At 66.3% G+C, this 111,290-nt stretch carries 113 protein-coding genes and 1 pseudogene (2 of these 114 cut by a window edge); 69 read left to right on the top strand and 45 right to left on the bottom strand.

The window, feature by feature from the left end:
- A protein-coding gene (locus tag ACWEFV_RS10590) for a hypothetical protein (RefSeq protein WP_450070125.1) crosses the window boundary here: on the top strand, nt 1-764 show its 3' portion. The gene continues 355 nt to the left of window position 1, outside the view; the window shows 764 of its 1,119 coding nt (coding positions 356-1,119); its start codon lies off the left edge, out of view; its stop codon occupies nt 762-764.
- 68 nt (nt 765-832) lie between these two features.
- On the opposite strand, the gene ACWEFV_RS10585 is transcribed toward ACWEFV_RS10590, so the two are convergent.
- Nucleotides 833-1,699: a CDP-diacylglycerol diphosphatase gene (locus ACWEFV_RS10585; RefSeq protein ID WP_450070124.1), complete on the bottom strand. Its 867-nt coding sequence runs from the start codon at nt 1,697-1,699 to the stop codon at nt 833-835.
- A 149-nt stretch (nt 1,700-1,848) separates the two neighbouring features.
- On the opposite strand from ACWEFV_RS10585, the gene ACWEFV_RS10580 reads away from it, so the two are divergent.
- Nucleotides 1,849-2,481: a cutinase family protein gene (locus ACWEFV_RS10580; protein WP_450070123.1), complete on the top strand. Its 633-nt coding sequence runs from the start codon at nt 1,849-1,851 to the stop codon at nt 2,479-2,481.
- Between the two features lie 16 nt (nt 2,482-2,497).
- On the opposite strand, the gene ACWEFV_RS10575 is transcribed toward ACWEFV_RS10580, so the two are convergent.
- Nucleotides 2,498-3,070, bottom strand: a complete 573-nt coding sequence (locus ACWEFV_RS10575) for a hypothetical protein (RefSeq protein WP_450070122.1) — start codon at nt 3,068-3,070, stop codon at nt 2,498-2,500.
- A gap of 213 nt (nt 3,071-3,283) precedes the next feature.
- Here ACWEFV_RS10575 and ACWEFV_RS10570 point away from each other — a divergent pair, with 213 nt between their 5' ends.
- Both ACWEFV_RS10570 and ACWEFV_RS10565 read left to right on the top strand, forming a co-directional pair.
- Nucleotides 3,284-3,742 (top strand): lipoprotein LpqH, encoded by a 459-nt coding sequence (locus ACWEFV_RS10570; RefSeq protein ID WP_450070121.1) that lies wholly within the window; start codon nt 3,284-3,286, stop codon nt 3,740-3,742.
- 86 nt (nt 3,743-3,828) lie between these two features.
- On the top strand, nt 3,829-5,253 hold the full coding sequence (locus ACWEFV_RS10565) for a protein kinase domain-containing protein (RefSeq protein ID WP_450070120.1): 1,425 nt from the start codon (nt 3,829-3,831) through the stop codon (nt 5,251-5,253).
- On the opposite strand, the gene ACWEFV_RS10560 is transcribed toward ACWEFV_RS10565, so the two are convergent.
- Both ACWEFV_RS10560 and ACWEFV_RS10555 read right to left on the bottom strand, forming a co-directional pair.
- Nucleotides 5,241-6,086, bottom strand: coding sequence for a hypothetical protein (locus ACWEFV_RS10560; RefSeq protein ID WP_450070168.1), 846 nt, complete (start codon nt 6,084-6,086; stop codon nt 5,241-5,243). The two genes, ACWEFV_RS10565 and ACWEFV_RS10560, sit on opposite strands and share 13 nt — an antisense overlap.
- A 5-nt stretch (nt 6,087-6,091) precedes the next feature.
- Nucleotides 6,092-7,225: a BTAD domain-containing putative transcriptional regulator gene (locus ACWEFV_RS10555; RefSeq protein ID WP_450070119.1), complete on the bottom strand. Its 1,134-nt coding sequence runs from the start codon at nt 7,223-7,225 to the stop codon at nt 6,092-6,094.
- A gap of 110 nt (nt 7,226-7,335) precedes the next feature.
- On the opposite strand from ACWEFV_RS10555, the gene ACWEFV_RS10550 reads away from it, so the two are divergent.
- From ACWEFV_RS10550 to ACWEFV_RS10530, 5 genes are all read left to right on the top strand, one after another.
- Complete coding sequence (locus ACWEFV_RS10550; protein ID WP_450070118.1) at nt 7,336-9,264, top strand: methyltransferase domain-containing protein; 1,929 nt, start codon at nt 7,336-7,338, stop codon at nt 9,262-9,264.
- Complete coding sequence (locus ACWEFV_RS10545) at nt 9,261-10,517, top strand: DUF6636 domain-containing protein (RefSeq protein ID WP_450070117.1); 1,257 nt, start codon at nt 9,261-9,263, stop codon at nt 10,515-10,517. The genes ACWEFV_RS10550 and ACWEFV_RS10545 overlap by 4 nt, the downstream gene beginning before the upstream one ends.
- 462 nt (nt 10,518-10,979) lie before the next feature.
- On the top strand, nt 10,980-12,428 hold the full coding sequence (locus tag ACWEFV_RS10540; RefSeq protein ID WP_450070116.1) for a hypothetical protein: 1,449 nt from the start codon (nt 10,980-10,982) through the stop codon (nt 12,426-12,428).
- Between the two features lie 17 nt (nt 12,429-12,445).
- The gene (locus ACWEFV_RS10535; protein ID WP_450070115.1) at nt 12,446-13,594 is read left to right on the top strand and encodes a zinc-binding dehydrogenase; all 1,149 of its coding nucleotides are present in this window, start codon (nt 12,446-12,448) and stop codon (nt 13,592-13,594) included.
- 104 nt (nt 13,595-13,698) lie between these two features.
- On the top strand, nt 13,699-15,624 hold the full coding sequence (locus ACWEFV_RS10530; RefSeq protein WP_450070167.1) for a potassium transporter Kup: 1,926 nt from the start codon (nt 13,699-13,701) through the stop codon (nt 15,622-15,624).
- On the opposite strand, the gene ACWEFV_RS10525 is transcribed toward ACWEFV_RS10530, so the two are convergent.
- Nucleotides 15,621-15,776 carry a DUF3349 domain-containing protein gene (locus ACWEFV_RS10525; RefSeq protein ID WP_450070114.1) on the bottom strand — a complete coding sequence of 52 codons (156 nt, stop codon included), beginning with the start codon at nt 15,774-15,776 and terminating at the stop codon, nt 15,621-15,623. The genes ACWEFV_RS10530 and ACWEFV_RS10525 overlap by 4 nt on opposite strands.
- A 176-nt stretch (nt 15,777-15,952) precedes the next feature.
- Between ACWEFV_RS10525 and ACWEFV_RS10520 the strand changes: the two genes are divergently transcribed.
- Nucleotides 15,953-16,621: a phosphate signaling complex PhoU family protein gene (locus ACWEFV_RS10520; RefSeq protein WP_450070113.1), complete on the top strand. Its 669-nt coding sequence runs from the start codon at nt 15,953-15,955 to the stop codon at nt 16,619-16,621.
- A 31-nt stretch (nt 16,622-16,652) separates the two neighbouring features.
- On the opposite strand, the gene ACWEFV_RS10515 is transcribed toward ACWEFV_RS10520, so the two are convergent.
- Nucleotides 16,653-17,492: a glycoside hydrolase family 16 protein gene (locus tag ACWEFV_RS10515; protein WP_135457711.1), complete on the bottom strand. Its 840-nt coding sequence runs from the start codon at nt 17,490-17,492 to the stop codon at nt 16,653-16,655.
- Between the two features lie 131 nt (nt 17,493-17,623).
- Between ACWEFV_RS10515 and ACWEFV_RS10510 the strand changes: the two genes are divergently transcribed.
- The 5 genes from ACWEFV_RS10510 to ACWEFV_RS10490 all read left to right on the top strand — a co-directional run bounded on the left by ACWEFV_RS10510 (nt 17,624) and on the right by ACWEFV_RS10490 (nt 22,086).
- Nucleotides 17,624-17,878 carry a hypothetical protein gene (locus ACWEFV_RS10510; RefSeq protein WP_450070112.1) on the top strand — a complete coding sequence of 85 codons (255 nt, stop codon included), beginning with the start codon at nt 17,624-17,626 and terminating at the stop codon, nt 17,876-17,878.
- Nucleotides 17,879-18,069: 191 nt separating this feature from the next.
- Nucleotides 18,070-18,492 carry a hypothetical protein gene (locus tag ACWEFV_RS10505; RefSeq protein WP_450070111.1) on the top strand — a complete coding sequence of 141 codons (423 nt, stop codon included), beginning with the start codon at nt 18,070-18,072 and terminating at the stop codon, nt 18,490-18,492.
- A gap of 142 nt (nt 18,493-18,634) precedes the next feature.
- Complete coding sequence (locus ACWEFV_RS10500) at nt 18,635-19,312, top strand: YczE/YyaS/YitT family protein (protein WP_450070110.1); 678 nt, start codon at nt 18,635-18,637, stop codon at nt 19,310-19,312.
- Between the two features lie 55 nt (nt 19,313-19,367).
- A complete protein-coding gene (locus ACWEFV_RS10495) occupies nt 19,368-19,739 on the top strand; it encodes a nuclear transport factor 2 family protein (protein WP_450070109.1) in 372 nt (123 codons plus the stop codon).
- 82 nt (nt 19,740-19,821) lie between these two features.
- Nucleotides 19,822-22,086, top strand: coding sequence for an AAA family ATPase (locus ACWEFV_RS10490; RefSeq protein ID WP_450070108.1), 2,265 nt, complete (start codon nt 19,822-19,824; stop codon nt 22,084-22,086).
- On the opposite strand, the gene ACWEFV_RS10485 is transcribed toward ACWEFV_RS10490, so the two are convergent.
- The 10 genes and pseudogenes from ACWEFV_RS10485 to ACWEFV_RS10440 all read right to left on the bottom strand — a co-directional run bounded on the left by ACWEFV_RS10485 (nt 22,016) and on the right by ACWEFV_RS10440 (nt 30,309).
- Nucleotides 22,016-22,858, bottom strand: a complete 843-nt coding sequence (locus tag ACWEFV_RS10485) for a bile acid:sodium symporter family protein (protein ID WP_450070107.1) — start codon at nt 22,856-22,858, stop codon at nt 22,016-22,018. The genes ACWEFV_RS10490 and ACWEFV_RS10485 overlap by 71 nt on opposite strands.
- The gene (locus tag ACWEFV_RS10480; protein WP_135457701.1) at nt 22,858-23,871 is read right to left on the bottom strand and encodes a hypothetical protein; all 1,014 of its coding nucleotides are present in this window, start codon (nt 23,869-23,871) and stop codon (nt 22,858-22,860) included. Before ACWEFV_RS10480 ends, ACWEFV_RS10485 begins: the two co-directional genes overlap by 1 nt.
- An 8-nt stretch (nt 23,872-23,879) precedes the next feature.
- Complete coding sequence (locus ACWEFV_RS10475) at nt 23,880-25,205, bottom strand: Dyp-type peroxidase (protein WP_450070106.1); 1,326 nt, start codon at nt 25,203-25,205, stop codon at nt 23,880-23,882.
- A complete protein-coding gene (locus ACWEFV_RS10470; RefSeq protein ID WP_135457697.1) occupies nt 25,202-25,765 on the bottom strand; it encodes a hypothetical protein in 564 nt (187 codons plus the stop codon). Before ACWEFV_RS10470 ends, ACWEFV_RS10475 begins: the two co-directional genes overlap by 4 nt.
- A gap of 127 nt (nt 25,766-25,892) precedes the next feature.
- Nucleotides 25,893-27,134, bottom strand: a complete 1,242-nt coding sequence (locus ACWEFV_RS10465; RefSeq protein ID WP_450070105.1) for a YeeE/YedE thiosulfate transporter family protein — start codon at nt 27,132-27,134, stop codon at nt 25,893-25,895.
- Nucleotides 27,135-27,190: 56 nt separating this feature from the next.
- The gene (locus ACWEFV_RS10460) at nt 27,191-27,481 is read right to left on the bottom strand and encodes a cupin domain-containing protein (RefSeq protein WP_450070104.1); all 291 of its coding nucleotides are present in this window, start codon (nt 27,479-27,481) and stop codon (nt 27,191-27,193) included.
- Nucleotides 27,482-27,527: 46 nt separating this feature from the next.
- The gene (locus ACWEFV_RS10455) at nt 27,528-27,860 is read right to left on the bottom strand and encodes a hypothetical protein (RefSeq protein ID WP_135457691.1); all 333 of its coding nucleotides are present in this window, start codon (nt 27,858-27,860) and stop codon (nt 27,528-27,530) included.
- 36 nt (nt 27,861-27,896) lie between these two features.
- Nucleotides 27,897-28,319, bottom strand: coding sequence for a YybH family protein (locus ACWEFV_RS10450; RefSeq protein ID WP_135457689.1), 423 nt, complete (start codon nt 28,317-28,319; stop codon nt 27,897-27,899).
- Between the two features lie 42 nt (nt 28,320-28,361).
- Nucleotides 28,362-29,884, bottom strand: a pseudogene (arsB, locus tag ACWEFV_RS10445) (ACR3 family arsenite efflux transporter).
- Nucleotides 29,857-30,309: an ArsI/CadI family heavy metal resistance metalloenzyme gene (locus ACWEFV_RS10440; RefSeq protein ID WP_135457684.1), complete on the bottom strand. Its 453-nt coding sequence runs from the start codon at nt 30,307-30,309 to the stop codon at nt 29,857-29,859. Before ACWEFV_RS10440 ends, arsB begins: the two are co-directional and overlap by 28 nt.
- A 100-nt stretch (nt 30,310-30,409) precedes the next feature.
- Here ACWEFV_RS10440 and ACWEFV_RS10435 point away from each other — a divergent pair, with 100 nt between their 5' ends.
- The gene (locus tag ACWEFV_RS10435) at nt 30,410-30,769 is read left to right on the top strand and encodes an Rv2640c family ArsR-like transcriptional regulator (protein WP_044519995.1); all 360 of its coding nucleotides are present in this window, start codon (nt 30,410-30,412) and stop codon (nt 30,767-30,769) included.
- A gap of 36 nt (nt 30,770-30,805) precedes the next feature.
- Here the strand turns inward: ACWEFV_RS10435 and ACWEFV_RS10430 are convergent, their stop codons facing one another.
- On the bottom strand, nt 30,806-31,099 hold the full coding sequence (locus ACWEFV_RS10430; protein WP_135457682.1) for a DUF4193 domain-containing protein: 294 nt from the start codon (nt 31,097-31,099) through the stop codon (nt 30,806-30,808).
- A 137-nt stretch (nt 31,100-31,236) separates the two neighbouring features.
- Here ACWEFV_RS10430 and ACWEFV_RS10425 point away from each other — a divergent pair, with 137 nt between their 5' ends.
- The gene (locus tag ACWEFV_RS10425; protein ID WP_450070103.1) at nt 31,237-31,572 is read left to right on the top strand and encodes a hypothetical protein; all 336 of its coding nucleotides are present in this window, start codon (nt 31,237-31,239) and stop codon (nt 31,570-31,572) included.
- 72 nt (nt 31,573-31,644) lie between these two features.
- Nucleotides 31,645-32,574, top strand: a complete 930-nt coding sequence (locus tag ACWEFV_RS10420; RefSeq protein WP_450070102.1) for a TauD/TfdA dioxygenase family protein — start codon at nt 31,645-31,647, stop codon at nt 32,572-32,574.
- Between the two features lie 10 nt (nt 32,575-32,584).
- On the opposite strand, the gene ACWEFV_RS10415 is transcribed toward ACWEFV_RS10420, so the two are convergent.
- Entirely contained in the window at nt 32,585-32,878 is a 294-nt protein-coding gene (locus ACWEFV_RS10415; protein WP_450070101.1) for a hypothetical protein, read from the bottom strand.
- 344 nt (nt 32,879-33,222) lie between these two features.
- Here ACWEFV_RS10415 and ACWEFV_RS10410 point away from each other — a divergent pair, with 344 nt between their 5' ends.
- From ACWEFV_RS10410 to ACWEFV_RS10400, 3 genes are all read left to right on the top strand, one after another.
- Nucleotides 33,223-33,348: a hypothetical protein gene (locus tag ACWEFV_RS10410; protein ID WP_450070100.1), complete on the top strand. Its 126-nt coding sequence runs from the start codon at nt 33,223-33,225 to the stop codon at nt 33,346-33,348.
- Between the two features lie 469 nt (nt 33,349-33,817).
- Nucleotides 33,818-35,233: an amino acid ABC transporter substrate-binding protein/permease gene (locus tag ACWEFV_RS10405; protein ID WP_450070166.1), complete on the top strand. Its 1,416-nt coding sequence runs from the start codon at nt 33,818-33,820 to the stop codon at nt 35,231-35,233.
- Nucleotides 35,230-36,003 carry an amino acid ABC transporter ATP-binding protein gene (locus tag ACWEFV_RS10400; protein ID WP_090427717.1) on the top strand — a complete coding sequence of 258 codons (774 nt, stop codon included), beginning with the start codon at nt 35,230-35,232 and terminating at the stop codon, nt 36,001-36,003. Before ACWEFV_RS10405 ends, ACWEFV_RS10400 begins: the two co-directional genes overlap by 4 nt.
- Nucleotides 36,004-36,006: 3 nt before the next feature.
- On the opposite strand, the gene ACWEFV_RS10395 is transcribed toward ACWEFV_RS10400, so the two are convergent.
- Nucleotides 36,007-36,702: a DUF3060 domain-containing protein gene (locus ACWEFV_RS10395; RefSeq protein WP_450070099.1), complete on the bottom strand. Its 696-nt coding sequence runs from the start codon at nt 36,700-36,702 to the stop codon at nt 36,007-36,009.
- A gap of 244 nt (nt 36,703-36,946) precedes the next feature.
- Here ACWEFV_RS10395 and ACWEFV_RS10390 point away from each other — a divergent pair, with 244 nt between their 5' ends.
- Both ACWEFV_RS10390 and ACWEFV_RS10385 read left to right on the top strand, forming a co-directional pair.
- Entirely contained in the window at nt 36,947-37,786 is an 840-nt protein-coding gene (locus ACWEFV_RS10390) for a peptidoglycan recognition protein family protein (RefSeq protein ID WP_450070098.1), read from the top strand.
- Nucleotides 37,787-38,249: 463 nt separating this feature from the next.
- On the top strand, nt 38,250-39,341 hold the full coding sequence (locus tag ACWEFV_RS10385; protein WP_450070165.1) for an MmpL3/TtfA transport complex stabilizer: 1,092 nt from the start codon (nt 38,250-38,252) through the stop codon (nt 39,339-39,341).
- A 1-nt stretch (nt 39,342) separates the two neighbouring features.
- On the opposite strand, the gene ACWEFV_RS10380 is transcribed toward ACWEFV_RS10385, so the two are convergent.
- Nucleotides 39,343-40,032 carry a response regulator gene (locus tag ACWEFV_RS10380; RefSeq protein WP_135460233.1) on the bottom strand — a complete coding sequence of 230 codons (690 nt, stop codon included), beginning with the start codon at nt 40,030-40,032 and terminating at the stop codon, nt 39,343-39,345.
- Between the two features lie 29 nt (nt 40,033-40,061).
- Nucleotides 40,062-41,621 (bottom strand): sensor histidine kinase, encoded by a 1,560-nt coding sequence (locus tag ACWEFV_RS10375; RefSeq protein ID WP_450070097.1) that lies wholly within the window; start codon nt 41,619-41,621, stop codon nt 40,062-40,064.
- 205 nt (nt 41,622-41,826) lie between these two features.
- Here ACWEFV_RS10375 and ACWEFV_RS10370 point away from each other — a divergent pair, with 205 nt between their 5' ends.
- The 3 genes from ACWEFV_RS10370 (at nt 41,827) to ACWEFV_RS10360 (ending at nt 44,056) form a co-directional block, all read left to right on the top strand.
- Nucleotides 41,827-42,075, top strand: coding sequence for a hypothetical protein (locus ACWEFV_RS10370; protein ID WP_450070096.1), 249 nt, complete (start codon nt 41,827-41,829; stop codon nt 42,073-42,075).
- 171 nt (nt 42,076-42,246) lie between these two features.
- The gene (locus tag ACWEFV_RS10365; protein WP_450070095.1) at nt 42,247-43,608 is read left to right on the top strand and encodes a cation:dicarboxylate symporter family transporter; all 1,362 of its coding nucleotides are present in this window, start codon (nt 42,247-42,249) and stop codon (nt 43,606-43,608) included.
- Between the two features lie 133 nt (nt 43,609-43,741).
- On the top strand, nt 43,742-44,056 hold the full coding sequence (locus ACWEFV_RS10360) for a hypothetical protein (RefSeq protein WP_450070164.1): 315 nt from the start codon (nt 43,742-43,744) through the stop codon (nt 44,054-44,056).
- Nucleotides 44,057-44,059: 3 nt separating this feature from the next.
- On the opposite strand, the gene ACWEFV_RS10355 is transcribed toward ACWEFV_RS10360, so the two are convergent.
- Nucleotides 44,060-44,371, bottom strand: coding sequence for a hypothetical protein (locus ACWEFV_RS10355; RefSeq protein WP_450070094.1), 312 nt, complete (start codon nt 44,369-44,371; stop codon nt 44,060-44,062).
- Nucleotides 44,372-44,478: 107 nt separating this feature from the next.
- Here ACWEFV_RS10355 and ACWEFV_RS10350 point away from each other — a divergent pair, with 107 nt between their 5' ends.
- Nucleotides 44,479-46,101 (top strand): fatty acid--CoA ligase, encoded by a 1,623-nt coding sequence (locus ACWEFV_RS10350; RefSeq protein WP_450070093.1) that lies wholly within the window; start codon nt 44,479-44,481, stop codon nt 46,099-46,101.
- 31 nt (nt 46,102-46,132) lie between these two features.
- Here the strand turns inward: ACWEFV_RS10350 and ACWEFV_RS10345 are convergent, their stop codons facing one another.
- Nucleotides 46,133-47,314: a PucR family transcriptional regulator gene (locus tag ACWEFV_RS10345; protein ID WP_135457659.1), complete on the bottom strand. Its 1,182-nt coding sequence runs from the start codon at nt 47,312-47,314 to the stop codon at nt 46,133-46,135.
- Nucleotides 47,315-47,498: 184 nt separating this feature from the next.
- Here ACWEFV_RS10345 and ACWEFV_RS10340 point away from each other — a divergent pair, with 184 nt between their 5' ends.
- The 5 genes from ACWEFV_RS10340 to ACWEFV_RS10320 are packed head-to-tail and all read left to right on the top strand — an operon-like array spanning nt 47,499 to nt 53,932.
- Nucleotides 47,499-48,575 (top strand): phosphotransferase, encoded by a 1,077-nt coding sequence (locus ACWEFV_RS10340; RefSeq protein WP_450070092.1) that lies wholly within the window; start codon nt 47,499-47,501, stop codon nt 48,573-48,575.
- 20 nt (nt 48,576-48,595) lie between these two features.
- Nucleotides 48,596-49,924: an aspartate aminotransferase family protein gene (locus ACWEFV_RS10335; RefSeq protein ID WP_450070091.1), complete on the top strand. Its 1,329-nt coding sequence runs from the start codon at nt 48,596-48,598 to the stop codon at nt 49,922-49,924.
- Between the two features lie 8 nt (nt 49,925-49,932).
- Nucleotides 49,933-51,039 (top strand): zinc-binding dehydrogenase, encoded by a 1,107-nt coding sequence (locus ACWEFV_RS10330; RefSeq protein ID WP_450070090.1) that lies wholly within the window; start codon nt 49,933-49,935, stop codon nt 51,037-51,039.
- 34 nt (nt 51,040-51,073) lie between these two features.
- A complete protein-coding gene (locus tag ACWEFV_RS10325; RefSeq protein WP_450070089.1) occupies nt 51,074-52,519 on the top strand; it encodes an APC family permease in 1,446 nt (481 codons plus the stop codon).
- 33 nt (nt 52,520-52,552) lie between these two features.
- Entirely contained in the window at nt 52,553-53,932 is a 1,380-nt protein-coding gene (locus ACWEFV_RS10320; RefSeq protein ID WP_450070088.1) for an NAD-dependent succinate-semialdehyde dehydrogenase, read from the top strand.
- Nucleotides 53,933-53,992: 60 nt separating this feature from the next.
- On the opposite strand, the gene ACWEFV_RS10315 is transcribed toward ACWEFV_RS10320, so the two are convergent.
- From ACWEFV_RS10315 to ACWEFV_RS10285, 7 genes are all read right to left on the bottom strand, one after another.
- Nucleotides 53,993-55,756, bottom strand: coding sequence for a hypothetical protein (locus ACWEFV_RS10315; RefSeq protein WP_450070087.1), 1,764 nt, complete (start codon nt 55,754-55,756; stop codon nt 53,993-53,995).
- A gap of 203 nt (nt 55,757-55,959) precedes the next feature.
- Nucleotides 55,960-57,150 carry a lipid-transfer protein gene (locus tag ACWEFV_RS10310; protein WP_090428904.1) on the bottom strand — a complete coding sequence of 397 codons (1,191 nt, stop codon included), beginning with the start codon at nt 57,148-57,150 and terminating at the stop codon, nt 55,960-55,962.
- Between the two features lie 422 nt (nt 57,151-57,572).
- On the bottom strand, nt 57,573-58,454 hold the full coding sequence (locus ACWEFV_RS10305; protein WP_450070086.1) for a DUF4436 family protein: 882 nt from the start codon (nt 58,452-58,454) through the stop codon (nt 57,573-57,575).
- Between the two features lie 4 nt (nt 58,455-58,458).
- Complete coding sequence (locus tag ACWEFV_RS10300; RefSeq protein ID WP_450070085.1) at nt 58,459-59,256, bottom strand: helix-turn-helix domain-containing protein; 798 nt, start codon at nt 59,254-59,256, stop codon at nt 58,459-58,461.
- Between the two features lie 165 nt (nt 59,257-59,421).
- Nucleotides 59,422-59,694, bottom strand: a complete 273-nt coding sequence (locus ACWEFV_RS10295; protein WP_450070084.1) for a helix-turn-helix transcriptional regulator — start codon at nt 59,692-59,694, stop codon at nt 59,422-59,424.
- Between the two features lie 647 nt (nt 59,695-60,341).
- Nucleotides 60,342-60,791 carry a hypothetical protein gene (locus tag ACWEFV_RS10290; protein ID WP_090427776.1) on the bottom strand — a complete coding sequence of 150 codons (450 nt, stop codon included), beginning with the start codon at nt 60,789-60,791 and terminating at the stop codon, nt 60,342-60,344.
- Between the two features lie 93 nt (nt 60,792-60,884).
- Nucleotides 60,885-61,154 carry a hypothetical protein gene (locus ACWEFV_RS10285; RefSeq protein WP_090428913.1) on the bottom strand — a complete coding sequence of 90 codons (270 nt, stop codon included), beginning with the start codon at nt 61,152-61,154 and terminating at the stop codon, nt 60,885-60,887.
- Between the two features lie 372 nt (nt 61,155-61,526).
- Between ACWEFV_RS10285 and ACWEFV_RS10280 the strand changes: the two genes are divergently transcribed.
- On the top strand, nt 61,527-62,441 hold the full coding sequence (locus ACWEFV_RS10280) for a trypsin-like serine protease (RefSeq protein WP_090427779.1): 915 nt from the start codon (nt 61,527-61,529) through the stop codon (nt 62,439-62,441).
- 77 nt (nt 62,442-62,518) lie between these two features.
- Nucleotides 62,519-63,568 (top strand): NAD(P)H-dependent amine dehydrogenase family protein, encoded by a 1,050-nt coding sequence (locus ACWEFV_RS10275; RefSeq protein ID WP_135457637.1) that lies wholly within the window; start codon nt 62,519-62,521, stop codon nt 63,566-63,568.
- A 4-nt stretch (nt 63,569-63,572) separates the two neighbouring features.
- On the opposite strand, the gene ACWEFV_RS10270 is transcribed toward ACWEFV_RS10275, so the two are convergent.
- Nucleotides 63,573-64,628, bottom strand: coding sequence for a zinc-binding dehydrogenase (locus ACWEFV_RS10270; protein ID WP_450070083.1), 1,056 nt, complete (start codon nt 64,626-64,628; stop codon nt 63,573-63,575).
- Between the two features lie 72 nt (nt 64,629-64,700).
- Between ACWEFV_RS10270 and ACWEFV_RS10265 the strand changes: the two genes are divergently transcribed.
- Both ACWEFV_RS10265 and ACWEFV_RS10260 read left to right on the top strand, forming a co-directional pair.
- Entirely contained in the window at nt 64,701-65,555 is an 855-nt protein-coding gene (locus ACWEFV_RS10265; protein ID WP_450070082.1) for a class II glutamine amidotransferase, read from the top strand.
- Between the two features lie 35 nt (nt 65,556-65,590).
- On the top strand, nt 65,591-66,445 hold the full coding sequence (locus ACWEFV_RS10260) for a patatin-like phospholipase family protein (protein WP_450070081.1): 855 nt from the start codon (nt 65,591-65,593) through the stop codon (nt 66,443-66,445).
- An 83-nt stretch (nt 66,446-66,528) separates the two neighbouring features.
- On the opposite strand, the gene ACWEFV_RS10255 is transcribed toward ACWEFV_RS10260, so the two are convergent.
- Nucleotides 66,529-67,503, bottom strand: coding sequence for a patatin-like phospholipase family protein (locus ACWEFV_RS10255; RefSeq protein ID WP_450070080.1), 975 nt, complete (start codon nt 67,501-67,503; stop codon nt 66,529-66,531).
- A gap of 66 nt (nt 67,504-67,569) precedes the next feature.
- Here ACWEFV_RS10255 and ACWEFV_RS10250 point away from each other — a divergent pair, with 66 nt between their 5' ends.
- Nucleotides 67,570-69,279: a SulP family inorganic anion transporter gene (locus ACWEFV_RS10250; protein WP_450070079.1), complete on the top strand. Its 1,710-nt coding sequence runs from the start codon at nt 67,570-67,572 to the stop codon at nt 69,277-69,279.
- Here ACWEFV_RS10250 and lpqV read toward each other — a convergent pair.
- The gene (gene lpqV / locus ACWEFV_RS10245; protein ID WP_450070078.1) at nt 69,276-69,734 is read right to left on the bottom strand and encodes a lipoprotein LpqV; all 459 of its coding nucleotides are present in this window, start codon (nt 69,732-69,734) and stop codon (nt 69,276-69,278) included. The genes ACWEFV_RS10250 and lpqV overlap by 4 nt on opposite strands.
- Nucleotides 69,735-69,852: 118 nt before the next feature.
- Between lpqV and ACWEFV_RS10240 the strand changes: the two genes are divergently transcribed.
- Both ACWEFV_RS10240 and ACWEFV_RS10235 read left to right on the top strand, forming a co-directional pair.
- Complete coding sequence (locus ACWEFV_RS10240; RefSeq protein ID WP_450070077.1) at nt 69,853-70,377, top strand: cysteine dioxygenase; 525 nt, start codon at nt 69,853-69,855, stop codon at nt 70,375-70,377.
- Between the two features lie 2 nt (nt 70,378-70,379).
- The gene (locus ACWEFV_RS10235) at nt 70,380-70,748 is read left to right on the top strand and encodes a rhodanese-like domain-containing protein (RefSeq protein ID WP_450070076.1); all 369 of its coding nucleotides are present in this window, start codon (nt 70,380-70,382) and stop codon (nt 70,746-70,748) included.
- 11 nt (nt 70,749-70,759) lie between these two features.
- On the opposite strand, the gene ACWEFV_RS10230 is transcribed toward ACWEFV_RS10235, so the two are convergent.
- The 3 genes from ACWEFV_RS10230 to ACWEFV_RS10220 all read right to left on the bottom strand — a co-directional run bounded on the left by ACWEFV_RS10230 (nt 70,760) and on the right by ACWEFV_RS10220 (nt 74,322).
- Nucleotides 70,760-72,418, bottom strand: coding sequence for an alpha/beta hydrolase (locus ACWEFV_RS10230; RefSeq protein ID WP_450070163.1), 1,659 nt, complete (start codon nt 72,416-72,418; stop codon nt 70,760-70,762).
- Between the two features lie 81 nt (nt 72,419-72,499).
- The gene (locus ACWEFV_RS10225; RefSeq protein WP_418046051.1) at nt 72,500-73,276 is read right to left on the bottom strand and encodes an enoyl-CoA hydratase; all 777 of its coding nucleotides are present in this window, start codon (nt 73,274-73,276) and stop codon (nt 72,500-72,502) included.
- Nucleotides 73,273-74,322: an enoyl-CoA hydratase/isomerase family protein gene (locus ACWEFV_RS10220; protein ID WP_135457615.1), complete on the bottom strand. Its 1,050-nt coding sequence runs from the start codon at nt 74,320-74,322 to the stop codon at nt 73,273-73,275. Before ACWEFV_RS10220 ends, ACWEFV_RS10225 begins: the two co-directional genes overlap by 4 nt.
- Before the next feature lie 176 nt (nt 74,323-74,498).
- Between ACWEFV_RS10220 and ACWEFV_RS10215 the strand changes: the two genes are divergently transcribed.
- A complete protein-coding gene (locus ACWEFV_RS10215) occupies nt 74,499-75,347 on the top strand; it encodes a Bax inhibitor-1/YccA family protein (protein WP_450070075.1) in 849 nt (282 codons plus the stop codon).
- 219 nt (nt 75,348-75,566) lie between these two features.
- Nucleotides 75,567-76,448, top strand: a complete 882-nt coding sequence (locus ACWEFV_RS10210; RefSeq protein WP_450070074.1) for a hypothetical protein — start codon at nt 75,567-75,569, stop codon at nt 76,446-76,448.
- Nucleotides 76,449-76,537: 89 nt separating this feature from the next.
- Here ACWEFV_RS10210 and ACWEFV_RS10205 read toward each other — a convergent pair whose 3' ends face one another.
- Nucleotides 76,538-77,755 (bottom strand): acetyl-CoA C-acetyltransferase, encoded by a 1,218-nt coding sequence (locus ACWEFV_RS10205; protein ID WP_135457610.1) that lies wholly within the window; start codon nt 77,753-77,755, stop codon nt 76,538-76,540.
- A gap of 44 nt (nt 77,756-77,799) precedes the next feature.
- The gene (locus tag ACWEFV_RS10200) at nt 77,800-78,774 is read right to left on the bottom strand and encodes an SGNH/GDSL hydrolase family protein (RefSeq protein ID WP_450070073.1); all 975 of its coding nucleotides are present in this window, start codon (nt 78,772-78,774) and stop codon (nt 77,800-77,802) included.
- Between the two features lie 192 nt (nt 78,775-78,966).
- On the opposite strand from ACWEFV_RS10200, the gene ACWEFV_RS10195 reads away from it, so the two are divergent.
- The 5 genes from ACWEFV_RS10195 (at nt 78,967) to ACWEFV_RS10175 (ending at nt 84,776) form a co-directional block, all read left to right on the top strand.
- Complete coding sequence (locus tag ACWEFV_RS10195) at nt 78,967-80,004, top strand: alpha/beta hydrolase (protein ID WP_135457608.1); 1,038 nt, start codon at nt 78,967-78,969, stop codon at nt 80,002-80,004.
- 29 nt (nt 80,005-80,033) lie between these two features.
- A complete protein-coding gene (locus ACWEFV_RS10190) occupies nt 80,034-81,428 on the top strand; it encodes a cystathionine beta-synthase (protein ID WP_450070072.1) in 1,395 nt (464 codons plus the stop codon).
- 267 nt (nt 81,429-81,695) lie between these two features.
- A complete protein-coding gene (locus ACWEFV_RS10185) occupies nt 81,696-82,790 on the top strand; it encodes a hypothetical protein (RefSeq protein ID WP_450070071.1) in 1,095 nt (364 codons plus the stop codon).
- 81 nt (nt 82,791-82,871) lie between these two features.
- Nucleotides 82,872-83,609: an RDD family protein gene (locus tag ACWEFV_RS10180; RefSeq protein WP_450070070.1), complete on the top strand. Its 738-nt coding sequence runs from the start codon at nt 82,872-82,874 to the stop codon at nt 83,607-83,609.
- A 12-nt stretch (nt 83,610-83,621) separates the two neighbouring features.
- Entirely contained in the window at nt 83,622-84,776 is a 1,155-nt protein-coding gene (locus ACWEFV_RS10175) for a cystathionine gamma-synthase (RefSeq protein ID WP_135457603.1), read from the top strand.
- Here the strand turns inward: ACWEFV_RS10175 and ACWEFV_RS10170 are convergent.
- The 3 genes from ACWEFV_RS10170 to ACWEFV_RS10160 form a co-directional block, all read right to left on the bottom strand.
- A complete protein-coding gene (locus tag ACWEFV_RS10170; RefSeq protein ID WP_135457601.1) occupies nt 84,773-85,444 on the bottom strand; it encodes a GOLPH3/VPS74 family protein in 672 nt (223 codons plus the stop codon). The genes ACWEFV_RS10175 and ACWEFV_RS10170 overlap by 4 nt on opposite strands.
- Before the next feature lie 35 nt (nt 85,445-85,479).
- Nucleotides 85,480-85,974 carry a transcription elongation factor GreA gene (greA, locus tag ACWEFV_RS10165; protein WP_135457599.1) on the bottom strand — a complete coding sequence of 165 codons (495 nt, stop codon included), beginning with the start codon at nt 85,972-85,974 and terminating at the stop codon, nt 85,480-85,482.
- Nucleotides 85,975-86,207: 233 nt separating this feature from the next.
- Nucleotides 86,208-86,630 (bottom strand): DUF4307 domain-containing protein, encoded by a 423-nt coding sequence (locus ACWEFV_RS10160; protein WP_135457597.1) that lies wholly within the window; start codon nt 86,628-86,630, stop codon nt 86,208-86,210.
- Nucleotides 86,631-86,734: 104 nt separating this feature from the next.
- Between ACWEFV_RS10160 and mca the strand changes: the two genes are divergently transcribed.
- From mca to ACWEFV_RS10140, 4 genes are read left to right on the top strand one after another with little or no spacing between them, the layout of a single operon-like run.
- A complete protein-coding gene (gene mca / locus ACWEFV_RS10155; protein ID WP_135457595.1) occupies nt 86,735-87,601 on the top strand; it encodes a mycothiol conjugate amidase Mca in 867 nt (288 codons plus the stop codon).
- Nucleotides 87,598-87,900 carry a hypothetical protein gene (locus ACWEFV_RS10150; RefSeq protein WP_135457593.1) on the top strand — a complete coding sequence of 101 codons (303 nt, stop codon included), beginning with the start codon at nt 87,598-87,600 and terminating at the stop codon, nt 87,898-87,900. The genes mca and ACWEFV_RS10150 overlap by 4 nt, the downstream gene beginning before the upstream one ends.
- Nucleotides 87,860-89,899: a thioredoxin domain-containing protein gene (locus tag ACWEFV_RS10145; protein ID WP_135457591.1), complete on the top strand. Its 2,040-nt coding sequence runs from the start codon at nt 87,860-87,862 to the stop codon at nt 89,897-89,899. The genes ACWEFV_RS10150 and ACWEFV_RS10145 overlap by 41 nt, the downstream gene beginning before the upstream one ends.
- Nucleotides 89,900-89,909: 10 nt before the next feature.
- Complete coding sequence (locus tag ACWEFV_RS10140) at nt 89,910-90,284, top strand: nuclear transport factor 2 family protein (protein ID WP_135457589.1); 375 nt, start codon at nt 89,910-89,912, stop codon at nt 90,282-90,284.
- 68 nt (nt 90,285-90,352) lie between these two features.
- Here ACWEFV_RS10140 and trhA read toward each other — a convergent pair whose 3' ends face one another.
- Nucleotides 90,353-91,096, bottom strand: a complete 744-nt coding sequence (trhA, locus tag ACWEFV_RS10135; RefSeq protein WP_135457587.1) for a PAQR family membrane homeostasis protein TrhA — start codon at nt 91,094-91,096, stop codon at nt 90,353-90,355.
- Nucleotides 91,097-91,152: 56 nt separating this feature from the next.
- On the opposite strand from trhA, the gene ACWEFV_RS10130 reads away from it, so the two are divergent.
- From ACWEFV_RS10130 to ACWEFV_RS10115, 4 genes are all read left to right on the top strand, one after another.
- Complete coding sequence (locus ACWEFV_RS10130) at nt 91,153-91,944, top strand: (2Z,6E)-farnesyl diphosphate synthase (protein ID WP_135457585.1); 792 nt, start codon at nt 91,153-91,155, stop codon at nt 91,942-91,944.
- 15 nt (nt 91,945-91,959) lie between these two features.
- Complete coding sequence (locus tag ACWEFV_RS10125; protein WP_450070069.1) at nt 91,960-93,333, top strand: hypothetical protein; 1,374 nt, start codon at nt 91,960-91,962, stop codon at nt 93,331-93,333.
- A gap of 136 nt (nt 93,334-93,469) precedes the next feature.
- The gene (locus tag ACWEFV_RS10120) at nt 93,470-93,895 is read left to right on the top strand and encodes a hypothetical protein (protein WP_450070068.1); all 426 of its coding nucleotides are present in this window, start codon (nt 93,470-93,472) and stop codon (nt 93,893-93,895) included.
- Between the two features lie 120 nt (nt 93,896-94,015).
- Nucleotides 94,016-94,429, top strand: coding sequence for a hypothetical protein (locus ACWEFV_RS10115; RefSeq protein WP_450070067.1), 414 nt, complete (start codon nt 94,016-94,018; stop codon nt 94,427-94,429).
- A 59-nt stretch (nt 94,430-94,488) separates the two neighbouring features.
- On the opposite strand, the gene coaA is transcribed toward ACWEFV_RS10115, so the two are convergent.
- Nucleotides 94,489-95,427, bottom strand: a complete 939-nt coding sequence (gene coaA, locus ACWEFV_RS10110; RefSeq protein WP_135457578.1) for a type I pantothenate kinase — start codon at nt 95,425-95,427, stop codon at nt 94,489-94,491.
- A 30-nt stretch (nt 95,428-95,457) separates the two neighbouring features.
- Here coaA and ACWEFV_RS10105 point away from each other — a divergent pair, with 30 nt between their 5' ends.
- From ACWEFV_RS10105 to ACWEFV_RS10045, 13 genes are all read left to right on the top strand, one after another.
- Complete coding sequence (locus ACWEFV_RS10105; protein WP_450070066.1) at nt 95,458-96,678, top strand: DUF885 domain-containing protein; 1,221 nt, start codon at nt 95,458-95,460, stop codon at nt 96,676-96,678.
- A 230-nt stretch (nt 96,679-96,908) separates the two neighbouring features.
- On the top strand, nt 96,909-97,319 hold the full coding sequence (locus ACWEFV_RS10100) for a hypothetical protein (protein ID WP_450070065.1): 411 nt from the start codon (nt 96,909-96,911) through the stop codon (nt 97,317-97,319).
- A gap of 283 nt (nt 97,320-97,602) precedes the next feature.
- Entirely contained in the window at nt 97,603-97,923 is a 321-nt protein-coding gene (locus ACWEFV_RS10095) for a hypothetical protein (RefSeq protein ID WP_450070064.1), read from the top strand.
- Between the two features lie 43 nt (nt 97,924-97,966).
- A complete protein-coding gene (locus tag ACWEFV_RS10090) occupies nt 97,967-98,491 on the top strand; it encodes a hypothetical protein (RefSeq protein ID WP_450070063.1) in 525 nt (174 codons plus the stop codon).
- A 10-nt stretch (nt 98,492-98,501) separates the two neighbouring features.
- Nucleotides 98,502-99,965 (top strand): glycine hydroxymethyltransferase, encoded by a 1,464-nt coding sequence (locus ACWEFV_RS10085; RefSeq protein ID WP_450070062.1) that lies wholly within the window; start codon nt 98,502-98,504, stop codon nt 99,963-99,965.
- A 68-nt stretch (nt 99,966-100,033) separates the two neighbouring features.
- Complete coding sequence (locus ACWEFV_RS10080; protein ID WP_450070061.1) at nt 100,034-100,861, top strand: acyl-ACP desaturase; 828 nt, start codon at nt 100,034-100,036, stop codon at nt 100,859-100,861.
- 200 nt (nt 100,862-101,061) lie between these two features.
- Complete coding sequence (locus tag ACWEFV_RS10075) at nt 101,062-102,375, top strand: PhoH family protein (RefSeq protein WP_135457564.1); 1,314 nt, start codon at nt 101,062-101,064, stop codon at nt 102,373-102,375.
- A 79-nt stretch (nt 102,376-102,454) separates the two neighbouring features.
- Nucleotides 102,455-103,339, top strand: a complete 885-nt coding sequence (locus ACWEFV_RS10070; RefSeq protein WP_450070060.1) for a polysaccharide deacetylase family protein — start codon at nt 102,455-102,457, stop codon at nt 103,337-103,339.
- Nucleotides 103,340-103,416: 77 nt separating this feature from the next.
- Nucleotides 103,417-104,400, top strand: coding sequence for an Acg family FMN-binding oxidoreductase (locus ACWEFV_RS10065; RefSeq protein WP_450070059.1), 984 nt, complete (start codon nt 103,417-103,419; stop codon nt 104,398-104,400).
- A 23-nt stretch (nt 104,401-104,423) separates the two neighbouring features.
- Entirely contained in the window at nt 104,424-104,873 is a 450-nt protein-coding gene (locus ACWEFV_RS10060) for a universal stress protein (RefSeq protein ID WP_450070058.1), read from the top strand.
- A gap of 10 nt (nt 104,874-104,883) precedes the next feature.
- Nucleotides 104,884-105,525, top strand: coding sequence for a hypoxia response regulator transcription factor DosR/DevR (gene dosR / locus ACWEFV_RS10055; RefSeq protein ID WP_135457556.1), 642 nt, complete (start codon nt 104,884-104,886; stop codon nt 105,523-105,525).
- Between the two features lie 89 nt (nt 105,526-105,614).
- The gene (locus ACWEFV_RS10050; protein ID WP_135460228.1) at nt 105,615-106,037 is read left to right on the top strand and encodes a pyridoxamine 5'-phosphate oxidase family protein; all 423 of its coding nucleotides are present in this window, start codon (nt 105,615-105,617) and stop codon (nt 106,035-106,037) included.
- 43 nt (nt 106,038-106,080) lie between these two features.
- Nucleotides 106,081-107,805, top strand: coding sequence for a GAF domain-containing sensor histidine kinase (locus ACWEFV_RS10045; protein ID WP_450070057.1), 1,725 nt, complete (start codon nt 106,081-106,083; stop codon nt 107,803-107,805).
- A gap of 86 nt (nt 107,806-107,891) precedes the next feature.
- On the opposite strand, the gene ACWEFV_RS10040 is transcribed toward ACWEFV_RS10045, so the two are convergent.
- Together ACWEFV_RS10040 and glpX are read right to left on the bottom strand one after the other, a co-directional pair.
- The gene (locus ACWEFV_RS10040; protein WP_450070056.1) at nt 107,892-109,307 is read right to left on the bottom strand and encodes a class II fumarate hydratase; all 1,416 of its coding nucleotides are present in this window, start codon (nt 109,305-109,307) and stop codon (nt 107,892-107,894) included.
- A 27-nt stretch (nt 109,308-109,334) separates the two neighbouring features.
- A complete protein-coding gene (gene glpX, locus ACWEFV_RS10035; protein WP_135457550.1) occupies nt 109,335-110,363 on the bottom strand; it encodes a class II fructose-bisphosphatase in 1,029 nt (342 codons plus the stop codon).
- A 55-nt stretch (nt 110,364-110,418) separates the two neighbouring features.
- Here glpX and ACWEFV_RS10030 point away from each other — a divergent pair, with 55 nt between their 5' ends.
- Entirely contained in the window at nt 110,419-111,057 is a 639-nt protein-coding gene (locus ACWEFV_RS10030) for a DUF4245 domain-containing protein (protein ID WP_135457548.1), read from the top strand.
- Nucleotides 111,058-111,080: 23 nt separating this feature from the next.
- On the top strand, nt 111,081-111,290 hold the 5' portion of the coding sequence (locus ACWEFV_RS10025; protein WP_450070055.1) for a dienelactone hydrolase family protein. 591 nt of this gene lie beyond the right edge of the window; only the first 210 of its 801 coding nucleotides appear in the window; the start codon lies at nt 111,081-111,083; its stop codon lies off the right edge, out of view.

Below are 111,290 nucleotides of genomic sequence, written 5' to 3'. Positions count from 1 at the left end.
TCGCAGTGGGCCAACCGCTGCTGGATTCGGCGATCTGGCGCAACCAGAAGTACCTGGTGGTCGAGGCGGCGCTGTCGGCGGCGTGGCCCCAGGCGGTCATCGACGTGGCCAACGGATTTCTTGCTGCGGGCAGCGGTGTCGCGACTGCGTTCATTCAGGGCACGCAAGACCTCGCCGCTGCCGTCCTGACCTTCGACCTGAGCAATATCGTCGACGCTACTGTCGATGGGACGAGGAATTTCCTGATCTCCCTCGGCGACGGCGCCAGGTCGATCGTCACTGGCATCGAGTCCGCGCAGCTGGGGATCGCTACCGCGCTGGCAACCGCACCGCCACCGGTACCCACGTTCGACACTGCTGACCTGCGTACCCCCGCGTTGGACACAACGCTCGGGCTCTCCGCACCGTTCCGGGCGGTCACGCTCGACACTCCGACGTTGACCGAGAAGCAGCCCGACGTGGTGGACACCCTGACGCTGCCTGAGCCGGAGGACACCCCGAAAAAGCTTGCGGAGGCTGAAGATTCCGCGGTGACGGATAGTCCTGTCGCTGACTCGGCACCGAAGAGACCCGTCCGCGTGGTCAAGGGCGCGGTGAAGCGGGTCGACTACAGCGTCAACCGCCTGAACGACCGGGTAACCGCCGGGGTGAAGAAGGCGGTCGACGAGGCGAAGGCGGTCGGGTTCAAGAAGGCCGTCCACGACAAGAAGGACGAAGGCAAGAAGGACGACGCGAAGCCGGCGTCAGGCGGCAACGCCGAATAGCGCGAATACCTCCGCACCGAACACCAACGGCCACCCGTACTCGGGTGGCCGTTGGGTTTGAGACGGAGTCAGCCTTTGTCGAGCAGCCGCTCGATGTTGTTGACGCCGAAGGGCGCAATGCCGGACTTCTCATCGCTGGCGAGCACGATGAACCCGGGGCCCTGGTGGTTCTTGGTGATCAGCAGGGTCTCGTTGTTCATGCCCACATCGGCGCCCGCCTTCTTCAGCGGCGCGACGATGTCGGTGTTCAACGCGGTAAAGAAGTTCTGGTCCATGTTGTCGGTGTTCCACGCCCGGTAGCCGCGGGGGCTCTTCTCGATCTGGGAGACCTCGGTGTGCCCGCGCACGCCGATCACGGAATCCTTCCAGCCCTTCACGTCCTTGGTGACCTTGTGGTTCTTGACGGCCTGGTCGATGTCGGCGCGGGCCGTGGGGTCGAGCAGGGTCACGTGGACGTGGAGCTGGTTCTGGCCGCGGTTGTCGGCGGAGTTGATGCCCAGCGCCCAGTCCGGGGCCTGGCCCTGGTTGCCTGGCGGCAGAATGCTGGCCTGCTCGAAGGCGTCCTTGAAGTAGTGGGGAGCGTTGGCGTCCAACAGGTTGTCGCATTCGATGCCGGTTTCGCGGGCAGTCGGGATCACCAGCAGGTCGGTGAGCTGGGCCGGCTTATGTCCCTGCCGGACCGCGTAGCCGCGGGACTTGTCCCCGCCGGGGAACACGACGTCGATGGCGCCGTCCTTGTGCTGCGGAGTGGCGTACTTGACGTCCTTCCAGAGCGCGACGTTGTCGTCCTTCTTTCCGCACGGACCGAACTCGACGGCCTGTGCGCCGGCGGTCGGCGCGACGCCGAGTCCGATTGCCGGCACCGCCGCCGCTGCGGCGATGAGAGCGAAGCGGCGGACGAAGCCGATGCGGTTGGTGGTGGTGTTGGTGGTCATGCGGTGTCCCCCTCGGTGGGTGTTGGTGTGTTGAAATCACCATCCCGGTTGAGGGCTGCCGCGTCTGTCCGCTGGTCAGGCCATGAATCGCCCGAATCGTGGGTCCACCGATCGGGGGAACGGCGCCGGCCGTCCTACGATCGATCGGTATGACCAGCAAGCCTGCTTTGATCCTGGCCTTGGCGGCATTCGCCGCAGCTGTCCCGATGGTGATGCCCGCGTCGGCCACGGCGGCGCCGTGCCCCGATGTCGAGGTGGTGTTCGCCCGCGGCACCAATGAACCGCCTGGTCTGGGCAGTGTCGGCGGTCCGTTCGTCGATGATCTGCGGGCCCGGGTAGCCCCGCGCACCGTCGACGCAGCCGCGGTGGATTACCCGGCCAACAACGACTTCCACAACAGCACCCCGGCCGGCACCGACGCGGCGCGGTCCCTGATCGAGTCCATCGCTGCCAGTTGCCCGAACACGAAGATGGTGCTGGGCGGCTATTCGCAGGGCGCGGCAGTCATCGAACAGGCCACCAGCGCAGCGTCTCCCCAGACCGCCGATCATGTGGCGGCCACCGCACTGTTCGGTGCGCCGCGGACCAGCTTCTCGGGCCTCCTGGCTTCCGGGATGCCGCTGCCGACGCTCGCCCCGCAGTACGCCGCCAACTCGATTGATCAGTGCAACGAAGCTGACCCGATCTGTTGGGAAGGCGGCTGGGACATGGGTGCCCACGTGTCCTACGTGCAGTCCGGAAAGGTCGCGCAGGCAGCCGATTTCGCGGCGAGCAAGCTCTAACGGGGACGCGCGAAAGTCAGTTGAGCCTGCGGACGTTCTGAGCGCTCACTGTGGAGCCGTCCCACCGCACGTCGGCAGCCATCTTGATCGTGGGACAGCACTCGCCATCGTCGGGACCGTTGGCCAGCCAGTTCACGTGCGCGACGCCATCACTGATCGACAGGTCGGTGACGACCTCGCGGCTGTGGGTGATATCGCCCAGGTTCACTCCACCCAACAGCGTCGGTCCGGCCGTGTAGAGCTGCACCGTCTCTGGCCACGGCACCCCACCGGCGCTGCAGTCGGTCACCATCGCGGCATCGGTGTTGGCGCCGCCGGTGAGGTTGCCGAACGCGACCTTGTAGCTCAGGTCCGGCTCATCGTTTCTCTGGGCGATCCTCACCGAACCGGGGTGCGAATCCTGTGGCGGGAGTTGCCCGTTCACCAGCGTGCCCGCATCGTGTCGGCACAGCGCCGGCACGGGTGCGGACAGCAGGTCCGCCAGAGTGACCGTGCCCCCTGTCGGTGCGGGTGACGGATCGGCATGACTCATCGCCGGCTGGAACAAGCCGACCACCACCACGCCGACCATGCATGTCGCTCTGATCATCGAGTTGCCGATCCTCATGTGCGCCCCCGGATCTCGCTGTCCTGCGCGGCTTGCGCGCTATTCGCCGTGCCCCTTTCCCGGGGATTCTCGTTTCGCACCGCCACCGGTCAAGTGTCCTGCCTGATACAGGGGCTGCGTAGCGTAGTTGGCTACCTAATTCTTGGGTCCCGCGTTCCGGTCGCTCCCGCGCCAGAGCCGGTTCATACTGCACAGATGCGTGCCCGGGTCGGCATCGCGGCGCCGACGGCTGCGATCGCACTGGTGGCAGGGTGTGCGCCCGGAGCAGGGCTGTCCGACGTGAAGATCGTCATCGACGGTGATGTCCACACCCTGGCCGCGCAGGTCACCTGCACCCGGTTCCCTGACGGCAACCTGCTGATCTATGCCTCGCCGTCGGCGACGAATCATCGACGAAGCGTGCGGGTGATGCTGGCGACGACACACCGCCTGGTCGTCACGGCGGCGGGCTTCCACATCCCCGAAGGCAGTGGCTTCACCCAGGACTCGCAGGAAATGACGGCCATCAAGGTCGATGACGTCTACACGATCAGTGGACGGATGCCTGCCGAGGCAGGGCCGGGATGGCGCCAGGTCATGATCGAGATAGCCTGCCCCGGGTACCAACGGCCAAAGGGCCCGCCCGACACCGTGCCGGCGATCGGGAGCCCCTGACCGGGCCGCAAGGTCGGCAATCATCTGCATGGCGTGGCCGTGCAGGCGATACTGCGTCTATAGCGAACGATCAGGGGAGATTGGAAGTGGATTCGCGCGTCGGTACGACGTTCGGCAAGTATTCGATCACGCGCCTGCTGGGCAAGGGCGGGATGGGGGAGGTGTACGAGGCCTTCGATGCGGACAAGAACCGGACCGTGGCCTTGAAGATCCTCGCCGATCAGTACTCCAACGACGCCATCTTCCGTACCCGGTTCCAGCGGGAATCGCATGCGGCGGCGGTCTTGCAGGAACCGCACGTCATCCCCATCCACGACTGGGGCGAGATCGACGGCAGCCTCTACATAGACATGCGTTTGGTGCAGGGTGCGACGCTGTCGGACCTCATCTCCGACGGTCCGCTGGAACCGGCGCGCGCGGTGGCCATCATCACCCAGATCGCGGCGGCCCTGGACGCTGCCCATGCCGCCGGACTGATCCACCGCGACATCAAGCCGCAGAACATCATCGTCACCGGGGCCGACTTCGCCTACCTCGTCGACTTCGGCATCGCCGAAAGCCAGGGCGACAGCCGGCTGACCACCGAGGGCTCCCGCATCGGCACCATGAATTACATGGCGCCCGAACGATTCACGGGCCAGACGGTGACACCGGCGGTCGACTCCTACTCGCTGGCCTGCGTGCTGTACGAGGCGTTGACCGGCCACCCACCGTTCCCCGGCGACAACCTGGACAGTCTGCTCGCAGCTCACATTTCCGCACCGCCTCCGCGGCCCAGCGTCACGAATCCCGCGGTGCCCCCCACCCTGGACGATGTGGTGGCGCGCGGCATGGCCAAAGACCCCGACGACCGGTACGGGTCCGCGGGTGCATTGGGCCGTGCGGCCCAACGCGCGCTGCGGGCCGGATCGGCGCCGACCACCTTGCCGCACCCGATAGCGACGCTTGCCGCCCCCACGGTCAGTCCACAGCCGGACCGACCGGCGGAGCCCGCGCGTTCCGAGCCGCGTGGCCGGGCCTGGTTGCTGCCGACCGTCATCGCAGTGGCGGCCGCGCTGATCCTCGGCGGCCTCGGCGTCGTGATCGGCATGCTTGCCACCAACGCCGGCCAGTCCCCGGACACACCACCATCCGCGTCCGGCAAGGATCCGGGGCAGGCCGGAGGTCCGCTGCCGCCGCTGGTCACCGGTCCCGATCAGAGCAGCCTGCACCAGTCGTGCGATGACGGCTTCGCAGCGACCACGGCCAGCGGGTTCGGCAGTCGCGCCGGACGTGGAACACCGGAAACCTCATGCCTTTTCACCAACAGCGTGCTGACGTCGTACTGGGCCGAATACGGCGACGCGAGCCCGCTGCCGCGCGCGGTGTCGGCCCCCGGTGCCGTGGACTGCGGCAGGGTGCCCGGTGCACTGTGCGACGGTGCCAATTTCCTGATGCACTGCCAGCAGTCCCCGGGCGACAGCTGGATCACGTGCACGGGCGGAAAGAACGCCCGCGTCTACCTCTGGTGAGCCGGGCAGTCACCGGAGGGCAATGCCCCCAGCCGTTGTTTCAGCCAATTGGCCATCGTGGTGAGCGCGGCGGTGCCGTCCTCGAATTTCCCGGAGACCGGCAGCGCGGCCAGCGCCACGGCCACCGTTCCGCTCGGGGTGGTCAGCACCCCGATTTGCCGCACCAGGTAGCCGCCTGTCGGTGAGGGGCCCCAGCCGCCTTTGAACCGGCTGCCCCCGATGGTGCCGAGACCCCATCGCTGATCGGGCTCCACCCGGCCCATCAGGTCGAACACCGGTGCATTCGCCTTGTCGCACACTGCCACCGAGGTGAACCGCGCCTGATCGGCCAGCGGCCAGTCGGTCTGCCCCGACGCGCTGAACTCGGGGCGCACGCGTTGCGATTGGACGATCGTCGGGTCACCGGCCTGCCGCAGGACCGCCTCGACCTTGCTTGCGGCCTCGGCCGGTGTGCCTAGGCTGTCCCAGATCGACTCGGCTGCGGCATTATCGGACTGGGTAATGGCCGCGGTCATCGCTTCGGTGATCTGTGGCGGCACTTGTGCGCGTAGCGCGGCGATGATCAACGGCACCTTGATCGTCGACCAGGCCGGGCCGCTCTGCCACTGTCCCAAGGACATTGGCTCCGCCCCCGGTCCGGCGCCGCTGAGTGCGATCCCCGCCGTGGCGGGTAGCTCGGTTTCCAGTTGGGCGAACTCCGCGGCCAGCGACGCGGTGGGGGAGGAGTCCCGCGGGTGCGGCCGCCTACCGAGCTGGGTCCCGATGATCACCCCGGCGGCGAGCGTGATCGCGGCGAAGACGGCGATGAGGGCCCACACCCGGCCGCTGCGCATAGATGTCACGGCGCAGCGCTTTGAAGTTCGAAGGTGAACTCGCGGCTGCAGATGCGGATGTGGTCGCCGTCGCCGACGGTGGCACTGGGGTGAATACGTTCCCGCCGCACCTGCACACCGTTCGCCGACTGCAAATCGGTGATGACGAAACTGCTTCCGGTGTCGATGATCACGGCATGGTGGCGGCTGATCTCGGCGTCATCGAGCACGATGTCATTGTCGGGCAACCGGCCGATCCGGGTGACGTTCGGCTTCAACGGGTATCGGCGTCCGTCGGCATCGCGCAGCGCGGCGGCCGTCGAACCTCGGCTGGCCGCGGTGCGTCCGGCGCTCACGGTGCGCGCCGCGGTGGCCATGGCGACCTGCCGGATATCGAGGCGCTCCTGACGCAGGATTCGCGCATGCAGCGCACTGAGCGTGGGTCCGGGGTCGATGCCGAGGTCTTCGGCCAGTACCGATTTGACGCGCCGGTAGGCCTCCAGCGCATCGGACTGCCGTTCCGCGAGGTAGTAGGCGGTGATCAGTTGAGCCCACACGGGTTCGCGGTACGGATGCTTGGTGGCGAGGTCTTCCAGGTCGGCGATGATGGTCGCGGCGCGCCCGCAGGCGATCTCGGCCTCAGCGCGGCTGGTGTGTACCAGCACGTGGTCCTCGGTCAAGGCCGCGGCGAAGGTATCGGCGAATCGGAATCCGCGCAGATCCTCGAGGACGTCTCCGCGCCATTGGGCCAATGCTGCGGCCAGGTGCGTGCCAGCTGCGTCGAACCGCCCGGCTGCGGCAGCGTTGATCCCGGCACTCTTCTCGGCGATGAACCGGTCCAGATCGCAACTGCCGGCAGCCACGTTGAGCCGATAGCCGGGAGCCGCTTTGACCAGCGCTGCGGGTGTCTCCGGCTCATCATTGCCGAGCAGGCGACGCAAGTTGGAGACGTGCGTGTGGATGGTGGCGCGGGCTGCGGGCACCGGCTCGCCGTCCCAGACAGCGTCGATCAGCGATTCGGTGCTGATCGCCCGATTACGGTTGATCAGCAGGAATGCCAACACCGCACGCTGTTTGGGCGTACCCAGAGCGACAGGCGCGTCGTTCACGGTGACCTGCAGCGGACCCAGCAGGCCGAACCCGAGACGGGTGTCACTCATCGCTTGCCTTCCCGGTGTTCGGCGCGGTCCGCATCCCATTGTGACGCCAGGCGGCGCTACCGCAAGGATCCGTTGAGAATCCTGCAAGGTGTCGGCGTCATCGTTCCGGCATGACCACGATTTCGCACCTCCCTGTCCGGTACGACGACGCTGCCGGACTGGATTCGCTGCTCGATGACCTGGCCGGCGTCGCGGTCAGGGGCGAGGTCCCCGGGCCGGAACTGCTGATCCGGACCGCCCGTATGCGCCCGGCGCTGGCCGCGATGGCGGCCGACCCCAACGACGGTGAGCCGTACTCCCGGACGATCTTGCGCGTCGACGACGAGGTCGAGATCATGCTGGCCCGGTGGCGACCAGGGCAGCGCTGCGCACCCCACGACCACGGCGGGGCAGGCGGTTTCGTCATCGTCCTGCACAGCCGGTTCGAGGAGCGGCGGTTCGACTGGGACGGTCCACGGTTGTCCGTCACCAGCAGCACCGAGCACCACACCGGCGAGGTCACGAGCATCACCAGCGAGGTGATCCACGATATGGCCGGCTTGGATGGGGGATTGACCCTGCATTTCTACAGCCCGCCTGCGACCAGTATGAGGGTGTTCGATCTGGATCGCTCCGAGATGTTGGAGTTGGTCGGTAACTACGGAGCCTGGATTCCGCAGGAGCAGCACCCGCGTATCCCGTTCGCCCGGATATCCCCTGAAACGGTTGCTGCGCCGGTGATCTGGGTGGGCCACACCACGCATTACCGGGGCGGATCAGCAGAGTTCGCGGTGGCAGCGGCGACCATGGCGCGTGAGCTGGCCGCTGCTCATCCCGACGTCGAGGTCATCGTGTCGGGCCTGCATCACAAGGCGGACTTCACCGCGCAGCTCACCCGATTGACCGAGACCGGCCGCGTGATCGATCAGTTGCACCTCATCAGCCATTCCGGAATGTACGGTCCGATGTTCGGATCGACCGACTGGCCCGAGCAGTTCTCACCGCACGAATGGCGTTCGATGACAATCCCTTTCACCACCACGGGTCGGGCCTACTTTCATGCCTGCCGCACCGCGCGCTGGTTCGCGCCGTTCTTCGCCAACGTGTTCGGTGTGCCCGCGTTCGGAAACCGCAACTACACCACGGTGTCGACGCGCAAGGACCGGTTTTCCTGGGCGGGGCACCGCCCGATGTCCCGCGCCGATCTCTACCTGATCGACACGCCGGGGCGAAAGTCGCACGGGCCGCTCGGCGCCGCGCGCAAGTACCTAGGAGCGGCAGCGCAACCGCCGGTACTGAGCATGCCCGACCCCGCCGGTTCCGTCGGCTCGTACGATCCGGTGGCCGAGCTCTACGACCGTGCCTACGCCGACATCAGGGCGCGCGGCACCGAGTGGCGGTGGGTGTCCGAACGCGCCGCACATGCCCGAGCCGAACTCGGGCGGAGGCTGCGGGTACTTGAAATCGGCTGCGGCACTGGTGCGTTGCTACGCGCATTGGACGACGACGGCGTACTCGACTTCGGCATCGGCGTGGATATCTCCTCGGGCATGCTCGCCCAGGCAGGTAACCGTGGCCGGCATCGTTCCCGGCTGCGGTTCGCCAGGGTCGACGGCCCGCAACTGGACGTCCCCGACGATCACGTCGACGTGGTGATCTGCTTTCTGTCGTTCCGGTATCTGGATTGGGATCCGGTGATGGCAGAAATCCGCCGGGTACTGGCGCCCGGCGGGCGGCTCTGGGTGGTCGACATGGTCGAGCACCCGATACGGGTTCGCGAACTCCCGGTGCTGGCCCGGTCGGTGCTCGAGCACGTGCGCACCCGTCGGGACCGGCCGCAGTTCGCCGCCGATCTGACCGCGTTGACCAGCCATCCCGCATGGCGGGAGATGCTGCGGCACAACCCGATCCGAGCCGAACACGAGTACCGCTGGTATTTCGCCAGCCGGTTCCCCGGCGCGCAGTTGCGGCTGCTGACCGCGACACCGTCACAGCGCGTGATGGCGTTCGACTCCGGACCGCTCGACAAGGGGCTCACCGCCCCGCTCACCTATCCATGACGCCGGCGCCGTGCCTCGGCATCGTCGACTGGGGCATCGGAGGCATCGGGCTGGTGCGCGAGCTGGACCGGCACGTGCCCGGATTGCCGGTGCTGTATTGGTCGGATGCCGGAGCCACGCCCTACGGCCGGATGCGCAGCGCGGACCTGACGGCCCGGCTCTACGCAGTGGTCTCCGAGCTCGCCGGCAGGGGCGCCACCGAAGTGGTGCTGGCCTGCAATGCGGCGAGCACGGTCGCCCCGCGGCTGAGCCAGGCGCCGGTGCCAGTCGAGGGCATCATCGGTCACGGCCTGGCGTCTGTCCCCGACCAGATCCGAGGACCCGTCGGCATCGTCGGCGGGCGACGCACGATCGCAAGCGGCTGCTACCGGCGCGGGCTGGCCCGGCCCGGCCGCGAGGTGCTGTCCCGGGTGGCGCAACCGTTGTCGGCGCACATCGAGGCCGGCCGCACCGGGTCACCGGGGTTCGTCGCCGACTTGCGCCGAATCGTGGCCCCGCTGCAGCGGGCCCAAGCTGTGGTCTTGGCGTGCACCCACTATCCCGCCGTCAGCGACTGGTTCGCCGACGCCTTGCCCGACGCCACGCTGATCGACCCGGTCCAGCGGCTGGCCGCCGCGATCGCCGCGCGCCATCCCGCCGCCCAGGCCGGACCGGTAGCCCAGAGGGCCTATGTGACCAGCGGCGATACCGACGCCATGCGGCGTGGTGCGGCGCTCGCCTGGGGAGTGGAACTGACCGCCACAACATGCCCGCTCCCCGGCCAGAATCCATTGAGAATTCCGCAAGGCCGGCCCCACATGCTCAAGTCCATGAGCACAAACCAACGTCACCTCATCCCGTTCGTCGCCGCGGCGGCGGCCGTCATCGCCCTCCCCGCCACCGCATACGCCTGCCCTCCGCCGCCCAAGTTCGTCACCCCGTCGGGCAACATCTGGTGCCTGGTCCCGAACGGCTTCGACGGCAGCAACGGCGTCGTCTGCGAGATCCGGGACCACACCTACACCCCGCCGGCCAAACCGGCGGACTGCCACCTGGACTGGGGCGACCGCGTCAGCCTGAAACCGGGCAGCGCTCCCGAGGTGCACTGCCACGGCGACACCATCTTCGACACCGGAATGCCCACGCTGGCCTACGGTCAGACGCGTTCGGCCGGACCGATGAACTGCGAGTCGCAACCCGCCGGCGTCACCTGCACCGACACCGGCACCGGACACTTCTTCCGGATGTCGCGCGAATCCCTCGAACTCGGCTAGGGGTTCGCACAACTGCTGGACTGATCATTCCGCCATCTCGTCGAATCCTGTCCGACGGAGCGCCGACCCCCGCTAGCGTGACAAAGTTCGGGTTCGATGTAACGGGGGCGAATAATGACGCGTGTCGCAGCGTGGGTGGGTGCTGGAATTTTCACGGCCGGACTATCGGCCGCCGTACTCGCCGGGGCAGGGACAGCCCAAGCTGACGACGAGGGCGGGTCGAAGCACGATGCGAAGCCTGCGGCCACGCACAACGCCTCCATCGAGAAAACGCAGAAACCGAAAACACGCGTGGTGAAACAGCGGCCGACATCTGCGATATCGAAAGCGGCCACAGACACGCAGACCACGACCAAACAGCGCAGGGCGGGGACGCAGAGGCCGATCCGCCAACTCGCCGATTCAATTCAGGCCAAGGCGCGCAGCGAGATTCGGCAGGCCACCCGCGGCGAGCGGAACCCAGTGAGCGTCCTCGGCAGTCCCAAAGGCTCAGAGGACGTCACCCCAAAGCCCACCGAAGCGCCATCGAACGAGGTTCAGGTCCGGGTCCGACCGTCGATCAGCATCAGGTCCGCCCTTGCCGCGCAACGTGAACAGCGCGATATCCCGGCCCACGACGATCCGGTCGAGACGATCCACGACGTGATCCGCAGTCTCGGAGCGCTGACACTCAATCCCGAGCCGCAGAACTATCCCAAGCCGTTGTCGGTGATCAGTGGCGCCATCTTCGACACCCTGGCCACCCTCGAGCGCGCTGTCGGCGGGGACCCGGTGGTCCCGCCGGAACTGCGCGACTCCGTCGAGGTCAGCACGTCCACCCTGGTCATCTCCGAAGGTCACGAAGTCGAATCCAATTGGTATTTCCCGACATCCGCGAACGGCGAGCCGCCCACCCGGATGATCTACCTGCAACACGGCTTCCTCGCGAACGGGCCGCTCTACAGCTACACCGCGTCCTACCTGGCCCATACGACCAACAGCATCGTGGTCACCACCACGTTCACGTCGAACCCGTTCGAGGAAGACGGCATGTGGCTCGGCGGTGACAACCTGCACGAGGCGGTCGCGCAGTTGTTCCTCGATCCGGATCGCACGGCGCTCAACGCCAGCATGGACACGGCGGAGCTGAAGGCCGGCCGCGCCGAGAACCTCGACGTGCCGACGCAATTCGTTCTCGTCGGGCACTCGCTGGGCGGCGGGTTTGCTCCCGGGGTGGCCGGGTACTACGCCGAAGGGTTGAGCCGCCGGCGCGAACAAGGGCTGGACGCGCCCAATGAGCTTGCCGGCGTGGTGATTTACGACGCGGTACCGATGGGCTCGATCATCCCCGACGCCATGGACCGGCTCGACGCGCTGGAAACGAACGGTACCGCTGATCCCGGCGATGACGACCCGAACGATTACATCCCGATCTACGAGATCGGCGCACCGCTGAATTTCCTCAACGTGTTCAGCGACGTCAACGACCAGCTGTCGGAAGCGCGGCCCGGTCAGTTCACCGGCGTCGTCCTCGAAGGCGGTGTGCACATGGATCCCATGCAGGGCGGCAACCCGCTGATCCAGGTCGCTGCCTACGCCATTGCCGGATTCCCGCAGCCACAGAATCCGCTGGCCGTCCGCGATCTGTCCGCCGGGTGGATCAACGACATGTTCGACGAGAAAATCGATCCCACGACGGGGACCTGCCAAGTCGACTGTGCGGGGCAGTACGGCGACGGCGACGACTCGTTCACGATCACCACACCAGAGGGCGACGCCGTGGCGGTGCTGATCGGCACGCAGAAGGCCCGCGATCTCACCTCATTGCGTGCCATCAGCCTGACCGACTTCGTGTCCGCGATCCCGGCCGGCGTGCTCAACGGGTTGCTGACCACCTGCGATCTGTTCACCGGGGGTAAATGCTCCGTGTAGCGACGTAGTGTTCAGACATGACTGAGCAACTACCCAAGACCGCTCTGGAGTTGCGGTCGTTGGTGACACCGGACGGCACGCTTGAACTGTCGCTGCACGAGGTCGAGGTGCCCACCCCGGGGCCAGACGACGTCGTGGTCCGGATCGAGGCGTCGCCGATCAATCCGTCGGACCTGGGTCTGCTGATCCCGGCCGCCGCCGACATGTCCGCCGCGACGGTCGCGGGCACCCCGGAACGTCCCGTCGTCACCGCTCCGCTGCGTGACGGGGCACTGGCCGGTCTGGCGGCCCGCGTCGGCACCTCGCTTCCGGTGGGCAACGAAGGCGCGGGCACGGTGGTGGCCGCGGGAGCCTCGCCGGCCGCACAGGCCCTGCTGGGCAAGACGGTCGGCATCGCCGGTGGCGGGATGTACGCGCAGTACCGGGTGGTCAATGCCGCGGCGTGTCTGGTCCTGCCCGACGGTGCGACGGCCAGGGACGGCGCATCGTCGTTCGTCAATCCGCTCACGGCACTGGGGATGCTGGAAACCATGAGGCGCGAAGGACATTCGGCTTTGGTGCACACGGCCGCGGCGTCGAACCTGGGGCAGATGCTCGTCAAGGCGTGCCTCGCCGACGGGGTGCCGCTGGTCAACATCGTCCGCAAGGCCGAACAGGAAGAGATCCTGCGTGGCCTGGGCGCGACCCACGTCTGCAACTCGGCGTCACCGACCTTCGAAACGGATCTCGTCGAGGCGCTCAAGGCGACGTCGGCGACGCTGGCGTTCGACGCCACCGGCGGCGGAACGTTGGCGAGCCAGATCCTCAACGGTATGGAGCAGGCGGCCAATGCGACCGCGGCGCAATACTCCCGATACGGGTCGGCCGTGCACAAGCAGGTGTACATCTACGGCAGCCTCGACACGGGCCCCACCGTCCTCACCAGGAACTTCGGGATGGCCTGGGGCGTGGGCGGTTGGCTGCTGACCCCGTTTCTCGCCGGCGCCGGGCCGGAGACCATCGCCAGGCTGCGCGCCCGCGTCGCCGCGGAGCTCACCACGACGTTCGCGAGCGCCTACACCCAAGAGGTCTCACTGGCCGGGCTGCTCAAACCGGACGCGTTCAACAGCTACCTGAAGAAGGCCACCGGGGAGAAATACCTGGTGACTCCCCAGGCGGTCCCATAACCGAGCGCCGATACCCGGGCACGTCCCAGGGTGTGGATGCACAATCAGCGGAGGTATCCGAGTCTCACCCACCTCTGACAGGACGGTCGACCTTCGTGCCAATCATGTCCGCGGCCGCCGATACTTCACACGGCACCGCTCACTCCCTGCGCCCAGCGATCGTCATCGGTGCGCTGGGCGTCGTGTTCGGCGACATCGGCACCAGCCCCATCTACACCGTGCAGACGGTGTTCAACCCGGCCGACCCACACCCAGTGCCGCTGAACGATGGCAACGTCTACGGCGTCGTGTCGTTGATCTTCTGGTCGGTGATGCTGATCGTCACCCTGACCTACGTCACTCTCGTGATGCGCGCCGACAACCATGGCGAGGGCGGCATCATGGCGTTGATCACGCTGCTGCGCCGCGGTAGCGGGACCCGCGGCCGACGCACCACCATGATCTTGGCCGCCCTCGGGTTGTTCGGGGCGGCACTGTTCTTCGGTGACTCGATGATCACCCCGGCCATTTCGGTGCTGTCGGCCGTCGAGGGACTGAAGGTCGTCGAACCCGGGCTCGAAGCGTGGGTGGTGCCGATCACCGCGGTGATCATCGTCGGGTTGTTTCTCGTCCAACGCCAAGGGACCGCCGTGGTCGGCCGGTTCTTCGGGCCGGTGATGATCGCGTGGTTCACCGCGATCGGCGCCTGCGGCGTCGCAGGGATCGTCGCCAACCCCGGAATTCTGGCCGCGCTGTCCCCCTGGTACGCGATTACGTTCCTGGCGGGGCACTTTCACATCGCCTTCTTCGCGCTCGCCGCGATCGTGCTCTCGGTGACCGGTGCGGAGGCGCTCTATGCCGACATGGGCCATTTCGGGCGGCGCGCCATCACTGTCGGATGGCTGGGTCTGGTGCTGCCCGCGTGCACGTTGAACTACTTCGGGCAGGGCGCCCTGATCCTGGCCGACGAGACGAAGTCGAGCGCACCGTTCTTCCTCCTCACACCGGAATGGGCGCAAATCCCGATGGTGGTGCTGGCGACGGCGGCGACCGTCATCGCTTCGCAGGCGGTGATCACCGGCGCGTTCTCGGTGGTCTCGCAGGCGGTGCAACTCGGATACCTGCCGCGCCTACGGATTACCCACACCTCGGCGTCGACGATCGGCCAGATCTATGTGCCGTGGATCAACTGGATGCTGATGTTGTCAGTGCTCACGCTGGTGTTCGCATTCGAAACGTCTGCGGCGCTGGCGTACGCATTCGGCATGGCGGTCGTGGGCACCATCACCATCACGACGGTGCTCTTCCTGTATCTGGCTCGGCAGCAGTGGAAGTGGCCGCTGTGGGTGCTGGTGCTCGGCGGCGGGGCCTTGATAACGGTCGACCTCCTGTTCTTCGCCGCGAACCTCACGAAACTCGTGCACGGGGCCTGGCTGCCGCTCGTCATCGCGGTCGCCGCCTTCGTCGTCATGACCACATGGCAGCGCGGCCGGGCGGTGGTGACCGCGTCCCGCCGCGAAATCGAAGGTCCACTGCGTCCGTTCGTCAGCGACATCGCCCAACAGCGGCCGGCTTTGACCCGGATCCCCGGGACAGCAGTCTTTCTCAATCGTGGCGACGACACGGTGCCGCTGGCCATGCGCGCCAATGTAGACCACAACCACGTCGTGCACGAACACGTCCTGATCGCCTCGGTGGAGACGGAACCCGTTCCGCGCGTGTCTGATCAGAACCGTATAACGGTGGACGATCTCGGTTACCGCGACGACGGCATCCTGCACGTCACGATCCATGCGGGCTATATGGAGCGGCCGAATGTCCCGGCGGCGCTCAAGCTGATACCCGCCGAGGAAACCGAAGGTGGCATCGATCTCGAGAATGCGTCGTACTTTCTGTCGCACCTGGACCTCGTCCCGGGAACTGAACCCAACATGGTCCCTTGGCGCAAGCGCCTTTTCATCGCCACCTCGCTCGTGACGGCTGATGCGGCGGGGTACTTCAACCTGCCTCCGGAACGGACCGTCATCATCGGTTCACGTATGGAGGTCTAGCCGACCCGACGCTGTAGTTTGAATTCGTCTGCCATGAAGGCGATCTCGGCGTCGGTGATCCGCCGTGGGCACAGGGCGAGCAACGCGATGTGCCCGGTGGGGGCCACGCCGGCCGGGTAGCCGGCTCTCAAGAACGCAACGACGTTCCTCATGTGAATCGAACAGCTCATCTTCGGATCCTTGTGTGACATCCATTGACAACCAACACCGGTCGACGCCAACGTAATGCTCCATCGTCGACCGCCGCACGTGCGCCAACCGAATACTTACGAATCGTTGATGCCGCGGGGCGCCCATCCATACGTTTCCGCCTCTTATCGTGGGGAACATGCGAGATGAGTTTCATCGACAGTTGGATCTCCTCACCGCGGACATCGCGATGCTCTGTCATGCGGCGGGGATCGCCATGAGCCATGCCACCGAAGCGCTTCTGTGCGCCCAGATTTCGGCGGTTGAAGAAGCCATCGGCGATCACCGGCGTATCTCGGCGAAGGCCGCTGGGGTCGAGGCCATGGCCTACCGCCTGCTGGCCCTGGAGTCTCCCGTCGCGTCTGATCTGCGCGCCGTTGTCACCAGCATGCAGCACGCCGTCGACGCAGACCGGATGGGGGCGTTGGCGTTACACGTCGCCGAGGCGGCTCGCCGACGGCACCCGCAGCGCGCCGTGCCCCAGGACATCAGCATCGTCTTCGCCGACATGGCGGCCATCGGGGTGCAGATGGGCAGTGCTGCCAGAGATGTCGTGCTGTCCGGCGATCCGGTCAGGGCGAACCAGCTGCGGTGCGACGACGACCGAATAGATTCGTTGCACCGCAACCTGTTCGGCAAGGTGATGGATCCACAATGGAGCCACGGGATTGCAGCCGCGATCGACGTGACGCTGCTGAGTCGGTACTACGAGCGGTTCGCTGACCATGCGGTGGACATCGGGGTCCGCGCGGCCTTTCAGTACACCGGTCGCCCGCTGCCTCGCTCCGCAGTTGCTGCCGGAGTATGAGCCGAGTGCCGTGGTTGTGGCACTCGCGCACCTACCAGACGCGTACGTAGTCCACGAGCATGTCGGCCGGATAGGTCCCGCCGCTGGGGTCTTCTCCGCCGGAGCCCGCGACCGCGAGGTTCAGCACCACGAACATCGTGTAGCCGGGCTGGCTGAACGGCCAGTCCGGGAGCTGGCTCGCCGAAACCTCGAAGTAGGGCTTCGCCCCTTCGGTGTAGTCCTGCCAGAACCGGGCGCCGGTGGCATCCCACTGGGTGCGCCACGTGTGCCAGCCGGTGTCGACGGCGATGTTGTGGGTTTCCCATTCGCCGCCGTTTGACTTGGCGTGCACGGTGGTGGCTGACGGCCATTTGCCGTTGCCGTACCACTCGACGATGTCGAGCTCGCCCTCGCCCAGGGTGCCCAGCCAGAAGGCCGGCCAGGCGCCCGCGGTCAGGCAGTTGAACTTGATCCGCGCCTCCCAGGTGTGCCCGGCCCCGCCTTCCCACACGCTGGCCAGCTTGGCGCCGTAATAGGCGTCGCCTTCCTTGGTGGCCCGGATGACGAGGTTCCCCTTGCCGTCCAGGAATGCGTTCTTGCGGTCGTCCCGGTACTGGCCGATACGGCCCGGCTGTTCCCAGTACGTGGGGTCCTTGATGGTCTCGCGGGCCTTGGCGATGGTCCACTTCGACGAATTCGGCGCCGAGCCCGCGGGCCCGTCGAATTCGTCCGCGAACACGTAGTTCATCGCTGCCTGCGGCGCTGAGGGCGCCGGAATGCGCGGTGTCTGGGGCCTGGTCGGGAGGGCATTGGCTAGAGGGGCGGGTATTGCCGCCGCCATCGCGCCCAGACCCGACAGCATCATCATCTTTCGACGGTCCAAGTTGGCCATGTTGGACCACCTTAGCCGGGCAACGTGCATCGGTAGGGGTCGAGTGATTTTGCCGACGGGCGGTTCGGTTCAGAACATTTCCATAGGAAACGCTTCATCCCTGCTCAGCCAGCGCGGGGACAGTGGGTTACATGACCACGCCGATCGAATCATCGCGCCGGGCATGGTGGCGCAGCGCGCCGGCCGCCGGACTGGTGCTCGCCGGGGCGTTCCTCGCCATTCTGCTCGGCGTAGCCATCGACGGGCCGTGGGCGACGGTGCTGGCCTCACTCGCCGGCTTCGCGACGGCCATAACGGTGATCGCGGCCGCGGCGACCAGCTGGGAACACGTCGTCGTCAACGCCCGCAGCGCCGGGTTGATCGAGTTCGAGGTCGAATCCCGCTAGCCGCCGGCCGCCGGCCCGCCCGCCGGTACGGGTGGCGGGCCGGACCTGCCAGCTAAGTACGGGCACACTCAGCGGCGGCCCCCACGGCCGTCGCTGTGTCAATCCTGCGGTCCCCGAGGCACGTTCGTGTGAGATGCTCTGCGCGTCAATTTTTTGGTCACCGGGTCGGGGCGACTTCAGGGAGTGCGAACGTGAGACTTGTCATGGGCATTGTTCCGGCGATGGTTCTGGCCGGAACGGCGATCGGTTTCGCGGGCCCGGCTGCCGCCGAAGACCTCAACGGCACCTATCGCTATGACCACGACGGTCCGTCGACCTGGAGCACCTGGACCGTGACGTCCTGTGGTTCGGGATGCGCCGACGTGGCGGCCACCGGCGGCGCGACGTGGGCGCCGTATGGCGGCCAGGCCCACCTGGACAACGGGCGTTGGACGATGGTGAGCCCGTGGCCAGACGCGGGGACCTGTGAGGGCACCCCGCTCACCGCCTCACGCACGCTGTCCTGGGACGACGCGTCGCTGGCCGGCAACGGCTACGCCACCTGGGAAGCGAGCGACTGTGGCCCGGCCGAGCGCAGTGACCGGTTCTCGTTCACGTTGACGAAGCTGTCCTAGAACGGAGCGCACTCACCCTGCGAGGTCAGCCAGCCGGTGAGACGAGGGTGCGCGCGGGCCGAGGTGTTTGCTGGGTGGTCGGACGACCTGTTTCCGGCGCGCCGCGTTCGACGACTACCTAGCTCTGCCATAGTCGTGGATTGTGGGTAGTCAGAACATGCACTACTGGCGGCGATCGTTCTGGGCGCTCGTGGGTGTGGCTGTCCTGGGCTTCGGGTCCGCAGTGTTGCGCGTCGCGAAGGTCGGCGTGGATCCCTACACCGCGGCCAACATCGGCATCAGCAACACGATCGGTCTCGACCTCGGCACGTACCAGCTCATCAGCAATGCGGTGCTGCTGATCCCGGTCTTTTTCTTCGGCCGCATGTACATCGGGATCGGCTCGGTCATCAACATGGTGATGACCGGGTACTTCGTCCAATGGTTCTCGGCTCTGCTGAGCCCACATGTCCCCAGCGAGCCCACCCGGTTGATCCAGACCGTGATGTTCCTCGTCGGGATCACGTTGTTTGCCGCCGGTGCGTCGATGTACATGACCGCCGCGCTGGGCAACGCCCCGTACGACGCGATCGCCCCGATCATCGTCGACCACACGCGCCTCCCGTACCGAGTGGTGCGGGTGGCCCAGGACCTCTTGTTCGTCGCGTTGGCGTTGGCGTTCCACGGGCAGGTCGGCATCGGGACCGTGATGACCGCGTTCTTCGCGGGTCCGCTGATCGACTTCTTCACCGAGAAGGTCAACAAGCCGCTGATGAAGAAGGACCTGGCGGCACTCGAGGCGTTTCAGGAACGCGTCAAGACCACCCGCTGGCACTTCTGACGCTGACGGCGACGCCCGCCGGAATGGAATAGGACTGCAGTCCGTTTAATTGGGCATGGCTGCGAACGAACGGACTCTGGAACTGCTCACCCGCAATCTCCCCGAGGTATTCGGGGAGGGGGACGCCCGACGCCGGCGCGCCGCAATCGACGATCTCTATTGCGACGACTGCGTCGTCTACTCACCGGACGGCGCCTTCGTGGGCCGCGACGCGGTGGACAAGTTTGCCGGCGACCTGCGGGCGACGCACCCGCAATTCGTGTACACCCACCGCGGCGAACCGCAGGTTCTCGCGAATGCGGGCATCCTTGCGTGGGGCTCGGGCACCGAGGGGGAGGAGCCGGCGTACACCGGGTTGGACGTCATCCTGGTGCGTGACGGGAAAATCGTTGCGCTGTATGTCTTTCTGAATCCGTCGCTGTCGTAGCCCGTCAACAGATTTGACGCTCCGCGCCCGCGCCCATCGTGCGGAAAGCCGCGCTGTGGCGCCCCTGGCCTAAAATATCCAAGTGGTAGCACGATCCTGGCCGGCGCACATTCCGGTGGCGACAGTCGGACGACCGGCTACCGCACGCGCCGGTGTTCCCCGCCCGGGAGTGACCCGGGTACTGCAGGATCGCACCGGTCTGGTCGTGGTTGCCGCCCCCGCGGGATACGGAAAGACCACCGTGGTCGAGCAGTGGGACGACGCCGATCAGCGTTCGTTCGCGTGGGCGCGGCTCGACAATCTCGACAACGACCCCGTGCACCTGCTGCTGCACCTGGCCACGGCACTGAATCAGGTCAAGCCCATCGACCCGGCGGTGTTGGACTACCTGCAGGGCGCGGGCCGCGCCGAAAGCCAACTGGTGTCGGCATTCGTCCGGGCGCTCGAAAGTTGTGGGCCTGTCGTTCTGGTGCTCGACGATGTTCACGAGTTGTCGGCGAGCGCAGCCGTCGACGCCCTGCGCGCAGTGGTGGACCTGGCCCCGAATTCGACGACGCTGGTACTGGTCGGCCGGCAGATTCCCGCGCTCGATCTGGCGCGACGCCGACTGCAGGGCTATGTCAGCGAGATCGGAGTTCCCGAGCTGAAGCTGTCCGGATCCGAAGGTGCGGCCGCATTCGCGGCCCTCGGTGCCGGTATGGACAAGGCCACGGTCACAAGGGTTCTCGACAAATGTGAAGGCTGGGCGGCCGGTGTGGTGATGGCGGCGCTGGCGCTGCGCGATGGCGCGCCCGCCGAGGCGGTTACCGGTCGGCACCGGCTGCTGGCCGACTATCTGGTCGAGGAAGTGCTCAGTCAGCTCGATCCCGACACCGCCACGTTTCTGACGGAATCAGCTGTCCTGGACCGCTTTTGTGCCGACGAACTCGACGCGCTGCTGGGCCGTACCGATTCGGCCGCGATGCTCGACGCAATCACCCACTCGGGCAACATGTTTCTGGTTTCCCTTGATACCCAAGGTGTCTGGTACCGGTATCACCGATTGTTCGGTGATCTGTTGCGCGCACGACTGCGCGATCGGGATCCGGACCGGTTCCGGGAGTTGGCGGCGAGAGCCGCGGATCGGCTGGCCCACGCCGGTGACGTCGACGGCGCATTGACCCAGGCGCTGGCCGCCGAGGACCGTGCGCAGGCCGCCGCGCTGGTGGTGATGGACGCGGTGCGGTTGGGCTTCGACGGCCGGGTCGGCGTCCTGGCCCGGCGGCTCAGCCTGATCGATGAGCAGACCTTCACCGACTACCCCGACGCCGCGATCGCGCGGGCCTGGCTGGGGGTGATGACCGGTGACGCCGAATTGATCCAGCGGTCATTGCTGACCGCGAGCGCGGCCGACTCCGGCAAACCGCTCTCCGACGGCACACCGTCGGTGGAGGTGGCCGCGGCGCTGATCGGGTCCTTGATCGGTATCGGCGGCGTGGGGGAGGTGATCCGTTTTGCGGAAACCGTCTGTGGTGCAGGTGATCACCTGGTCAATCCATGGTGGGGTGCGGCCACCACGATGAAAGGTACGGCCCTGGCCATGCTCGGGGAATCCGAGCAGGCCCGGGCCACCCTGGAATCTGCGTTGCCGGTGATCGAAGACCTACCCGGATTCCAGGCCGCCGTGCTGGCACATCTCGCCGCATTGGACCTCGGTGACGGCGACCTGTCGGCCGCCATCTCACACACCAACGCCGCGCGTTCGATCGTCGACTCACGCGACTTGTCCGACATGGTCCCGATCGTGGTGGTCTACGCGGTCGACGCGCTGGTCCGGGCCCGGCGCGGCGACGTGGCGGGAGCGCGCTCGGCCGCCCGCGCGACCGAACGGCTCCTCGAACGGCTGGGTGATCTGTCCGCCCGCACCGCCCTGATGGCACATGTGCTGGTGGCGGGCGCAGCTGTCGAGATCGATGACACCGACCTGTGCGACCGTCACCTGGGCGCGGCGCAACGTGCCCATCGGCGTGAACCCGAGGCCGTCGGCGTGGGGCAATGGCTGGACCAGATCCAGGCCTTGTCGGCGGCCCGCGCGGCCGGTGGTGCTCGGCCGTCGCTGACGACGGCCGAGCTCAGGCTGCTGCCTTACCTGGCCACCCACCTGTCACTGCAGCGCATCGCGGGTGAGCTGATCTTGGGCCGGGAAACCGTGAAGAGTCAGGCCAAGGCGATCTACCGCAAACTCGGTGTCTCCTCCCGCGCCGCCGCGGTGGCCGAGGCCGACCGGCTCGGGCTGCTCAGCGAGAGCGCGCGAGCCGCCGCGAGAACGGCAACAACATCAGAAACTCGGCGATCAACACCACGGTGATCATCACGACCACCTTCGGATCATCGAAGTTCTGCCCGGCCACCACGAACGCCGCTGCGGCGTTGCGCTGAGCGGTTCCCAGAGCCAGCACCTCCCGTGTCCCGGGACCGCCCATGAGCCAACCGATCCCGCCACAGATCACCGTGTAGATGACAGCCGCCAGGATGCCGAACGTGCCGAAAACCGACAGCACACTGTTGAAATGGGCGGCGATCGTGAACATGATCACGAGAATCATGCTGACGGTGGAGATCTTCGCGATCACGGGCTGGAGGCGGGCGGCCACCCCGGGACCGCGGGCCCGCAGCAGCAGGCCCGCGGCCAGCGGAAGGAGCATCAGAACCACGAGAGACATCGCGATCTGAGCGGGGTTCACCGCGGCGCCCGAGACGAAGATCGGCAGGATCAGCGGCACATAGCCCACGGTGACCACCATCAACAGCACCATCAGGCCCACCGCGAAAGCCATGTCGGCCTTCGCGAACTCGGCGAGCTTGATCAGGAACGGTGCGCCGGCAGCGAGCCCGCACAACAGCAGCCCGATCCCGAGCGGATCGTCCAGATCGAACACCCGCCACAGCCCGAACGCTGCCAGCGGCGCCAGCACGAAGTTCGCCGCGAGGGACAGTGCAACCAGGCGAACGTTCTTGAGCGGAGCCAGGATCTGGCCGACAGTCAAGCCCAGACCGACCGCCAGGGTGCTCGATACGACGAAGAAGACGACGGCGATATTCGAGCCCCGCAGCAGCAGGTCATTCATGCCGGCCCCCATCAGGCCATCGTCACCAGGTTGCGCCAGAAGGACTTCAGGCTGTCACTGGCGCCGAACAGCGTCGTGAAATGGGTTGAGTCGACCAGCACGATGTCACCGGCGCGGTCACCGGACGGCGGCATGTGGACAATGGCGTTGAACTCGGTGTTCCCCGCCAGGGTGAACGGATGCGGCCGGGTCATGTCGATCGGTTGCCGGCCCAAGACTCTGAGGTCCGGTCCCTCGGGCGCGGTCAGCTCGTAGTGCGGCAGGTGCGGATGCAAGGCCAGCGTGCTGACGTCGCGCAGCAGGCCCGCGGAATCCAGATCGCGGAAAGTGGTAAGCGGCACAATCTGTCTGGTGCCCTCGACCGTGGCCGGACGCAGGCCCCAGGTGTTGTGCACCGGGATGTTCAGTCCGGTCAGCAGCGACCGGGCGTAGCCGCTGAAGCGCTGGATCCGCGGTGTCAGCGGATCACCGTGGTGCAGGTACTCCATCTGCTGCTGCTCTTTGTCGTCGATGAACCCGACGTCGTGATGCGGCGCCAGCATCAGGCAGGTGCCCTCGCGCTTCAGCCACTGCTGGATCGCGGCGATCTCTTCTTCGGTGGCGGCCTCGTCGCCCAGCAGGTGGTCCAGGCCGAAGATCATCAGGGTGTCGGTGTCGTCCAGGATGCGTTCATCGATCGGCAGCCGGTACCCGGCCTGATCGACCCGCTGGAACACCGCGACCGGATGCCCGGTCGCCTCGCCGGCGACGTCCTGGAAGGCCAAGGACGAGCGGTGGAACAGTTCCAGCGTTCCGTCGATGCCCTGCAGGAACTCCTTGGGGCTGTACTCGGGCGTCTCGTAGGCCGGCCAGGTGGCCAGGCGCACCTCGGTGACCGTGGAGAACCGGTTGTACAGCTCGGCGGGGTCGCGCTGGACCTCCCACGGGTAGCTCCAGGACCAGTAGATGCTGACGCGTCGTTTGCCGTTGCGCGGCCGGGCGATGTGGGCCTGGTTGTAGGTACGGGCGTATGACTGTGTAGCCATGGTGTCTCCTAGTTTTTGAGGTCTGTGAGGTAACGCAGTGCGCTCAGGCCGGGCAGGAAGAAGTACGCCCCGCCTCGCAGCGTCGTGAATGCCGGTAACCCCTTGTGTACCTTGCGGATCGGCCGCTTCGGAATCTTGAAGTCCAGCGTGCCGTCCTGGGTGCCGCAGATCGGGTCGTGCTCGTTGCCCAGATCTTTGAACGAACTGTCGTTGATCCAGACGTTCTGGGCGAACTCGAACTGACGGACCAGGCTGGCGCAGATCAGGAACATCCCGATACCGCGTTCGACTCCGTCGTCAGGGACGCCTGCGGGCAAGGCCGCCCCGTAGGTGCCGCTGCGCCGGATCATCCTGCGCCGATTCGGATTCGGCTCGGTATCGCGTGGATTCAGCCTGCGGGCATGGGCGCCGATCGGGCAGGCATAGCCGTGCGGATCCATCGTTCCGTAATCGAAATCGTTGTTACGCATCGGATCCGCACCCAGTTCCGGATCGTCATGTTCGGGTGCGAGTACCAACGGTGCACCGCTGCGCCACCGGCCCATGAACTTGGCGGCCAGCAGCTCCTCGCCCTCGGCGCCCTCGGCATTCTGCTTCAGGTAGTCGCGGAAGACCCCGACATGCTCCTCCAGCCGGCGGTACGCCATGAAGCTGCCGTTGCGCGAAAGCACCTCGGGGGTGGGCTGGTTCGCGACCAACCCCTCTTCGTCCGGATAGCCGAGGATGAACTCGCCCGCTGCCAGCGCCCCGCCCGAGCCGGGCAGCAACACCTCACCGGAACCCTTCATCTGCGGCTGGGACACCGGATCGCGGTACCCGAAGTGATCGTGGTCGTACTCGAACGGTGCGGTGGCGGCCAGATCCAGATGCGACAGTGACCGCACCCCCGGGCAGCGGGCCAGCAGTGCGTCGTGTTCGCCGACGCACCGCAGGCGTTCCTCCTCGTCCCGGGCGAACAGGATGACAATCGCGTGCAGATCGTCGCTCGCCAGCTCGCCCACCCAGTGTTCGGGTGCGGCCGCCCCGGTGTCCCCGAGGATGTCGGCCCGCGACGCCATGCCCTCCCGGAACTCGTCCGGGAATGTCGCCAGCGTCTCCTCGTCCAGGCCCAATGCGCGCAACCCGTTCCAGGTGAAGGCCAGGTTGACCCAACGCTTGAACACGTTGACCGTCTCGCGGACATCGGTGGCCGACTGCACGAGGGGCACCATCTCGGCCAGCCAGGCTTGCCCTGCTTCGGGGGTGTCGAAGGACAGGAACTCGTACCGACCGGTCAAGTGGGGTGTCCCGGTCAGCATGATGTGCTGGATATCGTCGAATTCGAGATCGGTCATTGCATTTGGTCCAGCATCTCGGAGAACGCGGCCTTGAGCCGCAACGCCTTCTTGACCTCCTCGGACGTGACGTACGGGTATTCGCCATACTCCAGGAAGCTGGGCACCTGGTGGTTGCGAACGAACATGATGAACGCCTCGGGGTTCGTCTTCCAGTCCTCCGGGAAGCCCTCAAGGTTGACGAAGGCGGTGGTGATGCCCGTCGAGCTGAACAGTTTGACGGCGTCCTCGGTGTACTTGTCGAAGTCGGTGTCGAAGATGCCCTGGTACTGGAAATGCAGACCGGAGCCGACGTCGAACAGATTCCACCGCAGGTAATGCAGCTTCAGCGGGGCCAGCACGTCGGGCTGCGCGGCGACCGCCGCTTCGAGCTGCTTGCCGTAGGCGCGGATCGCGTCCTCGCGGCCCTCCTTCACCTTGGCGATGATGTTGAAGCCGTAGCAGGCGGGGGTGCGGGGAAACACCGGGCCATAGCGCCCCCGGGTCAGTTCGAAGTAGCCCTCCTTGGGGATGGCAAGAGCTGCTGGTTGGGTCCAATCATTGTTTCCGTTGTTCGCCATGGCACCGAGATTATGGGCGCGGGGAGCTCACGTCGTCCCCCGATTCGGGGGAACTTCTCCCAGCAGGAGTGGTGCTGTCGGCAAACCCGCAAGAACGCTCGCCGACATTTCGTGATCGAGACGGCCTTTACAGCTCGGGCTGCGCCGGCTCGACCTGCCAGCTGCAATGGCCGTAGACGAAGCGGGCGGTGAGCAGCATCCCACCGAGCAAAGCCGCAGTAAAAAGCCATGCACTGACCGCCAACTGGATACCGCCGCTGAGGGTGTGCCCGCTGGTGCATCCACCGGCCATCCGGGCCCCGAAGATCACGAAAAAGGATCCCGCAAAGCATGCCGCTGCCCGCCTGGCGCGGCTGGGGCCGAATCGGTTGCGCCATGAGGGCGGTACGACGGGGCGGAACGCATTGAAGCGACCCGTGATGAACAGTGCCGAGAACAGAGATCCGAGCAGGACGCCGAGAACCACAAGGGGCTCCCAGCCGATCGTGGCGAAGACCTGTCGGCTGTAGTCGAAGCCCGGCATGAAAAGGTGCCCCACCACCCAGGAGTAGGTGGTCGACATGCCGAAGGGCTGACGAAGGAACAGCGACAGAACCACGAGCGCGGCGACGAACGTGGCCGCCATGGCGGTGGTCCGTGCGAAGAAGGTCGTGCTTGGCGTCCGCTGTGAGGCCGGCGGGGAAAGCAGGGTGGTCCAGGCCGGCGCGGTTGTACCTTCGGCGAGGTAGGCGGAGGTATCCGCGGCAAAGGCCCGATCATGTTCATCGACCGGGGCGGTGGTCGTGCGTAGGTGCTGAAGACAACTGTGCCTACCCCCGGCATATCGCGGCAAGTAATACAACAGCGTCAACGCGGCTGCCGCGTAAGCGATTGCGATTGCGAGCATGGGGATGGGTCGGATATCGGCGATGTCTCCGGTAGCAACCAGGTCACCGAGGTCTGCGGTGTGCACCAGCCAGCGGCCTACATCGGTCTGGTACACCGCGGTCCACGCGGCGGCGCCGAGAAGTCCGCCGGGCAGCGCTGCCAGGACGTCTCGGCGCCCCTCCCCGAGGGCGATCATTTCAGTGCCGGGGAAGTAGCCGCTCACCGCCGCTCCGGCGCCGAACATGATCCCGCCGAGGGTGACGCCGATCAAGTACGTCGGCCTCGGTGAGAAGTGCATCGAGAATCCCAGCGCGTAAAGCCCATACAGCAATACAGAACCGATCGCGGTGACAAACAGAAAGCAGCCGAGGAGGAGCCGATCAACCAGCCTGGCAGTCCGGATGATCGTTTCCGGGTTGCCAATTCCCCAGATCGAGGCGGGCACACTGAATGCGGCACCGATCAGCAGGCCTACCCATAACGGGGCGGTGACGCTGACCATGTGCACCTCCTGCGGCAGCCGGCTTTGCGTACTGGCGATCCGGTATCGCCTCGACGTCAGGCCAGACGTTCCACTTCGACGAAGACGATCGGGTCGCGGTCACCGCGATTCTCGACGGTGTGCTCGGAGCCTGCCGGTCGTGAATAGCTTTGTCCGGCTACGAGTTCCGCGACGATCTCGATGCCGTCGGCAGTGACGACGTGCATGGTGCCGGTGACCACCGGGACAACCACGTACTCGTAGTCGTGCCGGTGCATCGGGATGGCGCCACCCGGATCGATCGTCCACCGAGTCACACGGAACCAGTCATTTTCGAGCTGGATCTCCCAGTGGGATCCGGTTGTCATGTTCGACATCGAATACCTCCCCACCGGCCGGGCTGATGACCGGCCGTCAGAAGTCAGGCGTGCTCACGTCTTCGAGTGCCTGCTCAGGGCCCGTCGGTGCGACCGGCGCAGTGGGAGTGGCCTGGACCTCTGCCGAACCGCATTCAGTGCCACTGACTCCGGGCGGGCACAGGTTGTTGCTGCTGGGGAGGTTCCGTGAGTTCGGCACCAGGTAGGGCACACAGGTGCCGGTGTAGGTATCGGGGTCCTCGCCGTTCGGGCAGGCCGCCAGCACGCTCGACGGAGCGGGAACTGCGGCGACCGCAGTCGCCGCTGCCACCACGGCGACCGCGGACCAAGCGGAGATGACCAGGTGGCGTGGGGTGATCAGGGTTCTCATGTCCTCATGCTTCCAGTTGATGGCGGTTCAGGGGGGTCACGGCGTCAGATTCAGGACAGCCTTGCCGTATTCGAGGTCGGCGGGCACCGAGACATGGTCATGGGTGACCATCCAGACGCCGTCGACGCAACGCAGGCACGCTGTCCACCGCACCCACATGTCGATGTCGCGGCCACTGGACAGGGTGCCGCGGACATGGTTGAGGCTGTGCACGAACGCGAGGTCACCCTCGGTGGTGACGGTCAACTCGTGCACGTCGTAGCCGATCGGGCCGGTGTACGCGGTGAAGACTTCCTGCCAGGCCCGTCGCTTGTTGTCGTCTCCGGCGTAGCGCAGCGGTGCCCCGATGTCGAAGGACACGACGTCGGGTGCATACAGGGCGGTGAGCGTGTCGAGGTCGCGCGCACGGATCGCATTCACACCATCGGCGATGCGCTGTCGAATGGCGGCTTCAGTCATGCTCGTCACGGTAGGCGACCACCGCCGCCGGGCACCGGAGAATCAGTGGGCGGGGCCGAGTCCGAGTTCGACGAGTAGAACGCGAACGCGCCGCTCGATGTCGTCGCGAATCGGACGGACCGCTTCGACCCCGAGGCCGGCCGGATCGGCCAATTCCCAGTTCTCGTAGCGCTTGCCGGGGAAGTACGGGCAGGTATCCCCGCATCCCATCGTGACGACGACGTCGGCCGCCTCGACGATGTCGTCGGTCCATCGCCGAGGTTGTTCGTGTGCGATGTCGATACCGACTTCGGCCATCGCCGCCACGGCCGCCGCGTTGACCTTGTCCGCCGGCTCCGAGCCTCCCGAGAACACGGATGCCCGGTCCCCGGCGAGGTGGGTGAAAAAGCCCATCGCCATCTGGGACCGGCCGGCATTGTGCGTGCAGAGGAACAACACGCTGGGCCGGTGCTGCTGTGAGGTCATCGGCTGCCCGGTATCGGTGCCGGGGTGGCAGTCGCCTGGGTGAACCGGCGTCGCAACGCCAGTGACACGTAGACCAGCGCCACCAAGACGGGCACTTCGATCAGCGGGCCGACCACACCTGCCAGGGCTTGGCCGGATGTTGCGCCGTACGTCGCGATTGCCACCGCGATGGCCAGTTCGAAGTTGTTGCCCGCGGCCGTGAACGCGAGGGTGGTGGTGCGCTCGTAGCCGAGCCCCAGGATTGCTCCCAGTGCGTAGCCGCCACCCCACATGATCGCGAAGTACGCCAGCAGCGGCACCGCGATGCGAGCGACGTCCCACGGGCGGGTGGCGATCTGGTCGCCCTGGAGTGCAAACAGCACGACGATGGTGAACAGCAGGCCGTACAGGGCCCAAGGGCCGATACGCGGCAGGAACGTCGATTCGTACCAGTCCCTGCCCTTCGCGGATTCACCGATGCGGCGCGACAGATAGCCGGCCAGCAGTGGGATACCCAGGAAGATCAGTACCGACTTGGCGATCTGCCACGGCGACGTGTCGATGCGGGCCTGCTCAAGGCCGAGCCAGCCGGGAAGCACCGACAGGTAGAACCAGCCGAGCACGGCGAACATGAGCACTTGAAAGATCGAATTGAGGGCGACCAGCACCGCGGCGGCCTCGCGGTCGCCGCAGGCCAGGTCGTTCCAGATGATGACCATGGCGATGCACCGGGCCAGCCCGACGATGATCAGACCTGTCCGGTACTCGGGCAGATCGGGCAGAAAGAGCCAGGCCAGCGCGAACATCAGGGCGGGACCCAGCACCCAGTTGAGGATCAGCGAGCTGATCAACAGCTTGCGATCACCGGTCACGCGGTCGAGGCGGTCGTAGCGCACCTTGGCCAGGACCGGGTACATCATGATCAGCAGGCCCAGCGCGATCGGGAGCGAGATGCCGTCAACCTGAACGCGATTCAGAGCGTTGTTGACCCCGGGAACAAGCCTGCCCAGCAGCAGGCCGCCGGCCATCGCCGCGGCGATCCAGACGGGCAGCAGCCGATCCAGGGTGGAAAGTCTGGTTGAAGCGGGTGGGTTCACGCTGATGTCTCGGGTGCGCTCGATGTGCAGCACCCGCTCTCGGCGGCAGCGGCATCGAGTGCAGGCGAGTTGGTGCCGAAGGATTCCGAGTCGGCGAGAACTGTGTAGACCTCCCACTTTTCGCCGGCGGGACCGCTCACCCACACCTTGTCCTGGGTGGCGAAGCAACAGGTGGTGCCGATCTCCTCCTCGGTGAACAGGCCTTCGTCCGTGAGGCGGGCGATCTCTGCGTGCACCTGGTCGCTGGACTCGACCTCGATACCGAGATGGTTGAGTGTTCCGCCGTGCCCGGGGTTTTCGATCAGCACCAACTTCAGCGGGGGAGCGGTGATGGCGAAGTTGGCGTAGCCCGGCTTGACCTTCGCCGGTGCCGTGTTGAACAGCTTCGAGTAGAACGTGATGGCCTCGTCGAGATCGTCGACGTTCAAGGCGAGTTGTGCGCGGGACATGACAGGCTCCCAACCTCTGCGACTTATGTCGAATTATTCGGACGGCATCGATGATGCCACCTCTTCGACGTATGTCAATATCCTCTGGCAGAATGGCTGCATGCCCAAGGCGTTGCCGGTGGTCGACACCTCTGAACCGGTCTGCTGCTCACCTGTGGCGGCCGGCCCGATCGATGACGACGGGGCGCTGGAGATTGCGCTGCGGCTGAAAGCGCTGGCCGACCCCGTGCGGGTCAAGCTCGTGTCGCTGTTGTTCAGCGCCGAGGCCGGAGAAGTCTGTGGGTGTGATCTGGCGGCTGCGGTCGGCTTGGCCGAATCAACGGTCAGCCACCACCTGTCACAGTTGCGGCGGGCCGGGATGGTGGAGTCCGAACGGCGCGGCATGAACGTCTACCACCGCCCGCGCCGGGACTCACTCGTCGCGTTGTGCACCGTGCTCGACCCGAACTGTTGTCGCTGAGCGCGACGGCCGTCGGGCCTTGAATCGTCGACTGCGTCAGACGCAGTCGACGCAGAGCTGCTGGTCGCCCTTCTGCAAGGCCATCCGGTTGCGGTGCTGCACCAGGAAACAGCTCGAACAGGTGAACTCGTCAGCCTGCTTGGGGATGACCCGGACGCTCAGTTCCTCGCCGGAGATATCGGCGTCGGGCAGGTCGAAGGAGTCGACCACCTCGTCCTCGTCGATGACTGCCGTGTCGGCTGCGGTGCGCCGCGTGGCCAGCTGTTCCAGCGACTCCTCAGCGGGCTCGTCGGTCTCCTTGACGCGCGGGGCGTCGTAATCGGTAGCCATAAATGATCCTCCTAAGTTCAAGACCAATGTTTCTCGCCAACGCCACAGCGGGACATCTTGTTCCCCGGGCGAATAGCCTGTAAACGTCGGATGCACGTTAGCGGTTCAATCCGCCGGGGTCTGCATCGGTGGACGTGATGCTGAGTACAGTCGTCGGCGTGCATGACGATGGCAGGGGTTCGGACGCCGAGATCTTCGATGACGCCGAGCTTGATGGGTACCTCGATGACGACGATGCGGACCTGGAGGATCTGGACTCCAACGGTCAGCTGATCTCGATCCGTCGCGCCAATGGCGAGGAGATCGTCACCATCGTCGCCCAGGACGACGAGTGGAACGTCGACCTGCAGCCCGGGGGCTCCGTGCAGAGCGCGTTCCTCGGTTCGCGACGCGACACCCCGGTGTGGATCAACGCCCTCGACGGACAGATCGAGCGCGACGACGACGGCACCTACGTCATCCGGATCGACTGACCTTCGCGGCTCGTTGCGCTCGTGGTGAGCGCAACTGTGGTGCTCAGGCGCCCTGTTGCCGATGGTGACGGGGTGTCCTCTCTACGTGTAGTGAAGCTCGGTGCCCACATCGGGGCTCGCATGGATGGAATCGACGTCAGCGGCACTCTTGACCCGGCCACGGCGTCGGCGATCAACGATGCCCTGCTCGAGCACAAGGTCATCTTCTTCCGCGGGCAACACCATCTCGACGACGACGGTCAGTTGGCTTTCGCGCGGCTGCTCGGTACCCCGACGAGAGCGCACCCGACCGTCACCTCGCGCGGCGAGCGGATCCTGCCCATCGACTCGCGGTATGACAAGGCCAACAGTTGGCACACCGATGTGACATTCGTCGACCGCATCCCGAAAGCCTCGTTGCTCAGGGCGGTGACGCTGCCGAACTACGGCGGGACCACGACATGGGCATCGACCGAGGCGGCCTACGACGCGCTGCCCGGGCCGCTCCGCGCGCTGGTCGAGAACCTGTGGGCGGTGCACACCAACCAGTACGACTACGCCACCGGAGACCGGTTCGACGACGAAGGGCGCCCGGTTCTCGCCGACGCCGAGCGGCAGTACCGCGAGGAATTCGTGTCGGAGTACTACGAAACCGAGCACCCCGTGGTGCGGGTCCATCCCGAGACCGGTAAGCGGGTATTACTGCTGGGACACTTCATCAAACAGTTCGTCGGCCTCGGCCCCGCCGAGTCGGCCACCGTGTTCCGGCTACTCCAAGATCGGGTCATCAAGTTGGAGAACACGATTCGTTGGAGCTGGGAGCCCGGAGACCTGGCGATCTGGGACAACCGGGCCACCCAGCACTACGCGGTAGCCGACTACGACGACCAGTACCGCCGGCTGAGCCGGATCACCCTGGCCGGAGATGTCCCGGTCGATGTCCACGGCCGACGCAGCCGGACCATCGCCGGCGACGCGTCGCGGTACTCCGAGGTGGTCGCGCCGGTCGCGCTGGCCGGCTGACCCGGGGCGGTCAGAGTCGATCCATCTCCCGAGCCATCAGGCTGTGCTCGAGATAGCTGCACCGTGGCGGGTAGTAGGTGGCGCGCCGCCGGTTAGCGTGGGCATGCCAGTGTTCTGCCACCGACGACACCGCATGTGACACCATCGCCACGACGTTGTGATGGGTGGGCGTGCCCGCTGCTGCGGCGGTACTGAACAGCACCTGCTGTTCGGTGATGAGCACCGGTTCGTGTGAATGCAGGACCGGTGCGTTCTGTCGTGAGGCTTCGCGCTTGACCACGGAAACCGGATGGAAAACGCTCATGTCGAAACTTCCTCTGAACCAAGCGCCGTACTTTCCAGCGCTCTCATGCAGAAAACATACGGCCGCCCATATCCATTCCTCACGCGTAGTGCACTACCTCTTTATGTGACGTCTCGGACCGAACATCCATTTACAGCCTGGCTTCCCGAGGCTGCGAGGTGGACAGGTTGAGTGATTTGTAAAGGCGGACACGCAGTTTGCCACTGGCTGATGGCGCGACGGGTCGGACCTTTCCTGCGCAACTATCTTGTTCCCGCGCAGTGCAATTGGATGGATCCTCGGGTTGGCGGCGCGCTCACCGATCGGTAAAGCTGCGGTTAACGGGGGATGACAGGGGGGGTCCGATGAGTGCGCAACAACAACAGAAGCGCGACGCGCTTTGTGTGCTCGACAACGCCCTGACCATCAGAATCGCTATGGCGCAAGCGGACTGGGCTGCGGTATCCGCACCGCGGATCGATCAACAGTGAAACGCCGTGTATTCGGCCAGATTTCGGCAAGTGTCAGCGACACAGTGAGGAACGGGCCGACGCTCTGCTGCGATCGCATTACCTGACCCTGAACAATGCGATCCAGGACCCGTCCTTCGTTCGGCGACCGCTCGGCTACCGCTTGCTGAGGATCGCCGGCCCCGTATTACATGCAAGTGACAGCCTGACCACGGCCCAGGGCCACAAGTACCTCCAGACCTGCGCGCCGGCCGACACCGACCATGCCGAGGAGTTCGCGGTCGTGCCCTCGGCGTCAGTCCCGGCCGACTTCGACTCCAGCGGCTAAGCCGGTGCTGCCTCTCGGACCCTCGGAAATACCGCCCTAATCGGTGTCGCGACGATAGCGTGGGGACTCGTCGTTTCTACCTGGATAGGAGAGTGGACGATGAGAGCCGAATCCGCGTCGGGCGAGGGCATCGCCGGAGTCATCCGGTCCCCGCAACGGCTGATGGCCGCCGTCGTGGCGTTGCTGGTCGGCCTGTTCGGGGCCGCGATGCTGGCCCCGGCCCGCGCCGCCGCCGACGGTGAGACCTATATTGTCGCCACCGACATCACCTTTGCGCCGTTCGAATTCCAGGACGTGGACGGCAAATTCGTCGGCATCGACATCGATCTCATCAACGAGATCGCGGCGAACCAGAAGTTCAACATCACGATCAAACCGCTGGGCTTCGACGCCGCGCTCCAGGCAGTTCAGGCCAATCAGGCCGACGGGGTGATCGCCGGCATGTCGATCACCGATGAGCGCAAGAAGGTCTTCGACTTCTCCGACCCCTATTTCGAATCCGGCGTGCAGATGGCCGTGCTGGCCGGCAACGAGGACATCAAGTCCTACGCCGACCTCAAGGGCAAGCGGGTCGCGGTCAAGAACGGCACCCAGGGCGCCGAGTTCGCCGAGTCGATCAAGGACAAGTACGGATTCCAGATCGTCTCGTTCGCCGATTCCGCGTCGATGTTCGAGGAAGTCAAGACGGGTAACTCCGTGGCCGTCTTCGAGGACTACCCGGTGCTCGCCTACGGCATCCAACAGGGCAACGGGTTCAAGACCGTGACGCCGAAGGAGAAGGGCTCCAGCTACGGCTTCGCGGTGAACAAGGGCCGCAACGCCGAACTGCTGAGCAAGTTCAACGCGGGTCTCAAGGAACTCAAGGATTCCGGGCGCTACGACCAGATCGTCGAGAAGTACCTCGGTGAGGGTGCCGCCGAGGCCGACAACTCGTTCGTCGGTCTGGTCAAGAGCACCTTCCCGTTCCTGATGGCTGGTCTGAAGATGACGATCATCCTGACGGTGGTGTCGATCGCCATCGCCCTGGTACTCGGCGTCATCTTCGGGCTCTTCCGGGTATCGCGGTCGATCGTGCTGCGGGCCATCGGCACCACGTACGTCGACATCTTCCGTGGCACACCACTTCTGGTGCAGGCCTTCTTCATCTACTTCGGTATCCCGACCGCGCTGGGGTTCCAGATGACGGCGCTGACGGCGGGCATCATCACGCTGTCGCTCAACGCCGGCGCCTACATGACCGAGATCGTCCGCGGCGGAATCCAGGCGGTGGACAAGGGGCAGATGGAGGCAGCCCGCAGCCTCGGTATCGGATATCTGCCGACGATGCGCAAAGTCATTCTGCCGCAGGCGGTTCGCACCATGATCCCGTCGTACGTCAACCAGTTCGTCATCACCCTCAAGGACACCTCGATCCTGTCGGTGATCGGCATCGCCGAGTTGACGCAGACCGGACGACTGATCATCGCGCGCAACTACCAGTCGTTCACCATGTGGCTGATCATCGGCATCATCTACTTCATCGTCATCATGGCGCTGACGAAACTCTCCGACCGGCTCGAAAAGAGGATGGTGAAATGACCCAGCTGGTACCGGAAGCCGCGGCCGCCGAGCCCGAGGGCACCGTCAAGATCCGCATCGAGGGCCTCAAGAAGTCATTCGGCGACCTGGTCGTGCTTGACGGCATCGACACCACGGTCAGCAAGGGCGAGGTGGTCTGCGTCATCGGACCGTCGGGGTCCGGTAAGTCCACCTTCCTGCGGTGCCTCAACAAGTTGGAGGACATCACCGCGGGCAAGGTCACCGTCGATGGATTCGACCTCACCGACAGAAAAGTGAACCTGGACAAGGTCCGTCAACACATCGGTATGGTGTTCCAGCACTTCAACCTGTTCCCGCACATGACGGTGATCGACAATGTGACGCTGGCGCCGCTGCTGACCAAGAAGATGGACAAGGCCGCCGCAGAGAAGCGGGCGATGGAGTTGCTGACCCAGGTGGGCCTGGCGGAGAAGGCCAACGTCAAGCCTGCCACATTGTCCGGCGGCCAGAAGCAGCGTGTCGCGATCGCCCGGGCGCTGGCGATGAACCCCTCGATCATGTTGTTCGACGAGGCCACCAGCGCCTTGGATCCAGAGATGGTCGGCGATGTACTGCAGGTGCTGCGGGACCTGGCCGAGGGCGGCATGACGATGGTCGTCGTCACCCACGAGATGGGTTTCGCCCGAGAGGTGGCCTCCCGGGTGATCTTCATGGCAGACGGCAACATCGTCGAGGACGACACTCCGTCCGAGGTGTTCGACAGCCCCAAACACCCTCGGCTGCAAGAGTTTCTGTCGAAGGTGCTGTAGCGGCTAGCCCTGTTCGACCACGTTGGACTCACCGGAGTTCGACACGTCGGGTTGCCCGGTGCGGTAGGTGACCCGGTTGTCGAATCCGGATACCCCGATGGTCTCGACGGATTCGACGGTGATGACGTTCTCGACGCCTGACACGGTCACGGCAATGCAGTGGCCGGTGATCTCCAGCTCGTTCTGGATGCCGCTGACGATCACGGTGTTTTCCCGGCATTCGACGGTCCGGTGCTCGTTGATCCCTGAGACGATCACCGTCTCTCCTGCCGGAACCTGTGTCGGTGCAACGGATCCGGGCAGTGGCACGCCGCTGATCGTGGTCTGCCGGATGGTCGTCGACTGGCTGTCGGTGACCGTGCCGGCGTCGGTGTCTCCTGCGTCGGTCTTGTTGACCATGAGATAGGCCGTCACGAGGCCGCCGACCACCAGGGCCAGCACGAATCCGCCGAACACCAGGAACAGGTGCGTGCTGCCCGTGCTGCGCGGCGGTTGCGGCGGTGCCGGATACGGCTCATAGCCCGGCCACGGTGCGGGTGGTCCCTGGGGCGGTGGCGGGAAGCTGTTCGCCTGCGTCCAGGGCTGGGTCGGTGGCGGAGCGGCGGAGGCGCCGGTCCCGAGTTCCGAGGTGCGAGCGGCGTCAGCCAGTGGGCGCTCGAGTTCCCGGATGCGGGCCTCGGGATCGTCCTTCGGGTCCATGCGCAGATGCTCGCACATTCGGGCGCAGATGCGTATGGAAGGCGCCGCCGGCACCGTGAGCGACTATTTGCTGATTGGTGCTTTCGCGAACAGCGCCCGGCATCGGGTTCCAGGTGAGGCGATATCGAGCAAAGTAGTTGATGCATAACCTGTCTCGCCGCCCTCGTGTGTTCGGGACGATGTCGGTGGTCCCGCGTAGGCTTGTCCTCGCAGGTAGTTTGCTGCGTAGGGAGGACGAATCTCAGTGCCTCAGACAGGGCAATGGACCGGTGACCCCGTTTGGCTGGCCGATGTGCTTCGGGCGGAAGGCATCGACCTCGTCGAGTATCCCGGGTGGCGGACGCGGGGACACGGCGATTTCAAGGACATCCGCGGGGTGATGGTGCACCACACCGGGTCGGACACGGCAACCGCCGCGTCGATCGCCGACGGCCGCCCGGATCTTCCCGGCCCGTTGTCGCAGCTGCATATCGCGCGCGACGGCACAGTCACCGTGGTGGCCCTCGGGGTGGCCTGGCACGCCGGTGTCGGCATGTATCCGTGGTTGCCGACGAATATGGGCAATTGGCACATGATCGGCATCGAGTGCGCCAACAGCGGTACCAGCCCCACCGCGCCGCATCGCAAGAACTGGCCTGACGCACAGTATTTCGCGCTGGTGCGGTGCTGCGCCGCGATCAATCGCCGGCTGGCCCAGACTTCTGAGCGCACCATCGGGCACAAGGAGTATGCGGGCCGCGCGCAAGGTAAGTGGGATCCGGGCGCCATCGACATGGACATCCTGCGCGCGGACATCCAGGCGCAGATCGGCGATATCGCGAAACCGGCGCCCACGCCCCGGCCACCGGTACCCGAGGGTCAGTACACCGAGACCCTGCTGTTCCGGCCCATGGAAGGCCCTCAGGTCGCCCACTTGCAGAGCCGGCTCAAGTCGGCCTACTCGGCGTATGCGGGGGACCTCGAGGTCGACGGTGTGTTCGGCCCGCAGACCGAGGACGCGGTCAGGGAGTTCCAGCGTCGCACGCGCGGGCTCAAGGTCGACGGCATCGTCGGTCCGGCCACCGCCGCCGCGCTGCGGCTCTAACCGGTGTCGGGGGCATTGCTGTGGGCAGCGAACTTACGATCCGGCACGGCTCATCTTTCACAGCCGTAACACATTTCCCGCGTCTCTGCCCGCTTCCGCGAGTTGACGCCCAAGAAAGTTTGCTGGCGTGTCGCGATGTGATCTACCGCTCACTTTTGCCGGCGATGGTAAGAATTGTTATTGACGGCCCCGCTGCTCGTGAAATGCGACACGTCCAGGGGGTGCTGGGAAGTCCCTGGTAACAGGCATTTAATCGAATGCGACCAAAAGGTAACGAGTCGATAACGAAGAATTTCTTAAGCGCATTCTGAGAGAGTGTCGGCGACTGCCGTGTATTCGCTACGAACTCGTCCAGGACCTGTCGGTTTCGTCGCTAGACTCAATGCAAACGCGCCACTCCCGGCGCAGATGGACCTGGAATCTAGAGCCGGTGAAAGCCTTGCCGGCGGAGGTGCCGATGACGATGGCAAACAACTTCCTGCGCGCGCTCGCTGAAGCGATGCGCCCCGGCCGCAATGAACGCGCCATCGACGATACGTCTGCCCGCGGCGTCGCATTCGACGGTGCCCTCGACGACATCGACGTGGCCGGACTGGCCGAGGTCGGACGCGGGCCGATCGGCGACATCGCCGTCGACCCCGACCGGGACACCGTGGTGGTCACCAACACCGCGGCGCAGAGCCTGACCGTGATCAACCCCCACACCATGGGCGTGGTGGGTTCGGTCCGCCTCGCAGGAGACCCTTTCGCCGTCGTCGTGGCCGATGACCGTGCCTACGTCAGCGTCTCCACCGCCGGGCATGACTCGATCGCGACGGTCGACACCATCACCGGCGCCGTGCTCAACGAGTACCCGCTGGCCTTCAGCGTCACCGCCCTGGCCATCAGCCCGGACGGCAAGCGCGTGTTCGCCGGCCGCGCCGGCCAGGAGCGCATCGACATCGCCGTCATCGACACCACCGCCGAGCGGGTCGGCACGATCGACATCGCCACCGGCGCGGGCGTCAACCTGGACGCCCTGGAGGTCGACTCGACCGGCAAGCGCCTGTACGTCGCCACCTCCGACTTCCGCGGCAGCCGGCTGGTCGTCGTGAACACCGAAACCGCCCAGGCGCAGGCCACGGTGTGGATCGGCGCCCCGATCCGCGACATCGCGATCGGCGACGGCGTCGCCTACGTGCTGACCTCCGATCTTGAGCATCGCGGTGTCGTGCACACCGTCGACCTGTCCGCCGGGACCGTGGTGGACGCCGTCGAGGTCGGCGGGGCGCCGACCCAGCTGGTGCTGAGCTCCGACGCCACCCGCGCGTACGTGGTCGACTACGACCGCGTCATCGTGTGGTGCGCGCTGACCAGCCAGATCCAGGGCAGCGTCGACGTCCACGCACAGCCCGCTGCAGTCGCCATGTCCGACAGCGGCACCAGGCTGTACATCGCCGACTACGCCGGCCAGGTCAACGTCTTCGACGTCGCCGAGTCCCTGTACTCGCAGCTGGTCTCGGCGGACGCGGTCGAGATGCACCAGTTGCCCGCCCTCCAGGCGGCCGGCGCCTGATTCAGCGCCACCGATAGCGGGTACGCGGCCGCCCGGCCTTGCCGTACTCCGTCGTGCGGATGACGATGCCGTCATCGGCCAGACGCTCGAGGTAGCGCCACGCCGTCACTCGGGACACTCCGACTTGTTTGGCCGCCTCATCGGCGGTCAACCCGTCAGGCTCGTCGCGCACCGCGGCAGCGATCTCCTCGGTGGTCTGCGGCGCCGCGCCTTTGGGCGCGGTGGATTTGTCTGTGGCAATGCGTAATTCGGCCAGGGCCCGGTCGACTTCAGCCTGGCTGGCGGCATCGGTTCCAGACGGCAGCGCCGAACGGTAGCGGCGGTAGCGCTCCAGCCGGTCGCGGAATGCCGCGAACGCGAAAGGCTTGAGCAGATAGGTCAGCGCGCCGTGGGCCACCGCCGCGCGCACCATCTCCAGGTCGCGCTCGGAGGTGATGGCGATGATGTCCGGTGCAGGCCGCAGCCCGGAAAGGCCGGAGGCCAACGAGATTCCGCTGGCGTCGGGCAGACCGATGTCCAGCAGCACCAGATCGATGGGTTGCTCGGATGCGGCGGCCGCGGCCGCCGCCCGCATCGCGTCGCGGGCGGTGTGCGCCACCGCCGACACCGAAAACCCTTCCAGGCGGCCGAGATAGGCCTGATGGGCTTCGGCGATCAATGGATCGTCCTCCACGATAAGGACGCTGATCATCTGTTCCCCTCTGCTCTTCGCGTCAGCGTTCATCGCCGCGGCACCGTTGCGGTGACCACTGAACCGTAGGTGACGTCGGCGCGCAGCGTCCCGCCGTGCTTGCGGATCACCTGGGCCACCAGCGCCAGCCCCAGCCCGTGGCCGGCCGTGTCGGCTGATTTCGTGGAATAGCCACGCTGCATGGCCTTTTCGAAGGTGTCCGGGTCCATACCGGGGCCGCTGTCGGCCACCCGGATCAACAACTCTTGATCGTCCTGGGTCACCGTGACCTCGATCCACGGATCCTCACGGTCACAGGCATCCATCGCATTGTCGATCAGATTTCCCAGCACCGTCACCATCTCCTGCCCGGAGAGCACGGTGTCGGTGGACAACTGGGTGTCCTCGGTGACGGTCAGGGTGATCCCGCGTTCGTCGGCCTGAGCGGTCTTGCCGAGGAGCAGGGCCACCAGGGCCGGTTCCCCGACGATCAGTGACAACCGGTCCACGAGCCGCTGCGACAGCTCCAACTCACTGGTGGCGAAGCGGACCGCCTCCTCGGGCCGGCCCATCTCAACCATGGTGACCACGGTGTGCAACTTGTTGGCCGACTCGTGTGCCTGTGCCCGCAGCGAGTCGGCCAGGACCTGTAGTGAGCTGAGTTCGCCCAGGGCGCCCTGTAATTCGGTGCGATCCCGGATCGTGACGACCTCCGAACCGGAGTCCGCGACGCGGGCCCGGTTGACCACCAGCACCCGGTCTGCGGTGACGTGCAGCTCGTCGCGCACCCCGGGATCAGCGCTGCGCAGAAACTCCGGGAGATCCTCCACACGTACCGGTCCGGCCGCCAGGCCCAGCAGCCGGCGCGCTTCATCATTGGCCAGCGCCACGCCGTCACGATCGAGCACGATGAGCCCCTCGGACACCGAATGCAGGATCGCGTCATGGTGGTCGTACATGACCCGTAGTTCATCGGGCCGCAGACCCCGGGTCTGGCGGAGCAGCCGGCGCCGGATGGCCCACCCCCCGATCAGCGAAGCCCCCAGTGCGGCAGCGGTTACCGCAGCGATCACGGGAATCTGCGCGCGCCAGCGCTGGCCCAACGTCTGCTGGGTGATCCCCGCCGACACCAGGCCGACGATGCGCCCGTCGGCGCTACGCACCGGTGCGATCGCGCGCACCGACGGCCCCAGGGTCCCGGTATAGACCTCGCTGAATGTCTCGCCGCGCAACGCGGGTTCGACGGTGCCCAGGTAGTGCCCGCCGATCTGGCTGGGATCGGTGTGGGTGAACCGGACTCCGTCCGGCGCCATGATCGTGATGAACGCGATGTCGGTGCCGGTTCGCACAGCCTCGGTCACGGGCTGCAAAACCTGTGTCGCAGTGCCGGATTCGATGGCCGCCGAAGTCGAGGGGGAATCGGCCAGCGCCGTGGCGATGCCGATCACCTGCTGCCGGGCCGCGTCCTCGCCGTCGCGGCGGGCATCGAGCAGGGCCAGCGCCGTGCCGGCCAGCACCACCAGCGCGACCACCAGGACCTGCAGCGCGATGGCCTGTCCGGCCAGCGAGCGCGGCCAGGCCAGCCCCGACAGCCGCCGCCAGTGCGTCACAGCACCTCCGATTGTGAAGGCAATGATCTTTCAACATAGTGGCCCGGATATCCGCTGGTAGCGGGTTCGCGCCGGTGACCCTTGCGACCTTCGCGCCCGTCAATTCGGGGCTGCTGTTCGCGGGGGCTGAGTCGTAGAATCTGACAATAAGCAGGGTCGAGGGTAGATCCAAGGGAGACCTGCGATGAGCTGCGCAATTCATCGCTTGACAACCATTATCGTGGCCGCGGTCGCGTCACTGGCAGTGGTGACGGCGATTTCTCCGGCGGTCGGCAACGCCACCGAGTGCGGAGTGGGCACCGTATACGATCCGCCCTCGAACACCTGCGTGGCAGCCCCGTTGCCGCCGCCTCCACCGCCCCCGCCGCCGGCATGGAACGGCGACATCACGCCCTACTTCTCCGTCGGCATCTGCGCACCGATTCCGTTTGTCTCGCTCTGCGCAGGTATCTGAGCGATCGATTGTTGATCCGGCCCCGAAGTCGCCCGCCTCGGGGCCAGATCGCTGCGTGAACGTAATGAACAAAAACGTGACCTGGCTCACCCTATGGTCGAAGGTACTGGTACAGCGACATCGGCAGATGAACCGAACTGTCGAACCGGACCCGAAACTGGAGGTGGACCGATGACCGTGTCCATACACCCGCAATCAGAGCCGGCGCCCCCGCAGCGTCGCGACCGCACGCACTGGCTCTACATCGCGGTCATTGCGGCCGTCGTCGTCGGCGTGGTGGTCGGGCTCGTGGCACCCGAGGTGGGCAAGAGCGTCGGTGTGCTCGGCACCATGTTCGTCAACCTGATCAAGATGATGATCGGCCCCATCATCTTCTGCACGATCGTGTTGGGGATCGGCTCGGTACGCAAGGCCGCCACCGTCGGCAAGGTCGGTGGCCTGGCTTTCGGCTACTTCCTGGCGATGTCCACGGTCGCGCTGACCATCGGTCTGGTTGTCGGCAACCTGATCCACCCGGGCAGCGGTATGCATCTGTCGGAGAGCGCGGCGGGCAAGGGCGCCGAACTCGCGGAGAAGGCACACGAGTCCGGCGGACTCATGGACTTCGTCCAGGGCATCATCCCGGAGACGCTGTTCTCCTCGCTGACGGCGGGCAGCGTGCTTCAGGCCTTGTTTGTGGCGCTGTTGGTCGGGTTCGCGCTGCAGGGCATGGGCAGCGCCGGTGAACCGATCCTGCGCGGCATCGAGCACCTGCAGAAACTCGTGTTCAAGGTGCTGATCATGATCCTGTGGCTGGCGCCCATCGGTGCTTTCGGCGCGATCGCCAACGTCGTCGGGCAGACCGGCTGGACCGCCGTCACCCAGCTGCTGACCCTGATGCTGGGCTTCTATGTGACGTGCGTGGTGTTCGTGTTCGGCGTGCTCGGTGTATTGCTGCGTGCGGTATCGGGGGTGTCCATCTTCAAGCTGGTGCGGTACCTGGCCCGCGAGTACCTGCTGATCTTCTCGACGTCTTCGTCGGAGTCGGCGCTGCCGCGGCTGATCGCCAAGATGGAGCACCTGGGCGTCGACCGAAGCACCGTCGGTGTCGTTGTGCCGACCGGGTATTCGTTCAACCTCGACGGCACCGCGATCTACCTGACGATGGCGGCGCTGTTCATCGCCGACGCATTGAGTGCCCCGATGTCCGTCGGGCAGCAGATCGGTCTGCTGGTCTTCATGATCGTCGCGTCGAAGGGAGCCGCCGGCGTGACCGGCGCCGGATTGGCCACGCTGGCCGGCGGCCTGCAGGCCCATCGCCCCGATCTACTCGACGGGGTCGGACTGATCGTCGGGATCGACCGGTTCATGTCCGAGGCCCGCGCGGTGACCAACTTCTCCGGCAATGCGGTGGCCACCCTGCTCGTCGGGTCGTGGACGCACACCGTGGACAAGGCCAAGGTCGATGCGGTGCTGCGCGGTGACGATCCGTTCGACGAACTCACCATGGTCGACGACCATGCCAACCGCACCGCCGAACCCGCGCACGCCTGACATGTAGCTACAGGCCCGGCCGGTACCGCCCGGCCGGGCCTCGTCGGGTATTGAACCTTTACCCATGCCTGGCTCGTAACAAAGGTGAACCGCGTACCGAAAAGGTATGCGAGAGGGTAAGGATGACACGGCCATGTACGCATCGATCATCATGGTGGCCGCGTCGGGGGCGGCTTTGGGAAGCATATTGGCGCCCGCCGGATCGGCATTTGCCGACTCGGCGATCGAGACCATCGGACTGCTGGAAGCCGAGGGCTTCTACGTCAACATCGATCGGGTAGGCAGCGCCCCACTCGATCAGTGCACCGTCACCAGCATCCGCAACCCACAGACCCAAACCCAGCTCATCCGGGTGGAACGGTTCGGCAAGGACGGCGAGAGGAATTTCGACCTCGTACCCGTGGTGGTGCGACGCACCATCACAGTCTCGCTGAACTGTTCGAAGTGAGCGTCAGCGCTGGCAGTTGAGCGACACCGACACGGTCCGGCTGGTGATCGATGGGACCAGGATCCGATCGCCGCCGAGGCCCGGCCCGACGTAAGGCACCAGCTGGGTGACCTGCTGGGGGTTGCGCACGCTGGTGACCGTGCACTGCTCCAGCGGCGCGGTGCCGATCTTGTCGATGGTGACGGTGTACCCCTCGGACTGCAGGCGGCTGATCACCTGCTGAGCGGTTTCCTCGGCCGAAGCCACCGCGGACGATGCGCCGATCACCCCGAACACAGCCACTGCGACTGCCGCCAGGGACCATTTCATGCGCATCGGGCCGTCCTTCCGTCGTTACCAGCTCATCTTCCCTTACATACATCGTTCGGGAAATTCGATTCGTTCCCGCCGGTGTCGAACGGCAAGCGCATACCATCGCGCCCGTGAAGAGCACGATGCAGAACTGGCCGTTGACGATCACCGCGATCCTGCGACATGCCTGCGGCGTCAACGGCGACCGGACCGTGACCACCGCAGGTGGGCAGGGCCGATACCGCACGATCAGCTATCGCGAGCTGGGCGGGCAGGCGGCCCGACTGGCCCATGCCCTGCGCGGGCTCGGGGTCGACGGTGACCAGCGGGTCGGCACGTTCATGTGGAACAACACCGAACACCTCGCCGCCTATCTGGCCGTGCCTTCGATGGGCGCGGTGCTGCACACCCTGAACATCCGGCTGTCGCCCGAGCAGATCGCCTACATCGCCAACGAGGCCGCCGACAGCGTGGTGATCGCCGACGGATCCCTGGTGCCGCTGCTGGCCCCGGTGCTGCCCCTGCTGGAGACCGTGCACACCGTGATCGTGGTCGGCGACGGCGATACCAGCGCCCTGGCCGGAAAGACCGTGCTGCGCTGGGACGAGCTGCTGGCCGCCCAGCCCGCCGAGTTCGACTGGCCCGAGATCGACGAAAACTCCGCGGCAGCAATGTGTTACACGAGCGGCACCACCGGAAACCCGAAAGGTGTGGTGTACAGCCACCGGTCGAGCTACCTGCATGCGTTGAACACCTGCACGGCCAACGCGCTCGACGTCAGTTGCAGTGACTCGGTGCTGCCGATCGTGCCGATGTTCCACGCCAACGCGTGGGGGTTGCCGTACGCCGCCCTGATGGCCGGCGCCAATCTGGTGATGCCCGACCGGTTCATGGACGGTGCCTCGTTGCTAGACCTGATCGAATCGCAGCGCCCCACGCTGGCCGGTGCCGTGCCGACCATCTGGAACGACGTCATGCATCGGCTGGAAAAGGAACCGGGGCACGACGTTTCATCGCTGCGACTGGTCGCCTGCGGTGGTTCGGCAGTGCCCTTGTCCCTGATGCAGACGTTCCAGGAACGCTACGGCGTGTACATCCAGCAGGCGTGGGGGATGACCGAAACCTCGCCTCTGGCCACGGTGGCCAAGCCGCTGCCCGGGGTGTCCGAGGAACGTCAGTGGGAGATGCGGGTCAGCCAGGGCCGGCCGATGTGCGGCGTGGAGGTGCGTGTCGTCGACGACGAGGGTGTACCCCTGCCCGACGACGGCGACGCGGTCGGCGAACTGGAAGTGCGCGGGCCGTGGATCACCGGCTCTTACTACCTGGGCCGCGATGCCGAGAAGTTCGACACCGGGTGGCTGCGCACCGGAGACGTCGGTTCGATCGACCAGCAGGGATATGTGACGCTGACCGACCGGGCCAAGGACGTGATCAAGTCCGGCGGGGAGTGGATCTCCTCGGTGGAGTTGGAGAACCATCTGATCGGCCACCCCGCGGTGTTGGAGGCCGCCGTGGTCGGGGTGCCCGACGAGCGCTGGCAGGAACGCCCGCTGGCTGTCGTGGTGCTGCACGACGGCGCCTCAGCGGAGCCGGCCGAACTGCGGGAATTCCTGGCGGACAAGGTGGTTCGGTGGTGGCTGCCCGAGCGCTGGACGTTCATCGAGCAGGTGCCGCGTACCAGCGTGGGCAAGTACGACAAGAAGACGATCCGGGCGCGCCACGCGGACGGTGCCTACGAGGTCATCACCCTCTAGTTCTCCCGCGAGCAGACGCGCCGTCGAGAGATCAACCCGTCGCCTTCATGTTGGCGTCGATCATGAACGCGATGGTGACGGTGGCGAGGTCATTCGTCTTGGTCAGGTCGAAGCCGGTGAGCTCAGTGAACGCGCGCAGTCGTCCGCGCACGGTGTTCCGGTGCCGATATGTTCGCTCGGCGATGTTGGCGATGGTTCCGCCATTGGCGGTGAGGTCGCCGACCGTCTCGGTCAGACCGTGGCGTTCGCTCTCGCTCAGCCTGTTCAGCGGGCCGAAGACAGCTGAGTGGATCTCCTCGGACAACTCCTGGTTCGCCGCGACGACGGCATGGAGCCAGTTGTCCTGCAGTCGTTCGACCCCGACGTCGGAGCGACCATGGACGGCCATCCGCGCCAGGCGGATGGCGCGTGCCACCGAATCGAGCCCGGCGGCCGTCACTACCGAGCATGTCTGCCCGCTCAACGCTGCCAATTCCCCGGCGATGTCGAAGGAATCGTCGGAGGCGTGGACCACTCCGCGTAGCTCCCGGGCCCACCAGCTGAAGTAGAAAGCCCGGCCAGATGCCTGCAGGGCCGCACTGCATTCAGCCAGGACTTCGGGCCGCGGAATCGGGAAGGAGCCGACGAGGCAGTGGTAACTGCCCTCGGTGGGCAACCCCAGTACGCGAGCCGCATCTTCGACTGCGCTCGGTTCGAGCCCGCCATCCGTGAGCAGCTGATCGAATGCGGCTGAACGAATTTCATCCAGACTGTCCTGGGTGGTCTGATACCCGCGGACGACGTGCTCGGTGTTGAGTTCGACGGCCTCCCACACCATCAGCGACGAGCGTTCGAGGAAGTCGGCCCGCACATCCGCGCCCACCGCGCGACCCTCGTCGATCAGCGCCTCCCACAACGACTTCAGATCGATCCGGAACGCGTGCAACACGCTGGACAGCGGAACACCTTGGCGGGCACGGATTTTGCCGAGCTCCAGCGCGACGGACTCGAGATCGGCCGGGATGTCGTCGCCGGCCAGTCGCGAGAGCGCCAACCGCATCGTCCGATCCATGTGGTACCGGAGGTCCGTTCGACTGACCGGACCGCCGGTGTAGGTGGGCTCGTCCTCGATGGTGCGGGCCACGGTGCGTTCCACGATCTCGTCGAGGTGGACGTCGAGTAGCCGGCGGGCGGTCGTCCTGATCAGCTGCGTGGTGGTGTCCAGCTGTTCCATGGGTCGTTCCCGCTCTCTCTCGGCGCCTGCGGTCACAGGATCTGAAATGTGCAATGCGCACAGTTTATGGGCGAAATGCGCGCCAATTATGGCATTGACCGCATCGCTTTGAACTCATTGAATGTGTGCTGCCCCACATTCACGTGCTGCGTCCGGCGACACCCGGCCAGCGGAAGGACGATCAATGCCGCAATCGCGAGGTGCACTGCCCGTCACCGATGACTCCTGGGGGTCGACGCTGACAGACCTCCTCGGCGAGGAGTACGGACTGTCGATTGTCGACCTGACGTTTCTGGGCGGCGAATTCGACCGCAACTACCGGGCCACTGCCGATTCCGGCGAGTGCTTTCTGGCAAAGCTGCAGATTCGTGGCGAAGGCCACCTCGAACAAAGCTGGCAGGAAGACATTCTCGTACACATGGCGGGTAGAGACCCCGGAGTCGCGGTTCCCACCATCGTGCCGCCGGCCAGCGGTGGCCGGCACGTCCGACTCGACGGCGGAAACGAAGTGCTGACCGTGTTCAACTGGGTGCACGGCGTCGAATGGGCCAAGGTGGACCGGCATTCGGATGCCCTCCGGGTCCAGTTGGGTGCCACGGCCGCGCGCATCACCGCGGCCCTCGAAGGATTTCCGCCGGAATCTCTGCGCGCCACACATCACTGGGATGTGACCCGGGCCCGGACCGCGATCGCGTCCTGCCTGGCCGATGCCCCCGAGCTCGCCGAAATGGACTATGTGCGAACCGCTTTGCGGTGGTTCGACGATGTCGAACCGACCCTGTCGGCACTGCCGCGCGCGGTAGTGCACAACGACCTGAACGACAACAACGTCCTGGTCGATGTCGAGCGGGACCAAGTCTCGGGGGTACTGGATTTCAACGACGCTCTCTACAGCGTGCGGGTCGCCGAGCCGACGATCGCAGGTGCCTACGCCATGATGCGTCAGGCCGAGCCGCTCCGCGCGCTCGGCCAGGTGATCGGCGGGTACCACTCCGTGACGCCGCTGACCGACGACGAGCTGGCTGTCGTCTATCCGTTGGCGGCTTCCAGATTGTGTGTGCAGGCGCTGACGTGGACCTCGCGAGCGAGCACGAACCCAACTGCCTACGGCAGCATGCGGATGCGGTTCACGTTGCCGACGCTGCACCGCGTGCTGGCCATCAGCCCAGAAGAGGCTGCGGCACACCTGCATTCAGTCTGTGAGAAACCCACCGCCTCCGCGCTGGACGACCGGAAGCCCGGGCAGAGCGGTAACCGATGATGAACCTTCACCGCACTTTCATGGCGAACGCGTTCGACGGCAACGACGAGTCGCTCGAACCTGGGGCCAGAGAACTCATCCGGCGCCGCTCCGCGGTTCTCGCACCCAGCTACCGGCTGTTCTACCGGGCCCCGGTCAGCGTCGTCCGTGCCGACGGCGTCTGGCTCTATGACGCCGAAGGCCGGCGTTACCTCGACGCCTACAACAACGTTCCGGCGGTCGGGCACAGCCATCCGCACGTTCGGCGGCGGGTGGACGAACAGATGCGTGTGCTCAACACCCACACCAGATATCTGACCGAGCCGCTGATCGCCTACTCGGAGCGGCTGCTTGCGCTCTTCCCGCCCGAGTTGTCGAAGATCGTCTACACCTGCACCGGCAGCGAAGCCGTCGACCTGGCGCTGCGGGTGGCCCGGTACGAGACCGGTGCGCGCGGCATCATCTGCACCAGTCACGCCTACCACGGCACGACGGCCGCCGCCGCCGAGATTTCGCCCAGCCTGGGGCCCAACAACCCCATCGGTCCGGAAGTGATCCTGGTCGACGTACCCGACTCGTACCGGGACGATCCCGCGGCCGCCGCCGAGATCTTCGCCGCCCGGGTCAAGGCGGCCATCGCGACGCTCGGCCAACGCGGTGTCGGCCTGGCCGCGATGATCGTCGACTCGGTGCTGTCCAGCGACGGTGTGCAGACCGACCCCGCGGGGTGGCTGGCCCCGGCCGCCGATGCGGTGCACGAGGCCGGCGGGATGTGGATTGCCGACGAGGTCCAGCCAGGTTTCGGCCGGCTGGGGACCGGCTGGTGGGGTTTCGCCCGGCATGGGCTGAAACCGGATCTGGTGGTCCTCGGGAAACCGATGGGCAACGGAATCCCCATCGCCGCCGTGGTCGGAACCGACGCCGCGATGGACAGATTCGGTCGAGACATTCGCTATTTCAACACATTTGGTGGAAACCCCGTCAGCATCGCCGCCGCGAACGCGGTGCTCGACGTCATCGAGGATGACGACCTGATCGCCAACGCGAGCGCCGTCGGCGCACGACTGCGGTCTGGGCTCGAGGAGGTGGCCCGACAACACCCCGAGATCGGGCACGTCCGCGGCTGTGGGCTTTTCGTGGCCGCGGAGTTCGTCGTCGACCCCGTCAGCCGCGAGCCGGACGCCGCGACGGCCTCGGCAGTGGTCAATGAGTTGCGTGACCGGGGCGTCCTGATCAGCGCATCCGGCCGATCCGAGAACGTGCTGAAAATCCGTCCCCCCTTGCCGTTTCAGGCCGAACACGCCGACCACGTGGTGACGGTCCTCGACGAGGTCATGACAGCAGCCACCACCAAGAAGAAATCGAACTAGGAGCGAAAATGCGCGCAGTGTTGTTCTCCGGAAACGCCGGAAAAGTCGAGGTAGCCGACGTCGACCTGGCCAAGCCCGGACCGGGTGAGGTACGAGTCAAGATCGCGGCGACGGGTGTCTGTCATTCCGATCTGCACATCATCCGCAACGAGTGGCCGCTGCCGGTGCCCATGGTGCTCGGCCATGAGGGCAGCGGGGTGGTCACCGAGTTGGGGCCCGGTGTAACCGATCTGGAGATCGGCGATCACGTCGTACTGTCCTGGGTCGCCCCGTGCTACGAGTGCCGGTACTGCCAATCGGGTCATGAGGCCCGCTGCACTGTCGCGATGAACCTCGTCGCCCCCGGCGGCGTGCTGTACGACGGCAGCTCACGGATCAGCCGCGACGGCGAGACGATCTACCACTACCAGGGTGTCTCTTCGTTCGCCGAGGAGGCGATCGTGCCGGCCAGCGGAGCCATCCGCGTTCGCAAGGACGCCCCGCTCGACGTCATCTGTCTGATCGGATGTGCGATCGCCACCGGTGTCGGCGCGGTCACCAACACGGCGAAGGTCGAAGAAGGTGCGACCGTAGCCGTGATCGGTTGCGGCGGAGTCGGTTTGTCGGTCGTGCAAGGCGCCCGGATCGCGGGTGCGAGCCGGATCGTCGCCGTCGACATCCAGCCCGAGAAGACCGCGTTGGCGCTCACCCTCGGTGCCACCGACACGATCGACGCCGCGAACACAGATCCGGTGGCGGCGCTTCGCGAACTGCTTCCCGACGGTGCCGACTACGTGTTCGACGCGATCGGCAAGATCGCCACCACCGAGCAGGCCATCGGAATGCTGGGCCTGGGTGGAGCGGCCGTCGTCGTCGGACTTCCGGCAGCCGGCGAAAAGGCGTCCTTCGAGCCGCTTGCCCTGGCCGAGGCCGATCAGCGCATCCTGGGCTCCAACTACGGCAGCGTCCGTCCCGCGATCGACATCCCCAAGCTGGTCGACCGCTACATGGACGGCGAACTCAAGATCGACGAAATGGTGAGCGCCCGTCGCCCGCTCGAGGAGGCCGCGGCCGCCCTCGACGAACTCGCCACCGGCGCCTCGCTGCGCACCCTGCTCATTCCCGGTCAGAACTGACCCGCGAGATCGAACACCGAAGGACAACCCACACATGACCACAGGCTCTCAGTCAGCATCCGCGGATGCGACGAGCACCCGCGCCGACGCGGCCGGGATATCGCTGCTCAGCCGTAACCTCGGCGTCGGCCCGATCGTCTTCATGGTCGTCGCCGCGGCGGCGCCGCTGGCGGTGGTGGCCGCCAACCTGCCGGTTCTGATCGCGCAGAGCGCCAACGCGGGAGCGCCCTACTACTTCCTGGTGTGTACCGCGCTGCTCGCCGTGTTCTCGGTCGGGTTCACCCTGATGAGCCGATACGTGCCGAACGCCGGCGCGTTCTACTCCTACATCCAGGCGGGTCTGGGCCGGATCACCGGAACCGGCGCCGCCGCGGTCGCGATCTGTGCGTACTCGATGATGCTGCTGGGCGTGACCGCGTATTTCGGTGTCGCGGCCCGCAATCTGATCGGGACCGATGTTCCGTGGTGGGTGTTCTCCCTGATGCTGGTAGCCCTGGTGGGGTTGCTCGGCTATCGGGACATCGAGCTGAGTTCGAAGGTTCTGTTGATCGCCCTGGCGTTGGAGACCGTCGTCGTCATCGTGATGAACATCGGGGTATTCGCCACCAATGGCGGTGCCGGCCATTCGCTTTCGGTTCCGTTGAGCACGCTGGGGGAGGGGGTGCCTGCGCTCGGCGTCATGTTCGCCTTCTACAGCTTCATCGGGTTCGAGGCCACCGCGGTGTTCCGTAACGAAGCCCGCGACCCGAACCGCACCATTCCGCGCGCAACCTACATCGCTGTCTTCGTCATCGGCCTGTTCTCGGCCTTCTCCGCGTGGTGTGTGGTCGCGGGGGTCGGCGTCGGCGACGTGGTGCAACGCTCGGCCGACGATCCCGAGAACGTCGTGCTCGACCTGATGCACACGGTGGCGGGCCCGATTCTCGGTGACCTGGCCCGGGTCTTGCTGGTCACGAGCTTCTTCGCGTGTGCGCTGTCCTTCCACAACATCGTCACCCGGTATGTGTTCGTCCTGGCGCAGAAAGGTGTCCTGCCCTCGCGGCTGGGCGAGGTCAGCACCAAGCATCACGCGCCGTCGCGTGCCTCCCTGGTCGTGAGCATCATGATCGGCGTGTTCGTGCTGGCCTCGATCATCGCCCAGCTCGATCCGGTGTCTGTCGTGTTCACCCTCGCCGGTGCCGCCTCCTCATTGGGAGTGGTGATCCTCATGACGCTGGTCAGCGTCGCGATGCTGGTGTTCTTCCGGCGGGTCGCCACCGGTAAAGGCATCTGGCACACATTGATTGCCCCGATCATCTCCACCATCGGGCTGGCGGTGATCCTGCTGTTGGTGGTCACGAACTTCAGTCTCCTCACCGGCACACAGGGTCAGGCCTACGGCGTAATGGGCTTCGTGGTCGCCTCCTTTGTCGTGGGATCGGTGAGCGCGGTGGTGATCCGTCGTCGCCGTCCCGACGTATACGACCAACTCGACGCTTGATCCCATCCGTTCACGAGCACCTGGAGCGCAACAATGTCAACCTCGATTCCATTTCAAGTGATCAACCCCGCCACCGGTGAGACCGGCGAGCAGCGGCCGTTCATCGACGCCGCCGCCCTGGCCGGCGTGATCGCCGATGCGCAAGCGGCGCAACGTTCTTGGCGAAACATCTCGCTAGCTGAGCGCACCACCGCGCTCAAGCGGGTCGCCGAGCTGCACCGCGAACAACTCGACGATCTCGCCCGAACCGCGGTGCGCGAAATGGGGAAGCCGATCAGCCAGGCGCGTGCCGAGGTCGAGTTCAGTGCTGACATCTACGACTACTACGCCGGTGCCGCCGAGGCTTTCCTCGCCGAGGATTCGATCGACCTGCAGTCGGGAACCGGTAGCGCGGTGCTCCGGAAACAACCCCTCGGCGTGATCCTCGGGATCATGCCGTGGAACTTCCCCTACTACCAGGTCGCGCGGTTCGCCGCGCCGAGTCTCGCCGCCGGGAACGCGGTACTGCTCAAACCGGCGCCGCAGTGCCCGGAGTCCGCGCTGAAGATTCAGCGGATCTTTACCGAGGCAGGTTTTCCGGAAGCGGTGTTCACCACCATCTTTGCCGCCGAGGAGCAGATCGCCGAAACCATCGCCGACCCGCGCGTGGCCGGAGTCAGTTTCACCGGGTCCGAGCGGGCAGGCGCGGTGGTCGGCCGGCTCGCCGGCGGCGCGGTGAAGAAGTCGGTCCTCGAACTCGGTGGTTCCGACCCGTTCCTGGTGCTGGATGTCGCGAGCCTCTCCGCAGCCGTGGAGGCTGCGGCCGAGGCGCGGCTCGACAACGGCGGGCAGTCGTGCAACGGCGCCAAACGGATCATCATCCTGGACCGGCACTTCGATGAATTCGTCGAGCTTTTCGTCGGCAAGCTGGCCGAAGTGGCGCCCGGCGATCCGATGAGCGAGGAGACCGTGCTCGGCCCGCTCTCGTCGGAGCGGGCGGCGAAAAACCTGGAATCCCAGGTTCGGCGGGCGGTCGACGCCGGCGCCAAGGCGCTGCTGCCGAGTTCGCGGCAAGGTGCGTTTCACACCTGCGGCGTGCTGGCCGATGTGGCCGAGGACAACCCGATTCATCACGAGGAACTGTTCGGACCAGTCGCGATCGTCTACCGGGCAGCCGACGAGGCACACGCCGTGCGCATCGCCAACGACACACCGTTCGGCCTGGGCTCGTATGTGTTCACCGATGACGCGGCACAGGCAGACCGGGTGGCCGACGCCCTGGACACCGGGATGGTCTACGTCAACGGTGTCGGCCTGGATGCGGTGGAACTACCGTTCGGCGGTACCAAACGCTCCGGTGTCGGCCGCGAGCTCGGATCCCTCGGGATCCGGGAGTTCGTGAACTACAAGCTGGTTCGCGCGGCGTCGGAGTGAGACCGCGTGAATCAGCTGGTTCGCCGGGGCGGTCCTAGCGCTCGGCGCGCCGGTAGGCGGTCACGACGGCCGCGTTGGGGGGACGTCGACGAGATCGCCCCGGATATCTACCGGCTGTTGTCTCGACGCTTCGGTTACCTTGGCGCACAGTAGGACACTCAATGGCACGCCGAACAGCAGCATCGCGAGTGTCGGGTCGCCGGCCGAAATGTCCGGAAGGCAGGTGACGATCGCCGCGGCCGCGGCGACCAGCAACAGCTGCGCTGACACCGTCAGGACGCCGCCGGTGTGTTCGTCGTCGCGGTCGGCTGCCGGAAACGCCCACAACAGCGCAAACAACGCGGCGGTGACTGCGATGATCGGTGTCAACGGGACGGCGATGACGTTCGGCAGCCAGGATGCGCCACTGACGATCAGCAGTGGGATGAGCACCAGCCGGTTCGCCATCTCCGACGATATGGGTGTTGATTTGCCGAGTAGGCCGAAGATCGTTGCGACACAACCGATGATGGCCAGGCAAATGGCAACTTGCGGAGCCTTCGCCCAAAAGGCGACGGGCCAGTGGTAACCCAGTTGGTCGCCCAACACCCCGATGTACACGGGGACCAGGAACAGCAGTCCCACTCTCGCAACCGACTGTCCGACCGTGCCGTCCCACCGCTCACGTAGCGCTATGGGGATCAACGCGGCGAGGCCCAGCCAGGAGATCAGGAGAACGAGGCCTTCCGGCGGTGTAATGGTGTCTGCCCGCGGTCCGGTGACCGCATTCGCGACCAGATTCACGATCAGCATGAGGGCGATCAGGATGTGGACGGCGAGGGCGCTGACGCCGATGGCCAATGTCGCGGCCACGTCGCCGCGCTGCACCAACGGTGTCCTGAACGAGCGCTGGGTCACGTAGGCGATCGCCACCGCGACGAGGATGGCGTGTGGCCACGTCCAAGGGTGGCCAAGCCCCCAGTAGTTCTCGATGAAGCCCGAGGAGATTCCCGCGACACCGGACACCTCGAGCACGATGACGGCGGCTGCGACGGCACAGATGAATGCGGTGAGCCGCCAGCCGCCACGGTGCGCAGAGATCTGCTGGGCGACGGCCGACCGGGAGTGCGCGGCCAGTGCAACGCCTGCGGTGGCCATGGCCCCGACGAAGGCGAGCGCGATGCCGGGAACGTAGGTCCGGGTCGAGACATCGGCGATGAACATTTCGAGCAGTTCGCCGTCAGGCGGTGGCTTGGCGGCGTTCAGGGCGAGCCCGAACCGGAGATTCGCATGGATGGCGGGGATCCATGGCGCCGCGACAAGGCAGGCGAGGACGAGCCCCACCCACGGCCGGGGAGCCCGATGGCGCACGTGCAGACAGGTGATCACCACCGCGGCGCCGGCGAGCCACGCGACGGCAGAGGGAATAGCCTGCCGGTCTCGGTCGATTGCGAGCATGAGGACGGGGATCAGCGGGACCCACACCCCGGCACACCACGCCAGCACCGCGTGGTGTCGCGGGGCGTCCGGGCCGGTGGCGGTGACGACGTAGCCGGCGGCCGCCGCGCCCGAACCGATTGCGATGCCGCACAGCAGCGGCCAGAACGGCGAGTAGAGGAATACGAGTTCGCCGCCGTAAAGGCTGCCGTTCTTCGACTCGAACAGGTCCGGGATGAAGCCGAACGCCAGCATGATCGCGGAGCCGACCCAGGTAAGGACGGCGAGGATGCGCAGGGGTACTGCGATGCGGCCGGGGCCGAGGCGCGCCGGCCGGTGCCTGGCTTGTTGCCACAGGGGGTCCCACAGGCGTTGCGACAAGCGCACTTGCTCAGGTGTCTGGTCCACCGCGGCATCGTTGCCGAGCGCACTTGGTGATTTCTTGGATGGACCGGCCGGGCCTCCGACCGAGAACCGGCCTCGTCGCAATCAGCCAATCAGCGCCGCAGGAAACCGGGTGGCCATTGCCTGCCCCCGGCCCCCGCAGCGACCCTCACCTTCGGTCCCAGCTCCTCGACCGCTTCCTTCGTCTAGCGCGTCTGTTCGCGGTCCTAGCGCTCGGCGCGCTGGTACGCGGTCACGACGGCCGCGCCGCCCAGGCCGATGTTGTGCTGCAGGGCCGCGTTGACGCCGTCGACCTGTCGCTTGTCGGCGGTGCCGCGCAACTGCCAGGTCAGCTCGGAGCACTGGGCCAGGCCCGTCGCGCCGAGCGGGTGGCCCTTGGAGATCAGCCCGCCGGAGGGGTTGACCACCCAGCGTCCGCCGTAGGTGGTGTCGTTGTTGTCGATCAGCCGCGGCGCCTCGCCCTCGCCGCACAGGCCGAGGGCTTCGTACAGCAGCAGTTCGTTGGCGGAGAAGCAGTCGTGCAGCTCGATGACCTGGAAGTCCTCGGGCCCGAGGCCGGACTGTGCGTAAACCTGCTGGGCGGCTTGCACATTCATGTCGTAGCCGATGATGTTGGCGGCGCTGCCGTCGAAGGTCGACGCGAAGTCGGTGGTCATCGCCTGCCCGACGATCTCGACGGCTTGACCGGCCAGCCCGTGCTTGTCGACGAAGGCCTCGCTGGCCACGATCGCCGCGCCCGACCCGTCGGAGGTGGGGGAGCACTGCAGCTTGGTCAGCGGATCGGAGATCATCTTGGCGGCCAGGATGTCGTCGAGGGTGTACTCGTCCTGGAACTGTGCGTACGGGTTGTTGACCGAGTGCTTGTGGTTCTTGTAGCCGATTTTCGCGAAATGCTCGGCGGTGGTGCCGTACTTCTTCATGTGCTCGCGGCCGGCCGCGCCGAACATCCACGGTGCGACGGGGAAGGCGAACTCATCGATCTCGGCCAGGGCCTTGACGTGCTTGCCCAGCGGGGACTCGCGGTCCTGCGCGCCGCCGCCCAGCGAACCGGGCTGCATCTTCTCGAAACCCAGCGCGATCGTGCAGTCCGCCAGACCGCCGCGAATCGCCTGTGCGGCAAGGAAGAGCGCGGTCGACCCGGTGGAACAGTTGTTGTTGACATTGACGATCGGGATGCCCGTCATGCCCAGCTCGTACAGGGCGCGCTGACCGGAGGTCGAGTCACCCGAGCAGTACCCGACGTAACCCTGCTGCACCTGGTCATACGAGATGCCCGCGTCCTCGAGCGCCTTGGTGCCGGACTCGCGCGCCATGTCCGGGTAGTCCCAACCTTCACGCCGACCGGGCTTCTCGAACTTCGTCATCCCCACGCCGACGACAAACACTTTGTTAGCCATGCAACGGAACATACTTCATCGCGAAATCGGGGCAACCGTCTTCAACTGGAGTTGACGCAAGCGCACCACCAACCCTGCGGCGGCCAGCAGTGCGAACACCCTGAGCTGCCACCGGTTCGCCGGATTACCGCGGTCTCGGTCGAGGAAGTGATTGGCCGCGTGCAGGGGTGTTGAAAGCCCGATCGCCCGCCCGCAGAAGAGGGAGGTCATCGGGCGATCGGGCCACACGTTAGCGCCGCCTATTGCGCAGCGTGCGCCAGGAGTGTAGCCAGGGCATTGACCTGAACGCTTCCAAATTTCCCTGGGCTTGCAGCAAACGGGTGGCCGAACGTGACTGCCCGCCTTCGGAGTGCGAACCCGATCATGTTTGTTGACGGGTGCGCCGGAATGGAGAGCTGTTCGGCGGCCTGATTGCCCACGGCCTATGTGGTCTTGGACCGTTCGTTCGCCCGCTCGAAATGGTGGCCGATCATCACGCTGGCAATCAGGGACACCGAGATGGCGATCTCGGCGATGAAGAATGAGCCGAAGTCGATCACCGACCCGATCGGCGGATTGCCCGGCACTGCATTGCGCAACGGCACCAGCGCGAACAACATGGCCGCCATCATGGAACATGCAGGAAACAGCAGGCCCCTTCGTCCGCGCAAGATGTAATACGCAGCCGTTGCGGCGGCGATCGCGAGCCCGAGCATCAGCACCATGGCGAACAGGGCATATACCAATGTGGGAGCGCTTCGGGTGAATGTCAGATTGATCAGCCCCGCGTCATCAGCAGACGAACTCATCGTGAAGAAAGGGTCGGTGCTGAAAAGCGTGATCGCGGTGGGCACCTCGCTGCCGGCTGCATCCAGGATGCGGATGTCCAGAGTCGCCGTGTACCGGTCGAACGGATAGTCGGTGACAACACCGGTCAACCCAAAACGCTCATCGACGTTGGGTGCCACCTCGGCGTGCTTGACCGGGACCGACACGGCGGTCAGCGATGTTGAGGCGTTCAGGTGGGCATCGTCACGAAACAGGCCACTCTCATCGGCCAGCGAACCGCGTGGTTCCAGACTGGAGATGCTCACCGAGACGGTGCCGTTGGTGGTGTCGACGTGGGTTACCCAGGCCGTCAAATCAACCCGGTCTGGATTGGTGTCATCCCCCGATACCTGGGCAGTGTTCTCACTTGTGCGGGTCGGGTAGTACATACCCAGGCTGGCCGCCAACATCATGACCAGAATGACGCCGCCGATGAGCGCAGCGCGCACGCCCGACCTGACCGCCCGCCCCTTGATCGGTGTTATCGCCGTTGGCACGCGGTCAACTCGCGGATTGCTGACGGTACTGCGATGGTGTGATGCCCACACGATCCTTGAATGTCGTCGAGAAATGGCCGGGAGTCGAGAAACCGACCGCGAATGCGATCTCGGACATTGTCAACGGCGCACTGGCCAGCAGTGACTGAGCCCGAGCGATACGTAGGTTCAGCAGATATTGGTGAGGTGTGGTGTGGAACGCCGCGGCAAAGGCCCTGGTGAATACCCCGGCCGGCATTCCGGCCAACTCGGCCATGGCGGCCAGGCTGATCCGGGAATCGAGACTGTCGTTGAGGTACTCCTTTAGTAACGTCTGGGTCGCCTGGTCGAGTGAACGGGGCGCCGCCACCGACCGTCGCTCGAGGATCGGCGGACCGTATTGATCGGTCAGGTGCAGGCGCACTGTTTCGGTCAATGTCTCCTGCATGATCCTGGCAAGCACGTCGTTGCGGCCGGCAACGCTGTTCATGCGCTCGATCAATTGGTGCAAGAGAGGGTCACGGCGCACGGACGGGCGCAGTGGCTGTGAGCCCAGCGCTGCGGTGGGCACCGTCAGCTGGCAATACTGCGCGATGGTGGCACCACGGCACAGGACGGCAGCGCGATGTTCGGCAGGAAGAACCCACGCGTTGCCCAACTTCGGTTTCTCAACCAGGAGAGACTGACCCTTTTCCAGTTCATATTCCTTGGCCAGTACTCCGCCGCCGCGATACACGATGATGGTGTGGTGGGGTGCCAAGAACCCAGCATCGGCCGAACCACCTCGCAGCGGCAGGTCCACAAATTCGACATCAATGCTCACGTCGCACTGCCCCTTATCCGTCTCGCCGATTCCCGTCCACCCGTCACACCGGTTACTTCAGTCATCGGACTACGCGACGTACGGATCCTAACTATTCGAGTACGAGTCGTGCCGGCTCCAACGGCCGCAACGCCGGTATCGACGACTACTTCGTCGGCACGGGTGCTACTTCGGCCAACGTGGCCGGTACTCGGCGGGGGTCACGCCGACGCGCTTCTTGAACACCGTCGTGAAATGACTGGTGCTCGAGAAGCCCAGGCGGGCACTGATGTCGGCGATCGAGTAGGTGGGGTCGGCGAGCAGTGCCCTCGCCATCGCAATCCGCCGGTCGAGCACGAACTGGCGTGGAGTGGTGTGAAACGTCGCGGCGAATGCCTTTTTGAACGTGTCGACCGTCATGTCGACCTGATCAGCCAGGGCCGCAACGGTACTCCCCAACTCGACGCTGCCCCGTCGATGTAGTCGACCAACCGTGCTTGCTCGTCCTCGCCGAGTAGGCGATCGCTACGAACTCTGGGAGTGCCTCGCTCTGTGAACGAATCGATGAGATGCAACCGCATCGATTCGTTGAGCGCCGCGGCGAGCAGCTGCGCGGTCCCGTCGGTTCGTGGTGCGAGTTGTCGCATTCGCTCGATGAGCTGGAGCGTGAACGGATGACGAGGCCGTACGATCGGTAGGTCTGGCCCAGCGAACAATGTTGTTGGTAGGGCGATTTCGCAATGCTCGATGACCGGTCCGTATGTGCCGGCGGCTGGACGCTCCGTCGTAGGCAATACCCACAGATCGGCCCGATTCAGCGGCACCAGCGTGGGGGCATCTCCCTGCGAGGGCCGCAACGATCCGATGCTCGCACACAGTGTGATTCGGTGCGGGGCGTGGACGTCCCAGTCTGGGTGTTCGAGGAAGGGGGCGGCACCCAAGGCTGCGACAAACCAGGTGCGGAATCCTCGGCGGCGGTTCTCCTTGGGCGGTCCGCCGGTCACATTCCGGCGCGCGTCTCCCATTACCAACACTCCGGCGGTGATGGCGGACTTCGTCTCATGCTGGGAGGATAGCCGTTGCCCTTCAGCGAATTTCGCGAAGAATCACATCTGGCCGAGGGCGTTGACATCGGTGACGCTGACCCAGAATCCCTCGTTGCTGCGGTTGTTGGTGAACCGCGTGCCATCGCTGAACGCCTCAACCGCCCAACCGTTGGCGATGTAGGTCTGGTCGTAACGGATGGTGTGGAGCGGGTCCGTCACGCCGAGGTCGGCAGCCAGATACGTGAATTTCCCGTTCTGGTCGAGCGTCACCGAATTGGCGACGTCACCCGATGCCGTCAGCGGCGGGTTCACGAACTGCACCGTGCAGTTCACCGCGTCTCCTTGGATGCCGCACAATGTCCGTCCCGACTCGGTGCGGATGTAGGTGACCCCGCCCGCCCCCGTCGGCAGGATCTCGTCAGCTGCGGCGATACCCGGTAGCGCAAGCGATCCGCCGAGGATCGCACCCGCTGCGGCAGTGCCGATCAGAACCCGACCACCAAAATCCATGCGTGCTCCTCGCTTTCGCCGCCAGAGTCCCGCGCTGCGGCGCCGCCTCGTCGGTGTTCCGGCCGCGGACCCCTCGGCCGCGCCCGCACCGAACTAGTTGGGATTGTCGGAATTCCAGAGGTACCAGTGCTCGGTGTCACCGCGGTCATCACCGATCCGGCAGTACCAGTACGGGTATGAGTGGTCGTTGATCTGCAGATGAACGGTCGGCCCGTCTTCTCGGCACTCCGCTTCGGTGTAGTAGAACTCCTCCACGCCGTCGTAACCCACCACCAGTATGTCGTCGGCGTGGGCGACGCCTGTCGTGTTGGCCAACGCGGCGCCCATTGCCAATGCGCCGGCGACAGCAATCCTCTTCAGCACAGAGATTTCCTCCCACTCGAGGTCGGGACCGTCCCGAGCAAACCGAGTGGACAGTACCTGGCGAACGTACAAGATGCTTCCAGAAAATTCACAGGGTTTCAATAAACGGCCGGTGCGGGGACGGTCCATCTCTTACACGTTGGGCATCAGTACATTTCGATACCGAAGGCATCGGCAATCGCCGCAGTCTAGGCATTTCGGGGACGTGCTCGGCGGATGAAGAGTTCGCCGAGGCAACGCCGAAATTGCTCCTCAGCAACTCAGTCCCGAACCGGTTCGTGGGATACGGTGACGACCGTTGATCCATCCAACGGGAGTCGATATGACAACGAGAGACATCGCCGGAGCCGATCTCTGCTTGGTCGGCCTGGCATGAGCGACGTTTTCGATCCGGATGGGTCCACGGCTTATCCACCGGCGGCACCGGTCAATCCGCCCCGCCGGGCGTTTCGCCGCATCCTGTTGACCGTTGTGGGGCTCGTCGTCGTCATCGTGGTGGCGTTCGTGGTCCTGATCCTGTGGCCCAATCCGACGGTGCCGGCAGATCAGCCCAACATGACTCCGGTCGCTACCGGGACGAACAACGACTGGCTGTCCTTCGACGACTTCGTGCCGGGCACCGCAATTGCCACCGACAGCGTCGACGCCACCACCGATGAAGTCGACTCCCACGAGTGCACGTTGGCGTTTCTCGGCCGCGATGCGACCGATACCGCGATCGCGTTCACCGCCGGCCACTGTCGCAAAGAGGGATTCGGTGATCGCCCGTACTTCACCCGAGCAACTGATCCGGACACCCACGTCGAATTGGGAGAGTTCACAACCAGTCAGACCGGGGCCGAACCGAGCAAGGTCGTGCAGACCGGTAAGGATGATTGGGCGGACTTCGCGGTGATCGCCGTCGATCCTGATCTGGCAGAAGATGTCTCGCCGAACGCGCGGATCGCGGGCGTGTACAGGGTGACCAAGGTTCTCGATCATCACTATCTGTTGAACAACAACGTGACCCTCTGCAAGTTCGGCTTTGTCTCCGGTGAGACGTGCGGAAAGGTCGAAGTGGTGACCGGCACGCAAGTGCAGGCGGACGTCTACTCCGCCGAGGGTGATTCGGGTTCGCCGGCGTATGTGAAGCTCGGGAATGACGAGGTCGCCGCCGTCGGGATTCTTCGTGGGTCCCCCGAGGGTGAGGACGACTACAGCGAGTTCACGCTGATCGCGCCCGTGCTCGATGCGACCCGTACCACTTTGGTCTGCGACCCGGCTTGTGAAACAGGCCAGGCCAACTGATCGATCGTGCTTCCGCTGACGACCACGGTGGTGTAGACCTGAAGTAGAACGTGTTCTAGTTCTGCCGAGGAGGGTCTGTGACGTTACGCGTCGTGCAGTGGGCAACCGGTGGGGTCGGCGTGGCCGCGATCAAGGGCGTGCTCGAACATCCTGACCTGGAACTGGTCGGCTGTTGGGTGCACTCGGACGCCAAGAACGGCAAGGACGTCGGCGAGATCATCGGCACCGACCCGATCGGCGTCATCGCCACCAACAGCGCCGAGGACATCCTGGCGCTGGACGCCGACGCGGTGATCTACTCGCCGCTCATCCCCAACCCGGACGAGGTCGCCGCGCTGCTGCGCTCGGGCAAGAACGTCATCACCCCCGTCGGCTGGCTGTACCCCAGCGAGAAGCAGGCCGCGCCGATGCGGGCCGCCGCTCTGGAGGGCAACGCCACGCTGCACGGCACCGGCATCGCTCCCGGCGGGATCAGCGAGAAGTTCCCGCTGGTGCTGTCTGCGATGGCCACCGGGGTGAACTTCGTTCGCGCCGAGGAGTTTTCCGACCTGCGCACCTACGACGCGCCCGATGTGGTGCGCCACGTCATGGGATTCGGCGGCACCCCCGACACCGCGCTGAGCGGACCGATGCAGAAGATGCTCGACGGTGGATTCATCCAGGCCGTCAAGATGGTCGTGGATCACGTCGGGTTCAAGATCGATCCGCGGATCCGGGCCACCCAGGAGATCGCCGTGGCCACCGCACCCATCGACTCGCCGATCGGCGTGATCGAACCCGGTCAGGTGGCCGGCCGCAAGTTCCACTGGGAGGCCCTCGTCGACGGCGAGCCCGTCGTGCGCGTCACGGTGAACTGGCTGATGGGTGAGGAAAACCTGGACCCCGCATGGACTTTCGGCCCGGCCGGGCAGCGCTACGAGATGGAGGTCCGCGGCAACCCGGACTTCACCGTGATCATCAAAGGCTTTCAATCCGAGGCCGGCGAGGAAGGCCCGGAGTCCGGTGTCGTCGCCACCGCCGCGCACTGCGTCAACTCGGTGCCCGCGGTATGCGCCGCGGCACCCGGGGTGGTGACCTACCCGGACCTGCCGCTCATCAGCGGGAAGGCCGCGCCCGGGTTGCGCTGAAACCCTAGGGCCGCACCAGGATCCGGATCGGATTACCCTCCTGGCGCTCCAGCTTGTCGATGCCCACCGCCACGTCCTCCAGCGACACGATCTCGCTGACCGAACGGGACAGATCCAGTCGGCCCAGTGATACCAGCGTCGCCAGCGTGGAGATGTCGACGTTCTGGTACCCCAGATGGCCGAGCACCTGCTTCTGAGTCAGGCCGAACATCGACGTCGGGCCGACGGTCGGTTCCTGGGCGCTCATCCCGACGGCGACCAGCCGCCCCCCGACGGTCAGCTGGCTCAGCGCCTGCTCGAACGTCGACTTGAGCCCCACCGCATCGAACGCCACATCCAGCCCCCGACCCCCGGTGACCTCGGAGATCTTCTCGCCGAGCCGCTCGTCACCGGCGTCGAACGCATAGTCGGCGCCGAGTTCCAACGCGCGCTCCAGCACCTCTGGTTTGATGTCGACGGCCACCACCGGCACCGCACCGACCAGCCGGGCCAGCTGCGCGATGTGGGTGCCGACCCCGCCCAGGCCCCACACCCCGACCGACTCGCCGATACCGACCTTGCCCGTGCGCACCACCGCTCCGTACGGCGTCGACACCGCATCGGCCAGGATCGCCGCCTGCTCCAGCGGCACGTTGTCCGGCACCCGCGTGAGCCCGACCGCCTGCGCCAACGTGTACTCGGCCCACGCCCCGTCATAGGCGAAGGCCATCAACCGGATTCGCAAGCAGTTGGCGATATCGCCGCGCCGGCAATTGGCGCATTCCATGCAGGGCCGGCCCGCCGCGACGATCACGCGATCGCCCTCGGCCCAACCCGTGACATCCGGGCCCAGCTTGGCGATGGTGCCCGAGGCTTCATGGCCCTGCGTCACCACCGGCGCCTGGGCCGGGAAGGTGCCGTTGATCAGGCTCAGGTCGGAATGGCAGATCCCGCAGAACGCCACCTTGACCAGCACCTCGCCCGGGCCCGGTTCCGGAATCGGAACATCTTCCACCACAATTCTTTTGGTGTCGGCGTAGAAGCGCTCCGCCCGCATGGTCGGCCTGAGATCGGATGTCATCGCATCCTCCCTTCTTGTCTTCTACCCGGCTACTATCGAAAATCATGGCACTTCATCGGGTGGGCTGAGGCCATGTGCCGATTGTTCGGTCTGCACGCCGGCCGCCGGCTGGTGCCGGCGACCTTCTGGCTGCTGGACGCGCCGGACAATCTCGCCGAGCAGAGCAGGCGCAACCCCGACGGCACCGGGCTGGGCGTATTCGGCGCCGACGGCGTCGCAGAGCTGCACAAGGAACCCGTCGCGGCGTGGCAGGACTCCGAATTCGCCACCGAGGCACACGATGTCACCGCGACAACCTTCATCGCGCACGTCCGCTACGCCTCGACCGGCGCGCTTGACGTGGTGAACACCCATCCCTTTCTCCAGGATGGCCGGATCTTCGCGCACAACGGTGTGGTCGAAGGGCTGGGCGGCCTCGACGACCGGCTCCGTGAGCTGAGGGTGGCGGACCTCGTGAAAGGTCAGACCGACTCCGAACGCGTCTTCGCGCTCATCACCGCGGCCGCCCGGGCACGTGACGGCGATGTGGGGGCGGGCGTCGTCGATGCCATCGGCTGGCTGGCCGACAATGTGCCGATCTACGCCGTCAACATCCTGCTCAGCACGGCCACCGACATGTGGGCCCTTCGCTACCCGGACACCCACGACCTGTACATGCTCGACCGCAGGCACCCCGATGAGCGGCGCCTGCGGCTGCGCAGCGCGCGGATCCGCGCCGAATCCGAGCATCTGACGTCGCAGCCGTCGGTGGTCTTCGCGAGTGAGGCGATGGACGACGAGAAGTGGCAGTCCATCGCCCCGGGCGAGCTGGTGCACATCGATGCGGACCTGCGGATCAGCACCCGGGTCGCATTTCCGGACCCACCGCGGCATCTGCTGCGCCGCGACGACCTGTCCGCGCAGGCGGCCGCGTCACAGCACGCTTAGCTCCGGCTTTCGGGGCCCTGGCACACTCGACCTTCGTGACTTCCAAACGTGCACTGGTGCTCGCCGGCGGCGGTATCGCGGGGATTGCCTGGGAGACCGGCATCCTGCAGGGCATCGCCGACGAATCTCCCCAAACCGCTGACGCGCTACTCGCCTCGGACGTGCTGGTGGGCACGTCAGCAGGTTCGACGGTGTCCGCGCAGCTCGGCAGCGGGCTGCGTCTGGAAGAGCTGTTCGAGCGCCAGATCGGTGCCGAATCAGCCGAGCTGGACCCCGGGGTGAGCATCGACACCGTCACCGACCTGTTCGTCAAGGCCGTACTGACACCCAACACCAAGGCGCAGAAGCTGCAGCAGATCGGTGCCGTGGCGCTCAACACCGCCACCATAGACCCGGCGGTCCGGCGCAAGGTGATCGAAGCGCGGCTGCCCTCGCACGACTGGCCCGACCGGGAGCTGCGGATCTCAGCCGTCGATATCGACACCGGCGAGTTGGTGACCCTTGACCGGAACTCCGGGGTGTCCCTGGTGGACGCCGTCACCGCCAGTTGCGCGGTGCCCGCGGTGTGGCCGGTCGTGACGATCGCCGGCCGCCGGTTCATGGACGGCGGGATCGGCAGTGCGGTCAACACGGTGCTGGCCGCCGACTGCGACACCCTGGTGGCGCTGGTGCCGCAGGGCCGTTCGACACCATCACCGTTCGGCACCGGCGCGGCGCAGGAGGTCGACGGCTTCGACGGACGGTCACTGGGGATCTTCGCCGACGACGACGCCCTGGCCGCCTTCGGGACGAACCCGCTCGACCCGGACTGCCGGGTGCCGTCGGCGCAGGCCGGACGTGCGCAGGGCCGGCGGGTGGCGGCTGAGGTCGCCGCGTTCTTGGCGGGCTAGCTCCGCCGAAACTGCATTCCAACAGGCCGCTTCTCGTACTTTTCCTGCTGGAATGCCATTTCGGCGAGTGAGGTGAGGTGGACTCAGCCGTCGAGCGCTCGCGCGGCCAACTCCTGCCCGGCGGCGATCACCTCGGCCGCGCGGTTGAACTCCAGGCTGCGACACACCGTGCGGGGAACCTCGATCAGCAGGTCAGGCGGGTACGCCGCGAGTGTGTGCCGGGCCAGCGCTGCCTGGGCGATGTCGATGGTGCGGTACATGACCTCGAAGCTGCCCAGTCGCGGAGTATCGGCGGGTTGCGGCCCGCCCGAATCTTCTGTGTCGGCTGAGTCCTCATCGGCGTCGGGTACCGAGGAGCCAAACCGGCTGAGGACGGCCCGGGCCGTCGGCCGGTCGAGCACGCTGCGCACCGAGGCCGTGTCGAGTACCGCCGAGGTGCTGCGCATCATGCGGTTGAGCCATTCGGTGCTGGGCCGCGGCTCGGGGTCGGCGACCGGTATCGCAGCTGTTCCAGGATCCCCGCCGGACAAGCTGACCGCGATCGTGAGGTCCGCGTTGACCGCGGCGATCGGCGCCATGGGCAGCGGGTCGAGGATGCCGCCGTCACCGAGCAGCCGGCCGTTGAGTACGTGCGGCGCGATCACCCCGGGGATGGCAATCGACGCCCGGATCGCCGAGTCCAGCGGGCCGCGTTGCAGCCACACCGATTTGCCGGCGATCAGGTCGGTCGCCACGGCCGTGTACGGGATCGGCAGTTCCTCTATCGTGGCGTCGCCGATGATGTCGCGGACTGCGTCGAGAATTTTCTCGGCACGCAGAATTCCAGCCGCGGTGATCGACGGATCCAACAGCCGCAGGACCGCCCGCTGAGTCAAAGTCCGTGCCCAGTCGGCGAACTCGTCGAGCTTGCCCGCCGCATGCAGGCCACCGACCAGCGCGCCCATCGATGACCCGGACACCCCGACGACCTCGAAACCGCGGTCGTGCAGTTCGTTGATCACCCCGATGTGTGCGTAGCCGCGAGCCCCACCACTGCCGAGGGCCAGAGCAACACGCATACGTCCATTGTGGTGCAACCGGTGAAGTGCCGCCCCAGACGACCCCGTTCGTGACAGGGTTGCCCCGTGGGTGCGCCAACATTCGCTCGGAAGCTGGGCCGTCCCAAGCCCCGTGATGTCGTCGCCGGACTGGTCACGGGCCTGTTCTCCATACCCGAGGGCATGGCCTATGCCAGCATCGGCGGGTTCAACCCGGTCACCGGCATCTACGCCGGCATCATGCCCGGCATCATCGGGTCACTGTTCGCCCGGACGGTGCTGATGGTGACGACGCTGACGAGTGCGATCGCACTCACGTCGCGCAGTGTGCTCAAGGAGGCCGGGCTGGATCCGCAGGATCCGGCCAACGTAGCCGCGCTGGCTCTCGTCGTCGGTGCCGTGATGCTGCTGTTCGGTCTGCTGCGGTTCGGCTCGATCATGAACTTCGTCTCCAACGCTGTGATGACCGGCTTCTCCACCGGCATCGCCCTGCAGATCGTGGCCGGTGTCCTCGGCGACGCCACCGGTTACAAACCGCAGAGCGGCAACACCATTGGCAAGTTCATCGACTCGCTGGCACACATCGGCCTGTGGCATCCGGCTGCCGTCGCGGTGGCGCTGGGCACCGTCGCGGTGTGGGCGGTCTTCCACTTCATCAAGCCTCTCGAATCTTTCGCGACGCTGCTGGCGCTCGTCGTGGTGACAGCGGTGGTGGCCGTCGCGCACATCGACGTCGAAACCGTCGGCGACATCGCGTCCATCGCGAATGCGCTTCCCCCGGTGACGGTTCCGAACTTCGCCGCGATGCCCGAGCTGATCGTCGGCGGTGTGGCGGTGGCACTCGTCGCGCTGGCTCAAGCCGCGGGAATCTCTGCGGCCGTACCGAACCCGGACGGCAGCCGCACCAACATGAACGGAGATTTCCTGGCGCAGGGCGCGGCGAACGTGGCGGGCGGACTGTTCGGTGCGCTGCCGGCCGGCGGCTCGCTGTCACGAACCGGGGTGGCGACCTCGGCGGGCGCCCAGACCCGGTGGGCCGGCATCTTCGCCGGGCTCTGGCTTGCCGTGCTGGTGCTCGTCGCCGGCTCGGCCGCAGAGATCATCCCGATGCCCGTGATCGGCGGGCTGATCCTGGTGATCGGCGCCGAACTCGTCGTCGGCCGGCTGCCCGACATCAAGCTGGTGCTGCGGGTCGCGCCGCTGTCGGCGGTGGCGATGCTGGTCACCTTCGCCGCCACCACCCAGCTGCCGCTGCACACCGCGATCGTCATCGGCGTGATCACCTCGCTGGTGCTCTACTGCGCCAAGGCGGCCGAGGCCGCGCAACTGGTCGCGCTCACACCGGCGCCGGACGGCGGCTGGCAGCAGGCTCCCGTGCCCGAGCGGTGCGCCAGCAACGACGTCACCGTGCTGCACTACGCCGGGGTGGGGCTGTTTGCCGAGGTGGCCCGGATCGACGAAACCTGGCCGCGGGCCGAAGGGACCGCCAACGCCGTTGTGGTGCTCAGCCTGCGGGCGCTGCCCGACGTGCCGTCGTCGGTGACGATCAAGGCGCTGCGCCGATGGGCCGGCCAACTGACGGCCAACAACGGCAGGCTGATCATCTCCGGGGTCAACCCCGGCACGGCGGAGGTGCTGCGGCGCGGCGGCCTCGATGACCTGCTGGGGGACGACGGTGTCGTGCCCGCTTCAGACCGCATCTTCGGCGCGCTCGACGAGGCCGTCGAGCGGGGCCGCGCCTGGGTGGCCGCCCAGGGCGGCGAATCGGGGGATTTGCCGCAGCGTGATTCGAACTAGCTGCAGAGCTCGTCGGCCGCTGCCTGCGCCGCGACGATGACGGCAGCCTGACGGCCCGGTTCGAGCTGGGCCCAGGCCACGTTGTACGTGCCCGGTCCTGGTGCTGCGTCGGGTGCCTGCACGCTCGCCAGGTACGGCTCGATCTGCGCTTTCAGATCCCCGCCCTTCGCTTGCATCCAGAGCTTGGCGACGTGACAGGCCTGGAAGTACTCCTCCTCGGTGGACTGTGCGTCGGCGCCGATGGCGGTTGTGACCCCGGCGGGGGACGTCGCGATCTCGCCGGGCTTGAGCTTCGGAGTCGGCGATTCGGTGGTCGTCGTCGCCTGTGGGGAAGGTGCCGTGGATGCCCCGGACTGGTCCTTGCCGGCCTCCGTCGAGCATCCGATCAGCAGGCTCAGGCCGGCTGCTGCTGCGGCTCCGGCGGTCAGGAGTGTGGTCCACGTGTAACGGCGCATGCCGCCAATCTATGCAACACTGGCGGCCGTGACGGAAAGGACCGGATTCCAGGAGTGTTGTCGGGCTTGCTAGCGCGCCCGTCTGCCCTGTTCCGCCGCCGTCCTTGGAGTTCCTCTGATGCTGTCCACGCTCGCGCCCGTCCCTGCTGTCTCCGCGCCCACCCGGCTGCGACTGCCCGACCTGCTGCACGCCACCGACCGCGCCGCTGATGACGTGTTGTCCGGCCGCTACGACCGGCTGCTGCGGGGCCTGCCGAAGGAGGACCGGTGGTACACCCGGTTGTCCGGTGACGACGAAATTGAGGTCTGGCTGATCAGCTGGGTGCCCGACAAGTCGACCGAACTGCACGACCACGGCGGATCCCTGGGTGCTCTGACCGTGGTGTCCGGTTCGTTGCGCGAAACCCGTTGGGACGGCGAGTTGTTGCGGCAGCGCCGGCTCTCGGCGGGGGATCAGGCGGCGTTCCCGCTGGGTTGGGTTCACGACGTGGTGCATGCACCCGGGCCGGTGGCGGTGTCGGGGCCGACGCTGAGCGTGCACGCCTACTCACCGCCGCTGACCGCGATGTCCTACTACGAGGTCACACCGCAGAACACATTGCGGCGCAACCGCACCGAACTCACCGACGCGCCGGAGGGATAGCGATGAGCCGCATCGACACCGCGCTGGCGCAGGCCCGCACCCGGCTGCGCCGGCTGCCCGCTACCGAGCTTCCGGAGGCGCTGAATTCCGGTGCCGTGCTGGTCGACATCCGCCCGGCCGCCCAACGTGCAGCCGAGGGCTCGGTGCCCGGAGCGCTGGTCATCGAGCGCAACGTGCTGGAGTGGCGCTGCGATCCGACCAGTGACGCGCGGATCCCGCAGGCCGTCGACGACGACGTCTACTGGGTGATCCTGTGCTCGGAGGGCTACACCTCGAGCCTGGCCGCCGCCTCGCTGATCGACCTCGGTCTGCACCGGTCCACCGACGTCGTCGGCGGCTATCACGCGTTGGTTGCTGCCGGCCAGGTGTAAACCGCGGTCGCTCAGGCGTTCTCGTTGCTGCTCAGCATGGGGCGCAGCTTTGCGGTCATCTCCGGGGTCCAGCCCGTGGGCTGCAGTACTGCGGCCCACGCATCGGCCACGTTCTGCACGTAGACGTGGCCGTGTCCGTCGGGAACGTCCACGGCCACTGCCATGTCCGCTGACACCTGAAGGAACGTCACCACCGGAATCCACTCCATGCGGCGGGACACGTCATACCCACGGGGTTCTCGCAGCCAGTCCGGCTTGGCGAACAGCAGGTCGGGCGTCCACCAGGAGATCGGGTCGGACGCGTGTTGCAGATACACCGCGCGGGGATGGGACCAAGGCGCGTCGGGCCGGTTCAGATTCTCGTCTTTCGCGACGAATCGCACGTTCTCGCCGTTGTCGTAGATGGGCAGCCACTCCGGTGAACCGGCGTCGCGATCTCGGGTGAGCGTCGTCCAGATGGTGTTCTTGAACGTCGGTCCCGAGAACAGCGCGCCGTCGGTGCGGGCGACCAGATTGTTCAGCGACAGGAACGGGGCCTCGCCGCCGAACGATCCCAGGCTTTCCCCGAACACCACCAACTTCGGGCGCTTGTCCTCGGGCATCGCACGGACCAACGCGTCGACGGCCTCGAACAGCGCCTGTCCGGCCTGGCGCGCGTTCTCCTGGTCGACCAGGAACGACAGCCAGCTCGGCAGGAACGAGTACTGCATCGAGACGATCGCGGTGTTGCCGTTGTACATGTACTCCAGCGCCGAGGCCTCGGCCTCGTTGATCCAGCCCGTGCCCGTCGTGGTGGCCACTGCGATCACCGCACGGTTCAGCCCGCCGGTGCGCTGTAATTCCTTGGCCGCCAAGGCCGCGGTGGCCTTGATGCCGTCAGCGGAATGCAGGCCCGCGTAGGCCCGGATCGGTTCGACCGCGGGTTTGCCGCTGAACCGCGAAAGTTGTTGCACGGTAGGGCCGGCCGAGACGAAAACCCGGCCCTGATGGCCCAGCGATTCCCAGCTGGCCAGGGACTGCGGGCCGCCTGAGCGTAGCGGTGACATCGGGGCGGGGAAGTCAGGATCGTTCTCGTCGTTGACGGCCGCAAACGTGCGGTTGATGGTGTCCATCGCGACCCGGACCACCACACCGTTCAGCAGTGCGATGCTCAACGCCAGCAGCAACGCCACCACCACAACGGCCGAAACCCGTGGCGGCAGAAAGCGATCCAACTTGCGATCCAGGAAACGCACCAGCCTGCCGATCAGCTGGCCCACCTCGACGAACGCGAACAACACCACGAGCGACAGCACCGCCGTCAACGGGTGATCCCAGAACTTCAGCCGGGGCACACCCATGAAGTCACGGATCTCGTCCTGCCAGACGTGGAAGTAGACGATCATCAGGACCTGGCCGATGACTCCGACGACCAGCAGCGACAGCCAGGCCCACTTCGGCGCCCGCGGGCTGGTGTCCGCCGAACGCATGTAGCGCACCAGCCACACCCCGAAAACGCCGATCCCGTAACCGGTCGCGCCGGCCGCCCCGCTGACCAGGCCCTGGAAGAGTGGGCCGCGGGGCAGCAGCGACGGCGTCAGCGAGAACCAGACGAACACCAGACCCAGCGCGGTGCCGAAGAACGTGTAGTGGCGTGACCACCACACTGGCTGGGGCGCCGGCCCGGCCACCGGTTCAGCAGGAGGCTTGGGCGGAGCCTCGGCGGTCTCGGTGGCCGGAGTGGGTGAGTCGGTGTCGGTCACCCGTCGACTTTAGCGATGCGTGAAGTTGGCGGCGCGCTTCTCGGAGAACGCCGCCATGCCTTCCTTCTGATCGGCAGTAGCGAACGCCGAGTGGAACAGCCTGCGCTCGTAGAGCAATCCCTCGGCCAGGGTGGACTCGAAGGCGCGGTTGACCGCTTCCTTGGCCATCCGAGAGGCCGACAGTGACATCCCGGCGATGGTCTCGGCCACGGCAAGGGCCTCGTCGATCAGTGAGTCCGCGGGCACCAGGCGGGAAACCAGGCCGGCGCGCTCGGCTTCCACGGCGTCGATGGTGCGGCCGGTGAGGATCAGATCCATCGCCTTGGCCTTGCCGATCGCCCGCGTCAGCCGCTGCGAACCTCCCATGCCGGGCAGTACACCCAGCTTGATCTCGGGCTGACCGAACTTCGCCGAATCCGCGGCGATCAGGATGTCGCACATCATCGCCAGCTCGCAGCCGCCGCCCAGCGCGTACCCGGCGACCGCGGCGATCGTCGGGGTGCGGGTGGCCGCGAACTTCGACCACAGCTCGAAGAAATCGGCCGAGTACACGTCGGCGAACGACAGCTCGGCCATCTCCTTGATGTCGGCACCGGCGGCGAAGGCCTTCTCGTTGCCGGTGACGATGATGGCGCCGACGCTTGGGTCACGGTCGAGTTCGGCTGCGGCGGTGGTCACCTCGGTCATCACCTGGGTGTTGAGCGCGTTGAGCGCCTTGGGCCGGTTGAGGGTGATCGTGGCGACCCGATCGGTGCGGGTCACCAGGATGGTCTCGAACTCACTCATTTGTTCTCCTCCTGGAAGGTCAGGTCGGGGTCTGCCGGAACGAAGTACGCCTCGACGTCAGCGGGGGTGACCGCTGCGATCGAGGAAGGTGACCACTGCGGGTTGCGGTCCTTGTCGACGAGCTGAGCCCGGATGCCCTCGACGAAATCATGGGACTTCACCGATGCGCACGAGGTCCGGTATTCCTGGCGCAGCACGTCCTCCAGTGTCTCCAGCTTGGCCGCCCGGCGCACCGCTTCGAGCGTGACGGCCAGCGCAACGGGGGAGCGGGTGGCGATGAGGTCGGCGGCATCGCCGGCTGGTCCTGCGCCGTGACCGCGCAGTGCGGCGATGATGTCTGCCACGGATTCGCCGGCATAGCACTCGTCGATCCAGCTGCGCTGCTCGAGCAGTGGGCTGGCGGGCGGTTCGATGGCATAGGTAGCCAGCGCGTTCTGGACGCCGTCGGCGATGACGGACTCGATGAAGTCGGCCAACTTGTCATGGGGCACGTAGTGATCGGCGAAACCCATGGCGATCGCGTCGGCACCGGAGAACGGTGCACCGGTGAGCGCGGCGTGCAATCCGAGCGCGCCGGGAGCCCGCGACAACAGGTACGTGCCACCGACGTCGGGGATGAAGCCGATGCCGACCTCGGGCATCGCCATCTTGGTGGTGTCGGTGGCCACCCGAACCGTCCCGTGCGCGGCCACACCCACGCCGCCGCCCATCACGATGCCGTCCATCAACGCCACGTACGGCTTCGGATAGCTGCCGATGTAGGCGTTGAGCAGGTACTCGTCGTACCAGAACCGGCGCGCGTCGGCGCCGCCCTCCCGGGCGCTGTGATAGAGCGCCACGACGTCTCCGCCCGCGCACAGGCCGCGTTCGCCAGAGCCGGTCAGCAGCACGGTGTGAACGGAGTCGTCGTTCTCCCAGGCGTGCAGTGCCTCGGACATGCCCGCGACCATCGCATCGTTGAGCGAGTTGATCGCCTTGGGCCGGTTCAGCGTAAGGATCCCGACGCCGTTGCGGACACTTACTAGGACGTCCTCGTTTTCTGTCACGAGATGCAATCTAGTTCGGCCTCCCAGGGACGGTGCGCTACGGGTAGGGTTTGCCTCAAGATCAAACCTGGAAGTTTCCTGAGAGTCTTTTTGGCCTCGACGGGAACCCGCCAGGGACATCGATCGTTGAGCCAGATAGTTCGTTACCGAACATCTCATAGGAGAGGAACCCGACGGTGCGCGAAACCAGCAACCCGGTATTCCGCAGCCTGCCGAAGCAGCAGGGCGGATACGCACAATTCGGTACCGGAGCCGCCGGCTTCGGTGCACAGCAGGTGCATGCGCAGCCCTACGCGCAGGAGTACCTGGAGCAGCCCCAGACCGGTGTTTCTCGGCCGCTGACCATCGATGACGTCGTCACCAAGACCGGCATCACGCTGGCCGTCGTGTCGGCCGTCGCGGTCGTGTCCTACTTCCTGGTGGCCGGAAACACGGCCCTGATGATGCCGTTCACCATGATCGGTGGCCTCGGCGGTCTGGTCATGGTGCTGATCGCCACCTTCGGCCGCAAGCAGGACAACCCGGCCATCGTGCTGACGTACGCGGCGCTGGAGGGTCTGTTCCTCGGCGCGGCGTCGTTCCTCTTCGCCAACCTGGTGTCCAGCGGCGGGCCCAGCATGATCTTCCAGGCCGTGGTGGCCTCGATCGGTGTGTTCATCGGCATGCTCGTGGTCTACAAGACCGGCGCCATCCGCGTGACGCCCAAGTTCACCCGGATGATCGTCGCAGCGATGTTCGGCGTGCTGGCACTGGTTCTGGTGAACTTCGTGCTCGCAATGTTCGGTGTTGGCGGCGGTGAAGGCCTGGGCCTGCGTTCGGGCGGTGGCCTGTCCATCGCGTTCTCGCTGTTCGTCATTGCCCTGGCTGCGTTCAGCTTCCTGATCGACTTCGACGCAGCGGACCAGATGATCCGCGCCGGTGCTCCGGAGAAGGCCGCATGGGGCATCGCCCTGGGCCTGACCGTCACCCTGGTCTGGCTGTACATCGAGATCCTGCGGTTGCTGTCGTACTTCAACAACGACTAGCAACCCTGCCCCGAGAAAGGCGTCTGCGATTGCGGGCGCCTTTTTCTTTTGCATTTTTCGGGCAAGCGCCGAGTCTGCGTTGAGAGCGCCGAGTCTGCGCTGAGAGCGCGAAATCGCGCGAAACCGTGCTCTGAGCGCAGGCTCGGAGGCCTGTACACAGAGTCGATTTCATCCACAGCCGTGGCTCGCCGACGCTTTCATGAATGGTGGCTGTCGGGGATGCCTCGCACCGTAGGCGCCGTGAGCATCTTCGACAGTCCGTTCATCGGCTCAGAAGCGTTGCGGGCCGGTCTGATCCGCAAGCACCAGTTGCGTGCCAACTTCCGCGCCGTCTTCCCTGATGTCTATGTGGCCCGGGACTTCAGCCCGGGGCTGGTTGATCGGGCCAGGGCGGCATGGCTGTGGTCGCACCGCCAGGGAGTGCTGGCAGGTATCACCGCGGCGGCCTTGCACGGGGCGAAATGGGTCGACGATTCCGCACCGATCGAGTTGATGTGGGTCAATGCCCGGTGCCCGCTCGGCGTGCGGACATCCGCAATGTGCCTGCAGCCGACCGAGATCGGACAGGTCCACGAGCTTCCCGTGACGACACCGGAGCGGACTGCCTTCGACATCGGCCGCACCCCGGGGATCGGTCGCGCGGTGGCCCGGCTCGATTCCCTCGCCAGGGCAACAGGATTCAAGGTTGGCGATGTCGAAGAAGTGGCGGCACGGCATCGCGGAGCCCGCGGACTGCGCCAACTGGAGAGGGCGCTTCCGATGCTCGATGCAGGGGCCGAATCCCCGAAAGAAACCTGGCTGCGCCTGCTCCTCATCGACGACGGTCTACCGCGCCCGCAGACTCAGATCCCGGTGGTGGGGGCAAATGGCTATCCGTTCGCCTACCTCGATATGGGTTGGGCCGAATGGATGGTCGCGGTGGAGTACGACGGCGACCAACATCGCAGTGATCGCATGCAGTACGTGAAGGACATCCGCCGGATCGCCGAGCTGGAGCGGATGGGCTGGATCATCATCAGAGTGGTGGCAGAGGACCGGCCGTCCGAGATCCTGCGGCGGGTCCGCGACGCACTCGCTGGTAGGCAAGTCACCCTGCCGTGAGTGCAACGAGTCTGCGTACAGATCGCGAAATCGGGTGAAATCGCGATCTGTACGCAGACTCGGCAAAGGTGCAAAGGAGCAGAGGCGAACTAGCTCAGGCGCTCCACAACCATCGCCATACCCTGGCCGCCACCGACACACATGGTCTCGATGCCGAAGGTCTTGTCGTAGGTCTGCAGGTTGTTCAGCAGCGTCGCGGTGATACGGGCACCGGTCATGCCGAACGGGTGGCCCAGCGCGATCGCGCCGCCCGAGACGTTCAGCCTGTCCTCGTCCATGCCGAGTGCGCGGGCCGAACCGAGGACCTGCACCGCGAACGCCTCGTTGATCTCGTAGAGGTCGATGTCGGAGAGCTCCATCTTCGCGTTCCCGAGCGCCTGCTTGACGGCGTCGATCGGGCCGAGGCCCATGATCTCCGGCGACAGGCCGGAAACGCCGGTGGACACGATGCGGGCCAGCGGGGTCAGGCCCAGTTCCTTGGCCTTGGTGTCGCTCATGATCACCACGGCGGCCGCGCCGTCGTTCAGGGGGCAGGCATTGCCGGCGGTGATGGTGCCGTTGGGCCGGAACACCGGCTTGAGCTGGCTGATCTTCTCGTAGGTGGTGCCGGCACGCGGGCCGTCATCGGTGGAGACCACGGTGCCGTCGGGCAACGTCACGGGAACGATCTCGCGCTCGAAGAAGCCGTTCTTGATGGCCTCTTCGGCCTTGTTCTGCGACCGCACGCCCCAGTGGTCCTGGTCCTCGCGGCTGATGCCGGTGTGTAGCGCGACGTTCTCGCCGGTCTGGCCCATCGCGATGTAGACGTCGGGCAGCAGGTCGTTCTCGCGCGGGTCGGTCCAGGAGTCGGCGCCCTCGGCTTGCTTGGCGGTTCGTTCCTGGGCGTCGGCGAACAACGCGTTCTTGCTGTTCGGGGCGCCGTCAGCGGCTCCGACGCCGAAGCGCGACACGGTCTCGACGCCCGCGGAGATGAACACGTCGCCCTCGCCGGCCTTGATCGCGTGGAACGCCATCCGGGTGGTCTGCAGCGACGAGGAACAGTAGCGGTTGACGGTGGTGCCCGGCATGAAGTCATAGCCGAGCTCGACGGCCACGGCGCGGGCGATGTTGTAGCCGGCCTCACCGGCGGGCTGTGCGCAGCCCATCATCAGGTCGACGACGTCGCGCGGATCCAGTGCGGGCACCTTGTCGAGAACGGCCTTGACCATCTGCGCGGCCAGGTCGTCGGGACGCATGGTGGCCAATGAGCCCTTGACGGCCCGGCCGATCGGCGAGCGGGCAGTGGCAACGATGACGGCTTCAGGCATGACGGCTCCTGCTAATCGAATGGCTTAGAAAACTCAGGTTGAAACTAGCCCGCGTGCACCACGATGGGTGCGGGCACCCCGGTTGAGCGGCGCCACAGCCTGCTGACTCCGCCGAGCCGGGTCAACAGTGTCCGGGTGTCGGCGGCTCCGGATTCCAGCGCCTCGTCTCCGTCCCACTCGCCGAGGACAGTGCACAGCGCAGGCAGCAACTGCTTGGCCGCCAGTGCGTAACCGGCCGCCGACGGATGGAACATGTCCTCGGAGAACAGCAGGTCAGGGGCCTTGTGGAAGTCCCGGGCCAGGAGATCGGAGAACGGCACGGGTATGCCGCCGGCCGCTCGCACGGCGCCGGCCTGGGCGCGGGCAAGGCGCAGGCCGAGGTTGCGCGCGACGGTGCGCAACGGTTGAGGGATGGCGGTGATCACCCCGAAGTCGGGGCAGGTGCCGACCACGACGACGGCTCCCGCCGCTCGTAGCCGGCGCACGGCGTCGCCGACCCGTCGCGCCGACGGCCCGATGCCGTTGGGTTTGGTGATGTCGTTGGCACCGATCATGATCACAGCGGCATCCGGCGGCGGGCCCGCGACGAACATGGCATCGATCTGGCCGGACAACCCCTTGGATGTGGCGCCGACAATCGCCTTGGTGCTCAAGCGGACTCGTTTGCCGAACTGCTCGGCCACACCGCGCGCGATCAGCACTCCCGGCACCTCGTCGGGCACGCGGCAGCCGTATCCGGTGGCCGTGGAGTCGCCGAAGATCATCAGGTGCAGGTCGAACGGGACTCCGCGTTCCCACTTCTCGACCGGCCCGCCGCCGGGGAGATACACGCCATCGGCGCGGGGTGGGATGTCCCAGGACTTGGGGATGACCTGACGGGCCTTGTCAGCCTGCCCACTGAGCAGGTTGCGTGCTCCGATATAAGCCGATCCAGTTGACGCCAGCGTCGCCGCAGCGGCGAGGGCGATGGTCGAACGGCGCGGGACGCGCACGTGAGGAGCACTTCGGCTTGAACCCACGTGACCAGTCTAGGTGGGTCAGACGGGTTCTCCGCGTGGCGCTTCAGCGTGGCGATCACGGTGCTGTATCAAGTCCGGTATCAAATCAGTTTATTTGACTGTTGAACTGTTTACGGATGTCAAGCTAAGTTACCCGGGTTGTCTGAGTGACGAAGCTCACCTAGCACTACAAAGACGTAGGAAGTGGTGACGATGACTGCACCGAGCGAGATATCCAGGTCGCATCATGCCGGCATAAGCCCAGCCAGGGCCCACCGCGGGCGTAGGTTCCCGGTCAGTGACGGCGCGCCCGTCGAGGTGGTCGAGGACGGCCCGAGCCTGGCAGGCCGATTGGTTTCGCTGGCGGCCATGCTGACAATCAAGCCGACCCTGGCAATTGGTAGCCACGTACCGCATCTGCCGTGGCCGTTCGGGTTGGTCAATTTCGCCGCCCGGCTGATCCGCCCGGCGCCCGGGACCATCAAGGCCACCATCGCGCTGCCCAACTGCAAGGCGCAGCTCGTGCGGGCCGACGGCGTCCTTCCCGCCGACGGAAAACGCAGCGTCATCCTCTATCTGCACGGCGGTGCGTTCCTGGCCTGCGGGGCCAATACCCACTCCGGGATCGTCACGGCTCTGTCCGGATACGCCGACAGCCCGGTGCTCGTGGTCGATTACCGCATGCTGCCCAAGCACTCGGTGGGCACCGCGATCGACGACTGTTACGACGCGTACCGCTGGCTGCGGCTGGCCGGCTACCAGCCGGACCAGATCGTGCTGGCCGGCGACTCGGCAGGCGGCTATCTGTCGCTGGCACTGGCCGAGCGCCTGGTCGACGAGGGCGAGATGCCGGCCGCGCTGGTGACGATGTCGCCGCTGTTCGAGATCGACAACGAGTCCCGGGCCAACCACCCGAACATGCACTCGGAGGCGATGTTCCCGGCCAAGGCGTTCGAAGCCCTCGTCGAGCTCATCGAGGCCGCGGCCAGACGCAAGGGTGAGCAGGTCTACGAGCCGCTCGATCATGTCGAGCCCGGTCTGCCGCGCACGCTGATCCACGCGTCGGGCTCGGAGGTTCTGCTCAGCGATGCGCGAAAAGCCGCGCACATGCTGGCCGCAGCGGGGGTTCCCGTCGAGCTCCGGATCTGGCCCGGTCAGATGCATGTCTTCCAGCTCGCGGCGCCTCTGGCGTCGGAAGCGAAGCGCTCGTTGCGTCAGATCGGCGAATACATTCGAGAGGCCACCTGGTGAGCTTTCGGCGGGCCTGAGACCATTGACGTATGCGCATCGCCAGGCACATCAGTGAGCTCATCGGCAATACCCCGCTGGTCCAGCTGAACTCAGTTGTCCCCGAAGGCTCGGGGGTGGTCCTGGCCAAGATCGAGTACCTGAACCCCGGTGGCAGCTCCAAGGACCGCATCGCGGCCAAGATGATCGACGCCGCCGAGGCCAGCGGTGAGCTCAAGCCCGGCGGCACCATCGTCGAACCGACGTCCGGCAACACCGGCGTGGGTCTGGCGCTGGTGGCCCAGACGCGCGGATACAAGTGCATCTTCGTCTGCCCTGACAAGGTCAGCGAGGACAAGCAGAATGTGTTGCGCGCCTACGGTGCCGAGGTCGTGGTGTGCCCGACGGCGGTACCGCCGGACCACCCGGACAGCTACTACAGCGTCTCCAACCGCCTCGTCGAGGAGATCGACGGCGCCTGGAAGCCGGACCAGTACTCCAACCCGATGGGGCCGGAGAGCCACTACGAGACCACGGGCCCGGAGATCTGGGCCGACACCGATGGAACGGTGACGCATTTCGTGGCCGGCGTCGGCACCGGCGGCACCATCACCGGCACCGGCCGGTACCTCAAGGAGGTATCGGCCGGGAAGGTGAAGATCATCGGCGCCGATCCGGAAGGCTCGGTCTACTCCGGCGGGACGGGCCGTCCCTACCTGGTGGAAGGCGTCGGCGAGGACTTCTGGCCGTCGGCATACGACCCCTCGGTCCCCGACGAGATCATCGCCGTCTCCGACGCCGATTCGTTCGACATGACCCGACGGCTGGCCCGCGAAGAGGCGCTGCTGGTCGGCGGATCCTGCGGCATGGCCGTGGTGGCCGCACTCGAGGTGGCCCGCAAGGCCGGCCCGGGCTCGGTCGTCGTGGTGTTGTTGCCCGACGGCGGACGCGGTTATCTCTCAAAGATTTTCAACGACGCATGGATGTCGTCCTACGGATTCCTGCGCAACCGGCTGGACGGTTCGATCGAGCAGTCGACCGTCGGAGACGTGATGCGCGGCAAGTCCGGCGCGCTGCCCGACCTGGTGCACACCCACCCTTCGGAGACGGTGCGCGACGCGATCGGCATCCTCCGCGAATACGGCGTCTCCCAGATGCCGGTGGTCGGCGCCGAGCCTCCAGTGATGGCGGGCGAGGTCGCGGGCAGCGTGTCAGAGCGGGAACTGCTGTCCGCGGTGTTCGAGGGCCGGGCGAAGTTGGCCGACGCGGTCGCGGAACACATGAGCCCGCCGTTGCCGCTTATCGGTGCGGGGGAGTTGGTTTCCACGGCCGCCAAGACGCTGCGCGAGTGCGACGCGGTGATGGTCGTCGAGGAGGGCAAGCCTGTCGGCGTGCTCACCCGCCACGATCTGCTCGGGTTCCTGTCCGAGGGCGGCGGTCGGCACTAGACACATCGGGGGCATCGCGCCGCGTGGAATACCTTGCCTCCAGCAACTTCTCAGCTAGGGTGAGCTGGCCTAGGGCCGGCAAACTCAGTCACCATCACCGCCCAAAGCGACGAACGTCCTTCTGCACCCAGCGAATGCGCTCGTGTTGACCTGTCCAACTGGGTTGACGGTGCGTAATCTGCCTGTGAAGCAGTCTGTAGATCTAGGTGCTGGCAGAAAGTAGCGTCCATTCGCGGACCGCTATCCGAGATGAGGAGAGCTTTCGACGTGACCGACCAACCGCCCCCGCCCGGGAGTTACCCGCCGCCGCCAGAGGGTGGGTATCCGCCCCCGCCGCCGCCCCAGCAGGGCGGCTATCCACCACCGCCGCCGCCCCAACAGGGTGGCTACCCGCCGCCCGGTGGATTTCCCCCTCCCGGTGGTTACCCCCCTCCGCCGCAACAGGGTGGTTACCCGCCCCCGCCCCCGCCGCAGGGTGGCGGCTACCCGCCGCCTGGTGGATTTCCCCCTCCCGGTGGTTACCAGCCTCCGGGCGGCTATCCGCCGCCTGGATACCCGGCCCCCGGATACCCGCCCGCAGGTGGCCCCGGCTTCGGCGGTGCGCCGTACAGCGTCGGTGACGCTTTCTCGTGGGCCTGGAACAAGTTCCTCAAGCATCCGGTCGAATTGATCGTGCCGGGGCTGGTGTTCGGAGCCGCGATCGGTGCCGTCTACGCCATCTTCATGGTGATCGCGACCGCCGTCTCGCCCGACACCACCAGCAGCTACGAGTCCTATGACTCGGGCTTCGGCGTCTCGGCGTCGAGCAATCTCGGTGTCGCCGGCGGCGTCGTGATGTTCATCGGCGGAATCGTGCTGTTGATCATGAGCGGATGGATCGCGGCGGCCTACACCGCGGGCCTGCTCGACATCGCCAACGGGCAGCCGGTGACGATCGGATCGTTCTTCAAGCCGCGCAACGTCGGCAACGTGATCCTCGCGACTGTGCTTGTCGGACTGATCATCTTTGCGGTCGTCCTGGTGCTGTTCCTCCCCACGATCCTGATGCCTGGACTCGTGTTCCTGAGCATGCCGTTGGCGTGGATCGCCGAGCTGCTTCTCGGTGTGCTGTTCCTGTTCACGACCGTGGCAGCTGTCGACCGCAATCTCAAAGGTGTCGACGCGGTCAAGGCGAGCTTCAACCTCGTCAAGCCCAAATTCGGCACGGTGCTGGTCACGGTGCTCGTGATGATCGCCATCTCCATTGTCGGGTCGATCCCGTGCGGGCTCGGCTTGATCGTGGGAATCCCGCTGATCCTTCTCATCCAGGTGTACGCCTGGCGCCGGCTCAGCGGCGGCCCGGTGGCACCGCTGTCCCAGTAGCAGAACCGAACTCAACGCCCACGGCGCGTACGGCAGAAATGTCTGCGCCGTGGGCGTTGTGCTGCGTGACATCATTTGCTCATGACACTGCAGCCGCCGCCCGGGTCTGGATATATCGCCGACCCCAACACCCCAGGGATGAATCCGTACCCCAGCCCTTATCCCACTGCGGGGCAGGGCAATCCGTACGGCCCCGGGCCCACCGGCTACCCGGCACCCGGACCGTCGCCCTACCCGGCGCCCGGCCCCTCGCCGCAGTGGAACTACGGCCAGCCGGTGCCGAATCCGAACGCATACACGCCGTGGCTGGACCGGGTGCTGGCCTCGGTGATCGATCAGATTCCGATCATCGTGATCGTGATGCTCGGGTACGGGGTCCTCATGGCAAGCGTGATGGCCGCCACGGCGACGGAGGATTCACAAGGTGAGCCTTCCGGCGCTGCAATCGCGGTACTGCTCCTGGTGACCTTCGCGTTCTTCGGTCTGCTGCCGATGGCCTACCTGGTGTGGAACTTCGGCCACCGACAGGGCAAGACCGGGCAGAGCATCGGCAAGAAGGTCATGAAGTTCAAGGTGGTCAGCGAGAAGACCGGCCAGCCGATCGGTTTGGGTATGTCACTGCTGCGCCAGATCGCACACTTCCTCGACAGCATCTTCTACATCGGTTACCTGATGCCGCTGTGGGACGGCAAGCGTCAGACCATCGCCGACAAGATGCTGACCACGGTGTGCCTGCCCGCCCCGGTATCTACTCCCGCGCCCACCGCGTATCCCGGCCCGCAGGGCGGCCCGAATCCGTACGTGTACCCGCCCCGATAGGCTCACTACGTTATGAGCGAACAGCGCAAGTGGCACGGTCTGGCCACAAAAGCCATCCACGCCGGTTACCGGCCCGACCCGGGCACCGGAGCCGTCAACACCCCGATCTACGCCAGTTCGACCTTCGCCCAGGACGGCGTCGGCGGATTGCGCGGCGGATTCGAGTACGCCCGGACCGGCAACCCCACCCGGGCCGCCCTCGAATCGGCACTGGCCGCGGTCGAGGAGGCCGCCTACGGGCGAGCGTTCAGCTCGGGCATGGCCGCCACCGACTGTGCCCTTCGTGCGGTGCTGCGGCCCGGCGATCATGTGGTGATCCCCGATGACGCCTACGGCGGCACCTTCCGGCTGATCGACAAGGTGTTCTCGCAGTGGGGCGTCACGCACACCCCCGTCCCGCTCAGCGACCTGGACGCGGTGCGGTCGGCCCTGACCCCGCGAACCCGGATGATCTGGGTGGAGACACCGACCAACCCGTTGCTGAGTATCGCCGACATCGCCGGGATCGTGCAGATCGCTGCGACCTCGGGCGTCAAGGTGTTGGTGGACAACACGTTTGCCTCCCCGGCGCTGCAGCAGCCGCTGCTCCTGGGTGCCGACATCGTGTTGCACTCGACCACCAAGTACATCGGTGGGCACTCGGATGTCGTGGGTGGTGCGTTGCTGACCAACGACGAGGAGCTCGACGCGGCATTCGCATTCCTGCAGAACGGCGCCGGAGGGGTGCCGGGTCCGTTCGACGCGTACCTGACCATGCGGGGGCTCAAGACTCTGGTGCTGCGGATGCGTCAGCACAGCGAAAACGCCGCGCTCATCGCCGAATTCCTCGACGGTCACCCCGCGGTCGAGACCGTGCTGTATCCCGGTCTGGTCAGCCATCCCAACCACGATGTCGCTGCGCGGCAGATGTCCGGTTTCGGCGGCATGGTGAGCCTGCAGCTGCGCGGTGGGCCCCGTGCGGCACGTGAATTATGCTCGCGTACTGAGCTTTTCATTCTCGCCGAGTCGCTCGGCGGGGTGGAGTCGCTGATCGAGTACCCGGGTGCCATGACGCACGCGTCGACCGCGGGGTCGCAACTGGAGGTGCCCGACAACCTGGTGCGCCTGTCGGTGGGTATCGAGCATGCCGCCGATCTGCTGGCCGACCTGGAGCAGGCCCTGTCCTAGCTCATCAGAGCCGGACGCAACGCCGACGTCGTCACTGCCAGATTCATCTCCGGCAGTGCCGACGCGGTCTCGTCCACCCAAATGCCCGTGGCGATTTCGGTGGATCGGGCATGTACCCAGCGCCAGCCCCGGTCGTTGAGACTCAGTACGGCGCCCAGGCCGTCAACCGCATGCAGTAGGCAGATGATCGCGGCGATCGCCGGTACCGGATTGTGGCCGTCGAACAACGTGGCCAGCAGGGCCGCCCGCGTCTGACTCACCCGATCCCGGTTGGTCAGGGGCCAGCAGTACACCGGCATACCCGGAAAGCCCTTGCCGGGCATCCGGACTCGGCGGATCTGTCCGAGGCGTTCGAGATGCTGCTCCAGGGTGGGCTGGATGTGCTTGCTCAGCTTGGTCAACGCGGTATCGGCCGCAAGCGGCCGGCGTTGCAGTAGTTCGAACGCTGGGTCACCGACCGGATCGACGGGCCAATCACCGGCCAACGCGATCAGCCGACCGGCCTCGATCGGTTCGCCGGCCATGGCGGGGCGGATCCGGCAGGCGTATGCCAGATCCAGTAGTACCGCGGCGCTGAGTACTTTCTCCCTGCGGTGACGGTCAAGCCCGGGCTGCGCGGCTGCGTTGTCCAGCAACAGCAAGAACAGGTCTTCGGCGATTTGCGCCATTTCCCCGACTGTACTGCTTCGCCCGGGCCGCCCCGTCAGGCGTGGTAGGGCTCGGCGCTGATCAGGGTGACCTTGACCGTGTTGCCGTTGGGCACGGTGTACGTGCGCGACTCGCCGACCTTGGCGTCGATGAGGGCACTGCCCAGCGGTGAGTTGGGGGAGTACACCTCGAGCTTGCCGTCGCTGATGCCCTCCTGGCGGGTGGCGATCAGGAACGTCTCGGTGTCCTTCTTGTCGTCGTCGTAGTACACCTTGACGACCGAACCGGGCAGCGCGACGCCGGACTGCTTGGGAGCCTCACCGACCTTGGCGTTGTTGAGCAGCTCCTGCAGCTGGCGGATGCGGGCCTCCTGCTGGCCCTGCTCCTCGCGGGCGGCGTGATAGCCACCGTTCTCGCGCAGATCGCCCTCTTCGCGACGGTCGTTGATCTCGGCGGCGATCACCGGCCGGTTGGCGATCAGCTGATCCAGCTCCGCCTTCAACCGGTCGAATGCGTCCTGAGTGAGCCAGGTGACCTGTGTGTCGGTCATATTCTCGCGCTCCTGTCTATCTTGCTAAGGCGCTGATGCGCCTTCCTCGCGTACCAAGTCCGTTGTTTCCGCCGGGGAAGGCGCGTGTATTGCCGCGGGCGTCGGCACCTAACCGAGTGCTAATGCAGCAATACACGGCCCCAGCGAGGAACCGTGTATCGCACAATCGTACCACCGAGCGGCCAACGAATCTTCATTTAATCGCTGTCAGACGTGGGTTGTGGACGTCAGAATCAGGGCGCTACCAGGTAGGACGGCACATCCGTCCCGCAACCGTAGACGTCGCCGATCACGGGAGTCCGGCTGGATTTCACTTCCGTGGTCACCTGCACCACCGTGTGGTCGGACGGGCCGACCAGGATTTCACGCCGGCCGGTCTCGCTGCCGTCGATCGAGCGGGCCCGGACGATGCACACCACCGGCTTCGACGGGTCGGGACGGGTCACCCCGATCGTCACCGAGACGGTCTGGTTGTCGATCAGTTCGTAGGCCGAGAGCTCGCCTTTCACCTCGCCGGTGCCCAATCGCTGGAAGGCCACGACCGCGAGGATCACACCCGCCACCACCACCAGGCCGACCAGTGCGAACGTGATCCATCGCCGGGTCCGGCGGGACAATTGGCGGGATCCGTAGCGGGCGGCGGGGCGTTCGATCATCAGAACTGGAACTATAGGGCCAGACAGACACGTCACCGCAGCCCAGGGCTGAAGGTCGGGTAGAGGGATTAGGTAAGAGGACGCCGTAGTTAGATGAAAGCGAAATGAGTGAACTGCGGTTGATGGCGGTGCATGCCCACCCGGACGACGAGTCCAGCAAGGGGGCGGCAACCACCGCACGCTATGCGGCTGAAGGTGTGCGCGTCATGGTCGTGACGCTCACCGGTGGCGAGCGCGGCGACATTCTCAATCCGGCGATGGACCTCCCCGAGGTCCACGGCCGGATCACCGAGGTGCGCCGCGACGAGATGGCCAAGGCGGCCGAGATTCTCGGTGTCGAGCATCACTGGCTGGGTTTCGTGGACTCGGGTCTGCCCGAGGGCGACCCGCTGCCCCCGCTGCCGGACGGCTGTTTCGCGTGTGTGCCGATCGCCGAGCCGGTCAGCCGGCTGGTCCGGGTCATCCGGGAGTTCCAGCCGCATGTGCTGACCACCTACGACGAGAACGGCGGTTACCCACACCCCGATCACATCCGTTGTCACGAGGTGTCGGTGGCGGCCTACGAGGCGGCCGCCGACCACCGGCAGTATCCCGAGGCCGGGACGCCTTGGAGCGTGTCGAAGCTGTATTACAACCACGGCTTCCTGCGCCAGCGCATGCAACTGCTGCAGGACGAGTTCGCCAAGAACGGTAGGACGGGCCCCTTCGGCAAATGGCTGGAGCACTGGGAACCCGATCACGACATATTCGCCAAGCGGGTCACCACCCGTGTTGAATGCTCGGAGTACTTCAGTCAGCGCGACGATGCGCTGCGCGCGCACGCGACCCAGATCGATCCGAAAGGCGATTTCTTCCATGCGCCGATCGAGTGGCAGCAGCGGCTCTGGCCGACTGAGGAGTTCGAGTTGGCGCGGTCGCGTGTGCCGGTGAATCTGCCGGAAGACGACCTGTTCACCGGGATTGAGAAATGATCGACACATTGACTGCAGTGGTCACACTGCTCGCCGACGAGCCCCGCAACACCGGACCCGAGTTCGGTAAGGCGACCCCGCTCGGCCTGCTCATCACGGTGGCGCTGCTGATCGGAACCTTCGCACTGGTCTGGTCGATGAACCGGCACCTGCGCAAGCTGCCCGAGTCTTTCGACCGGGAACACCCCGAGCCCGATCAGGCCGCCGACGAGGGCACGGCCGAGGACGCGGATGGCGACGCGGCGAACAGCACTCCCGATGACCACCAAGGTCAGCCACGTGAGCCGGGTGGCGGGTAACACTCTCGGCGGGTCCACCAGCCCGTACCTCCGCCAGCACGCCGACAATCCGGTGCACTGGCGGGAATGGACGCCCGAAGCGCTCGCTGAGGCCGCCTCGCGCGACGTCCCCATCCTGCTGTCCATCGGCTACGCGGCGTGTCACTGGTGTCACGTGATGGCGCATGAGTCGTTCGACGACGCGGAAGTGGCAGCCGTGCTCAACGACGGATTCGTCTGCATCAAGGTCGACCGTGAAGAGCGTCCCGATCTGGACGCGGTGTACATGAACGCCACCGTCGCGTTGACCGGGCAGGGCGGCTGGCCCATGACCTGCTTCCTGACCCCCGACGGCCGGCCGTTCTTCTGCGGCACGTACTACCCGAAGCTGGGGTTCCTGCAACTGCTGGACGCGGTCGCCGAAACCTGGCGGGATCGGCGCGACGAGGTCGAGCGGGCCTCGGATCAGATCGCCACCGAATTGCGGTCGATGTCGGCCGGACTGCCGGGCGGCGGGGCGCCGGTGGGCCGTGAGTTGTGCGATCACGCGGTGGCTGCGGTGCTGCACGACGAGGACGAGACGTACGGAGGCTTTGGCGGCGCGCCGAAGTTCCCGCCCTCGGCGTTGTTGGAAGGGCTGCTGCGTCACCACGAACGCACCGGATCCGTGCCGGCGCTGACGGCCGTGCAGCGCACGTGTACGGCGATGGCCCGCGGCGGCATCTACGACCAGCTGGCCGGTGGATTCGCGCGCTACAGCGTCGACCCCCACTGGGTGGTGCCGCACTTCGAGAAGATGCTGTACGACAACGCGTTGCTGCTCCGGGCTTACGCGCACCTGGCGCGTCGGACCGGGGATCCGTTGGCACGCAGGGTGACTGGACAGACAGCCGCCTTCATCATGTCGGACTTGGGGGCCGGCGGCATGTTCGCCTCGTCGCTGGACGCCGACGCCGGTGGGCGCGAAGGCCTGACCTACGTGTGGACCCCCGCCGAACTGCGCTCGGTGCTGGGGGATGACGACGGAGATTGGGCGGCTTCACTTTTCGGGGTGACGGTCGACGGGACGTTCGAGCACGGTGCCTCGGTGCTGCAACTGCATCGCGATCCCGACGATGAGGCTCGTTTCGAGTCGGTGCGTACGGCGTTGTCGGCGGCCCGCGCGCTGCGACCCCAGCCGGCGCGCGACGACAAGGTGGTGACCGCTTGGAATGGGCTGGCCATCACTGCGTTGGCCGAAGCCTCGGTGGCCCTCGAGCAACCCGAATTGCTTTCTGCGGCACTCGATTGCGCGCGCCGATTGCTTGACCTGCACGTGGTGGGCGGTCGGCTGCGCCGTGCCGGCCTTGGCGGTCGGGTGGGGGAGAGCGCGGCCATCCTCGAGGATTACGCGGCGCTGGCCACCGCGTTGCTCACGCTCTACCAGCTCACCGGCTTCGGGTTGTCCGAGGCGGTTGGGTTGTTGGATATCGCCCTCGACCACTTTGCGGATCCCGATCAGCCGGGTCGCTGGTTCGACACCGCTGACGACGCCGAGAAACTCATGGTGCGCCCCGCCGACCCGATCGACGGCGCGACGCCGTCGGGCGCCTCACTGATCGCCGAGGCCCTGCAGGCGGCGGGCTACCTGACGGGGTCTGAGCGGTATGTGGATGCAGCACAGGCGACGTTGTCCTCGGCCACGCCGATCCTGGCCCGTGCGGCCCGGTCCGGCGGGCACTGGCTGGCGGTCGCGGAGGCGCAGGTGTGCGGACCGATCCAGGTCGCGGTGGCCGGCGATCCGTCCTCTGATCTGTTGGCCGCCGCGCGCCGGCTGGCCCCCGGTGGGGCACTGGTCGTCGGGGGTGCCCCAGGTTCCGCAGACTCGTCGCCGTTGCTTCGGGGGCGCGACCGGGTGGACGGCGCCGACGCCGCCTATGTGTGTCGCGGCACGGTGTGTGACCTGCCCGTCACCACCGTCGGGGAACTTGCAGTCTCGCTGGGTGGTGAACCTCCGGACGGCGGAAGTGGCGCCGTGTAGCCTCGCGGCCATGCCCAACGCCGAGCAAATCACCCAGACCGTCAAGCGCTACCTCGACCTGGTCGCCAGCGGAAGTGCCGACGAGATCGCCGAGCTGTATGCGGACGACGCGACCGTCGAGGATCCGGTGGGCGGCGGTGAGGTTCACATCGGACGGGCCGCCATCCGCGGCTTCTACGCCAACGTCGAGAACATCAAGGGCAAGACCGAGCTGGTGACGCTCCGGGTGGCCGGCCACGAGGCTGCGTTCCACTTCCGGCTGACGATGGACTTCGGCACCACCAGCATGCAGATCGAGCCCATCGACGTGATGGTGTTCGACGGCGACGGCAAGATCAGCGCGATGAAGGCCTACTGGTCACAGGCAGACACCGTCACGCTCTAGCTCCGGTCGAAGGCCCCGCATCGTCGTGTGACGGTGCGGGGCTTTTGTGTTTCTGGCGTGCTGACGGATCAGAAGACGGCGAACCACATGGCGATGTAGTGGCAGATCGCCGCGACCGCGGTGCAGGCGTGGAAGAACTCGTGATGGCCGAACGTGGTGGGCCAGGGGTTGGGCCATTTGAGCGCGTAGAGCACGCCGCCGATGCTGTAGAGCGCGCCGCCGACGATCAGCAGCACCACCGCCGCCACCCCGGCCCCGTGCATGATCGGTCCGATGAACCAGGCCGCGACCCAGCCCAGCAGGATGTAGAGCGGTACGCCGAGCCAGCGTGGTGCCGACGGCCAGAACATCTTGAGCAGCACGCCCGCGATCGCCCCACCCCAGACGATCCAGAACAGCACCATGCCTTTGGATTCGGGCAGAGCCAGCAGCGCGAAAGGGGTGTAGCTGCCGGCGATGAAGATGAAGATCATCGAGTGATCGAGGCGCTTCATCCACTTGCGGGCGGAGGCGGATTTCCAGTTCACCCGGTGATAGGTGCCGCTGACGGTGAACATCGCCACGATCGTGAAGGTGTAGAGCAGCGTGGCCAGCCCGGCCCGGGTGGATTCCAGCGACCACGACACCGACACCAGGGCCGCACCGGCGATGAATGCGATCACCGCCGAATACACGTGGATCCAGCCCCGTGCGCGCGGCTTGCCCAGGAACTGGGCGACGCCCTCGGCGACCGCCTCGGGCAGATCTTCCGCGGGCCGGTTCAGTGCGGCCGCTGAGCGGTAGGGCTTGGTGCTACCCGTCGGCGCAGTCATGTCACCTCCATTGAGAACCGTGGTGTACCCCGACGCTCACAGTAGTCTGGACTCTCGTGGACATCATTCCCCCGCGGCTCAAGGAACCGGCCTATCGGCTCTACGAGATGCGGTTGCGTCAGGAACTGGCGCAGTCCAGAGCTGAGCTACCTCGCCACATCGCGGTGCTGTGCGACGGTAACCGCCGCTGGGCGCGTGACGCAGGTTACGACGACGTCAGCATCGGCTACCGGATGGGCGCGGCCAAGATCGCCGAGATGCTGCGCTGGTGCCAGGCCGCAGGCATCGAGATGACGACGGTCTACCTGCTCTCGACCGAGAACCTGCAGCGCGATCCCGAAGAGCTGTCCGCCCTGCTCGAGATCATCACCGACGTGGTCGAGGAGATCTGTGCCCCGTCGAACACCTGGACGGTGCGCACCGTCGGTGACCTGGAGTTGTTGGGGGAGGAGCCGGCCCGTCGACTGCGCGAGGCGGTCGAATCGACCACCGGCAGGGGCGGGAAGTTCCATGTGAACGTGGCCGTGGCCTACGGCGGCCGTCAGGAGATCGTCGACGCCGTGCGCTCGCTCCTGTCGAAGGAACTGGCCAACGGTGCCACCGCCGAACAACTCGTGGACGCGGTCACGGTCGACGGCATCTCCGAGAACCTGTACACCTCAGGCCAACCCGACCCGGATCTCGTCATCCGCACCTCAGGTGAGCAACGCCTCAGCGGATTCCTGTTGTGGCAGAGCGCATATTCGGAGATGTGGTTCACCGAGGCGTACTGGCCCGCCTTCCGCCGCGTCGACTTCCTGCGCGCATTGCGCGATTACACGGCCCGGCACCGCAGATTCGGCAAGTAGTGCCAAACTTGAGACATGGCTGCGCTGTCGGCAGTGGTCTTCACCCTCAGCTGGTGGCTGGGTTTATACCTGCTTGCCCGCGACCCGCGTAAGCCCGTCCTCGTCCTCGCGGCGATCGGGCTGACGAGCTTCGCGGCCGTGGTCGCGCTCGACGCGGTCCGGCTGGTCACCGGCTCGGAAGTGCTCAGCCGCATCGAGATCTATCTGGTGGCATTGCCGGGCATCGCCTGGTTCGCGGTCATGGTCGAACTTGCCCGCCCGGCCGACACCTTCCGGTCCCGCGTCGGTGAGATCGCGGCGATCTTCGCCGTCGCAGTGCTGGCGTTCGCCGGGGCGGGGCTCGCGGGCAGCGTCGACGGCCCGCTGCGGACCGGTCACTGGGTGATGTTCGCGGTGATCTCGTTGTCCTCGCTCGGCGCCATGGTCAAGGCCGTGCTCGGCGGCGCGAAACCCGGATCGGTGGTGGGCTTCATCATCGTCGCGACGCTGTTCTTCGCGCTGGGCAACGCGATCCTGGTGATCCCGCTCGGGTTGGTGCCGAGCTGGTTGGCGCTGGCCTCCACCGGGTTCGACGTCGCACTGCTCGGTGTGGCGGTCGCGATCTGGGACGCCTTCGACGAGGGCCAGGCGTTACGAGCGGACATGCGCCGCTCGATCATCGGCACGCTGGTGATCGCGGTTCCGTTCGCGGCCCAGGCGCTGATCGGCATGACGGTGCTCGATGCCGGAGCCGGCCGCACGGTCATGACAATCCTGTTGTTCACCAGCCTGGCCGTCGCGGTCGCGGTGGAAGTGCTGGCCGATCCGCTGGCCGGGCTGTTCGACCGGTTGGCCTTCGCCCGGTCCCCGGATCTGCGCGCCGACCGCGAGGCATTGCGCCAGACCGAGGCCGCACTGCCGCTGCGATCGGATCATCCGCTGGGCGGCATCGACGACGACGCCTTCGCCCGACTCACGCGACGTGCCCTCGGCCACTACGCCGATCTGTCGAAACTGGTGGCCAGCCCGCTGACCGCGCTGCCCGCCATCGACGCCCGGCTGGTACAGCGTGGGGCACCGGACCAGCCGCTGGAACGGGCCAACGAACTGAAGGCGCTGCTGGCTGACCGCATCGCCGCACTCAAGCCCCGCGACGGCGGCGATTTCGGCACCACCGAGCAATGGCGCCACTACAACTCGCTGTACTTCCCCTACGTCGTCGGGGTCCGCGCCTACGCGCAGAACGCCACCGCCGCCGGTCTCGACCCGGTCGCGCGGCAGGCGTGGCAGTGGCTTGTCACCGAAGTGCCACAGCGCTCACTCCACAACTGGCAGAACGCCGCGGCGCGAGTGATCGCGGCGGACCTGCGTGGTGACCTGGCACCGGCGGTCGGCTCCGCCGGCCGATAGGGAGTTCCTCCTCCAGAAGCGGCGCTGACCTGGGCTTGGCAGCGCTTGGCAGTGTTTGGCGTCGATCTGGCAGCACCTTCTGGGCAGGGTCGGAGGTGTTCCACCAATCGACACCCTCATCGCCGAGGAGCCCGATATGACCGCGATCCTGAACCGACCCCAATCCGACGCCACCGCCGGAGCGGCTACGGAAGATGTTCTGCTGCGATTTGCTTTGCGCGCAGATGCCACCGTGTGCGCCGGCGTCGGCCTGCTGGTCGCCATGGCCGCCGATCAACTGGCCCGTATCGCGGGCCTGTCCGCCACCACCGGGTGGTTCGTCGGCGCCGCCCTGGTCGGCTATGGCGCCCTGCTGTACGTCCTGGCCGTGGTTTCGCGGGTCCGGCGTGTGGGCATCGTGGTCCTCGCAGGCAACGTGGCATTCGCGATCACCACGGTCGTCGCCATCATGACCGGCTGGTTGTCGTTGACCGGGACCGGCGACGAGTTGGTACTCGGATTCGTCGGCGCCACCTTCGTGTTGGCCTGGCTGCAGTACCGCGGAGTGCGCCGTCTGGCGTGACTCCTTCCCGAGCCGGTGCGGGGTGCCGCCGCAAGAGGTTACGGCGCGTATCCCCGCACCGTGCTCCACCGCTCGAAGTGAATGCACGACAAGTTATCGCCACCAGAGAGAAGGAGAATCATGACCGCCATCACCGCCACCGGATCCGCTGGCACCAGGAAGGGAACCGATTCATTGCTGCGCCTGGCCATGCGGCTCGACGCAGTCCTCGTCGGCATCGCCGGGGTCGCACTGCTGGCCGCGGCCGGGTACTTCGCCGATCTCACCGGGCTGCCGAAATCCGTCGAATACGGCGTCGGCGTGTTCTCGGTCGTCTACGGCATCGCGGTGTTCGCCCTGGCCGGGATCGAGCGGGTGCGTCCCGCGGGTATCGGCACGGTGGTCGCCAACGCAGCCTGCACGGTGATCGCCCTGGTGGCTGTCTTCACCATGGCGCTGACCACCGCGGGCGTCGTGGTCGTCATCGGCACCGGCATCTACACGCTGGCGATGGCCGAACTGCAGTACGTCGGGGTCAAGCGAATGACGGCCTGATCGACCTGCGATCGCCCAGAACCGTTGTGGTTCTGGGCGATCTGGTGTCTGTGCTCCGGCTAGAGCTTGCGCAGCCGCAGCCGGTTGATCGAATGGTCGGCGTCTTTGCGGAGCACCAGGGTGGCCCGCGGCCGGGTCGGCAGGATGTTCTCGATCAGGTTGGGCCGGTTGATCGAATGCCAGATGTCGCGCGCGGCGAACACGGCCTGCTCATCGGTCAGCGTCGAGTAGTGGTGGAAGTGTGAGGCCGGATCCGCGAACGCCGTCGAACGCATGGTCAGGAACCGGGAGATGTACCACTTCTCGATGTCCTCGATACGTGCGTCGACGTACACCGAGAAGTCGAACAGGTCCGAGACCATCAGCGCCGGCCCCGTCTGCAGGACATTGAGCCCTTCCAGGATCAGGATGTCCGGGTGCCGCACCACCTGCTTCTCACCCGGCACGATGTCGTAGAGCAGGTGTGAGTACACCGGCGCACAGACCTCGTCGGCCCCGGATTTCACCGCGGTGACGAACCGCATCAACCCGCGCCGGTCGTAGCTCTCCGGGAACCCCTTGCGGTGCATGAGGTTCCGGCGGTTGAGCTCCTTGTTCGGGTAGAGAAATCCGTCGGTCGTCACCAGGTCGACCCGGGGATGGTGGCCCCAGCGGGCCAACAGGGCCTGCAGCACACGGGCGGTGGTCGATTTTCCGACCGCCACACTGCCCGCGACGCCGATGACGAACGGCACCGGCCGGTCCGGATTCTGCTGCGGCTCACCGAGGAACTCCGCCGTCGCGGCGAACAAGCGCTGCCGGGCGGCCACCTGCAGATGGATCAATCGGGCCAGGGGCAGATAGACCTCTTCGACCTCGAGGATGTCGAGTTTCTCGCCCATACCGCGCAGGCGCAGCAGCTCGTCCTCGTTGAGTTTCAGCGGTGTCGACATGCGCAGTGCACGCCATTGACTTCGGTCGAACTCCACATAGGGGCTCGGCTCGCTCGGCCGCGGCATTCGGTCAGTCTTGCATCTACGGTTGTCGGCATGGGTAATGGGATCGACAAAAAGTCAGACTCAGCGGAGCTGATCCGCGAGTACCTGCTGCTCGGCCTGCGCTTTGACCGGGTCGAGGACGGTTACGTCGACTCCTTCACCGGTGACCCGCAGCTGCGCCGCGCGGTGGAGAACGAGCCCGCGCCGGACCCGGCCGAGCTGGCCCGCCAGGCTGATCGGTTACTGACCCAGATCCCTGACGATCTCGATCACGACCGCGCCGAATACATTGCCGCGCATCTGCGCGCGCTCAACTGCGCGGGCCGCAAGTTCGCCGGTGAGCAGGTCGGTTTCGTCGACGAGGTACAGGCTTATTTCGACGTGCGGATCAGCAAGGGCGACCCCGAGAAGTACCGCCAGGCGCACGCCAAACTCGACGACGCACTCGGCGGCACCGGCCCGTTGACCGAGCGAATTCAGGCCCACCGCACCGGAGACGAGATCCCGCCGGCCCGGCTGGAGGAGTGCATCCACGCGTTCTCGTCGGCCCTGCGAGACAAGGTGCGTGCCGCGTACCCCCTGCCGGAGACCGAGACCATCACCTATGAGGTGGTCACCGACAAGCCGTGGTCGGGGTTCAACTACTACCTGGGCGATTACAAGTCCACCGTTGCGGTCAACGCCGACCTCAAACAACAGATGGCCAACCTGCCCCGGCTGGTGGCCCACGAGTCCTACCCGGGCCATCACACCGAGCATTGCCGCAAAGAGGCCGGCCTGGTGGCTCGCGACGGCGAACTGGAACAGACGATCTTCCTCGTCAACACCCCGCAGTGCCTGATGGCCGAGGGCCTGGCCGACCTGGCGTTGCATGCCATCGTCGGGCCGGGCTGGGGGGCATGGGCCGCCGACATCTACGCCGACCTGGGGCTGCGGTTCGACGGGGAACGCGCGGAGGCGATCTCGGAGGCGGTGGCCGGGCTGGCCGATGTGCGCCAGGACGCGGCGCTGATGCTGCACGACGAGCATCGCGACGTCGACGAGGTGGCGGAGTTCCTCAAGCGGTGGCTGCTGGTCGACGACGACCGCGCCAGACAGTCGCTGCGGTTCCTGTCCTCGCCGCTGTGGCGGGCCTACACCAGCACCTACATCGAGGGTTACCGGTTGCTGCGGGCGTGGTTGGACGACCGGCCCGATGGTGTGACGTTGACCCAACGCTTCGGTCGGCTGCTCGACGAGCCGCTGATCCCGTCGACATTGCGGACGGCCTAGGCTCGCGCCCGAGTCGCGGGCCGCCGGTGCGTGGCGCCCGACAGCAAAGCCCTAGACACGATTTCAACGCCGCCCTGAGGGGCGCCTGGCATTTGCCTGACAGTGTTCTACGTTTCGTTTCTTCGCCGATATGACGGTGGTCTCAAGCGCTTGAATCGCTTAGTTACCGGTCAGTAACATTGTTGCCGTAGGGCCCGGTGACGGTGCCGGGTCGGGCAAAGGAAAAAACCATGGCAGCAACAAGGGAAAGACTGGACAAGATCAAGCGCGTGGCCGGCGTGATCGTGGCGGCCGGCGCGGTGGCGCTCGCCGGGATCCTCGGCTCGGGCGCGGTGGCCAATGCCGAACCCGTCACGAAGGTCGGCAGTGATCCGGTGGCGCCGGTCAGTCCCGGCGGCAAAAAAGCTCCCTTCACGAAGGTCGGTAGCGATCCGGTGACGTCCGCCATCTCCGGCATCCCCAGCATTCCCGGCGTATCTGGTGGCACACAGCTCCCGCCCCTCGTCAGCCCGTGGCCCGGCGGTGCGTGGGCCGGCCACGATTGGAGCAAGGGATACCCCGGCGGCGGTTTCGCCAATGGCAAGGGCGGCGGCGCCGCCATCCACGGCAAGGCCGGTGGCGCGTGGTTTCACCGCGACTGATCTGACAACCCGAGAAGCCGGGCGGACTCAATTGTCCGCCTGGCTCAAAACTTTGCTGTGGACTGCTCCGGATTCCGCGCTCGCGCCAGCTGGGGGCATGTCCGGGCGGGTCTAGCTCCTCCGCTGAAAAGCCATTTGAAAGCGCAAATACTGACCTTGATTTGCGCTGCCGCGGGTCATGGGGCCCGCGCCGGCCGGCTGCTTGATAGGCCCTTTCGGCGAAGCGTAAAATATTTGCTGAGAATCGCGGCGGCGAAACCGGATGGCGGCAAAGGGAGTCGAGATGGCTGCAACAGGGACGAAATCGAACCGGATCAAGGTGATGGCCGGCGTGGTCGTGGTGGCGGGCTCGATGGGGCTGGCCGGATTCGTCGGACCCGCAGCGGTGGCCAATGCCGATCCTGTCGTCGTCTTGAATGGCCACACGGTGTCCCCGCCGACACCTGGTCTCAAGATCCCGTGGCCCGGCGGAGCGTGGGCCGGCTGGGACTGGAGCAAGGGGTGGCCCGGAGGTGCCTGGGCTGGTCACGATTGGAGTAAGGGTTGGCCGGGCGGCGCTTTCGCCAACGGCAAGGGCGGCGGCGCTTGGAGCCACCCCAAGTGATCTGCCGCTGATCCCGTCGACATTGCGGGCTTAGGCTCGGAGGGTGTCTGAGTTTCGGCTGTACATCCCCGCGCTGGCGATGCCGCTCAACATGCTCTTGTTGGCGTGGATGGTGATCGGTCGGGGACTGTTTGCGCAGCTCGGCTGGATGGTGGTGTTCGGCGTCCTCGCCGCACCGTGGCTGGCACTTTGCCTGGTGGCGACCAGCAGGATGATGCGTAAACTGCCGGGCCGGGAACTCACCTCCGGCCAGGCCTGGGCGCAGGTCATCCTGTGGGTGTCGATGTTCGTGTTCGGGCTCGCCTGTGTCGACGGCGGAGACAGCCCCGACACCTTCCCGTCGGTCCTGATGAAGGTGATCGGCGAGGGGCCGCGCATGGAAACCGTCAGCAGTCTGCTGTGGGCGGCATCGGTAGTCGTCGGGGTTGCCGCTTGGTTCGTGCTGCTCACCAAGCTCACCCGAGGTCTGGCGCTTGCACAGCCGCCTCAGCCGCCATACCCGTACCCCGGTCATCTGCCCGGTTACCCAGGCCCGGGCCCGATGAACGGCTACCACCGCTCCGACTAGGCTGAATGCCATGGCAGCAGACTCGTCATCCACCTTGCCCGCGGCTTCCGGCGTTGATTACGCCGACACCTCAAGCGCCGCCTACCAGGCCGCACTGCAGGTTATCGAATCCGTCGAGCCGAGGATCGCGGCAGCAACCCGCAAAGAGCTTGCCGATCAACGTGATTCGCTCAAGCTGATCGCCAGCGAGAATTACGCCTCCCCGGCCGTGCTGCTCACCATGGGCACCTGGTTCTCCGACAAGTACGCCGAGGGCACCGTCGGGCACCGTTTCTACGCGGGCTGCCAGAACGTCGACACCGTCGAGGCCCTGGCTGCCGAGCACGCCCGCGAACTGTTCGGCGCCCCCTACGCCTACGTCCAGCCGCACTCCGGGATCGACGCCAATCTCGTTGCCTACTGGGCCATCCTGGCCACCAAGGTGGAGGCGCCAGGCCTGGCCGAGCTCGGCGCCAAGCACGTCAACGACCTGTCCGAGGCGGATTGGGAGACCCTGCGCAGCAAGCTGGGCAACCAGCGTCTGCTCGGCATGTCCCTGGATGCCGGCGGGCACCTGACCCACGGCTTCCGGCCCAACATCTCGGGCAAGATGTTCCATCAGCACAGCTACGGGACCAACCCCGATACGGGTTTCCTGGACTACGACGCGGTGGCCGCCGCGGCCCGCGAGTTCAAGCCGTTGGTGCTGGTCGCCGGCTATTCGGCTTACCCGCGCCGGGTGAACTTCGCCAAGATGCGCGAGATCGCCGACGAGGTCGGCGCCACCCTGATGGTCGACATGGCGCACTTCGCCGGTCTGGTCGCGGGCAAGGTGTTCACCGGTGACGAGAACCCGGTGCCGCACGCCCACGTCACCACGACCACCACGCACAAGTCGCTGCGCGGCCCGCGCGGGGGCATGGTGCTGGCCACCGAGGAATTCGCCCCGGCGGTGGACAAGGGTTGCCCGATGGTGCTCGGCGGGCCGCTGAGCCACGTGATGGCGGCCAAGGCCGTCGCCCTGGCCGAGGCGCGCCAACCGGCCTTCCAGGCCTACGCCCAGCAGGTCGCCGACAACGCCCAGGCGCTGGCGGACGGCTTCGTCAAGCGTGACGCGGGCCTGGTGACCGGTGGCACCGACAACCACCTGGTGCTGCTCGATGTGCGCTCGTTCGGTCTGACCGGCCGCCAGGCCGAGTCCGCCCTGCTGGATGCGGGCGTCGTCACCAACCGCAACGCGATCCCGGCGGACCCCAACGGCGCCTGGTACACCAGCGGCATCCGGCTGGGCACCCCGGCGTTGACGAGCCGCGGATTCGGCGCCGACGACTTCGATCGCGTGGCCGAGCTGATCGTCGACGTGCTGTCCAACACGCAGGCCGATGGATCGTCCAAGGCCAAGTACAAGGTGGCCGACGGCACCGCCGAGCGCGTGCGCGCTGCCTCGGCCGAGCTGCTCGACGCCAACCCGCTGTACCCGGGCCTCACCCTCTGAACCGGAGCGGGCTACATCACACGTGACCTGAGTTTCAGAAACCTGTAAACCCGGGTTACAGTTACCGCATGGCACAGAAACCTGTAGCTAATGCGCTGACCCTGGAGCTCGAGCCGGTTGTCGAGGCCGAGCTGCGCCGCCACCTGGATACCGAGGACCTCTGGTACGCGCACGATTACGTGCCGTTCGACCAGGGCGAGAATTTCGCCTTCCTCGGTGGCCAGGACTGGGATCCCTCGCAGGTGACGCTTCCCAAGAACGTCACCGACGCCTTGGAGATCCTGCTGATCACCAAGGACAACCTGTCCGGTTATCACCGCGAGCTCGTCGAGCACTTCATCCTCGAGGACAAGTGGGGCCGGTTCCTCGGCCGCTGGACCGCCGAGGAGCACCTGCACGCCGTCGCGCTGCGCAACTACCTCGTCGTCACCCGCGAGATCGACCCGACGGCCAACGAGGACGTCCGCGTCGAGCACGTGATGAAGGGCTACCGCGCCGACAGCTACAGCCAGATCGAGACGCTGGTGTTCATGGCGTTCTTCGAGCGTGCGCATGCGGTGTTCACCCGCAACCTGCGGGCGCAGATCGCCGAGCCGGTGCTGGGCGCGATGGTCGACCGCATCGTCCTCGACGAAGAGCGCCACGAGCTGTTCTTCGCCAACCTGGTGGCACACCTGCTGGGCACCCACCGCGACGAGACCGTGGCGGCCATCGCGGCCCGGGCCCGCGACCTCGACGTGATCGGCGCCGACATCGACGCATACCAGGACAAGGTCGCTCTGGTGGCCGAGGTCGGCATCTTCGACAAGGCCGCTCTGGCGCAGGTCATCTCCGACCGGATCAGCGCCTGGGGGCTGGCCGATGAGCCGCAGCTCCAGGAGTTCATCAACACGTAACGCGCCGGGCGCCCCACACGCGGCGCGCCAGCCAGCAACCCCGCCGAGGCGGGAGTAGCGTCGAATCCGATGGCTAGCGACATGCTCTGCTGTCCGGACGGTACCGATCGGTTAGATCACGAGAGGACCGGCTCCGGTCCTGGTGCCGCAGTGTCCACCGAGCAACTCGTGTGGGGCCGCGCGGGTTCTAGGAGCGCCACGTGACTGATACTCCTGTCCGTACCTATGTGCTCGACACGTCCGTGTTGCTGTCCGATCCATGGGCATGCACCCGGTTCGCCGAGCATGAAGTGGTGGTCCCGCTGGTCGTGATCAGCGAGCTGGAGGCCAAACGGCATCACCACGAGCTGGGTTGGTTCGCCCGGCAGGCGCTGCGGATGTTCGATGATCTGCGGCTTGAGCATGGACGGCTGGATCAGCCGATTCCTGTTGGCGCAGAAGGCGGCACGCTACAGGTCGAGTTGAATCACATCGATCCGTCGGTGTTGCCAACGGGGTTCCGTACCGAGACCAACGACACCCGGATCCTCGCGTGTGCGGCCAATCTCGCTGCGGAGGGCAAGCATGTCACGCTGGTGAGCAAGGACATCCCGTTGCGCGTGAAAGCCGGTGCGGTTGGCCTGCCTGCCGACGAGTACCACGCACAGGATGTCGTGGTGTCCGGCTGGACCGGGATGACCGAATTCGACGTGGCGGCAGGAGATATCGACACGCTGTTCGCCGACGGCGAGATCGATCTGACCGAGGCTCGGGATCTGCCTTGCCACACCGGAATTCGGTTGCTGGGCGGTAGTTCCTCGGCGCTCGGGCGGGTCAACGCCGAGAAGCGGGTGCAGCTGGTGCGCGGTGATCGCGAAGTGTTCGGCCTCCGGGGAAGGTCAGCCGAACAGCGCGTCGCCCTCGATCTGCTGCTCGACGATTCCGTCGGCATCGTCTCGCTCGGCGGCAAGGCCGGCACCGGCAAATCCGCCCTCGCCCTGTGCGCGGGCCTGGAAGCCGTGCTGGAACGCCGAACTCAGCGCAAGGTCGTGGTGTTCCGTCCGCTCTATGCGGTCGGTGGACAGGATCTCGGCTACCTGCCCGGCAGTGAGAGCGAGAAGATGGGTCCGTGGGCTCAGGCCGTCTTCGACACCCTCGAAGGGTTGGCCAGCCCCGCGGTCCTCGACGAGGTGCTGTCCCGCGGAATGCTGGAAGTGCTTCCACTGACCCACATTCGGGGCCGGTCCCTGCACGACTCGTTCGTCATCGTCGATGAGGCGCAGTCACTGGAACGCAATGTGCTGCTGACCGTGCTGTCGCGGCTCGGCGCGGGCTCGCGGGTGGTGCTTACCCACGACGTGGCCCAGCGGGACAACCTGCGGGTGGGTCGCCACGACGGCGTCGCGGCGGTGATCGAGAAACTCAAGGGGCACCCGCTGTTCGCCCACGTCACGCTGCAGCGCAGCGAACGTTCGCCGATCGCCGCGCTCGTCACCGAGATGCTGGAGGAGTTCAGCCCCGGCGCGCTGCCCTGAGTTCGGAGTGATTTGTGCACCTCCCGTAACGGCAGGCGTTACGGGAGGTGCACAAATCACCAGCCGGTAGGCTGCCGGAGTGGCGAGGCTCCCCAACAGTCAGGCGTGGCGGTGGACGGCAGTCGGCGTGACCGCCGCGGTCGTGGTCCTGGTGGTGGGGGTGCTCACCGGGCACATCCGCCGGGACGACCCGGATGACGTGGACTGTTCCAAGGAGCGGTGCGTCGCGCTGACGTTCGACGACGGGCCCGGCCCGTACACCGACCGGCTCCTGCAGATCCTGAAGGACAACGACGCCAAGGCCACGTTCTTCGAGATCGGCAACAAGGTCGCCGCCAACCCCGAGGGGGCCAAGCGGGTGGTCGAGGCCGGGATGGAACTGGGCAGCCACACCTGGGAACACCCCAACATGACGACCATTCCGCCCGAGGAGATCCCGGCCCAGTTCAGCAAGGCCAGTGACGCCATCGAGGCCGCGACGGGCCAACGGCCGAAGCTGGTTCGCACGGCAGGCGGACTGGTCAACGACGAGGTGCTGGCCGAGGCCCGCAAGCAGGGGCTGGCCGACATCAACTGGGATGTCATCCCGTTCGACTGGGCCAACGACGCCAACACCGCTGCGACCCGCTACATGCTGATGACGCAGATCAGGCCCAACAACGTCGTACTTTTTCATGACACCTACTCGTCCACCGTGGACCTGGTGCAGCAGTTCATCCCGGTTCTCAAGGCCAACGGCTACCACCTGGTGACCGTCAGCCACATGCTCGGTGAGCGCGAGCCCGGCACCAGCTACGGCAGCCGCGAGAACGGCCCGCCCGTGCCGCCGGCCGAGGCCATCAAGGATATTCCGCCGGAAGAGACCCCGTCGTTGCCCGCGACCCCCTCGCCCGCGCCGATGCCGAACTTCCCGATCACCGACATCCCCGGGGCGAATTCGGGTGGCCCCAACAACGGGGCCTGACAACTGAGATACACATCGCGTCGGGTTGAGGACCAAAGACCCTAACCGACGGGCTCGGGCACGACGAGGCTAGAAGCATGCCCGACACGATGTTCGATACAGCGACCCTCACCCGTGCGGTGCAGCTGGCATCGCGTGCGCCTTCTCTGCACAACACCCAACCGTGGCGGCTGGTGGCTCAACGTGATTGTCTGCATCTGCACCTCGACCCCAGTCGGGTGGTGACCGCAACCGACCGCTCCTCGCGTGAGGCGATCATCAGCTGCGGTGTGCTGCTGGACCATCTGCGGGCTGCCATGGCCGCAGCCGGGTGGGCCACCGCTGTCGACCGCTTCCCCAATCCCAATGACCCCGATCATCTGGCGACGCTTCAGTTCTCGCCGATGGAGTTCGTCACCGACGCCCACCGCCGGCGGGCCGATGCGATCCTGGCTCGGCGCACCGACCGCCTGCCGATGACCGGGTACGCGGACTGGGATGCCTTCGAAGCGTTGCTGCGGGCGCGGTTGCCCGACGGCCCGGTGCATCTGGACGTGCTGGCCGAGGACGCGCGCGAAACGGTGGCCGAAGCCGCGGCGTTGACCGAGTCGCTGCGCCTCTACGACTCCGCCTACCACGCTGAACTTGCTTGGTGGACAACACCGTTCGCAACCGAAGACGGTATCCCGCAGAGCTCGCTGGTGTCGGCGGCCGAAAGCGAGCGCGTCGCGGTGGCACGCACGTTCCCGGTCACCGCACACACCGATCGGCGTCCCAACGTCCGCGACGATTCGGCGACCCTGGTCGTGCTGTCCACGGACGGGTACAGCCGGGCCGACGCCCTCGATGCGGGCGAGGCCCTCTCGGCGCTGTTGCTGGAATGCACGCTCTCGGGCCTGAGTACTTGCCCGGTGAGCCACGTGACCGAGCTGCACGCCAGCCGCGACATCATCGGTACCCTGATCGGCCGCGACGCCTGCCCGCAGCTGCTGGTCCGGATCGGTATCGCGCCGACGATCACCGACGCGCCACCGCCGACTCCGCGCCGCGCCGTCGAGGCCTTCCTGACCTTCGAATCCTGACCGTCCCAAATAGGAGCTGACCCATGACCGACACCCTGATCGATCCCGCCTCCACCACTGCTCCCACCGCTGGTGCGGCCGTCGTGGTCGAAGCCGACGGCCGCACCTCCAGCAACGACGCCCTGCACACCGCGATCGACGAAGCCGTGCGGCGCGGCGCGCCGTTGCGGGTGCTGACCACCTGGGGAGCCCGGCACCGCGAGATGTACGACGCGACCGCCGTCGCTGAGCGCGACCGCCTGTCGGCCGCACAGCTCGAGCGCCGGCTGACCCGTGCGCTGAAGCGCTCGCCAGACCTTGATGTGCAGAGCATCGACGGCTACGACAGCGTTGCGGAATACCTGGCGGTACATCCGGAGTCGGCCCAGGTGCTCGTGCTCGGTGCCGACCACCCGGATTCGGCCGGGTTGCAGGCGGTGTTGGCGCGCTCGGGTTGCGCGGTGCTCACTTGCGATCGGCGCCCCCGGTTGTGAGACTCGGGGAATGATCAGAGTTTTTCTGGTCGATGACCATGAGGTGGTTCGCCGCGGGCTGATCGACCTGCTCAGTGCAGACCCGGAGCTGGACGTGATCGGCGAGGCCGACTCGGTGTCCCAGGCGCTGGCCCGGGTGCCTGCGCTGGCGCCCGATGTCGCGGTGCTCGATGTCCGGTTGCCTGACGGCAACGGCATCGAGCTGTGCCGGGAACTGCTGTCGCGCATGCCTGATCTGCGCTGCCTGATGCTGACGTCGTTCACGTCCGACGAAGCCATGCTGGATGCCATTCTGGCCGGCGCCAGCGGCTACGTGGTCAAAGACATCAAGGGCATGGAACTGGCCCAGGCGATCAAGGACGTCGGGGCCGGGAAGTCGCTGCTGGACAACCGCGCCGCCACGGCGCTGATGGCCAAACTGCGGGGCGACGCCGAGCGCTCCGACCCGTTGGCCGGGCTGACGCAGCAGGAGCGGGTGCTGTTGGACCTGCTGGGGGAGGGGCTGACCAACCGGCAGATCGCGGCCCGGATGTTCCTGGCCGAGAAGACCGTGAAGAACTACGTGTCGCGGTTGCTGGCCAAGTTGGGCATGGAACGCCGCACGCAGGCCGCGGTATTCGCCTCCACGCTCGATCGTCGTGATCACCAGTGATGCCAGGGTCTTTGGTCCCCGGCGGATAGGGCTTTCGCCCATGGTGCCGCGAACTGCGCGGCAATAGCCTCACGGCTATGGGAATCGGAATGTCAACGCGCAGTGAGCCGGTCACGATCCTGTCCGAGCGTGAGTGCTGGGAACTGCTGGGCAGTGTGTCGCTCGGCCGCCTCGTCACCGCAGTCGACGACGAGGCGCACGTCTTCCCGGTGAACTTCGTGGTGCAGAACCGAACCATCCTGTTCCGCACCGCGGCGGGGACGAAGCTGATCAGCGCGGCCATCAACAACCAGGTGGTGTTCGAAGCCGACGATCACACCGCGGCCGAAGGCTGGAGCGTGATCGTGCGAGGTGTTGCACGCACCCTGCGTACGGACGAGGAACTGGCCGAAGCCGAACAGGCGCAGTTACTGCCGTGGACTGCGACGTCGAAAACGCACTATGTGCGGGTGTCCCCGGTCCGGGTCACCGGCCGCCGCTTCCGGTTCGGACCTGAACCGGCCGCGGAGTGACGACCCCGGACGAGCTTGGTGCGCTGCGGCCGGTAGTGCCAGCATGGTGGACGTGACTGGTCACCGTGCGCACCCCGACGATGAACAGCGGACTCCGCAGTTGAGGGACACGCTCTCGCAGCTGCGGTTGCGCGAATTGCTCACCGAGGTCCAGGACCGTGTCGAGGAGATCATCACCGGCCGCGACCGGATCGACGGCCTGGTCGAGGCGATGCTCGCGGTGACGTCGGGCCTGGACCTCGAGGTCACGTTGAGCACCATCGTGCGGACGGCGATCGAGCTGGTCGACGCCCGCTACGGTGCGTTGGGTGTCCGTGGCGACGAGCATGAGCTGACCGAGTTCGTCTATCAGGGCATCGACGACGAAACCCGGGCCGTGATCGGGCATCTGCCCGAAGGGCGTGGCGTGCTGGGTGTGCTGATCGACGATCCGAAACCGATCCGGCTCGACGACATCCGCCAACATCCCGCCTCGGTCGGGTTCCCGCCCAATCACCCGCCGATGCGGACTTTTCTGGGTGTCCCGGTGCGGATCCGCGACGAGGTGTTCGGCAACCTCTACCTCACCGACAAGACCAACGGGCAGCCGTTCAGTGAGGACGATGAGGTGCTCGTGGAGGCCCTGGCCGCGGCTGCGGGGGTGGCGGTGGAGAACGCCCGGCTCTACGAACTGTCCCGAGACCGGCAGGCCTGGATCGCGGCCACCCGCGATATCGGCACCGAACTGCTCGGCGGTACCGATCCGGCCAGGGTGTTCCGCATGGTGGCCGATGAGGCGCTCAAACTGACGGGTGCCGACCGGATCGTGGTCGCCGTGCCCGGCAGCGAGGTCCCCGCCGGTGAGGCCGACACCCTCGTGGTGGCCGCCACCGCGGGCAGTCCGACCACGGTCGACTCGATTCCGGTGGGCCCGCACGGAGCGGAGGACGCGGTGGGCGCGGCGTTCCGCGACGGCACCCCGCACCGGCTCGACCGCCTCGAGTTGGACGGCGCGGGTGGCCCGGCGCTGGTGCTGCCGCTGCGTGCCATCGACACGGTGGCCGGTGTGCTGGTGGCCGTGCGCGCCGACGGCGCCCGGAGCTTCACCGCCGAGCAGCTCGACATGGCCGCGGCGTTCGCCGACCAGGCCGCGGTGGCCTGGCAGCTGGCCAGCTCTCAGCGCAGCGTGCAGGAGTTGGAGATCCTGGCCGACCGGGACAGGATCGCCCGGGACCTGCACGATCACGTGATCCAGCGGCTGTTCGCGGTGGGCCTGTCGCTGCAGGGCACGATCCCGCGGGCGCAGTCTCCGGAGGTGCAACAACGGCTCATGGGAACTGTCGATGACCTACAGGCGGTCATTCAGGAGATCCGGACCGCGATCTTCGATCTGCACGGTGCGCAGGCCGGCACGACGCGGCTGCGGCAGCGGCTCGACAAGGTGATCGCCCAGTTCGCCGACGCGCCGATACACATCAGCACGCGGTTCGTCGGCCCGCTGTCAGTGGTCGAGGCGACCCTGGCCGATCATGCCGAGGCGGTGCTGCGCGAGGCGATCAGCAATGCGGTACGTCATTCGGGGGCAAGTGAACTCACCGTTCTCGTGGAGGTGGCCGACGACCTGTCCATCGAGGTGTCCGACAACGGCTGTGGGATCGCCGCCGAGGTCACCGAGAGCGGGCTGGGGAATCTGCGGGCCCGCGCGTTGAGCGCGGACGGCCAGTTCACGATCACCGACCGGCCCGGTGGCGGGACCGTGTTGCGTTGGGCCGCACCGCTTCCCGAGTAGCGGCCATACGCCGACCAGACGCAAAAGCACCCGAAAACGCCGGTTTTCGGGTGCTTTTGCGTCTGCTCGCGCAGAGAAGGTGAGGGCTACTCGGCGTCCTTGACCTTCGCCATGGCGAGCACATCGAGGCGCTTGTCCAGCTCGGCCTCCGACAGCTTGTCGCCGATCAGGCCGCGGTCGATCACGGTCTGGCGGATGGTCTTCTTCTCCTTCAGGGCCTGCTTGGCGACCTTGGCGGCCTCCTCGTAGCCGATCGCCGAGTTCAGCGGCGTCACGATCGACGGGGAGGACTCGGCCAGGGTGCGCAGGTGGTCTTCATTGGCCACCAGACCGTCGATGCACTTGGCGGCGAACAGCTTCGACACGTTGGCCAGCAGGGTGAACGACTCGAGCACGTTGCGGGCCATCATCGGGATGTACACATTGAGCTCGAAGGCGCCCGACAGCCCGCCGACGGTGACGGCGGCGTCATTGCCGATGACCTGGGCGGCCACCTGGGTAACCGCCTCGGGCAGAACCGGATTGACCTTGCCCGGCATGATCGAGCTGCCCGGCTGCAGATCCGGCAGCTGGATCTCGCCCAGGCCGGTCAGCGGGCCCGAGCCCATCCAGCGCACATCGTTGGCGATCTTGGTCAGTGAGACGGCGATGGTCTTCAGCGCGCCGGACGCCTCGACCAGCCCATCGCGGGCCGCCTGGGCCTCGAAGGAGTCAGCGGCGGTGCGCAATTCGGCCAGACCGGTCTGGTTGACCAGCACCTCGACCACCTTGGGGCCGAAGCCGTCGGGGGCGTTGAGCCCGGTGCCCACGGCGGTGCCGCCGATGGCGAGCTCACCCAGGCGGGGCAGGGTGGCCTTGACCCGTTCGATGCCGGCCTCGACCTGACGGGCGTAGCCACCGAACTCCTGGCCCAGCGTCACCGGCACCGCGTCCATGAGGTGGGTGCGGCCGGACTTCACCACGGTCTTCCACTGCTTGGCCTTGGCAGCCAGCGACTCGTGCAGGATCTCGAGTGCCGGGATCAGGTGGCGCACAGCGGCTTCGGTGGCCGCGATGTGGGTGGCCGTCGGGAACGTGTCATTGGAGCTCTGCGACATGTTCACGTCGTCGTTGGGATGAACGGTCACGCCGTTGCGGCCGGCGATCGAGGCGATGACCTCGTTGGCGTTCATGTTGGAGCTGGTGCCCGAGCCGGTCTGGAACACGTCGATCGGGAACTGGTCGTCGTGCAGCCCGTCGGCGATCTCACCGGCCGCGGCGATGATGGCGTCGGCCTTCTCGGCGGCCAGCAGGCCCAGGTCCTTGTTGACCTGTGCGCAGGCCGCCTTCAGCAGGCCCAGCGCGCGGATCTGGGTGCGCTCCAGGCCGCGGAAGGAGATCGGGAAGTTCTCCACGGCGCGCTGGGTCTGTGCCCGCCACAGGGCGTTGACCGGCACCCGGACCTCGCCCATGGTGTCGTGTTCGATGCGGTATTCGGTCTCGACAGCGTTGTCGGTGCTCATACGTGCCTTTCTCGGAGGACTTCGGAGTTACGGGAGCGGGTAGGCGGCGGTCTTGTCGCCGGTGAAGTCGATGGCCGAGTACTCGTTGAGTTTCGTCAGCCGGTGGTAGGCCTCGATCATCCGGACGGTGCCGGACTTGGACCGCATCACGATGGACTGGGTGGTGCAGCCGCCGGGGTAGTACTGCACGCCCTTGAGCAGATCACCGTCGGTGACGCCGGTCGCGCAGAAGAAGACGTTCTCGCCCGCGACCAGGTCGTCGGTCGACAGGACCTGGTCCAGGTCGTAGCCCGCGTCGATGGCCTTCTGGCGTTCGGCGTCGTCGGTCGGGGCCAGCTGCGCCTGGATCGCGCCGCCCATGCAGCGGATCGCTGCCGCGGCGATGATGCCCTCGGGTGTCCCGCCGATGCCGGCCAGGATGTCGGTGCCCGAGTTGGGTCGGCAGGCCGAGATCGCGCCGGCGACGTCGCCGTCGGTGATCAGCCGGATGCGGGCACCGGCGGCACGGGCATCGTCGATCAGCTGGGCATGGCGCGGCCGGTCCAGGATGCACACGGTGAGATCGCTCACCGACGCTCCACGCACCTTGGCCACCCGCCGGATGTTCTCGCCGATCGGGGCGGTGATGTCGATGGCGTCGGCGCACTCCGGGCCGACGGCGATCTTGTTCATGTAGAACACCGCCGACGGGTCGAACATGGCGCCCCGCTCGGCGACCGCGAGCACCGAGATGGCGTTGGGCATGCCCTTGCTCATCAGCGTGGTGCCGTCGACCGGGTCGACGGCGAAATCGCACTCCGGTCCGTCGCCGTTGCCGACCTCTTCACCGTTGAAGAGCATCGGTGCTTCGTCTTTCTCGCCCTCGCCGATCACCACGACGCCGCGCATCGATACCGAGTTGACCAGCTCACGCATGGCGTCGACAGCGGCCCCGTCGCCGCCTTCCTTGTCGCCGCGGCCGACCCAGCGGCCTGCTGCCATGGCACCGGCCTCGGTCACCCGGACGAGTTCGAGGGCAAGGTTGCGATCCGGGGCTTCTCCCCGCGTGGGACTCATGGCCCAGATTGTCCCAGAACGTGGTCAACGTTTGGGAGCTGGGATACTGACGAGCATGTCCTCCGAGCCGACGTCTGAGCCAACCCCGGTCCCCAAGCCGGAAAAGTCGCGGTTGTTGCAGGACGGCCGGGATATGTTCTGGTCGATGGCTCCGCTGGTCGTGGCCTGCATCGTACTGGCCGGAATGCTGGGTATGTGCTCGTTTCAGGCCGGTGGGCCCGGAGCGGGTCCGCCTCCGGAATTCGATGCGCCGGCCGCACTGCAGGCTGACGCGGACGCCCTGAAGATTCCGATCCGGCTGCCTCAGCTGCCCGAGGGCTGGCATCCCAACTCCGGCAGTCGCCACGGCATCGACGGTGGTATGACGCTGCCCGGCGGCCAGCATGGCCGCGCGGTGTCCTCGCGTATCGGCTATCTGGCGCCCAATGGCAAGTATCTGAGCCTGACCCAGAGCAATGCCGACGAGGCCGCCCTGGTGGCCTCGATCAAGCCGGATTCGTATGCGTCGGGCACCGAGGATGTCGACGGGGTGACCTGGGTGGTCTACGAGAGCAGCGACCCGGAACCGGTGTGGACGACGAGGCTGAGCGGACCGGCACAGGTTGCGATCACAGGCGCCGGTGGTACTGATGAGTACCGTACGCTGGCGAGTGCGACGCAGAAGCAGTCGCCGCTGCCGACCAAGAGGCCGTGACGCACTAACGGATGGAGCCCGTGTTGTCGTCGCCAGTTGCAGATCTCACCGGGTGGACCGCCGCCCCATTCACCGCCGCCGATCAGACCTACGACGTGTACCGCAAGGGCGAAGGCCCCGGTGTGGTCCTGATTCCCGAGATTCCCGGCCTGCATCCCGGGGTGCTCGCGCTGGGCAACCACCTGGTGGAAAACGGCTTCACGGTGGCCGCCCCGTCGTTGTTCGGCACCCCC

The sequence above is a fragment of the Mycobacterium sp. NPDC004974 genome, from assembly GCF_053600815.1.
This window is presented reverse-complemented; position numbering and strand designations above follow the sequence as displayed.

Excerpts from the sequence above, each read along its gene's own strand:
- ACWEFV_RS10100 (WP_450070065.1), top strand. The coding sequence starts at position 96,909 with ATGGCAGCAACAAGGGAAAGACTGGACAAGATCAAGCGCGTGGCCGGC.
- ACWEFV_RS10210 (WP_450070074.1), top strand. The coding sequence starts at position 75,567 with ATGCCTCGCACCGTAGGCGCCGTGAGCATCTTCGACAGTCCGTTCATC.
- ACWEFV_RS10385 (WP_450070165.1), top strand. The coding sequence starts at position 38,250 with ATGGCAAACAACTTCCTGCGCGCGCTCGCTGAAGCGATGCGCCCCGGC.
- ACWEFV_RS10470 (WP_135457697.1), bottom strand. The coding sequence starts at position 25,765 with ATGGCGAACAACGGAAACAATGATTGGACCCAACCAGCAGCTCTTGCC.
- ACWEFV_RS10120 (WP_450070068.1), top strand. The coding sequence starts at position 93,470 with ATGACCGCGATCCTGAACCGACCCCAATCCGACGCCACCGCCGGAGCG.
- ACWEFV_RS10410 (WP_450070100.1), top strand. The coding sequence starts at position 33,223 with ATGAGTGCGCAACAACAACAGAAGCGCGACGCGCTTTGTGTGCTCGAC.
- ACWEFV_RS10570 (WP_450070121.1), top strand. The coding sequence starts at position 3,284 with ATGCGTGCCCGGGTCGGCATCGCGGCGCCGACGGCTGCGATCGCACTG.
- ACWEFV_RS10105 (WP_450070066.1), top strand. The coding sequence starts at position 95,458 with ATGGGTAATGGGATCGACAAAAAGTCAGACTCAGCGGAGCTGATCCGC.
- ACWEFV_RS10145 (WP_135457591.1), top strand. The coding sequence starts at position 87,860 with ATGACCACCAAGGTCAGCCACGTGAGCCGGGTGGCGGGTAACACTCTC.
- ACWEFV_RS10320 (WP_450070088.1), top strand. The coding sequence starts at position 52,553 with ATGTCAACCTCGATTCCATTTCAAGTGATCAACCCCGCCACCGGTGAG.
- ACWEFV_RS10550 (WP_450070118.1), top strand. The coding sequence starts at position 7,336 with ATGACCACGATTTCGCACCTCCCTGTCCGGTACGACGACGCTGCCGGA.
- ACWEFV_RS10045 (WP_450070057.1), top strand. The coding sequence starts at position 106,081 with ATGGTGGACGTGACTGGTCACCGTGCGCACCCCGACGATGAACAGCGG.
- ACWEFV_RS10585 (WP_450070124.1), bottom strand. The coding sequence starts at position 1,699 with ATGACCACCAACACCACCACCAACCGCATCGGCTTCGTCCGCCGCTTC.
- ACWEFV_RS10175 (WP_135457603.1), top strand. The coding sequence starts at position 83,622 with ATGAGCGAACAGCGCAAGTGGCACGGTCTGGCCACAAAAGCCATCCAC.
- ACWEFV_RS10355 (WP_450070094.1), bottom strand. The coding sequence starts at position 44,371 with ATGCGCATGAAATGGTCCCTGGCGGCAGTCGCAGTGGCTGTGTTCGGG.
- ACWEFV_RS10525 (WP_450070114.1), bottom strand. The coding sequence starts at position 15,776 with ATGAGGAACGTCGTTGCGTTCTTGAGAGCCGGCTACCCGGCCGGCGTG.
- ACWEFV_RS10560 (WP_450070168.1), bottom strand. The coding sequence starts at position 6,086 with ATGCGCAGCGGCCGGGTGTGGGCCCTCATCGCCGTCTTCGCCGCGATC.
- ACWEFV_RS10485 (WP_450070107.1), bottom strand. The coding sequence starts at position 22,858 with ATGGGGGCCGGCATGAATGACCTGCTGCTGCGGGGCTCGAATATCGCC.
- ACWEFV_RS10535 (WP_450070115.1), top strand. The coding sequence starts at position 12,446 with ATGACTGAGCAACTACCCAAGACCGCTCTGGAGTTGCGGTCGTTGGTG.
- ACWEFV_RS10415 (WP_450070101.1), bottom strand. The coding sequence starts at position 32,878 with ATGAGCGTTTTCCATCCGGTTTCCGTGGTCAAGCGCGAAGCCTCACGA.
- ACWEFV_RS10520 (WP_450070113.1), top strand. The coding sequence starts at position 15,953 with ATGCGAGATGAGTTTCATCGACAGTTGGATCTCCTCACCGCGGACATC.
- trhA (WP_135457587.1), bottom strand. The coding sequence starts at position 91,096 with ATGACTGCGCCGACGGGTAGCACCAAGCCCTACCGCTCAGCGGCCGCA.
- ACWEFV_RS10455 (WP_135457691.1), bottom strand. The coding sequence starts at position 27,860 with ATGAGAACCCTGATCACCCCACGCCACCTGGTCATCTCCGCTTGGTCC.
- ACWEFV_RS10195 (WP_135457608.1), top strand. The coding sequence starts at position 78,967 with ATGACTGCACCGAGCGAGATATCCAGGTCGCATCATGCCGGCATAAGC.
- ACWEFV_RS10510 (WP_450070112.1), top strand. The coding sequence starts at position 17,624 with ATGACCACGCCGATCGAATCATCGCGCCGGGCATGGTGGCGCAGCGCG.
- ACWEFV_RS10440 (WP_135457684.1), bottom strand. The coding sequence starts at position 30,309 with ATGTCCCGCGCACAACTCGCCTTGAACGTCGACGATCTCGACGAGGCC.
- ACWEFV_RS10480 (WP_135457701.1), bottom strand. The coding sequence starts at position 23,871 with ATGGCTACACAGTCATACGCCCGTACCTACAACCAGGCCCACATCGCC.
- ACWEFV_RS10180 (WP_450070070.1), top strand. The coding sequence starts at position 82,872 with ATGACACTGCAGCCGCCGCCCGGGTCTGGATATATCGCCGACCCCAAC.
- ACWEFV_RS10310 (WP_090428904.1), bottom strand. The coding sequence starts at position 57,150 with ATGGCTAACAAAGTGTTTGTCGTCGGCGTGGGGATGACGAAGTTCGAG.
- ACWEFV_RS10150 (WP_135457593.1), top strand. The coding sequence starts at position 87,598 with ATGATCGACACATTGACTGCAGTGGTCACACTGCTCGCCGACGAGCCC.
- ACWEFV_RS10335 (WP_450070091.1), top strand. The coding sequence starts at position 48,596 with ATGGCGAACGCGTTCGACGGCAACGACGAGTCGCTCGAACCTGGGGCC.
- ACWEFV_RS10115 (WP_450070067.1), top strand. The coding sequence starts at position 94,016 with ATGACCGCCATCACCGCCACCGGATCCGCTGGCACCAGGAAGGGAACC.
- ACWEFV_RS10290 (WP_090427776.1), bottom strand. The coding sequence starts at position 60,791 with ATGGATTTTGGTGGTCGGGTTCTGATCGGCACTGCCGCAGCGGGTGCG.
- ACWEFV_RS10325 (WP_450070089.1), top strand. The coding sequence starts at position 51,074 with ATGACCACAGGCTCTCAGTCAGCATCCGCGGATGCGACGAGCACCCGC.
- ACWEFV_RS10225 (WP_418046051.1), bottom strand. The coding sequence starts at position 73,276 with ATGAGTGAGTTCGAGACCATCCTGGTGACCCGCACCGATCGGGTCGCC.
- ACWEFV_RS10255 (WP_450070080.1), bottom strand. The coding sequence starts at position 67,503 with ATGCGTGTTGCTCTGGCCCTCGGCAGTGGTGGGGCTCGCGGCTACGCA.
- ACWEFV_RS10030 (WP_135457548.1), top strand. The coding sequence starts at position 110,419 with ATGTCCTCCGAGCCGACGTCTGAGCCAACCCCGGTCCCCAAGCCGGAA.
- ACWEFV_RS10240 (WP_450070077.1), top strand. The coding sequence starts at position 69,853 with ATGCTGTCCACGCTCGCGCCCGTCCCTGCTGTCTCCGCGCCCACCCGG.
- ACWEFV_RS10280 (WP_090427779.1), top strand. The coding sequence starts at position 61,527 with ATGAGCGACGTTTTCGATCCGGATGGGTCCACGGCTTATCCACCGGCG.
- ACWEFV_RS10465 (WP_450070105.1), bottom strand. The coding sequence starts at position 27,134 with ATGGTCAGCGTCACCGCCCCGTTATGGGTAGGCCTGCTGATCGGTGCC.
- ACWEFV_RS10040 (WP_450070056.1), bottom strand. The coding sequence starts at position 109,307 with ATGAGCACCGACAACGCTGTCGAGACCGAATACCGCATCGAACACGAC.
- lpqV (WP_450070078.1), bottom strand. The coding sequence starts at position 69,734 with ATGCGCCGTTACACGTGGACCACACTCCTGACCGCCGGAGCCGCAGCA.
- ACWEFV_RS10340 (WP_450070092.1), top strand. The coding sequence starts at position 47,499 with ATGCCGCAATCGCGAGGTGCACTGCCCGTCACCGATGACTCCTGGGGG.
- ACWEFV_RS10435 (WP_044519995.1), top strand. The coding sequence starts at position 30,410 with ATGCCCAAGGCGTTGCCGGTGGTCGACACCTCTGAACCGGTCTGCTGC.
- ACWEFV_RS10160 (WP_135457597.1), bottom strand. The coding sequence starts at position 86,630 with ATGATCGAACGCCCCGCCGCCCGCTACGGATCCCGCCAATTGTCCCGC.
- ACWEFV_RS10065 (WP_450070059.1), top strand. The coding sequence starts at position 103,417 with ATGCCCGACACGATGTTCGATACAGCGACCCTCACCCGTGCGGTGCAG.
- ACWEFV_RS10460 (WP_450070104.1), bottom strand. The coding sequence starts at position 27,481 with ATGACAACCGGATCCCACTGGGAGATCCAGCTCGAAAATGACTGGTTC.
- ACWEFV_RS10430 (WP_135457682.1), bottom strand. The coding sequence starts at position 31,099 with ATGGCTACCGATTACGACGCCCCGCGCGTCAAGGAGACCGACGAGCCC.
- ACWEFV_RS10515 (WP_135457711.1), bottom strand. The coding sequence starts at position 17,492 with ATGGCCAACTTGGACCGTCGAAAGATGATGATGCTGTCGGGTCTGGGC.
- ACWEFV_RS10365 (WP_450070095.1), top strand. The coding sequence starts at position 42,247 with ATGACCGTGTCCATACACCCGCAATCAGAGCCGGCGCCCCCGCAGCGT.
- ACWEFV_RS10400 (WP_090427717.1), top strand. The coding sequence starts at position 35,230 with ATGACCCAGCTGGTACCGGAAGCCGCGGCCGCCGAGCCCGAGGGCACC.
- ACWEFV_RS10085 (WP_450070062.1), top strand. The coding sequence starts at position 98,502 with ATGGCAGCAGACTCGTCATCCACCTTGCCCGCGGCTTCCGGCGTTGAT.
- ACWEFV_RS10575 (WP_450070122.1), bottom strand. The coding sequence starts at position 3,070 with ATGATCAGAGCGACATGCATGGTCGGCGTGGTGGTGGTCGGCTTGTTC.
- ACWEFV_RS10205 (WP_135457610.1), bottom strand. The coding sequence starts at position 77,755 with ATGCCTGAAGCCGTCATCGTTGCCACTGCCCGCTCGCCGATCGGCCGG.
- ACWEFV_RS10345 (WP_135457659.1), bottom strand. The coding sequence starts at position 47,314 with ATGGAACAGCTGGACACCACCACGCAGCTGATCAGGACGACCGCCCGC.
- ACWEFV_RS10545 (WP_450070117.1), top strand. The coding sequence starts at position 9,261 with ATGACGCCGGCGCCGTGCCTCGGCATCGTCGACTGGGGCATCGGAGGC.
- ACWEFV_RS10405 (WP_450070166.1), top strand. The coding sequence starts at position 33,818 with ATGGCCGCCGTCGTGGCGTTGCTGGTCGGCCTGTTCGGGGCCGCGATG.
- ACWEFV_RS10330 (WP_450070090.1), top strand. The coding sequence starts at position 49,933 with ATGCGCGCAGTGTTGTTCTCCGGAAACGCCGGAAAAGTCGAGGTAGCC.
- mca (WP_135457595.1), top strand. The coding sequence starts at position 86,735 with ATGAGTGAACTGCGGTTGATGGCGGTGCATGCCCACCCGGACGACGAG.
- ACWEFV_RS10450 (WP_135457689.1), bottom strand. The coding sequence starts at position 28,319 with ATGACTGAAGCCGCCATTCGACAGCGCATCGCCGATGGTGTGAATGCG.
- ACWEFV_RS10270 (WP_450070083.1), bottom strand. The coding sequence starts at position 64,628 with ATGACATCCGATCTCAGGCCGACCATGCGGGCGGAGCGCTTCTACGCC.
- ACWEFV_RS10425 (WP_450070103.1), top strand. The coding sequence starts at position 31,237 with ATGCTGAGTACAGTCGTCGGCGTGCATGACGATGGCAGGGGTTCGGAC.
- ACWEFV_RS10580 (WP_450070123.1), top strand. The coding sequence starts at position 1,849 with ATGACCAGCAAGCCTGCTTTGATCCTGGCCTTGGCGGCATTCGCCGCA.
- ACWEFV_RS10080 (WP_450070061.1), top strand. The coding sequence starts at position 100,034 with ATGGCACAGAAACCTGTAGCTAATGCGCTGACCCTGGAGCTCGAGCCG.
- ACWEFV_RS10360 (WP_450070164.1), top strand. The coding sequence starts at position 43,742 with ATGTACGCATCGATCATCATGGTGGCCGCGTCGGGGGCGGCTTTGGGA.
- ACWEFV_RS10060 (WP_450070058.1), top strand. The coding sequence starts at position 104,424 with ATGACCGACACCCTGATCGATCCCGCCTCCACCACTGCTCCCACCGCT.
- ACWEFV_RS10530 (WP_450070167.1), top strand. The coding sequence starts at position 13,699 with ATGTCCGCGGCCGCCGATACTTCACACGGCACCGCTCACTCCCTGCGC.
- ACWEFV_RS10235 (WP_450070076.1), top strand. The coding sequence starts at position 70,380 with ATGAGCCGCATCGACACCGCGCTGGCGCAGGCCCGCACCCGGCTGCGC.
- ACWEFV_RS10125 (WP_450070069.1), top strand. The coding sequence starts at position 91,960 with ATGGCTGCGCTGTCGGCAGTGGTCTTCACCCTCAGCTGGTGGCTGGGT.
- greA (WP_135457599.1), bottom strand. The coding sequence starts at position 85,974 with ATGACCGACACACAGGTCACCTGGCTCACTCAGGACGCATTCGACCGG.
- ACWEFV_RS10555 (WP_450070119.1), bottom strand. The coding sequence starts at position 7,225 with ATGAGTGACACCCGTCTCGGGTTCGGCCTGCTGGGTCCGCTGCAGGTC.
- ACWEFV_RS10475 (WP_450070106.1), bottom strand. The coding sequence starts at position 25,205 with ATGACCGATCTCGAATTCGACGATATCCAGCACATCATGCTGACCGGG.
- glpX (WP_135457550.1), bottom strand. The coding sequence starts at position 110,363 with ATGAGTCCCACGCGGGGAGAAGCCCCGGATCGCAACCTTGCCCTCGAA.
- ACWEFV_RS10495 (WP_450070109.1), top strand. The coding sequence starts at position 19,368 with ATGGCTGCGAACGAACGGACTCTGGAACTGCTCACCCGCAATCTCCCC.
- ACWEFV_RS10265 (WP_450070082.1), top strand. The coding sequence starts at position 64,701 with ATGTGCCGATTGTTCGGTCTGCACGCCGGCCGCCGGCTGGTGCCGGCG.
- dosR (WP_135457556.1), top strand. The coding sequence starts at position 104,884 with ATGATCAGAGTTTTTCTGGTCGATGACCATGAGGTGGTTCGCCGCGGG.
- ACWEFV_RS10140 (WP_135457589.1), top strand. The coding sequence starts at position 89,910 with ATGCCCAACGCCGAGCAAATCACCCAGACCGTCAAGCGCTACCTCGAC.
- ACWEFV_RS10170 (WP_135457601.1), bottom strand. The coding sequence starts at position 85,444 with ATGGCGCAAATCGCCGAAGACCTGTTCTTGCTGTTGCTGGACAACGCA.
- ACWEFV_RS10050 (WP_135460228.1), top strand. The coding sequence starts at position 105,615 with ATGTCAACGCGCAGTGAGCCGGTCACGATCCTGTCCGAGCGTGAGTGC.
- ACWEFV_RS10190 (WP_450070072.1), top strand. The coding sequence starts at position 80,034 with ATGCGCATCGCCAGGCACATCAGTGAGCTCATCGGCAATACCCCGCTG.
- ACWEFV_RS10095 (WP_450070064.1), top strand. The coding sequence starts at position 97,603 with ATGGCTGCAACAGGGACGAAATCGAACCGGATCAAGGTGATGGCCGGC.
- coaA (WP_135457578.1), bottom strand. The coding sequence starts at position 95,427 with ATGCCGCGGCCGAGCGAGCCGAGCCCCTATGTGGAGTTCGACCGAAGT.
- ACWEFV_RS10380 (WP_135460233.1), bottom strand. The coding sequence starts at position 40,032 with ATGATCAGCGTCCTTATCGTGGAGGACGATCCATTGATCGCCGAAGCC.
- ACWEFV_RS10395 (WP_450070099.1), bottom strand. The coding sequence starts at position 36,702 with ATGGACCCGAAGGACGATCCCGAGGCCCGCATCCGGGAACTCGAGCGC.